Source organism: Variovorax sp. 10N420, assembly GCF_056394705.1.
On record NZ_JBFTIJ010000002.1, the window covers coordinates 618,366 to 727,725 of the forward strand.

Genomic DNA, 109,360 nt, shown 5'->3' on the forward strand with positions numbered 1-109,360 from the left:
CGGTCTCATCTCCGGCGTCGGCAGGCTGCCCTTCAACACAGATGGCGGCGGCCTGTGCAACAACCATCCTGCCAACCGCGGCGGCATCACCAAGGTGATCGAAGCCGTGCGCCAGTTGCGTGGCGAGGCGCATCCAAAGGTCCAAGTTCCCAATTGCGAGATCGCTCTCGCCCAAGGCACTGGCGGCAATTTGGGGGCGCGTCATGGAAGCGCCACGCTCATTCTCGGACGGAGTTAACCAGATGTTTCTTTCAGACGACCGCGAATGGCCCGCTCCCGCTACGAATCCAGAAAACGAGGCGTTCTTCGCCGCGGCCGCACAAGGGCGTTTGCTATTCGGCCAGTGCCGAGACTGCGGAAAGCGCCACTACTACCCCCGCCGTAGTTGCCCACATTGCTTCTCGGCCCAAGTCGACTGGGTCGACGCGAGCGGCCGCGGGCGCATCTACTCCTACACAGTGAGCGGAGCAGCCTCCGACCGGCAGGTTCTCGCTTTCATCCAGCTGGAAGAGGGCGTACGCATGTTGTCCAACATTGTGGACGCGGCGCCTGCAGCACTGGCCGTTGGCGAGGCCGTGCGAGTCGCATTTGGTCGCGCAGGGAGTGTCAGAGTGCCTGTCTTCGTGCTGGATGATGCGGGAGCGAAAGCGTGAACGTCGAAGCCGTGATGGCCTGGAGCCGAACAGTCATTCACGACTACTCCTTGCGCGAGTCGGCGCTCTATGCTTTGGCAATTGGTGCAGTATCCGACCCGCTCGATAGGTACCAGTTGCGACTGGTGGACGAGGCCGACCAGGTGGTTGTGCCGTCCATTGCGGCCGTAATTGCGTCGCCCGGCTTCTGGGCTCGTGACGAAAGGTCGATGGAGATTGATGCCGCGCGCCTGGTCCACGGGGAGCAGCGAATCGCGCTGGAGCGTGCGTTGCCTCCGCACGGCCGTGTCGTCGGCGTGTCTCGCGTCTGCCGCATCGTCGACAAGGGCGAAGGAAAAGGCGCGCTGATCACCGTGCGCAAGACCTTGCAGTCCGAGCAGGGAGAGCGCTATGGGCAGGCGTGGCAGCTTTTCTTTTGCCGAGGCGACGGGGGCTTCTCGGCAAGCGGGGCGGCCGACCTGATTCTTGACGATGAGCCCTTGCCCCCGCTCGCTGCAGCTCCAGCACGGGAGGCCGATCAGCGCGTGCGGTACTCGGTACGGAAAGAAGCAGCATTGCTCTATCGTCTCTGTGGAGACGCCAACCGGCTTCATATTGATTTGGAAGTTGCGCGCCGCGCTGGCTTCCCCCGGCCGATTCTTCACGGCCTGGCTACCTATGGCTTGGCGGCCGTTGCAGTCATTCGGGCCTTCGCTTCAGGCGACGCGCAAAAGTTGCACGGCTTGGATGCCCGTTTTTCCGCGCCGCTCTACCCAGGCGAGGAAGTCGAGTTCCGGATGTGGGACGAAGGCACACATGTAGCGCTTGAGGGCCATGTCGCCGCGCGCGACGCTGTCGTGATCAGCCACGCCCGAGCGCGTTTTCAATAAATGAAAGTGAAGCAATGAGCAAATTCATGGATGGCAAGGTTGCCGTGGTCACGGGCGCGGGCGGCGGCATCGGGCGAGACATCGCACTGCAGTTGGCACAGGCCGGCGCTCGAGTCGTGGTCAACGACATCGGCGCATCGCTCAGTGGCGAGGGCGGCGATCCGGGGCCGGCAGGCGGGGTGGTCGCAGAAATCCAAGCAGCCGGGGGGGAGGCCAGCGCCAACACAGATTCCATCGCCATGCAGGACGGAGCTCGCCGGCTGATCCAGCAAGCGGTCGACACTTTCGGTCGGATAGATTGCGTGATCAACAATGCGGGAATCCTGCGCGATCGCTTCTTCCACAAAATGAGCGAACAAGAGTGGGACGCGGTAGTGAAGGTGCATCTCTACGGCTCTTTCTACACAAGCAGTGCTGCGGCCGCATTCTTCAAGGAGCAGGGGAGCGGGTCCTTTGTCCACATGACCTCCACCTCGGGACTCGTCGGCAACCGGGCGCAGGCCAACTACGCGGCCGCCAAATTGGGCATCGTGGGTCTCTCGCGCTCCATTGCCCTCGACATGCAGCGATCCGGGGTCCGCTCCAACTGCATTGCTCCGTTTGCTTGGGGGCGCATGGTGGCATCTGTTCCGATCACGACCGAAGCCCAGCGGCTTGCTGCCGAGCGCAAGCAGCAGTTGATGACGCCAGCCAAGGTCGCACCCTTGGCCGTGTTCCTCGCGAGTGATCTGGGTGCAGATGTCAATGGCCAGGTTTTCGCTGTGCGCGCGAATGAAATCATGCTCATGAGCCAGCCGCGCCCGGCCAAATCTGTACATCAGTCGGATGGTTGGACGCCCGAGAGCATCGCCGAACACGCACTGCCCGCCATGCGCCACGCTTTGACGCCCCTCGAGGAAACAGCGGACGTCTTCAACTGGCCGCCCATCTAACGCAAAGTCCTCGCACCCACTCAGACCGCTCGCAGCGGCCGGCAGTGCCGCTGCGCCGCAGAAGCGTGAGCGATCGCGACGGTTCCTCACTTTGAATCAACGCATAAGGAGCAAATGTGGATCTGAACTACAGCGCGGGGGACCTGGAGTTCCGCGACACCGTGGTCGCTTGGTTGCAGGAGAGCGTGCCCGAAGACCTGCGGGCCAAGGTGCTCCACCACAAGCGGTTGAACCGCGAAGACTTCGTACGCTGGCACAAGATCCTGGCCGCGCAGGGATGGGTTGGGACCAACTGGCCGGTCGAGTACGGGGGAACAGGCTGGTCCGCAGTCCAGCGTCATATCTGGGAAGAAGCGTGTGCCGCCGCGGGCGCACCAATCGTCATGCCCTTCGGCGTCAACATGGTGGCACCCGTCATCATGGCCTTCGCCAACGAGGCGCAGAAGCGCCACTACCTGCCGCGCATCCTGAACTGCGACGACTGGTGGTGTCAGGGCTATTCGGAGCCCGGCGCAGGCTCCGACCTGGCTGCGCTGAAGATGCGCGCAGATCGGGTCGGCGATCACTACATCCTGAACGGTCAGAAAACCTGGACGACGTGGGCGCAACACGCCAACATGATCTTCTGCCTGGTGCGCACCGATGCAAAGGCGCGGAAGCAAGAAGGCATCTCCTTCCTGCTGATCGACATGAAAACACCGGGCATCACTGTGCGGCCCATCATCATGCTCGACGAAGAGCATGAGGTGAACGAAGTGTTCTTCGACAACGTCGCGGTTCCGGTTGCGAACCTGATCGGCGAGGAGAACCGGGGCTGGACCTACGCGAAGTATCTGCTGGGTCACGAGCGCACAAACATCGCGGCCGTCGGGCGCTCCAAGAGAGAAATGCGTCTGCTCAAGCGACTGGCGCAGAAGCAGCACAAGAACGATAAGCCGTTACTGAGCGACCCCGTGTTTGCCGCAAAGGTGGCGTCCCTTGAGATCGAGTTGATGGCACTTGAGATGCTGGTGCAGACAACAATCTCCCGGGAAAGCCACGGCAGATCACCAGGCCCCGAAGCATCGATGCTGAAGATCAAAGGAAGCGAGATTCAGCTGGCAATCACCGAGCTGATGCTGGAAGCCGTTGGCCCCTATGGTGCTCCCTTCGATCCCGCGTTCCTCATTGGCGACCGCGCGCACAGCGTGACGCAGAACGACGACGCAGCGCCTTTGGCGTCGCTGTATCTCAATTACCGAAAGATCGCGATCTACGGCGGATCCAACGAAATCCAGAAAAACGTCATCGCCAAGCTCGTACTGGGCCTGTAAGGGATCGAATCATGAACTTCAATTACACACAGGAACAGCAACAGTTCGCCGACAGTTTGCGCCGCTGGATCGAAAAGGACTACAGCTTCGAGCAACGAAAGGCCATCATTCACTCAGAGACTGGTGTCTCGGAGAAGGCGTGGACCGCCCTGGCCGAACTTGGAGTGACGGCGCTGGCGTTGCCCGAGTCTCTTGGCGGGCTCGACGGCAGCGTGTTGGACATGTTCATTGTGATGGAGCAGCTAGGGCGCGGTCTGCTGGTCGAGCCCTGCTTTTCATCGGCGATGGGCGCCGAGTTTCTCAAGCTCTCCGGTCGCCACACCGCGCTGATGGAGGAGGTCGCTGCAGGTCGCATCAAGCTGGCCTGTGCGCTGGGGGAGCGGCAATCCCGGCACGACCTGTTCGACGTCGCGACGACGGGGAGAGTGATCGACGGTGGCCATCTGCTTGACGGCACCAAGACGGTCGTGATGCATGGCGGGCAGGCGGAACATCTCATCGTATCCGCCCGTAGTTCTGGGGGCCGCCGGGAGACGGGAGGCATATCCCTCTTCTTGCTACCTGCTAATGCGCCAGGTGTCGTTGTGCGCGACTACCGGACGATCGATGGCCTGCGCGCGGCCGACGTCGAACTGAATGATGTTCGGTTGCCCATATCGTCTCTATTGTGTTCCGAAGGTCGCGGCTGGGATCTCCTTGAGGCGGCGACGGACTACGGCATCGTGTTGCTCTGCGGTGAAGCCGTCGGCGCTATGGATGCCCTGAACGCCGCGACATTGGCCTATCTGAAGGAGCGCCAGCAGTTCGGTGTACCGATCGGCAGCTTCCAAAGCTTGCAGCATCGGATGGTCGACATGGCGATCCACCTTGCTCAGGCGCGCGCCATCTCCACGCTTGCGGCGGCCAAGCTCTCCGCGGGGGTAGGTCCGCAGGAGCGTCGGCGGATCACGTCGGCGGCCAAGGCTCGCGCAGGCCAAGCCATGAGGTTCATCGCGCAACAAGCCGTGCAATTGCATGGTGGGATGGGGCTCACTGACGAGTTCCCTGTCTCCCACTATGTGAAGCGGCTCACTGTGATTGAGCTGATGCTCGGCGACACCGATCACCACCTGGCCCGGTTCGCCGCGCAGCCTGAATTCCTCGACGAAAACGCTCTGCCCTCGCCATCACCGGGTTGAACTTCTCTGCCCACTGGTTTCCTTGTCAGATGCATCAATGGAGTCATCATCATGAAGTGTCGCGTTCAGTTCTTCTCAACGTGCCGGAATTTCCTGCTTGCCGCCGCCGTGGCGTCGGCAGGCACGCTGGCCGCCGCCCAGACCGCCTTCCCCAGCAGGCCGATCAAATTGATCGTGCCTACCAATCCGGGAGGAAGCATTGACACTGTCGCGCGGATTCTCGGTGAAGAGCTTTCCAAGGAGTTGAAGCAGCCGGTCATCGTCGAAAACAAGACCGGTGCGAGCGGAATGATTGCGGCTTCAGCGGTCTCGCATTCGGCACATGATGGATACACCTTGCTCGTCACGCACACTGGCGTTCTGCAGGCTGATCTGTTGCGCAAAAATTCTTCTTACCGACTCAGCGATCTTGCTCCAGTGGCGGAGGTGTCGAACACGCCGGTGGCTTTCGGCGTGAACAGCAGCGTCCCTGCTACCGATCTGAAGTCATTTATTGCGCTGGCGAAGGCGCAGCCCGGAAAGTTGAGCTATGGCTCATACGGAAAGGGCACCTCGGCGCATATTTGGGCAGAGCAGTTTAGCCAGCAAGCGGACATCCAGTTGGTCCACGTCCCCTATGCTGGGGAGGTCCCCGCCCTGCAGGACGTCCTGTCTGGCAACCTGACCTCGGGATGGGGTGCCGTGGGTACCTACAAGCAGTACGCGGATGCCAACAAGATCCGCATTCTTGCGATAGCAAACCCGGTGCGTTCAGTGCTGATGCCAAACGTTCCCACGTTCATCGAGGCAGGTTTCCCCGAGATGAATGCGAGCGGATGGTGCGGAGTCTTTGCCCCTGCCGGCACGCCCAAGGCGATCGTTGCGCAACTGTCCCAGCTCATCGTCAAGATCGTGCAACGTCCCGAGATCTCGGCGCGCATATTGCCCACTGGGCAAGAGCCAACCGGCACCGATGATGATGCCTTCGGCAAACGAGTAAATCGCGATCGGCAGGCCTGGGCGAAGGCGATCTCCGCATTCAACATCACGCTCGACTGAATGTTATTGATGGACTGAACTAGAACGATGAAATCGCAGCAAATCCGTAACTGGCCTCAACACCTTCCGCACCAGCTGACGACGCCGGCCACCACTCTTTACTTCAACCTGTTCGTGTCGGCAGTCCGTTTTCCTGAAAAGGCTGTCCTGATAGATGCGCGTGGTTCCCTCACCTACTGTGAGCTACTCGATCAGGTGGATCGGATGGCCGGGTTCCTGGAGCGGGGTCTGAAAGTCCAAGGAGCGGACCGCGTCATGTTGTATATGCAGAACTGCCGGGAGTTTGTCATCGCGTACTACGCAATCCTGCGGGTTGGTGCCGTGGTGGTACCTGTTAACCCGATGAACAAGCGTGGGGAGCTAGGGCACTACCGAGCAGACAGCCAAGCGCTTGTCGCGTTCTGTGGCAGCGAAGACCTGGACGAACTCTTGGCCATGGATGGGGCCACGGAGCTTGCGGCAGTCGTCGTCGCAAACGGGCGACCTCTGGCGGGTAGCCCTATGGAACGGGTGTCCGCACGTTCGGTTCCATCGGTCCACGACTTCGAATCGGCCATGGCGGCCGGGCATACGACCGCAAGCCCTGCTGCGCAGGACTTCGAGCAGGTGGCGGTGATTCTCTACAGCTCGGGAACCACTGGCAGTCCCAAGGGTTGCATGCATACGCACCGCTCGATGATGGCAAGCACCAATTCGGTGGCCCACTGGATGGGGATGCAATCGGAAACTGTCGTGCTGGCGGCGCTCCCTTTCTTCCACATCACCGGGATGCAGAACATGATGAACACCCCGATCTATGTTGGGGGGACGCTGGTCCTGCTCCAGCGATGGGATCGGGATGCCGCGGCTGAACTGATTGCCCGCTGCAAGGTGACGCACTGGAACATGATGCCGACCATGTTGATTGACTTCTTGGCCAGCCCTCACCTGGACAGTTATGACCTGCGATCGCTGCGGCGCTTGGGGGGCGGAGGCGCAGGGATGCCTGAAGCGGTGGGCGAGCGCATCAAGGCGTTGATCGGACTCGACTTTCTTGAAGGCTATGGATTGTCCGAGGGCATGCCTTTCACGGGCAACCCTGCCGTGCATTTCAAGCGGCGGTGTTTGGGCGTCCCGCTGTTCAATACCGATGTGCGGATCGTGGATCCCGAGAATCTGCGGGAGTTGCCACAAGGCGAGGTAGGCGAAATCGTTGTCTCCAGCGACAAGACGTTCAAAGGTTACTGGAACAACGAAACCGCTACCCGCGATGCATTTATCGACTTGGACGAAAGAAAGTTCTTTCGTACCGGAGATCTGGGCTACATGGACCAGGACGGCTACTTCTTCATGGTGGATCGGCTCAAGCGCATGGTCAATGCGGCCGGCTACAAGGTGTGGCCTACAGAAATCGAGGCACTCTTGCATGAGCATCCGGACGTGAGAGAAGCATGCGTGATCGCCGCCAGCGACCCTTATCGCGGAGAGACGGTGAAAGCTGTGATCGTGCTGCATGAGGCTGCGAGAGGACGCGTATCTGCTGCAGATGTCATTGAATGGTCCAAAGCAAAAATGGCTGCCTACAAATATCCTCGGTTGGTGGAGTTTGTTGAGGAGCTTCCGAGACTAGCCACAGGCAAGATCGCATGGCGGCAGTTGCAGGAAGCTGAACGAGCCAAAGACCGCGCGATCTCAGAAGCGCCGTAAGCAGCTCCCTGTCTCGCACTGGCCAGCCGCGTCCACCGACCAGGACGTGGGGATCGACTTCGGTAGTCGGCTGGTCCTCGCATAGTCGATGGGGCTTGGCCGGGCACGGCACGGGGGCGCGTCGGGAAGCATCGGAGATATCCACCGAATAGCCGCTGACCTCGACCCCTGGAATCTCCCGCCAAAGAAGCTCAAGCCAATTGCATCCAGTGTCGAAGGCACGATCTGGCATGCATGAAAGCCGGCCGGCATCGGCCATGATTCATGGATGGCGCCGCGGTCTGTGCGTAGTCGCGAACAATACGAACGACAACGCGGGCCACCTTGGCCGAGACAAACAGGCTCTCGACCTTTCTATGGCAGAACTTCGTACGCGGTCCGCCTCTACAGAGGCGCATGGCTTCGGCAACGGTGTGTTGTCGCTGCTCCTCTTGCGAAGCCACGCCATGGAGCACGCGATGCGAGCTGACGGGCGATGCTAGGTCGCTCTCGCGGATGCCGACGATGGAACCGTTGAAGCGAAGTCGGAATTTGCAGATGCGGTTTCGAACACTGCAGTGTCGCCACCGAGGCGCCGGGTCAAATCGGAGGCAGCCTTGAGCACCGCCAGCGACATGCCAGGTATGAACTCTGAGGAGAAACGTGCCGACGGGCCAGAAATAGCCAGGGCGCCGCGCAGACTGCCCATGGGACCGAAGACCGGCGCGGCAATCGCGCCAATGTCCGGCTCTCGCTCGCCAATGGTCACGATGAGCGGCTGCTCGGGGAAATTTGCCGGAGGAGTCAGTGCGCGGTCGAAGCTGTGCAGCACTCTGCCGGCGGCACCTTTATCCAAGGGCAGAAGGTCACCGGTGCGGATGTGATCGCGTACCGATTTCGGCGAGTCAACTCGAAACAGGCACACCCTCAGATTGTCCTCACGAGTGAAGAAGGAAGCGCCTTCGCCTGTTTCCTGAACCAATCGTCTCAGGATAGCGGGCACGTGGTCGTCGAGCCGCAGGGCCGCTTGATAGAGTCCCCCCCAATGCAGAAGCATCGAGCCCAATTGATAGGTGCCGTCATCGAGGCGAACGATGCAATGCTCGCGGATCAGCGAGGTCATTGTTCGCAGGATGGTGCTTTTGTACATCCCAGTGCGCTGCGCTAGCTCACTCAGGTTGAGCGAAGTGTCGCCTGCGCGGAAAGCACGGAGGATCGCGAAAGCTCTTTCGACGGCGGCAACGCCTCCGACCTTTTGCTCGTCTTCTCTCTCAGCTTTCATCAGTTGCTCCGTCCAATTGAGGTTTCTTCGACATCACGGATCTATGTAAGCCAATCCGATGAACAAGTGGCCTAGGCCACCTCTGCTGGCTCCACAAACGAGTGGGGCGGTGCAGCGCTATCTGGCGGCGGGCCGTCGTTCGCTTCTGAGGGTCGCTGAACATGCGTGCAAAAAGGCAAGGCGAACGAATTGCCAGGCTCCCACATTACAAATGCCGCTCAAATTCCGCTTGACATCATAGCGTGGCGCAGAACAGAATTAGATTCCCTAGGGCGATATCGTATTCTGCTGTACGCAACGGAAGAGACGCCCGCTCGCGAGACCCATTTGTAGGAGTTTCTTTATGTTCACGACGAAAAAGGTACTTGCGGCGTGCTGCGGGGTCGCACTGGCTGTGCTTGCGATCTCTGTACAAGCGCAGACCTACCCCAGCAAAGCCATCACGATCGTTGCGCCGTACCCGCCGGGCGGTGCAACCGATCTCTATGCCCGCTCGGTGGCGAACGGACTCGCCGAGTTTGGGCAGCCCACCATCGTCGACAACAGGGCTGGCGCCTCTGGACTCATTGGCGCCGAATACGTCTCACGGCAGCCGGCGGACGGCCAAACGCTGCTCATCGGCGCGTCGTCGATGTTCTCCATCCTGCCGCAGCTCTTGCCGCGCATGAAGGAAGTCGCCAGCCATGTCGAGCCGGTCTCTATGCTGGGATTCAATCCCTCCTATGTTGTCGTGCCGGCCTCGCTGCCGGTGAACACCATTCAGGAACTCATTGCCTACCTCAAGGCAAAACCGGGCGAGTACGCCTACGGTTCGGCTGGCAAGGGGACGTCCCAGCATGTGTTCATGGAACTCTTCAAGCAGCGCGCCGGCGTCGATCTGCTGCCGGTTCAGTACAAGGGCAGCAGTCCTATGGTGGTGGACCTCATCGCTGGCCGGGTCGTGATGGCGATCGAACAAGGCCCGGCGGTGCTGTCGCAAATCAAGGCTGGCAGGCTTAAGGCGCTGGCAGTGACGACGGCCAAGCGTGCGCAGGCAATGCCCAATATCCCGACCCTCTCGGAGACCGTGCTCCCCGGCTTCGAGGCCGTGACGTGGTTCGCTCTCTATGCGCCCTCCGGAGTTCCAAAGAGCGTCATCGCCAAGATGGTTCCGCAAATCGCCAAGACCATGAACTCCGCAGAGGTGAAGGAACGGATGTACGCGGTCGGTGTAGAGCCCACGTCCAGCTCGCCCGAGGATGTCGCGAAGCGGCAAGCGGCAGAAACCAAGACCTGGGCTGCTGTGATCTCCCAGTCGCACATCACCCTGGACGAGTAACCTCCCTCCTACTCGGTATGCATTCCCATCCGAACCTTCCGCTCCATCAGGAGCCTCGTGCCGACTATCTCCAGAAAGTCACGGGCGCGGCGATCTTCGCCAGCGACGTCGAGGTGCCCGGCATGCTGCAAGGGAAGATCTTGCGCAGCACGGTGCCCCACGCTCGCATCCGCAGCATCGACACGAGCGCTGCGCTGGCCATGCCGGGTGTGGTTGCCGTCCTTACCGGGGCCGACATGAGAAACCTCCCCGGGAGTGCCAACCGGTGGGGACTCTACCTGCGCGATCGCGAGGTGATTGCTATAGAAAAAGTGCGGTATGTCGGCGATCCGGTCGCAGCGGTTGCGGCCATCGATGAGGTCACAGCGGAAGAGGCTGTGGATGCCATCGTCGTCGAGTACGAGCCGCTGCCTTTCGTGACAACCGCCCGCGAGGCGATGGCCGAAGGCGCCGAACTTGTCCATGAAGAGATGGACAAGCTGAAGGATTTCTATTTTCGAGGCGAGGCCAGCCCCGTAGAGGGGACAAACATCTTCCAGCACTGGAAGTACACCAGCGGGGATGTGGACCAGGCCTATGCCGCGGCGGCCCGCATCTTCGAAGACACCTTCACCTTTCCGATGGTGTTCCATTTCGCGATGGAGCCTCATGTCAGCATCGCGAATTGGAAGCCGCATGCACTGGAGATCTGGAGTGGCGGTCAAACGCCGACCGCGATCGCCCGGGTGTGCTCGGAGACACTCGGCATTCCTCTGGCATGCGTGCGTGTGCATTCGCCCTACATCGGCGGAGGCTTTGGAGGAAAGGCATCGGTCAAGATCGATCCGCTGGTGGCGGCATTGTCCTGGAAGGCTCGGGCACCCGTGCGCGTTTGCCTGTCCATTTCCGAATCGATGCTGACCTGCCGACGCCTCGATGCCGAAATCACGCTCAAGACCGCAGTCGACGAAACCGGTCGGATCACGGCGAAATCCATCAAGGCCGTGCTGAACGGCGGAGCCTTTGCCGATACTGGGCCAGCGATCGCCATCAAGGCAGCCATTCGTGCCATCGGCCCGTATCACATTCCAAACCTTCGGCTGGAGTCGTACGGCGTCTACACCAACACGGTACCGGGCGCGGCCTTCCGATCCATTGGTGGGCCGCAAGCCGTCTGGGCGACAGAGTCACAGATGGACATCATGGCCGATGCGTTGGGCGTGGATCCCATTGAGTTCCGCATGTTCAACATGGCAGACAAGGGACAGACCATCAAGCCGGATCTGCGACCCCTGGACGTGGACATGCGCAATTCCCTGCGCCAGGCCGTGGGCGCTCTGGAGGCGCTTCCCGAGATGACCGGCGCACAACGTCGCGGCCGGGGTGTTGCGGTAGGCGTGAGCGATCCCGGCATCATGCCCATTGGCGGGGCCACCGTTCGCCTGCGGGCGGACGGCTCAATCAATGTATCGGCCAACTCGGTCGAAATCGGTCAAGGCAATCGAGGCGTGCTGCGGATCGTCGCGCAGAAGATGCTGCGCCAGCCACTGCGCATGATTTCAGTGTCGGAACCGGACACCTTGCTCGCGCCATACGATTGGGGGACCGGCGCCAGCCGATCGACGGTGATCATCGGGCTGGCCGTACAGATGGCCTGCGAAGACATCCTGCGCCAGATTGGCGAGACGGCTGCCACTGTGCTCGGTGGTTTGCCTTCGGACTACCAACTGGAAGAAGGCCGCATCGAAGGGCCCGCCGGGTCGATCTCCATCCTTGAACTGTTGAGCCGCTTCAACGGCATGAGCGCTGGCGAGTTTTTCGGGGTCGGCCGGGTGAACTCGGAGACGAAGAACGGCGCGTTCAAGCTCGCCCCCCTGTTCTGGGAAACCGGTGCCGGCGCATGTGAAATCGAGGTCGACGAGAGCACTGGAGCCGTCCGCATTGTCCGGGTCGGGGGCGCTGCGGACTTGGGCTATGTCATGAATCCCAAGGCCGCAGAGGGCCAGGACGAAGGTGCCATGGTGATGGGCTTGGGTCATACCCTCTTCGAGGAATACATCTACGAGGACGGCCAGGTGGTGAATGGCACCTTGTTCGACTACAGGGTGCCGACCATGGAAGACGTGCCGGTCCATGTTGGAACCGTATTGATCGAAAGCCTTGACGGCCCCGGCCCCTTTGGCGCCCGCGGTGGTGGAGAAGGCGCAATCCTGCCGGTCGCTCCGGCCGTCGCGAATGCACTCTTCCAAGGCTGGGGAGTACGAATCAAGGACCTGCCGTTGACGCCCGAGCGGGTCTGGCGAGCGCTGAAAGCAGTCAAGGCTGCGCAAAACAACTGAAGAGGACAGCATGGATTTCAGGATTGACGCCACCCTCCCGGCATCGGCCGCCCAGCTCTGGGCCATCTTCTTCGACGTCCAGCGCGTCGCCGGCCTGATTCCGGGCTGCGAGAACGTGACTGAGGTCGAGCCGCTCAAGCAGTTCTCGGCGCTGATGAAGCAGAAGATCGGCCCGTTCAAACTGGAGATCCCGACCAACATCGTGCTGGGCTCTTACACGCTGGAGCGCCACGTGGAGCTCAGTGCCATGGGGCGCGACAAGTTCACGGGAACGACCATCGATGTTCGCATGAAGGTCAACCTCGATGAGAAGCGCGGCGATGACAAGGTTGAGTGCACGCTGGGAATCGATGCGGAAATGCAGGTTGCCGGCCGACTCGCATCGCTGGGCTACCCGGTCGTGAAGAAGCGCTCGGAAGAGCTCTTCGGCGAATTCGAAAGGCGGCTGCGCAATGAGCTGGCGGGTTTCTCGGAGCCCAATTCCTCCGATGGTGCCGCGGCGCCCGTTGCTCAGATCTCGATCGCCAATCCGGCTGCCGCCGCACCGGCGCAACCCCGCTGCTCGGTTGCATCGGTTGCATCGGTTGCATCGGTTCCGACCCCGGCCCCCTCCGCTGCCGTTCAAGCGCCTCTCGCTTCATATCCGCAACACGCCTATTCGTCTCAGCAGCATGTGCCGGTGCCCCGGTCTTCGCACGGTGTCGATCTGGTACTTCAGTGGCCGCGCGTCGGCGTCAGCGTCGCGGTTGCCTGTGTGGTCGCGTATGCGGCGACGACCGCCTTCCATCAATCGCCGGGATGGTGGTTCGTGGCGCCGATGCTGGGCGTCGCCGCCGGGCTTGGGCGGAGAGCTGACTGATGCGTCCAGCGCGCTTTACGCTGCATCGGCCTTCAAGCCTGCGCGAAGCTCTGGCGATGAAGGCTCAATTCGGAGATGCCGCGACGTTTCATGCCGGAGGCACGGAGCTGCTCGTCGCCCTGAAGGCGCGCGTGCTGCAGTACGACCATGTCATCGATATCAAGCAGGTCGAAGAACTGCGCAGCATTCGCCTTCTCGATGACGGCACGCTCAGCATCGGATCGCTGTCGACGCACCATGTGATTGCCAACGATCCGCTGGTTCAGCAGTTGCTTCCCGGCTATGCCCACCTCAGCGAGCATGTGGCCAACATCAGGGTGCGTGTCGCCGGGACCCTTGGCGGCGTACTTTGCTTCGCGGAACCCCATGCCGATGCGCCCACGATGTTGTGCGCGCTGGATGCCAGGATCGTCCTGGCCAGTGCAACTGCTCAGCGCACCGTTGCTTCGCGCGAGTTCCACGTCGGCGAATTCGCGACGGCGCGGAAAGACGACGAGCTGCTTGTCTCTATTGATGTGCCTCGTCAGTTGCCAGGCGACAGGTCCGCCTATCGACCCTTCGGCCATACGGAGCGTCCCGCGGTGGGCGTGGCTGCCGTATGGTCGCCCACGGGTCCCCAGCGGCTGCGTCTTTGGGTCGGCGCTATCGTGGCTGTGCCTGCGCCATTGTCACAAGCGCAGGAAGAGGCCGCACGCTTGCCCCCCGATGCTTCCTTCGAGGCGGTATGGGGAGCTTTGGAGCCTGTCATCAGCGCCGAGGCCGAGCAGATAGACGCGCATGACGACCTCCACGGCAGCGCTGAGTACAAGAAGCACTTGGTCACCGTCCTCGCCCGGCGGGCTCTTGAGGGATGCTTGAAATGAGCCAAACAACGCAAACTTTCCCGCTTCTTCGGGTGGACATATCGCTCAACGATACGGAGCGGTCCATCGAGATCGAGCCGCGGGAGCTCCTAATCGACGTGTTGAGAGAACGCTTCCGGATGACTGGCACGAAACGCTCTTGCGATGTACAGGTCTGCGGTGCCTGCACGGTGCTGGTCGACGGCATGCCTGTCTCAAGCTGCACGACGCTGTGCGCCGATGTCCACAAGCGACACGTCACCACGATCGAGGGACTGGCATACGAAGGACGATTGGATCCTGTCCAGCGCGCGTTCATCGCCCATGGCGCACTGCAATGCGGTTTCTGCACCCCTGGAATGATCCTGGCGGTGAAGTCCATGCTGTCGCTGCACGAAAACCCCTCGGAAGAAACCATTCGCCATTTCCTGCGCGGCAACATTTGTCGATGTACGGGATACGTAAAGATCCTCGAGGCCATCAAGGACCTCGTGCAGAACCCACTGAGCTTTGAACCGGAGAGAAAATGACTCAAGATAAACAAAAGGCCGACAAGCCACATGTACTGATTGCCGGCGCTGGCATGGGTGGGCTGACACTCGCCATCGCGCTTCTGCAAAAGGGATGCGACGTCGACATCTACGAACAATCTCCGGAACTTCGAGAAGTTGGGGCAGGGCTTTGGATCTCGGCCAACGGCAGCCGCGTCATGGCGGACTTGGGATTGAAGGAAGCTCTTGAGGCCATCAACCTCTCTCCCGAGGACCGCGTCATCCGCTTCTGGAAGACGGGAGAAGAACACTCTGTATACAACCGGGACGTCACGGATTCCAAGGTCGACCACACCCTGATCCAGGTGCTGCGCGGCGAACTCCAGCGCATCCTCTACGAGGCCGTGATCAAAATCAAGCCGGATGCGGTCCATTTCGGCGCTCGCACCTTGGGTGCCGAGACGATCGGAGATCGCGCACGACTGCTGTTCGACAACGAGACCTTCGCTGAAGGCGATGTCGTGGTCGGTTGCGACGGCGCACATTCTCGCGTGCGCCAATCGCAGTTCGGCCCGGCCCCCGCACGGTATACCGGTGCGGTGGCCTGGCGCGGCTTGGCGCCGATGTCGAGTCTGAAAGCTCAACACAAGCGTGCCTTGGCGTCGACCTGGGTGGGCCCGACGGCTCACGTGACTTGCTATCCGGTGCAGCGCAACGGCGAGCAATTCGTGAGCTTTTCGGCCCAGGTAGACAGCGAAGTGTGGCAGACCGAATCATGGTCCGAGCGCGGCGAACTGGCCGATGCGCTGGAGGATTTTGAAGGTTGGAATCAGGACATCCTTGACCTCTTCATTCACTCTGAAAACCTCTTCCGATGGGGCCTGTTCGTCCGTGATCCGCTGGAGCGCTGGTCCAATGGGCGCGTGACGCTGGTCGGCGACGCATGCCACTCGATGACGCCCTATCTGGGCATGGGCGTGAACGTCACGATGGAAGACGCGTATGTTCTGGCTCGTTGCCTGGCGGACCAGCCAGGCGACATCCGGGGGGCGCTTTCCCGCTATGACGCGGCGCGCATCGAGCGCACCAATCTGACGAAGGCCAAATCGATGGAAATGCTGAAAATCTTCCACAACCCGGCACTGGAGCAAATCGAAACTGCCCGGCCCTATATCGAAGAAAACTGGGCCCCCGACGTTGTGCGCCAGCGCTACGACTGGCTGCTCGCCTACGACGCGACGAAGGTGGAGGTCTGAAATGCTCGCTGCTGCAGAAACTCACGGCCGGCCATGGGACGGCGTCATTCCCGAAGACGAGCAGGCCATCTACCGAAAGACCGGCTGGGGTACGCCCACCGGTCTTGGCAAGCGCCCGGCTCTGCTGGTGATCGACGTGCAATATCGCTCGATGGGTGATCAACCCATGCCGATTGAAGAGGCGATCACGACGCTGCCAACGAGTTGCGGTGAATACGGCTGGCGTGCAGTGCCCCACATTGCAAGGCTCTTGGCGGCATTCAGGAACATGGGGGCGCCTGTTCTTTACCCGTACGTTGCGCCCAAGGGGCCCCAGAACCGAGGTCAATTCGAACTGAAGGTGCCTGGCGTCATGCGCATCCCCAAGCACGGCTACGACTTCGTTGCCGAGGTTTCGCCCGCTCAGGCGGACATCCTGATTCCCAAGTTCCAGGCCAGCGCCTTCCATGGCACGCCCCTGACCAGTCATCTGATCGGCCTGGGAGTCGATACCGTCATTGTGACGGGGTGCACGACCAGCGGCTGTGTGCGTGCGACGGTCATCGATGCGTGCGCTTTGAACTTCAAGGTGGTCGTGCCCGAGGATGCGGTGTACGACAGGTCGCAGACGTCGCATGCCGTGAATCTGTTCGACATGGCAAGCAAGTATGCTGACGTCATGCCTACTGAAGATCTCGTGCGCGCATTGCAAGAAGAGCTCAACAGAAAATAGAGAAATGCGGCGCCGCCTGCGCAGCGCCGGTGCCTGCCTCAGCCGCTTCGATGGCGCGACGCAGTTGACCGAACAGGTCCAGTTGATACGACAAGGAAACCCCCGCGCTGTATGTGCCGTGGGTGGGCGGCTCGTAGTCGCTCTGCAGGAGACTCAAGCCCGACACGTGTCCAAACCCGGGCCGCCTCTAACCGTCACCGTCGTTCTCTCACTTCAGTGCAACTCGGACTCCAGCGCTTGATCGCGCTCCAGGTTGGTAACGGCCTGCCGCGGGTCGGTGTTGTGTTCCAGCGCCCGCGCGACCAACAGGTTCAACTGCCGGTGGTTGTAGAGCCTCCACCAGTGCGGCGGCAGAGTCGTTTCCGCCCATAGCCATCGACGGATTGGAATGTGCCCGGGGAGCTTGTGCGAAGGAGAGGGGGGCGGGGGCGAAGTAGTCCGGCTCGACCGGGATAGCGAGGACCGACTGGAAGGGCGCCGAGCCATCGCCGAAAAGCGCGCTCCGGGTTTCCCGGAGTTGGTCCATCCCTGCCTCCATCGCTCCCACATCAATGCCTTCTGGCTGACTGTGTAGTAGGTTCGTGTCGGGTCGTCATCTGCAACACTCCTTATTCCAACGGCAGTCATCAGTGTGTTGCATCGACCGGGTGAATCCGCAGCTGGAAGACGCCTAACGTCATTGAGTACCTGCGCCAGAACTCGCAGGTGAAGTTCGTCCCGTGCGAAATGCATCCGGATTGCCAGGATCTGCCGGGCGCCGCCACCCCGGCCCGAGCGATGCCCCCCGCATCATCATCGTCGCTCCTGCGAATCAACCCCCGGCTGGTAGTCCGTGTGAGGCCACGACGCGCCCTACCTGCAGCCTCAATAAGCTGGTCAAAACTGTGATTGCATGCCTTCGTTCGGTTAATATACATTACATGCTTAATGTTATATCTGTCCCGGATTGACGCTCACCCCCGGTCTTAGGCTTTGGGGGCGCATTGCGGGGCCTACTCAGGGATCCAACATGGCGGTTCGCATTGGGCGCTTGCCCATAGATGATCAAAGCAATGGATGGAGCGCATTGCTGCCGACGCGACGGGCAAAGGCCGCTGTACAGGGCGAGCTGGACTTCGACTGGGTGGTGGTCGGCGCAGGGTATGCGGGCGTCGCTGCAGCCCGGCAACTCGCGCGGCTCCAGCCCAGCGCATCCATCGCTCTTGTCGAAGCCGGCGTGGTCGGGGAGAACGCTTCCGGCAGGAACTCCGGCTTTGCGATCGATCTTCCGCACACGCCAGGGATATCGGAACATTGGACGGAGCAAGGCCGCCGCGCGATCCGCGTGGGACGCTTCGCGCTCGACGAACTGGATCGCCTTGTCAAGGCGCACAGCATCGATTGCGGCTGGGAGAAGCGTGGGCGATACCACGTTGCGGTCACGGAAGAGGTTGCGAAGCATTCTCTCGCAACGTACGAGGCCAATCTCAAGGCTTGGCAAGAGCCGTACCGATGGGTTGATCGAGGCGAACTGCGAGAAGCACTGGGCACCGCCTACTACTGTGCTGCCATTCACACCCCGGGCACCTACCTCGTCAATCCGGCGAGTCTTATCCGCGGGCTGGCCGACAACCTTCCTCCCCAGGTCAGGCTCTTCGAAAACTCACCAGTGATCGAAGCGGACATCCGCAGCCGGACGCCTTCCGTGCGGACCCCGCACGGCCGAATTCGCGCGAGCGCCCTCATCCTCGCGGTCAACGCCTTCTCGCAGTCCTTCGGCGTCTATAGGGCGCGTCAGATTCCGATATTGCTGTTCGCGAGCCTGACGCCCGTGTTGAGCGATGAACAACTCGGCCAGCTCGGCAGCGAGTCGACCTGGGGCGTGACGCCGGCGCATGCCATGGCCGGATCGACGCTGAGGCTGACGCGAGAGCGTCGGCTGATGATTCGCCAGGGATTCGAGTACTCGCCATCATTGCGCACCACTGATGCCCGACGCGCGAAGGCACGGCAGACCAATCTGGCGCTCCTGCGTCGGCGATTTCCTCAGCTCGGCCCGATCGAGCTGGAACACTTCTGGGCTGGCTGGCTTGCCGTGTCGCAGAACCACGCGCCTGCATTCGGTCGCATGGGGCCGCGTTCGTTTGCCGCCTCGTGCTGCAACGGGTCCGGCATCGTGCGGCACACCGCGGCGGGCATGTTCATCGCGGACCTCGCCCTTGGCCTGGAGCATTCTCTGATGGCAGATTTTCTTTCGCAAGGAACCGCCAGCTACATCCCTCCACGCCCGCTGCGCGACATCGGCGTCAGCTTGGCCCTTTCCTCTGGCGTGTGGACCGGGCGAGGCGAACGATGACGTCGTCGTCGACGACGCGGCAGGGCCCGGAATGTCTCATTTTTCTCACACGGAGCACCTGAATGACTTCTCTTCGCCTCATCCCGGGACACACGATCGCCTCCGAGGCGCGCGGGGGCGCATCCGACGGCGTGGCTGAAATCTCTTGGGTGGTTAAGGATAGCGAAGGCGCTGCGCTGCCCTGCGGCTTCGGTCGGTGGCACGAGGCAGCCTGTGAGCCGAAGACGCTCGCCTATGACGAAATCATCCTGGTGCTGGAGGGCGTCTTCGGTGTCGAGACCGGCGACGGAGAGCGCGTTGAAGGTGGCCCCGGCGACGTGATCGAAATCTGCGAGGGGACCACGGTCAGATACTTCGGGCGCCAAGCCCGGCTCTTCTTCGTGACGAACTAGACTCGGGCTTGGGGAGGGCTACGACTTGCCCGTCTTCCGCGGCTTCTCCTGGCCCGCGGCAACGATCATCCCTGAAAGGCATTCGAGTTGAGAGGCGATGGATTCTTCCGTCACCGGAAACAACCTGAACACCGCGATCCCGCGAAGCGTGGAGAACACCATTTCGGCGAACCCGTTGGGATCGCTATGGCTCCTAGAGATCTCAGGGAAGAGCGCTAGGAAATGGGCGAACGATACCGGGTCTTCCGTCTGTCGTTTCGCATCGATGCGCTTGAAGAGCGAGGGAATCGACTTGCAACCGAAGAACAATCCCCAGGCAGCCACATACGAGTCTGCACCGTAGATGTGCAACCAAGCGCGTTCGACGAACTCCGTAGCCCGCTCACTGAGGGGGGTCGTTGCGTCCGGCCACACAGGCCCCCTGTCTGACAGCGGGGCCATCACCTCTTCCACGACTTGCTCCAGCAGGGCCTGCCGGGTCCCGAAATGATGCTGCAGCGCGCCGAGCGTGACCTTCGCGCCGGATGCAATGTTCTGCAGGTTGGCTTTCTGGAAACCCTGTCGCCGAATCAGCGATATGGCTGAATTCAGGATGCGACGCTGAGTCGTCTCGCTGCGCTCCGCCTGGGTTCTGACGACGCGCCGGGGTTTGTATGAGGAGGTAGCCATCTTCCGCGCATTGTATTCAAAGCTCCGGAGGTCGCGTAAACCCTATACATGTTACGTTAAACGCTTATTGTTTTATGCGGGCTCCAAACGTACCATGCAGACTCTGCAAGCCGACCATCAAGCGCTGAGGCTGCCGCACTGACAGCTCGACTGCCAGTGGGAGATTCGCGTGGTCCCCTTATCTCAGGAATGCGAACTGCTGTCATGAAAACTGTCCATATCGAAGACATTGCCCAATTGCAAGCGCCATCGCAGGCGGCAGAGGCTTCTCTTCAAGCGGCTCACAAGAAAAGGGCGCTGGTCGCTGCCATCATCGGCAACGCGCTGGAGTGGTACGACTTCATCGTCTATGGGTTTCTGGCGGTCTTCATCGCCAAGCAGTTCTTTCCGGCCGGCGATGACGCAGCAGCGCTCTTGTTGACCTTCGCGACCTTCGCTCTCTCCTTCGTCGTGAGGCCGATTGGTGGCGTATTGATCGGTCTGTATGCCGATCGCTTCGGGCGACGCCCCGCGCTGAGCTTCATCATGGCGTCGATGACCGTGTCGATGCTCATCATGGTCTTCGTGCCCTCTTACGCCTCCATCGGGGTGACCGCCACAGTGTTGATGGTCATCGCGCGCATCCTTCAGGCGCTATCGGCGGGTGGCGAGTTCGCGAGTGCCGCGACCTACCTTCTGGAGTCCGTTCCAGCAAAAAAACGAGGCCTCTACAGCGGTCTTTACAACAGCGGACCACTGCTAGCGACCGTCATGGCAGCTCTTGTCGGGCTGTTGATGACCCAGGTGATGTCACCAGAATCCAGAGACAGCTGGGGATGGCGGGTTCCCTTCGCCTTCGGCCTGCTAATTGCTCCGGTTGGTTACTACATCAGAAGATACCTCCCGGAGTCCGAAGCGTTCGAGAAACACGCTGGCGCCCGGGGAACTATCGAGATGCTTCAAATCGTCTTTCGAGACCATCGCCGTGCACTCATGGTCGCGCTCTCTCTGGCGGCGATCGGCACGTCGGTGCAATACGTCCTCCTCGTCTATGCGCCCACCTATGCCGTGCGTGAACTCAAGCTGCCGGCCCATGTTCCGTTTCTGGCTCTGTTGGTCTGTGGCAGCATCGGAACTGTCCTGACACCGCTGCTGGGAATGGTCGCTGACAGGATGGGTGCGACAAGGCAGCTGCACATCAGCCTTGGCGCACTGATTCTGCTGATCGTGCCGCTCTATGTCTGGATGACCTCCGGGCCAACGACGACCAAGTTCATCGTCTGCTCGGCAATATTCACTACGGTGACGTCGGCCTCCAACGCGGTCTATCCGAAGTTGATGGCGTATCTCTTTCCGCCTGAACTTCGCTCCACAGGCATGGCGATCTCCTACAACCTGAGTGCAACCATTTTTGGAGGCTTCTCGTTGTATGCGATCACAGTGCTGCTGAATGCTGTCCAAAGCCCCCTGGTGCCTGCCTTTTACGTGGTCGCCGTGACGGCCGTCTTCTGGGTCGTCCTGGTTGCGCTTCATCGACCCGGCTCGGACTTCAAGGTCTGACAGCGATGGTCGGCAGGAAATCGAGTCCCACAACCCAGCCTCTCAGGAAAAGCATCATGCCCAATGCATCCAATGCAATGAAACCCCCCGCATCAGACCGAGCGCGCGAACTGTATTCCCGCCTACTCGTGTGCGATATGACCTCGCCCTTCTGCGCTCCCGCGGACCAACGGCTCAAGAATGCGTTCGTTTCACGGCTCATCAACGACGGCTTCACCTATGTTTCTTTCACACTGGTGGCAGACAACTGCGACACGATCGGTGCGATCCAGGCCATCGCGGCGTATCGGAAATTCTTCCTTGACCAGAGCGATCTCTGCACCCTCGTCAACACAGTGGACGACATCCAACGAGCAAGGAAGGAGGGCAAGCTTGCCGTGGGCTTCCATTTTCAAGGGTCGGTTCCGGTCGGTCGGGACCTCTCGATGGTGGAGGTCTTTTACAAGCTGGGGATCCGCCACATGCTGTTGGCGTACAACCAGAAGAACTTCGTGGCGGATGGATGCCACGAACTGGGTGAGGGTGGGCTCAGCAGATTCGGGCGAACGCTGGTCACCGAGATGAACCGGGTCGGGATGCTCGTGGACGTTGCCCATGCCGGCTATCGCTCCTGCATGGAGGCCATCGAGTACTCCGATCGCCCGGTGATCTGCAGCCACGGCAATATCTGGAACATCCATCAACATCCGCGTTGCTACCGAGACGATCAGATCAAGGCGGTAGCGGCCAGCGGCGGGGTGTTTGGACTGACGGGTCTCTCGATCTTCACTGGAGACGATGAGGCATCGCCTTCGAAGTTAGCCGACCAGATCGACTACATCGCTCAGTTGGTCGGGCCCCAACATGTCGGCCTGGGGCTCGACTACATCGTCGATTTGCCTGCGATCACAGCCGACGCAGCAGCCCACGCTGACAAGCTGCCGCCAGACGGCGGCTACACGCGCAGCGACATGAAGCAGGTGGAACTCGATGCAATGCCCGAAGTGGTGGATGCGCTCTTGGGCAAGGGCTATTCCGACTCGGATATCGCCTTGGTCATGGGTGAAAACTGGCTGCGCGTGATGAAGGAAGTCTGGAAGACGCCGATGTAGCGCTCATGAGTGAAAGGGAAAACGGACGGCCTGATCGCGCGGGGCCCTTCCCACTGCCTGCCCGCCGCGGGCTCTCGCATGACCTGACCCCATCAGGGCAAAGATGGCCCGCTTCGCATTGATTCGCTATTTCATGCCGCTTGTTCAGGAGACAGAATGAGTTCTTGGTCGTCAAAGAAAACTTGTTGGTATGTGCTGCTTCTAGGATTAGGAATTCTTCTGACGTGGCTGAAGCCGCCCTTGCGACACAGGTCCTTGATCGGCAAACCAGATTCGGCCTGCTTGATGAAACCGATGATTTGCTCTTCGATGAATCTGCTCTTTCTCATGTCCGTCATTCTCCAAGTTGACGGACTTCACTGCCATTGCGCTGGTACGGCTGGGCGGGGGCAGGTCACGGAAAGCGGACAAGCGGGCGATTGCTCGCCAGTGACGCTCACTGAAAAGTAGGTAGCGAATAGAAGGCGCTTACTGAAATCTACGTTGATTGACTGAAAACTCAGCTGGCTTCCCTTCACCGCTCCATCCTTGCCGTCAACGCTTCCACGAAGTTCATCGATAGGCGCGATAGCGGTTCGGTCTGGACATGGGAAATCTGGACCGAGGCGTTGACCTTCGTCTTGACGGGAACCACGACGATATTCGGCCACGTCTGCCCAAACACGGTCATGGCGTCGACCAGCGCGATACCCGCCCCCGCCTGTGCCAGCGCCCGAGCCACGTGCGCTTGCTCGACTTGGATGCTCATGTCGGGCTGATTCTTTTCGTCGCCAAATATTTCACGCACCAGCAGTCCGAACGGAACATCGGCTTCATAGCCGATCAGAGACTCCTTGGCCAGCTCCTCGGGTCGCACGAAAGAGCGCGCGGCAAGTCGATTGCCTTTCGGAATCAGGGCAACGATAGGGTTCTTGACCAACAGGCGCGCTTCCAGGTTGGGATGCGCCAACGCCATGTTGGACACGCCGAGTTCCGCCTGTCCAGAAAGCAACGCGCGCAGCATGGTGCTAGGAATCTGCGTACGCACCACGATGCGCACTCCCGGATGCGCTTGCTTGAATGCTGCGATCGCCAGAGGCAGGACGGTCTGACCAAGGCTGGGACTGCATGAAAGTCGCAAGCTGCCGATTCGGTTGGCTGCGAGATCCTCCGCGACCTCGTTGACGCGCTCGACGCCCTCATAGACGGCGTTCACCTCGCCCATCAGCCGCCGTGCCTCCGGCGTCGGATACAGGCGCCCTTTGATGCGCCGGAACAGTTCAAGTCCCAGGCGTTGCTCCGTGTGCGACATCAGCCGGCTGATGGCTGGCTGCGACACGTACAAGAGCCTTGAAGCGGCGCTGATCGAGCCGGTCAGCATGACGGCACGGAAGACTTCGATCTGCCGAAGGTTCAACTTCATTGCATAACCTGCTGTTAAGAACAACGGACGAAAAAGCATACGACATTTATGGATGCCAAACCTAGACTTGCATTCATCCCGGCGCGGTCGTGATGGCAGCCCCTTCGAAGACTGGAGATGGAATGAACGAGATTTATCTGACGTATATCAACGGCAAGGACATCGCAAAGGTGGCGATGACCAATGCGGAGATCCTTGTCGCCGTGGAGCGAGCGCTCATTGCGCAAGGCAGGGGCGAGACGGTGATCGAGCCGCGCGTGCACCTGATTCCCGATCCGGCCTTCAACGGGCACTTCAATGTGCTGCGCGGATACGTCGCGCCGCTTGGCCTGGCCGGCGTCAAGATCGTTGGCGACTACGTTGACAACTACAAGCTCGGGCTACCGTCGGAGATGGCCATGCTCAATCTCTTCGATCCAAGGACGGGAGTCCCTGTCGCGATGATCGATGCCACCTTCATCACGGACGCCCGCACCGGGGCTATGACTGCTCTCGGGGCCCGGCACCTGGCTCGCCGCGAGAGCAAGGTGCTCGGGCATGTCGGAGCGCGTGGTACCTCCTACTGGAACGTCCGGCTGCTTGACAGCTTGTTCGACTTTGATGAGATCCGCGTGCATTCGCGCCGCCCGGAAAGTCGCAACGCCTTTGCCGCTCGCCTGGAGCGAGATCTTGGCAAGAAAATCGTGGTCACGGAGGACTGGGAAGCTTGCGTGCGGGGTGCCGACATCGTGGTGGAGGCGTCGCGGCTGGAGCGTCCGAGTCCGATGCTGAAGACCGAATGGATCAAGCCGGGCGCGTTCGTGGTGCCCTACGGCACGATGAGTGCCGTCGAACTCTCGCTCACCGACATCATGGACAAAATGGTGGTCGACGACTGGAGCCAATGCAAGGGCGGCATCTTCGGCTCGCTGCGCGCACACGTCGAGGCGGGCAAGCTCTCGGAGCAGACCCTCTATGGCGAGCTTGGCGAGATCGTCGCGGGCCGCAAGCCTGGTCGGCAGAGCGACGACGAGATCAATCTGTTCTGGCATCGTGGCCTTTCCCTGAGCGACATTGCCCTGGGTCATGCCATCCTGCAGAAGGCCGAGCGCATGGGCCTCGGGCAGAGGCTGCTGTACGCATGATCGCCAACGCGCGCATGTATGACGTGAGCAAGCCGGTCGCGCTGGCATGGCGGGCACTTTTCGCGCGCCTGGCGGAACGCGCCGGCATTGCGTTGAGCTACGTCGAGCACGCGCCGCCGACACCCATCAGCGCCTTGTGGGCCCGTCCTGATTGCGGCTGCGTGTTCATGTGCGGTCTGCCGTATGTCACCAGCGCGAGGCGTCCTCAACTCCTGGCTGGGCCGGTTCCATCACTTCCTCGGTACGGCGACCGCCCGGTGTACTTCACCGAGTTCATCGTGCGGACCGACGCGAATGTGCATTCGCTTGCGCAGACCTTCGGCGGTCGGCTCGCTTGCATGCTGCGGGAATCGAACTCGGGCCACAACGCGCCCCGCCACTATCTGCTGAATCACGCAGCGGCAGGCGCACGAGCGCTCTACCGGTCGACCACTTCGCCAACGCCGACGCCGCTGGAGGTGATCGATGCGGTGGCGAGCGCCCAGGCGGAAGTCGGCGTCGTCGACAGCTATGTACTGGATCTGTTGCGCCTGCACTCGCCAGAGCGTCTGAGGCACCTCAAGACGGTGGCGGTGACGCCGGCATCGCCGATTCCGCCGCTGGTCGCATCAGATGACATCAGCGGCGACACGGTCGCTCGCATGCGTGCCGCCTTGCTCGACTTGCATCGCGATGCAGAAGCCGCCGTGCAGATGGCGACACTGGCTCTGGCTCGCTTCGCGCCCGTGGAGGAGTCGGACTACGCTGTGCTGGCCGGCTACGCTGACCGTGCTGACGCGGCAGACTTCGCATTAACGGGCGACATCCCCACTGTTATAGCTTGAGACCCTTTCCAGACCCATCGGAGATTTCCATGAAGCGCTTCCTGATCGCCATCCTCATGGCTTGCATGCCGCTGCTGGCATCCGCGCAGGTCTATCCCGCCAAGCCGGTTCACTTGGTGGTGCCCTTTGCACCCGGTGGCCCGGCCGATGCCATTGGCCGGATCGTGGGGGAGGGATTGTCCAAGCCATGGGGACAACCCGTCCTGGTGGAAAACAAGGCGGGTGCGGCCGGTTCAATCGGGGTGGGCCAGGTCGCCAAATCTGCGCCTGACGGATACACGCTGGGGGTCGTTCCCGTGGGCAATATCGCGGTCAATCCCAGCTTGATGCCGAACTTGCCGTACAAGACGACAGACCTTGTGCCGGTGACCATGCTCGCGAGAGCGGAGAACGTGCTGGTCACAGGCTCCAGCGTGCCAGCGCTGACTCTGAGTGAGCTACTCAAGCTGGCAGCCCAGAAGCCGGGACAGCTCACGTTTGCATCCGCGGGTGCTGGCAGCCAGGCCCACCTGGCGGGCGAAATGCTCCAGCTCGACGCCAACATCAAGCTGATCCACGTGCCTTACAAAGGTCTCAGCGTGGCGCTGACTGACGTGGTTGGCGGCCAGGTGACGATGATGTTCGCACCGCTGTCGACGGCACTTCCCTTCATCAAGTCTGGCAAGCTCCATGCGCTCGGCGTCGCCAGCGCGAAGCGCTCCACTGCAATGCCCGACTTGCCGACCATCGCGGAGTTGGGCTTCCCGAAATTCGAAGCCGTGTCCTGGTATGCCCTCATGGCTCCAGCGGGCACGCCGCCCGAAGTGTTGCAGCAGATCAGCGGCCAGACGAACGAGGTGCTGGCAGACCCCTTGTTGAAAGAGAAGCTGGCTGCTGTCGGATTGGAGGTCGGCGGTGGCACTCCGCGCGAGCTCGACGCCACTATCCAGAAGGAAGCCGCCCGATGGGCCGACGTGATTCGCACGCGCAAAATTTCAGTGGACTGATGCCATCGCGCGACGGATCCGGGCACGGTGAGATCGCTCGCGCTTGTGTCTCGCTCCTGGTCCGCGGCCAAAGCTCGCAGCACGGCGAACTCGCGCCCAACGCTGTGGGCGCCTGGCGGTCCGTGGGTCACGGAGGGCCTGCTTGAGCCACATTCCCTCGCCGGTTGCCACAACGCAATCGCCGACGTTCGCCGAGCTCCGCATCACAGGGCCCGATTTGGCGCCGTACCAACTCGGCCAACTCATGTATGTCTACGATGGCGAGACACATGTCGGAACGATCGGGGCGGTGGTCGTATTGCGCGGTGGGCACGAGGTTCACCTCGACCGCTTCGTGCCCGCAGTCATCCAAATGCGGCATCACTGGGTGCCGAGGAGCCTTGTGCTCGTTGAAGCAGTCGCATTCCTGGCTGAACATTTCCCGGCAGTAAGAACGATCAGGGTCTCGTTGAGTTCGCCCATTGAAGGACGCGACGACTTCCTCAAGGTCGCGAGGGCCCGTACCCGGCTCCTGCATGGGATCGGCGCTCAACAGATCAACGTCGTCCCCAACTTCGTGCCCTCGGATCGGGGCAATTTCATGGTGAGCGGGGTCTGGAAGCGCAACCCGCAAACCCTCAAGACCTTCAATGCCGCTCTACGCCATGAACGCGAAGCACACCGGTCTCGGAGGGCGGCTGCAACCACCGTCAGAGGCCGACTAGCGAAAGTGGGTGAGCGGGTCCGACAAATGCTTTTCGGCTCGACCGAAAAAGGCATCTAAGGAGATGGCATTCAATCTGTGGGCCGCCGTCGAGACGAGATGACTGCGCGCCGATCTTCGCGCGGATTTGGACTTGGTGACCGTGGAGACATAGCGCGCCAACGCATTCACTTGCGCATCGGTCAGCGCGTTGAACGCTGGCATCGGGCCCATGCCGTTGCGGATGCGGGAGAGCTGCTGGACTCGTCGGATGGAGTGAGCGCGTCGTGCGCGTCGGCGCGGATGAAGCTCGGGATGCGAGGCGCGCCAGCACGTGGGCGTCAGGGTCGCGGACCACCATCGCGCCGCCGTCACGGCGGCAGGCGATCTCCATCCCGAGGATCGTGGCCGTCGTGTCGGGCGCAACGAGAGGGGCAAGGGCGGCGGTCAGAAGGTCGCGGGCGATCAGGTCGGTGAGCATCTGTGTCACTCCCGTGGCGCTTCCGCGAGCTCTTCCGATTCGTCGACTTCTTCTTCGGCGAGATCGGCGGGTGCCACGAGAAGTTGCAGGGTCTATCTTCAGGAGGACAGTTGCCACCTCGGTACCGGATTCGCGGAAGGTGCCTGCCGGGATGTCGTCCACCTCGGCCAAGCTGGCGGTCGCTCAGGGAAGATTTCAGTTTCGTACGACGATAGATGCCAATTGCTCTCAGCTCAGGATCGATGCGCTCAAATGTCGAGCACCAGTTGCGGCGTGAGGCTGCCCGAGCAGCAAACCATCATCGTCTGGTTGGTCGCCTTTTCCTCCTGGGTGAGGTAGTCGTCGCGGTGATCGGGCGTGCCTTCCAGCACCGGCGTGCGGCAGGTGCCGCAGACGCCCTGGGAGCAGGCGTATTGGACAGGCACGCCGGCATCGAGGAGCGTGTCCAACAGCGTCCTTCCGACTTCCACGCTGAGCGTCTTGCCGCTGCGGGCCAACTGCACCTCGTAGCCGCCGGCAGTGGCCGCCTCCTGGGTGGCACTGAAGCGCTCCAAATGGACGCGCTGCGGCGCGAGGCCGCTGCAGGCATTGATGAAGGCATCCAGCATGCCGCTTGGCCCGCAGCAGTACAGATGCGATCCGGCCGCCGCCTCGCGCGCGATGGCGGCGATGTCCGGTCGCTCCAAGTCTTCGCCGGTGCAGTGCAGCTTCACCGCGTTGCCGCTGCGGTCCAGCGCGTTCAGTTCCTGGACGTAGGCCGCTCGATGCCGCGAACGCACTGCGTAATGCAGCCGCCAGGCGTGGCCAAGCGAGTTCAGCCGGGCGGCCATCGTCATGAAGGGCGTGATGCCGATCCCGCCCGCGATGAAGATCGAAAGTGGCGCGCCTTCATGCAGTGGGAAGTTGTTGACGGGCGTGCTGCTCGAGAGATGGTCGCCAGGGCGCGGCATGCTGTGCAACCAGGCTGATCCGCCGCGGCTGTCGGCGGCACGGTCCACCGCGACCACATAGCGGTGCCGTTCTGCCGGATCGTTCACCAGCGAATAGCTGCGCTGCAAGCCACCTGGCAATTGCAGGTCGATGTGCGCGCCGGCCGTGAAGGGCGGCAGCGGCGCACCGTCGGCGGAGACGAACTCATATGAAACGATCCCTTCCGCCTCGCGGCGAAGCTGGCGCAGCAGCAGTTGCGGTCCGTTCACGGGGTGTAGCCGAAGCCCGCATCCAGGCGTGCCGTCATGTGCTCGGCGTGGTCCTGCCACTGCACGCCGGCGGGCAGTGTGAGCGACGCCGCGCGCACCATGAAGGTCGCCGGGTCATTGACGCCCTGCGGTTGGGTGCCGTTGCCCTGCAGGTTGCGCACGGTGTCCAGCAAAAGGCGCCGCGTCATCGCGACGCCCGTGTCGCTGATGCCGAGGTTTTCCTTGCTGCGGTCGTAGATGGCGGCAACGCCCGACTGGCATGCCGCGTCCTGAACCCACAGTCCGGGCAGGCCGGAAAACCAGGTCTTGGTCTGAGCGTCGTAGTTGAAAAGGTAGCCGTTCTGGCGGTTGTACTTGGTCCAGTATTTGGCGAAGGGCTCCGTGGCCGGCCGCGGCGCGAAGGAGTCGTTGCTGGCATGGCCGGTCTCGCGCCCCGCATGACCTTTCTCGAACAGTGCGCGCGACTTGTCGTAGAGCTTCTCCGAGGGGTGATAGGAGAACATGATGCACAGCGAGTTGTAGTCGTCGATCGGCACCCAGGCGTGACCTGACAGTTCAGGGTATTGCGATTGCGGCGGCACCAGCGTCCAGAAGGGCAGGAGGAACTGGTTCACTCGCCAATAGCTGGTCTCTTCGTCCAGCTTGCGGCGGGAGGCGATGCTCATGCCGAATGGCTGACGTTGGCACTGGAAGGTCGGGCGCAGGTCACGCTTCGCGATCCAGTCGCTGATGGCACCCTGCGCGTCGATGCGCCCATGCAGGATCGGCGCGTGGGCGGAGTCGATCTCCCCTTCAACTGCCTGGAGCCAGTTGCATTCCTGGACGCGGAAGCTCACATGCACGCGTTCGGCGGGCACCAGGTTCCATTCCATCTCCGGCAGCGGCGGCGGGTTGTCCTGCTGCGGGCCCATGTAGGCCCAGGCGATGCCGTTTCGTTCCTGGCAGGCGTAGGCCTTGAGCCGGACCTTGTCCTTCAGGCGGCTCTCTGGCAACTCGGCCGGCAGGTCCTGCACGTGGCCGTCGGTGCCGAACTTCCAGCCGTGATAGACGCAACGCAAGCCGCAATCCTCGTTGCGGCCGAAGACCAGCGGCGCACCACGGTGCGGACAGGCATGGTCCACGAGGCCGAGCTTGCCTTCGCTGTCGCGGAACGCGATCAGGTCCTCACCGAGCAGGCGCACCCGTTGGGGCATGCCGCCGGCCGGCAGATCGCTTGTCGGAAGGAAGGGAATCCAGAACAGCCGCATCAGGCTGCCCATGGCGGTGCCCGGGCCGACGCGCACGAGCGTTTCGTTGTCTTCAGGGGTGAGCATGGGAGCTCCGTAAAAGTTGAATAATTGGCATATTGGTTAGACCATTATAATAGTTAACCAAGTGATGGAAAGGGGGAAAACGTCGTCGCGATTCGGGGTAATGCCTAACAATGTCCATTGGTCTGTCCATTATGATTTTGGCCAATTGATCACTTTAGGAGTCCTGTAATGCCCGCTCCGCGCCCCAGCCGTCGCGCCGCCCTGTTTCAGATCGCGGCGGGTGCTGCCGCCCTTGGCGCCTTTCCCGGCCGCCTGCTCGCGCAAGGGACCTGGCCAGAGCGCCCCATTACGCTGATCACGCCCTTCGGCGGTGCCGTTGACATCCTGGCCCGCCTGATCGCGGCCGATCTTGGCCGGCGCCTGGGACAGACGGTGGTCGTGGATCAAAAGATTGGCGGCTCGGGAACCATCGGTATGGCGGCGGTGGCCCGTGCACATGCCGACGGCTACACGATTGGAATGGGCACGACCACATCGCTAACCTCCGCACCGCATCTCATCAAGAACCCCGGCTACGACGTCGAGAAGTCGTTCACCTACCTGGGCCTGATCCAGACTTCGCGCCAGGTGCTGACGGTGTCGCCCAAGCTGGGCGTGGACACGCTGCAGGACTTCATTGCACTGGCCAAGGCCAAACCCGGCACGCTCAACTTCGGCTCGAGCGGTGTGGGCAACAGCATCCATCTGGCGGTGGAGCAGTTCAACGCGGCCGCGGGCATCAAGGCAGTGCATGTGCCCTTCAAGACGGGCAACGAGACCGACACCGCCATGATGGCCGGTGAAGTGCAATATACGATCGCGTCGCTCGCCACCTCGCTTCCGCTGATCCAGGCCGGGCGCATCAAGGCGCTGGCGGTGACGGGCGAGGGCCGCGATCCTGCCTTGCCGAACGTCCCTAACCTTCAGGAGTCCGGTCTGCAGGCGCGGATCCCGGATCAGCTCTTCGGCATGGTGGGCCCGGCCAACATGCCTGCGCCGGTGACGTCGAAACTTCTGAAGGCTGTGGCGGACATGCAGGCTGATCCTGCGTTCCAGGAGGCCGTGCGGCGCGGCGGAGGCGTGCCGTCGCAGGTGCACGGCGATGCCTTCCGCAAGCTCGCGCTGAGCGACAGTCAGACATGGGGCGATCTCATCAAGCGACTTGGCATCACGCTCAGCAGCTGAGGGTTCCGCATGCAACAGAAGAAGACGGCGCTGATCGCCGGCGCCAGCGGCATCGTGGGGCGCGGCATTGCCGAGCGACTGGTGGGCGAGGGCTGGCGCGTCTTGTGCGCGAGCCGTTCGGGCGGCGGCGCCTTGTCCGGAACCGAAGGCGTGGCCGTGGACCTGGTGGATGCGGCCGCCTGCGCGCGGGCTGTCGCGCCGCATACGGGGATCACGCACGTATTCCACGCAGCCTTCCAGCCGTCGCCCAGCCGCGCGGCGGAAGTCGCACCCAATCTTGCGATGCTGCGCAATGTGGTGGAGGCGGTGCAGCGGGCCTCGCCGGCGCTGCGCAAGGTGGTGCTGGTCACGGGCGCGAAGTTCTACGGCATCCAGTGGGGTGCGAGCCCCACGCCCTGTCGCGAGAGCGATCCGAGACAACTGCCGCCAAACTTCTACTACGACCAGGAGGACTGGCTGCGCGAGGCCGGCCGCGGCGCACGCTGGCGCTGGGTCAACCTGATTCCTCCCTTCGTCTCCGGTTACGCCATCGGCAACCCGATGAACCTGGTGCTCGGCATCGGCCTCTATGCCGCTGTCTGCAAGGAACTGGGCATGCCGCTGCGCTTCCCCGGAAGCGCGCGTGCCTACGAGGCGTTGCACCAGATCGCGGACGCGCGCCAGATCGGCGCCGCCGCAGCGTGGGCCGCGGATGCGCCCGCGGCGGAGGACGAGGCTTTCAATGTCACCAACGGAGATCCGGCGCGCTGGCGACAGACCTGGCCGGTGATTGCCGAAGCGCTCGCCATGCCTTGCGCCGAGCCGAAGACGCTTCCGCTTGCGGACCTGATGCCGGCGCAGCAAGCCGTGTGGGATCGCATCGCGCAGCGTCACCGTCTGCGGACGATCGACATCGGCCAGATCGTCGACTGGCGATGGATGGACTACATGCTGCGCCAGGCGCACGACATCGTGCTGGCGACGGCGAAGATCCGGCGCGCCGGCTTCCACGACTGCATCGAGACCGATGCGACGCTGGTGCAGCGCCTGCGCGAGCTGCAGGCCGCTGAGGTGCTGCCGGCATGAGCAGCAATCGCCGCTGCCGGGAAGTCCGCGCGCTCACGTTCGGCTTTCTCTCGCTCGGTGCGCAAGCGGCGCCGCTGGATGTTCTCGCCGCGGCTGCCGAAGCCAGCTTCGGCGCGGCGGGACTGCGCATCAGTGGGCGCAATCCCGGCGACCCGTGGCCGGGACCCGGTGCAGACGGAGATGGCTTCGAGCAGCTACGCGCGCAGGCCGAGGCGTTGTCGGTCCGCGTCTCCAGCATCTCCGGCTACTACATCTCGGAGAAAACGAACCTGTCGCACCTGCTCTCGAACGTGGAAGCCGCACGCCGCCTCGGCGCGCCGCTGATCTCGCAGGGATGCTTCGAGCCCGACCTGGCGCGTGTCGGCGAGTTGCTGCGCGACTACGCGCGCACTGCCGCCGATGCGGGCGTGCGCATCGCGCTCGAGTTCATGCCCATGAGCACGCTCAAGTCGATCGCCGATACGCAGCGCGTGATCGCCGACAGCGGCGGCCGCAATGTGGGCCTGTTGATCGACTCGCTCCATCTGGCGCGTTCGGGCGCGGGCGTGGCCGATGTGCGTGCGCTCGACCCTGAATGCATCTATCTCACGCAACTGTGCGATGCGCCTGCGGTGCGTTCGCCAGCGACAACCCTGTTCGATGAGGCGATGGCAGGCCGCATGTACCTGGGGGACGGCGGCCTGGATCTGCGGGGGCTGGTGGCGGCCCTGCCGCCGGATGCCGAGATCGAGCTGGAAACGCCGGTTGTTGCCGACGCTGCGTTACCGCCCGCTGAGCGCGCACGACGCGCAGCGAAGAAGGCCGAGGCCTTCTTCTCATCTCATTTCGGCTGACGGGCGTCAGCCCCGCGCGGACTTCAGGCCGCCGAAGGCGGGGCGTTGCTTCCCGAGAATGGCCTCGATCTGCGCAGCCGGTTCTGGCGCCGCGAAGGCGGCGGCTTGGCTCGCCGCTTCGAGTGCGAAGGCGCTCTGCCGGTCGCCGTCGAGCGAGGCATTCAGCATCGCCTTGGACAGTGCCACCGCGGTCGGCGCAGCCTGGGCCATGCGCTCGGCCATCTCTCGCGCACGCGTTTCGAGCGCTTCGCTCGCGTGCACTTCCATCACGATCCCGAATTCGCGGGCTTCCTCGACGCCGACGTCGCGGGTGGAGAACACCAGTTCCTTCGCGCGCTGCAACCCGACCACGCGTGGCAGCAGGTAGAGCGCGCCGAGGTCCGGCACCAAACCCAGCCGCAAATGGGCCATGGCGAACTTGGCGCGCGGGCTGGCGATGATCATGTCCGCGCACAGCGCCAGCGCGAAGCCCGCGCCGATGGCCGGACCGTCGATGGCGGCGATCACGGGGCAGCCCACATTCAACAGGTCGTCGGTGAGCCGAAGACCGGCGTTGATTCGCCGCTGCCAGTAGGCGGGGCCCGCATCCGCATGTTCCTGCAGTGCGTGGAGGTTTCCACCGGCGCAGAAGGCGCCCGCGCCACCGGTAAGGACGAGCGCACGCACCGCCGGGTCATTGCGTACCTGCTCCAGCACCGCCATCAGATCGGCGCGCAGCGCAACGTCCAGCGGATTGTGGATCTCGGGTCGGGCGAGGCGAACCCAGCCGACCGCGTTCTCCAATGAGAAGTCGAGCGTTTCCATGTCCACTCAGGCCGGCCTGAACATCGGGACCATCGCGCCGCCCTCGGCGGGCTTGAACGTGACCTCGACGCGTTGGCCGATCTTCAGATCATCGAGATCGCAGTCGACGATGTTGGTCAGCATCGTGATGCCCTCGTCGAGGGTGACATAGGCGATCGCGTAAGGGATGGGGCCGCCGCGGCGCGTGACGCTCACGCTGTAGATCGTGCCTCGACCCGAGAGGCTGCACCACTCGGTCTCGCCCATGCAGAAGGGGCAGAGGACGCGCGGGTACCAATGGACCTTGCCGCAACTGGTGCAGTGCCGCGTGCACAGCAGGCCTTCCTTGGCTTGTGTCCAGAAATGCCTGGTGGCGGCGTCGACATGCGGAGCCGCCAGCGCCCGGTCGGTGAAGGGAGTGGTCATCGCTTATTGCCTTTCCATGATCAGGGTTGCGCTGCCGTGGCGCGAGCCGAGCAGGCCACCGGTGCCCTGGGCCAGGGCCAGGGTGCAGTCGGGCACCTGGACCTTCGGGTGCGCTTCTCCGCGCAGCTGGCGCACGGCCTCGATCACCTTCGTGATGCCGCCTCGGTTGGCCGGATGGTTGTTGCACAGGCCGCCGCCATCGGTGTTGAAGGGAAGCTTGCCGACGCCCGAGATCAGATTCCCATCGGCCACGAAACGGCCGCCTTCGCCCTTCTTGCAGAAGCCCAGGTCCTCCAGCTGCATCAGCACCGTGATGGTGAAACTGTCGTAGATCGATGCGTACTGGATGTCGCTCGGACTCACGCCCGCCTCCTTGAACGCGATGGGACCGGAGATCGCCGCGCCGGACCAGGTCAGGTCGACCTGGCCGCCGAGCTGGCCCTTGATGGTCTCGCCTGCGCCGAGCACATTGATCACCGGGCGTTTCAGACGCGCAGCGATCTCGGGCCGCACCACGACCAGCGCGCCACCGCCGTCGCTCACCACGCAGCAGTCCAGCTTGTGCAGCGGGTCGGAGATCAGGGGCGAGGCCAGCACCTCCTCCACGGTCACCGGCTCACGCAGCATCGCATTCGGGTTGTGCTGTGCGTGGGCGGCGGCGGCTACCTTGATCCAGGCGAGCTGTTCGCTGGTGGTGCCGTACTCGTGCATGTGGCGGGCTGCGGCCAGCGCGTACATGTTCACGGTGACGGGGTTGTACGGCATCTCCCAGGGCACGTCCGGCGTGTCGGCCGTGACCAGTCGCGGCGCGACGCCGATCGATCCTTCGCTGCGCGGGCGGCCCGCAAGAGTCACCAGCGCGACATCGCACTTTCCGGTGGCAATGGCCTGCGCTGCGTGCGACACGTGGATCAGGTAGGCCGATCCGCCGGTGTCGGTGCTGTCGACGTGGCGCAGCCGGGTCAGGCCCAGGTAGTCGGCCATGCTGTTGGCACCCAGGCCGGGCGCGTCGCCGGCGCAGAAGTAGCCGTCCACGTCCTGCAGGGTGAGGCCGGCATCGGCCAGCGCGCCGCGGGCACATTCTGCGTGCAACTGTGCCACTGTCTTGTCGGGGGCCTTGCGCGTCGGGTGTTCGTAGGCGCCTGCGATGCAGGCCTTGCGTTTGATGGTCATGTGTTTGCTCCAGTCACTGTTCACAAGTAGGATATCATTGGTTCAACCATCGGACAATCAACAAGGAGCATCAAAGTGGATCCCATCGTCAGCCTGCAAGGGCGCACCATCGTCGTCACCGGCGCCGGCCAGGGCATCGGTAAGGGCATCGTGGAACTGGCCATTGACCTGGGGGCCAACGTGGTAGCCGTCGATCTCAATGGTCAGACGCTGGACGCCGCGGTCTCGCCGCTGCCCCAGGCGCGCGTGCTCGCGGTGCAGGGCAGCGTGGCCGATCCGGCCGTGGCCGACCGCGCCGTGGCCGATGCGGTCGCGAAGTTCGGGGCGGTGCATGGCCTTGTCAACAACGCCGGCATCATCCGCCCGGCCATGATCGACAAGATGACCGACCAGCAATGGCAGGAGGTGATCGACGTGCACCTCACCGGCTCCTTCTACTGGATGCGTGCCGCAGGCCGGCACATGGTCGAGCGGGCCAAGATCGGCGACAAGACCGGCGGCTCGATCGTCAACATCTCGTCCGACGCCGGCCGCAAGGGCTCGATCGGCCAGATCAATTACGCGGCGGCCAAGGCCGGCATGCTGGGCATGACGATGACGGCGGCGCGCGAATGGGGCCGCTACAACATCCGCACCAACTCAATCTGCTTCGGCGTGGTGGAGACACCGATGACGGAAGTGGTGCGCGGCGAGAAGTTCCGCGACCAGATGCTCGCCCAGATTCCGCTGGGCCGCTGGTCCACGCCGGGCGAGGTGGTGAAGAGCGTCTGCTATCTGCTGTCGGATGGCTCGAGCTATATCACGGGCCAGCATCTGGGCGTCAACGGCGGCTTCCACATCAGTCTCTGACATGGCGGGCGACAACGTCCTTCTGGAGCGCGCGGACGGCGTGGCCGTCCTCACGCTGAACCGGCCGTCGGCAAAGAACGCCATCGACATCCCCACCACTGACGCGCTCGTTGCTGCCCTGCGCGCGTTGCGTGTCGACGATGACATCCGCGCGGTCGTGCTGACCGGTGCAGGCGGCGATTTCTGCGCGGGCGGCGACGTCAAGGGCATGGCCGATGGGGGCTCGCGCACCCTCGAGCAGCGCCGCGCGGGCATGGCCCGCTATGCCGAACTGGCGCGCGCGTTGGCGGCGCTGGACAAGCCGCTGATTGCCGCGATCGACGGCGTCGCATTCGGAGCGGGGCTCAGCATGGCGCTCTATGCCGACATCGTGCTGGTGAGCACGCGGGCGCGGTTAGCGATGGTTTTCCATCGCATCGGCCTGGTGCCGGATGTGGGCGCCTGGTACCAGTTGCCACGCGTGGTGGGATTGCAGCGAGCCAAGGACCTGATCTACTCGGCGCGCGAGTTCGGCGCCGAAGAGGCGCTGCGCATGAACCTGGCGCTCGAGGCTCTCGCACCGGAGGCTCTGATGCCGCGTGCAATGCAACTTGCTCGCAGCCTGGCCGACGCGTCCCCTACTGCCTTCAGCCTCTCCAAGCGCGCGCTGGCCGCGACGCTGCAGAGCGATCTGGACACCATTCTGGACATGGAGGCTTCCTCGCAGGCGATCGCCTCGTCCAGCGCGTACTTTCGCGAAGCCATCCGCCGCTTTGCCGCCAAGGAGCCGGCGCAGTTCCGCTGGCTGAACAAGGATTGAACCCATGATCGACTACGAGAAGACCAAGGCCTGGCGCTCCGGCCCTGTACGCCAGAGCTATACCGAGCGCGACACCATCCTCTATGCCTTGGGCGTCGGCTTCGCGGCGGACCCGCTGGCCGTGGAGGAACTCCGTTTCGTCTACGAGAAGGAACTCCAGGCCGTGCCGACCATGGCCGCGGTACTGGCCTCGGCCGGCTTCTGGATGCGTGATCGCAAGGATCTGGGCATTGACTACCTGAAGCTGGTGCACGGCGAGCAGGGCGTGACGATTCATTCGCCGTTGCCCGCCTCCGGCACGCTGATCGGCGAGAGCCGCGTCACCCGCATCGTCGACAAAGGCCAGGGCAAGGGCGCAACGATGCATGTGGAGAAGACCCTCAGCGACGAGGCCAGCGGCCGGCTGGTTGCCACGGTCGAGATGGTGCTCTTCCTGCGTGGCGATGGCGGGTTCTCGAAGAGCGGCCGCGGTGACGAACCCCCGTCCGCTCCGGCCGCAACGCCGGATTCGGCACCTGATCTGACCATTGAACTGCCGACCCGCGCGGATGCGGCGATGCTGTATCGGCTCTCCGGCGACATCAACCCGCTGCACATCGACCCCGCGGTGGCCGCAAAGGCTGGCTTTCCGCGGCCGATCCTGCACGGCCTCGCGACCTATGGGAATGCGTGTCGTGGCATCCTGACCCGGTTCTGCGGGCACGATGCGTCGCGCATGAAGTCGATCCGCGCGCGGTTGACTTCGCCGGTCTATCCCGGCGAAACGCTGGTGCTGGATTGCTGGCGCATGGGCTCGGAGGAGGTCGCCTTCCGTGCGAGCGTGAAGGAGCGCGGCGTGCAGGTGCTTGCCAACGGGCGTGCTGTCCTGGGTGCCTGATGCGGGCCGTCATTGCGGCGCGATGAACATGTCATCGCATGCAGCGCCCGTCGTGGCGAGCGTGCCGAACCTGCGCGACCTGGGCGGCATCGGCACGGCGTCGGGTCATCTGGTCGCGCCGGGGCGGCTCTGGCGTTCGAGCCATTTCGGCGCGATACCCGACGACGATCTGATCGCGCTGCGTGCCATTGGATTCCGCTCGGTGGTTGACCTGCGCGGCACGGACGAGCGGAAGCACACGCCGTCGCGCCTGGTGCAGTCAGGGATCCAGGAGGTGCATCTGCCGATCGAGCCGCGCGCGATGGGCGCGCTGCGCCAACTGCGCGAGGCCGGCCAGGCCGACACTTCCGCGCTGACTGCCATCATGTTCGAGGTCTATCGCCGCTTCGCGCACGAGCACGTGCCTGTCTTCGCCTCGCTCCTGCGGCTGGTTGCCGACGAGGCAACGCCCCTCCCATTGGTGATTCACTGCACCGCGGGTAAGGACCGCACCGGCTGGGCGGCGGCGCTGTTGCTGCTCGCGCTCGGAGTGCCGCGCGAAGCCGTGTTCGATGACTTTATGGCGAGCAACGGACGTTGGCGCATGCACGGCGCCTCGAGCGACTGGGCGCTGCTGGCCGCGGTGCGCGCCGAATACATGCAATGCGCATTCGACGAGATCGACAGTCGCTGGGGCTCGATGAACGCCTATCTGGAAGGCCCCCTCGGTCTTGATCGCCAGGCACGCGAAAGGTTGTGCGCGCGCCTGCTCGTCAACTGCTAAGGACGCAGATACCGCGATCGAACCGCTGCAACCAGAGTCGCAGCGGCTTTTGCTCGGCTAGAGCTTTACGCGCCCCGCGTCCACCAGCTTCTGCGTGAGTGCAAGCTGGTCCTTCATGAAGCGCTGGGTCTGGTCGGCGCTCCATGGCGTCGGCTCGAAGCCCAGCTCCAGCAGCTTGGCGCGCACATCCGGCATCACGAGAATACGGCCCATCTCCGCGGTCAGCTTGGCGACGATGGCCTTGGGCGTCTTCGCTGGCACGAAGGCGGCGGCCCAGCCGGGCATGTCGACTTCCGGATAGCCCAGTTCGGCGAAGGTCGGCACGTCGGGGTACGCGGGAAAGCGCGTAGCGCTGGCGACGGCCAGCGGCTTGATCTTGCCGGGATAGCGATTCACGCCGCCGACCGATACCACCGCCGCATCGATCTGGCCTCCCAGCAAATCCTGCAGTGCAGGCGTCTCGCCCTTGTACGGCACGTGCACGGTGTCGATGCCGGCGGCCATGTTGAACAGTTCGCCGACGAAGTGGCCGCCCGAGCCCTGGCCATAGGAGCCATAAGAGAGTTTGCCGGGGCGCGTCTTGGCGAGCGCCACGTACTGCTTGAGGGTAGAGGCGGGCAAGCTTTCGCGGATGCCGATCGCGATTGGGGTGAGCGCCAGCATGCCCACTGGTTGCAGGTCCTCCATCCGATAGCCCGGCTTCTGCATCAGCACCGTATTGCTGAGGAGTGCGCTGTAGCCGATCAGCACGGTATATCCATCGGCCGGCGCCTGCGACACCGTGGCCGCGGCGATGGCGCCGCTTGCGCCGGACTTGGTTTCGACGATGCAGGGCTGGCCCCAGGCCTCGGTCAGCTTCTGGCCGATGAGTCGCATCATGGTGTCGTGGCCCCCGCCGGCCGGCGTGGGAATCACGAACTTGATCACCTGCGAGGGGAAGGGCTGCGACTGCGCCTGCGCGAGCGGCAGGACGCCCGCACCTAGCGAGCCGAGTGCGGCTGCGAGCGTCTGGCGTCGGGTGAAGTTCATGGCGGTGTCTCCTTGTGTGATGGATGCAGCTGCTATACGATCGTCGTGCGATCATTGGTTCAACCATAGATTAAACGACAAAGTGAACGATTCATCCACCCCTCCAATCACGGCGAATGGGTTCAATGCGGCGCAGGCGAGCGCGCTCGATGCGTTCATCCGGCGCGAAATCACTGGCTTCGACGGCGCGCTGCGGGTGCGGCAGGTCGAAGGCGGACAGTCCAATCCCACCTTCATCGTCGAGGCGGGCGCACGGCGGCTCGTGCTGCGGTGCAAGCCGCCCGGCATGCTGCTTCCTTCGGCCCATGCGGTGGAGCGCGAGTTCCGTGTGCTGCGCGCGCTCGAAAAATCGAACGTGCCGGTGCCGCGTGCACGCGTGCTGTGCGAAGACCCGGCTGTACTGGGCAGCACCTTCTACCTGATGGACTTTGTGGAAGGGCGCATCCTCACCGACCAGACCCTGCCAGGCATGGCTCCCGCCCAACGCCGCGCGCACTACGCCGAGATGGCCGGCGTGATGGCCGCGCTCCATGCGGTGGACTGGCGTGCGCGCGGTCTGGCCGACTTTGGCCGCGAAGGCCGCTATGTCGAGCGTCAGATCGAGCGCTGGACTCGCCAGTACCGCGCGAGCGAGACCGACCACATCGAGGCGATGGAGCGGCTGATCGAATGGTTGCCGGCGCATGTGCCGCCGCAGGAAAGCACGTCGCTCGTGCACGGTGACTTCCGGCTCGACAACCTTGTGTTTCACTCGAGCGAGCCGCGCATCGTCGCCGTGCTCGACTGGGAACTCTCCACGCTGGGAGATCCGCAGGTGGACTTCGCCTACCACTGCCTCGCCTGGCGGCTGCAGCTCGGAACCCATCGCACGCTGGCCGGGCTCGGCGCTTTGCCGGAAGGCATTCCGACCGAAGCGCAGCATGTGGCTGACTACTGCCGCGCAAGCGGCCGCGCCGATACGCACATCGCGCACTGGCACTACCACCTCGCGTTCAACATGTTCCGTCTTGCTGCCATCCAGCAGGGCGTGGCCCGTCGCGCGCTGGACGGCAACGCCGCCAACAGCCGCGCGGCTGCCGTTGCCGCGCGCGTTCAAGCAACTGCCGAAGCCGGCTGGGCGGCGACAAAGGAGACCCGATGACGAGCAACCTGCCTCCATCGATGCGCGCGTGGCGCGTCGAGGAAATCAGCGAGGGTGGCCAGATGCATCTGCGCGACGTCAAGGTGCCCCAGCCCGGCCCCGACCAATACCTGGTGCGGGTCGAGGCCGCCGGCCTTGCGTTCGGCGATACGTTGATCGTGCGCGGCAAGTACCAGATCAAGCCGCCGCTGCCCTTCACGCCCGGTTCCGAGGTGCTGGGCACCATCGTGGCGGGAGAAGGTGGCGAACTGCCGGTGGGCACGCGCGTGGCGAGTTCTTCCAGGCAGGGCGGCTTCGCGCAGTACGCGCTGGTGCCGCGCAGCGAGGCGATCGCGATCCCTCAGGACATCGACCCGGGGGAAGCACTTGCATTGCGCAGCAACTATCCCACCTCGCTGTTTGCGTTGCGCGTGGCGGGGCGCCTGCAAGAAGGCCAGACGCTGCTCGTGCATGCCGCCGCGGGCGGTGTCGGCAGCGCCGCTCTGCAACTCGGCAAGTTGATCGGTGCGCGTGTGATCGCTACCGCGGGCGGGGCGCGGAAGGCGAAAGCCTGTCTCGACGCGGGCGCGGATGCCGCGCTGGACTATGGCGATCCCGGCTGGGTCGATGCCTTCCGCAAGATCGCCCCCGGCGGCGCTGATGTGATCTACGACCCGGTGGGTGGCGAGGTCGGCGCGCAGAGCCTGCGCTGCCTCGCCTTCGGCGCGCGCTACCTCGTCATCGGCTTTGCGGCCGGCACGCTCACACAGCTGCCGGCCAATCGGCTGCTGCTTCACAACGCCAGTGCGGTGGGTGTGCTGTGGGGTGAGGTGCGCAAGCGCGACCTCGCGCTGGCGGCGCAGCTCACGCAAGAGGTCTATGCGTGGCATGCGGAAGGCCGTATCCGCCCCATGCCCGGGCCATCGTTCGCCTTCGACGACGCATGCGCGGCCCTCGCCGCGCTTGAAGGCCGATCCACGGTGGGCAAGGCCTGGCTTCGTGTGCCGCACTAGCAGCCGCTCTCCGTACTTTCCCCGATGCGGTCGCCATTGATCCGATACTTTAATGGTAGAACCATTAAGGAGACAGGCATTATGCGCAGAATTTTTGCTTCCGCCGTGCGCGGCCTCGTTGGCGCGGGCCTTGTCGCCGGTCTGCTCGCGAGCGCGCCCGCGTTCGCGCAGGAGATCAAGATCGGCGTGCTCTATCCGATCAAGACCATGCTCGGCCAGCAGGGCCGTAACGGCGCGGAGATTGCCGCCGAGATGATCAATGCCAATGGCGGCGCGCTGGACGGCCGCCCACTCAAGCTGGTGGTGTACGACGACAACTACCAGCCCGCCGATGCCGTGGCCGCGGCGCGCAAGCTCCTAAGCGAAGACAAGGTGCCGGTGATCGTCGGCGCGATCAACACGGCGGTGTCGCTCGGCGTGACGCAGGTCGCGCAGCAGAGTGGCGCGATATTCCTCGCCGCCGTCACGAAGGCACCGCAGGTCACCGACTACGACCGTGCATTTCGCTTCAATCCGCTGGTGGCCACCGACGGCGAGGTCTTCAACCGGTACCTCAAGGACAAGGTGAAGCCGCAGCGCATGGCGGTGGTGGTGGAGAACGGCGACTACGGCCGCTCGATCATCGCGAGCATGAAGGGCAGCTTCGGCAGCGCGGTCGTGGCCACCGAGCTGTACGACATCCTGAAGCAGACCGACTTCAGCACGATCGCCGCGCGCGTGAAGGCGGCCAACCCCGACGTGGTGTGCATGGCCTTCTCGGCGCCGGAGCAGGGTGGCAGCCTGCTGCGCACGCTGGCCGAGGCGGGCGTCAAAGCGAAACGCTGCATCCTGCCCGGCTCGGTGACGCCCGCGCTACTGCAGGTGGCCGGGCCCGCGGCAGAGGGTGCGTTCACGCTGGACATCTGGGCGCCGACGATGAACACCGAAACCAACCAAAAATTCGTCGCCGCCTACCAGGCCAAGTACAAGGCGATGCCCGGCAAGGTGGACTTCCTCGGCTTCGAGAGCATGTGGATCCTCGGGCAGGCGATCCGCTCGGCCGGCACCGTGACCGACACCGCCAAGCTGGCCGTCACCCTGCGCGAGGGCACCTGGGACTCGCCGCGCGGCAAGGTGCGCTTCCCGGGCAATCAGGCGACCTCCGACAAATGGGTCGTGCTGGAGGTCAAGGACGGAAAGATCGCAACCGGCGATTGATGAAAGCGACGCCGAAGCCATGACTGACGCGCTGCTTCAGCAACTGCTCAACGGACTTTCCATCGGCTTCGGCTATGCGCTGATCGCGCTGGGGCTCACGCTCGCCTTCGGCGTGCTGCACATCATCAACTTCGGCCACGGCGAAGTGGTGATGCTGGGCGCGCTCACGGTGGTGCTGGCGAACAAGCTGCTGGGCCTGCCCTATCTCGCTGCGCTGCCGCTCGCCATGCTGGTGGGCGCCGTCGTCGGCTGGATATTCGATGCGCTCGCGGTGTCGCCGCTGCTGCGGCGTGCGGACGGGCGTACCGACATCCTGCTCACCACTTTCGCGGTCGGCGTGCTGTTCAACCAGGCCGTGCTGTCGGTGTGGGGGCCGGCACCGGCGCGCGTCGACGGACTGCAGGGCCGTATCGAACTGGCGGGCGTGGGACTCAGTGCGCAGCGCCTGTTCGTCATCGTGGCGAGCATCGCTGCGCTGGTGCTGTTGGGCCTGCTCGCGCGCCGCACACGCTTCGGCGTGGAGATGCGCGCGCTCGCGCAGAGCGAGCATGCCGCGCGCGTGGTGGGCATCGATGTCAAGTCGGTCGGCACCCGCGCCTTCCTGCTGGCCGCGGTGGTCGGCGGTCTCGGCGGTGCGCTGCTGGCGCCGATCACCTCCTACTCGCCGATGCTGGGGCAGGCGGTGCTGATCAAGGCCTTCGTGATCGTGGTGCTCGGCGGGCTGGGAAGTGCGGGCGGCGCCGTGCTGTGCGCACTTGCCGTGGGCGTGCTCGAGGCCATGCTGGGGCTCGTGATGGAAGAGGGCTTGGCCGCGGCCACGGTGTATTCGCTGATGCTGGTGGTGCTGCTGGTGCGGCCGCAGGGTCTCGCAGGGGTGGCGCGATGATCCGCACCGTGCGCGACATGCTGATCGGTATCGCCGCGGCGGCGCTGCTGGCGAGCGTGATCCGCTCTCCCTATCTGCTGGACGTCGCCGCCTATGCCGCCGTCCTCGCGATCTTCGTGCTCGGCGTGTCGGTCACCTTTGGCCAGTTGGGCTACGTGAGCTTCGGGCATGCGGCCTTCCTCGGGCTGGGTGCGTACACCGTCGGCATCCTGGTCACGAAACTCGGGTGGAACTACTGGCTTGCGGTGCCGCTGGGCATCCTGCCCGGCCTGCTGCTCGGAGGCTTGGTGGGTATCGTGTCCGCGCGCCTGAGCGGTGCCTACTTCGCCATCGCGACGCTCGTGGTGGCCGAGATCCTCGTGCTGCTGGTGGTCAACTGGGTGGACCTCACGCGCGGTCCCATGGGGCTGATGGTGACGGCACCGCCGCTGCCCTTCGTGCAGGGCGTGGGCTGGAATGCGCAGCAGGGCTACTTGTTCGCGGTGGCGGCGGCGCTCGCCATCGCCTTCGTGGTTTTGCGCAACCTCCGCGACAGCGCAACCGGACGCGGCTGGACTGCGATCCGCGAAGCGCCGGCGCTCGCCGAGTCGCTGGGCATCGCGACCGTGCGCTCGCGCGTGCTGAACGTCGCGCTGTCGGGTGGGCTCGCTGCATTGGCCGGGGCGCTTCTCATTCCGAAGGTGTTCGTGCTTTCGCCCTCGCTGCTCGGCGTGAGCTACTCGGCCACCGGCATCCTGGGCGTGATCCTTGGCGGCAAGGCGACCCTGGTGGGGCCCGTGCTGGGCGGGGCGCTGTTCGCGATCATCCCCGAGGGGCTGCGCTTTCTCGGTGATCTCAACTTCGCGGCCTTCGCACTCATCCTGCTCCTCGCGGTGCGCCTGCTGCCAGGTGGGCTGGTGGGCTGGTTGGTCACTCGGCCCGCTTTCCCGCGATGGCGCGTCGCGCGCGCCGCGCGCGAATTCGATGCATCGCAGCCCGCGCCTCTTGCAGCCCGGCCGCATCGTGAAGGCATGGTGCTCGAAGTCGCGGGCGTGAGTCGTCATTTCAAGGGACTCAAGGCGGTGCAGGATGTGTCGTTCGACGTGCGGGCCGGCGAGATCGTGGGCCTCATCGGGCCCAATGGCGCCGGCAAGACCACGCTCTTGAGCATGCTGTCGGGCTTCCTGCCGGTGAGCGCCGGTGCGATCCGCGTGCGCGGGCGGGACATCGTGGGGCAACCGGCCCATCGTGTCGCGCGGCTGGGCGTGGTGCGCAGCTTCCAGCAGACCGCGCTTTGCGCCGGGCAGACGGTTGCTGCCAACATGGCAATCGCCAGCCACCTGCACCGGCCGGGCGGGTTCTGGGGCTCGCTGTTGCGCGCGCCGCGCTGGCGTGCGCGCGAGCGGCAGCGCACCGCGCATGCGCTGGGCTGCCTGGCCGAAGTCGGCCTGCTGGCGCGCCGAGATGACGTGGCGGGCAGCCTGCCCTACGGCGAACAGAAGCTCCTGGGTGTGGCGATGGCTCTGGCCACGCAGCCTGAACTCCTGCTGCTCGACGAGCCAGCCGCCGGCCTCAACCAGGTCGAGGCGACGCGTCTGGCCCAGGTGCTGCGTGGCCTGCGCGACAAGGGCATGACGCTGATCGTGGTCGACCACAACCTGAAGATGCTGATGTCGTTCGTCGACCGGGTGGTGGTGCTGCACCATGGCGTGAAGATCGCCGACGGCGCGCCGGGCGCGGTGACGCGCATGCCGGATGTGGTGTCGGCCTACCTGGGCAGCACACCCGCGTCGTGCGAGGAGCTGGCTGCATGACGGCACCGCTGCTGCAAGTCGAAGGCCTCGATGTGCGCTATGGCGAGACGCGGGCGCTCGTCGGCGTGAACCTGACGCTCGGTGCACGCGAGGTCGTGGCACTGGTCGGTGCCAATGGCGCGGGCAAGTCGTCGCTGCTCAATGCGCTGCTGGGCTTGGTTCCACACGCTGCCGGCGCGGTCGCGATCACCGGCAAGCGCATCGAGACGCTGCCCACGCGCGAGCGCATCACCGCCGGTCTGGCGCTGTCGCCCGAGGGCCGGCGGGTGTTTCCGGACCTGTCGGTCGAGGAAAACCTGGACCTGGGCGATCTGGGCCGCGATCCGGCTGCGCGGCGAGAACGGCGCGAGAGCTTGTATCGCTGGTTCCCGCGTCTGCGCGAGCGTCGGCTGCAAATGGCGGGCACGCTGTCCGGTGGCGAGCAGCAGATGCTGGCGATCGGCCGCGCGCTGATGGCACAGCCGCGCGTGCTGATGCTGGATGAACCCACGCTGGGGCTCGCGCCGCTGATCGTGCAGGAGATCGCCGCCTTCATCCGCCACATCCGCTCGACCGGCGTCTCGGTGCTGCTGGCCGAGCAGAACGCCGAGATGGCGCTGGCCGCCGCCGATCGCGCCTACGTGCTCCAGAACGGCGAGGTGGTGATGAGCGGCAGCGCCCGCGAACTGGCTGCGCATCCGGATGTGCGCGCCGCATACCTGGGCCTGTAGATGCGCCAAACGAGGAATCGAAGATGAAGATCGTTGCAGAGAACCTGGACTTCCCCGAGGGCCCCGTGGTGCTCGCGGATGGCTCGCTCCTGGTGGTGGAGATCCAGGCGGGGCGCCTGACACGCGTGTTCGCCGACGGCCGCCGAGAAGTGGTGGCGAAGACTGGCGGCGGCCCGAACGGCGCAGCCATCGGCCCGGACGGCGCCTGCTACGTGTGCGACGGCGGCGGCTTCGAATGGCATCGCCATGCGGATGGGACGCAGACGCCTAGCTTGCAGCCATCCGAGTATGCCGGCGGCCGCATCCAGCGCGTGGACCTGCGCACCGGCCGGGTCGAGGTCCTTTACACCCACAGCGACAAGGCGCCGCTCAAGGGCCCCAACGACCTCGTCTTCGGCGCCGACGGCGGCTTCTGGTTCAGCGATCTGGGCAAGCGCCGCCAGCGCGACATGGACCATGGCGCGATCTGCTGGGCGCGGCCCGACGGCAGCGAATGCCGGGAGGTCATCTTTCCCATGAACACGCCCAATGGCGTGGGCCTGTCGCCGGACGGCAAGCGGCTGTACGTGGCGGAGACTGCGCCTGGGCGGCTGTGGGCCTTCGACGTGATCGGCCCTGGGCGCATCGCGCGCGCGCCGGACTCGCTGGCACCGCACGGCGGCACGCTGGTCGCGGGCCTGCCGGGCTACCAGCTCTTCGACTCGCTGGCGATGGAGGAGGACGGTCGCATCTGCGTGGCCACGCTCTTCAACGGCGGCATCACCGTCATCGCGCCCGATGGCAGCGCGGTCGAGCATGTGCCGCTGCCGGACCGCTTCACCACCAACCTCTGCTTCGGCGGGGGCGACATGAAGACCGCGTACGTCACGCTGTCCTCCACCGGCCGGCTTGCCGCCCTCGACTGGCCGCGTCCCGGACTGCGGCCCCACTTCTTCACACGCGATGGACTTTGAACACAGCCCCCGTACCGTCGAGCTGCGCGAGCGGCTTTCCGCCTTCATGGATGCGCACGTCTACCCGGCCGAGCGCATCGTGCACGAGCAGTCGCAGGCGCAGCCCTCGGGGCATGCCCAGGTGCCGCCCGTCATCGAGGAACTGAAAGCCAAAGCGAAGTCGCAGGGCCTGTGGAACCTGTTCCTGCCGGACAGCGAGCATGGCGCCGGCCTGAACAACCAGGACTACGCACCGCTGGCCGAACTGATGGGGCGCTCCCCGATCGGGCCCGAAGTGTTCAACTGTTCGGCGCCGGACAGCGGCAACATGGAGATCCTGGCGCGCTACGGCACCGAGGCACAGAAGGCGCGCTGGCTCGTGCCACTGCTGCAGGGCCGCATCCGTTCCTGCTTCTCGATGACTGAGCCCGCGGTCGCGTCCTCCGACGCCACCAATATCGAGGCCGAGATCCGGCGCGACGGCGATCACTACGTGGTCAACGGCCGCAAGTGGTGGACCTCCGGCATCACCGACCCGCGCTGCGAGCTCATCATCTTCATGGGCAAGACGAATGCGGCGAGCGAGGACAAGCATCGCCAGCAATCCATGCTGCTGATTCCGCGCGAGACGCCGGGCGTGCGCATCGTGCGCAACCTGCAGGTCTTCGGTTGGGACGATGCGCCGCACGGCCACTCCGAAGTGGTGTACGACAACGTGCGCGTGCCGCTGGAGAACATCCTTCTGGGCGAAGACCGCGGCTTCGAGATCGCGCAGGGCCGGCTCGGCCCCGGGCGCATCCACCACTGCATGCGCCTGGTGGGCCGCGCCGAGCGTTGCCTGGAGTTGATGTGCGCGCGCTCGAAGGAGCGCGTCGCTTTCGGTCGGCCAATCGCGAACCAGACCGTGACCATGGAACGCATCGCACAGGCGCGCGTGCTGATCGACCAGACCCGCCTGCTGACCCTGCATGCCGCCTGGAAGATGGACACGGTGAGCATCAAGGGCGCACGCAAGGAGATCGCGATGATCAAGGTCGCGGCGCCTTCCATGGCCTGCCAGGTGATCGACTGGGCCATCCAGGCCCATGGCGCGGCAGGCCTGTCGCAGGACTTCATCCTCGCGCGCTCCTATGCGCAGGCGCGCGGCCTGCGCATTGCCGACGGCCCCGACGAAGTGCATCGCAACCAGATCGCCCGCCTCGAGCTGGCGAACCATTGAAAGGATTCCCCGTCATGTACATGCCGCCCGACACCCGACTCAAGCTGGACCCACGCGACGAATACACCCACCCGCCCGAGCCGGTGGGCAATTACAACGAGAGCATGTATTTCAATGCCTTCGATTCCGGGAGCCGCATCGGCGCATGGGTTCGCGTCGGCAACCGGCCCAACGAGGGCCATGCGGAGATGACCTGCTGCGTGTACCTGCCTGACGGCCGCGTGGGCTTCATGTTCGGCCGCCCCGCCATCACCGGCAATGAGCGGATGGCCGCGGCCGGTATGGCGTTCGAGGTGATCGAGCCTTTCAAGCGGCATGGCGTGCGCTACGAGGGTGACTTGCTTTTGATGGACGATCCGCTGGCCATGATGGACCCGAGCGCGGCCTTCAAGCGCTACCCGAAGCGGCCGGCCTCGATCGCGCTGGACTTCGAGGGCGTGTCGCCGATGCATGGTGGCGAGATCGTCGACCTGCAGGGCCGGCCCATCGAACTCGATCCCGAGCACGCGGTGTATCGCGGGCATACCGAGCAGAACATGGCGGTCAACGGACACATCACCGTGGATGGCGTGAAGCATGATCTCGTGGGCGGGACCGGCTATCGCGACAAGTCCTGGGGGCCTCGGCACTGGCACAGCTTCTTTTGGTACAAGTGGCTGCCCGTCACCTTCTCGCGTGACTTCGGGATCCTGCTGTCGATCAAGGGACGCCCGGAGGGGGGCCCCAACCGCGTCAGTGGCAATGTGCTTCGCGATGGCGTGCACGAGCCGGTGATCGACGGCCGCATCGAGACCGAGTACGACGCGGAGTGGATTCCGCAGGGGCTCACTGCGTGGGTGACGACCGAGCGCCAGACCTATGTGATGAAGGGGCGCATCCTGACCACCGTGCCGCTGCGGCACCGGCGCGTGGGGGCCAACGACTTCAAGACCTACACGCGGATCACGGAAAGCATGACGGAGTTCACCTGCGAAGGGCGGACCGTGCTGGGGATGACGGAGTACTGCGACCTGATGAACGACGGCGTGCCGATCTCGGAGCGGCCGGCGGGCACCGCGCAATGAGCGTGTTCAACGGCCTCCGGGTCCTCGACGTCGCCAGCTACATCGCCGGGCCGGGGGCGGCGACGATCCTCGCGGACTTCGGCGCTGACGTGATCAAGATCGAGGTGCCCGAAGGCGATGGCTTTCGCAAGACGGTCCTCAATCCCAACCTTGCTTATTCCGATCACAACTATCTCTGGATGCAGGGCGCACGTAGCCGGAGAGGCATCGCGCTGGATCTCAAGAAATCGGAGGGCCAGGCGGTTCTGCACCGCCTCGTGTGCGAGGCTGATGTGCTGATCACCAACTACCCGCTGCCGGTGCGCGCCCGTCTGGGTCTTGCCTGGGAGACGATGCGCCAACTCAATCCGCGCCTGGTGTATGCATCGCTCACGGGCTACGGGGAAACCGGCCCCGAGTCCGGCAAGCCCGGCTTCGACGCCACCACCTACTGGGCGCGCAGCGGGCTGGCCGACCTGACCCGTCCCGACCCTGAAGGCCCGCCCGCCAACCCCGCCAACGGCCTGGGCGATCAGCCCACCGCGGTCACGCTGTTCGCGGCCATCGTTACCGGCCTGTACGCCCGCGAGCGCACGGGCAGGGGCGGCATGGTGAGCACTTCGCTGCTGGCGAATGGGGCCTGGGCCAACGCGATGGCGATCCAGGGCATGCTGGTCGGTGGACGGTTGGTGTACCGACAGCCGCGCAGCCAGCCGCGCAACGCGCTCACCAACTTCTATCGCTGCCGCGACGGGCGTTGGTTCATCCTCAGCCTCGTCACGGAGGAACGCGACTGGGAGGCCTTCTTGCGCGCGATCGAGCGCCCCGCGCTCGCGCAGGATCCGCGCTTCGCCGCAATGCCAGCGCGACGCGAGAACGCACCGGCGCTCGCTGCGCTGCTGGACGAGGTCTTGGGGGAGCGGGACAGCGCCGACTGGACGGACCGCTTCGGCGCCGAAGGCCTCACGGTCGGCGCGGTCGCGCGCAGCGCAGATGTGCTGGACGACGAGCAGATGCGCCTGTGCGGCGCGCTGGTGCCGGGCCAAGGCATCCCGGGCACCGGCCTGACGGTCAGCAGCCCCTTCCAGGTGGCAGGCGCGGACAAGACCTTTCCGCGCCATGCGCCCCGTATCGGCGAACACACCGATGAGGTGCTGCGCGAAGCCGGCTACGCGGAGGAAGAGATCGCTCGCCTGCGCGCGGGTGGAGCTGTGAAATGAGCGTCGTGCTGCGCGAGGACCAGGACGGCCTCGCGATCGTCACGATCAACCGGCCTCAGGCGCGCAACGCGATCAATGCGGAGGCCGCGCTGGCGCTTGCCGGAATCGTTGCCGCGGTCGAACGCGATCCGGCCGTGCACGTCGCGATCCTGACCGGCGCCGGTGAAATAGCCTTCTGTGCTGGCGCCGATCTCAAGGAACTCGCGAGCGGTTCCGCGCCCGGCGGGCGCTCCACGTCCGAAGGCGGCTTCGCTGGCTTCGTGCATGCCCCGCGCGAGAAGCTGTGGATTGCGGCAGTGAACGGCGCGGCGGTTGCCGGCGGCTTCGAGCTCGTGTTGGCCTGCGACTTCGCTATCGCGTCGTCCAACGCACTGTTCGCCCTGCCCGAGGTGAAGCGCGGCCTCGCCGCCACCGCAGGCGGTGTGTGGCGGCTGCCGCGCAGCATCCCTCGCGGCGCGGCACTGGAGATGATCGCCACCGGCGAATCGATCGATGCCGCTGAGGCGCTGCGTCTCGGCCTGGTCAACCGTGTGGTCGCGCCCGAACGCCTGCTGCCCGAAGCGATGCATGTCGCGGCGCTGGCGGCGGCCAATGCGCCGCTGGCCCTGCGCGCCAGCCTGGCGCTCGCGCGTCGCGCCCTCGACCTGCACGATGAAGTGCTGCGTGCCGAGGCCGATGCGGCAGGGCGCCGCGTCATGGCGAGCGCCGATGCGCGCGAAGGCCCGCGTGCATTCGCCGAGCACCGACCACCGCGCTGGACCGGCGCATGAAGGAGCAAAGAGGATGGATGAAGACCTGAAGATCCTGGCCAGCGGCCTGCAATTTCCCGAGGGGCCGGTGGCACTCGAGGATGGCTCTGTCCTGTTCGTGGAAATCGCGGCCGGTCGCCTGAGCCGCCTTCGACCCGACGGCCGCGTGGAGACCGTGGCCACGCCCGGCGGCGGCCCCAATGGCGCGGCGATCGGGCCGGACGGCGCCTGCTATGTCTGCAACAACGGCGGCATGCAGTGGCACACCGATCCGAGCGGTGGTCGCTATCCGCACGGCCGTGCCGTCGACTACGACGGCGGGCGCATCGAGCGCATCGACCTCGCGAGCGGCCGGGTCGAGCGCCTGTACGAACGCACAGGTAGCGGACCGCTGCAAAGCCCCAACGACATCGTGTTCGACTCGCACGGCGGTTTCTGGTTTACCGATCTCGGGTCCATGGGCCACGATGCGCTCCATCGCGGCCGAATCTGCTATGCCCGGGCCGATGGCTCATCGATCCGCGAGGTGGTGTTCCCCATGCTCACGCCCAACGGCATCGGCCTGTCGCCGGACGGCCGGTGGCTGTACGTGGCCGAGACCGTCACCGCGCGTGTGTGGCGCTTCGCGATCAGCGGGCCGGGCGAACTGGCGCTGCATGGCTGGCCGGCGCTGACGCCGGGGGACATGCTGTTCGCCTCGCCCGTCTACTGCATGTTCGATTCGCTCGCGGTGGAGGCGGGCGGCAACGTCTGCGTCGCGACCATCGGCGCGCCGGGTATCGCGGGCATCACGGTGATCGACCCGACGGGCGCGCTGGTCGAGCGGGTGCCGATGCCCGACCGCTCGACGACCAACATCTGCTTCGGCGGCAACGACGGGCGCGACGCGTACATCACGCTGTCGCGCTCGGGGCGGCTCGCTGCCACGCGTTGGCCTCGCGAGGGTCTTCTCACTCCATCGTGATGCCGGTGGCCTTGATGGCGTCGGTCCAGCGCGTGGTCTCTTCCTGCACGAAGCGCCGGGCCGCGTCGGGGTTGCCGCCCTCAGGCTGGAAGCCGTAGGCGAAGATGCGCGCCGATACGTCGGGCGTCTGCACGATCCGCGTGATCTCGGACGACAGGCGCTCGACGATGGGTTTGGGCGTGCCCGAAGGCATGGCCATCACCGACCAGCCCGACAGGCTCACCGCGGGATAGCCCAGCTCGCTGAAGGTAGGCACGTCCGGAAAGTCCTTCAGCCGGTTGGGCAGCGCGACGGCCAGCAGCTTCATGCGTCCCGCCTGGGCCTGAGCGGCCAGGGTGCCGGCCGCGCCGATCACGACGGCGATCTGGCCGCCCAGCGCAGCCTGCACCGCGGGCGCCTCGCCCTTGAAGGGGACATGGACCATGCTGATGCCGGCTTGCTGCGCGAACATGCTGCCGAGGATGTTGGCCGAACTGCCCGGGCCGCTGGTGCCGTAGTCCACGCCTTCCTTGCGGTTGCGCGCCCACGCGATGAACTCGCGCAGGTTGCTGGCGGGCACATGCTTGGCCACGGCGAAGCTGTTGGGCAGCATCGCCACCAGCGACACCGGCGTCAGTTCCTGAAGCGTGTAGCCTGGTAACTTCACCATCAGGCTGGTGAGCACCAGGCTGCTGAGCGACAGCACCATCGTGTAGCCGTCCGCCGGCGCCTTCGCGACCACGCCATAGGCAATGGCCCCGTTGGCGCCGGCACGGTTGTCCACCACCACCGGCTGCCCGAGGGAAGCCGCGAGGCGCTCTGCGATCAGGCGCGCGGTGCCGTCCAGCGCGCCACCCGGCGGCGTGGGGATGACGATGCGCAGCGGCTTGTCGGGCCAGCGGGCCGCGTCCTGCGCGGCGGCGGTGCCGGTGAATGCGAGCGAGGCGGCGGCAAGGGCGCAAAGGGCCTGACGTCGGGTGCCGTGTTGCATGCTGTGTCTCCGTGGGTTCTTCAGGCGCGCTCGCCGGTCCAGGCGGGGTTGTCGATGGCCAGCGCCTCGCGCAGGCTTTCGCGGAGGTGCCGTACCAGTGCCTCATCGTCGAGATCTACGGAGGCGGCTTCGATACGCCGCGCCAACTCCATGCGCAGCGCCGCCAGGTCCTCCGATCCCGTGTCGAGCAGCGCCTGCAGTCGCGCGTGCTCGGCAGCGTCGGCCGCATCGCCCAGCGCGAGTTCGCGCGTCAAGAGGCGCAGCACGTTGACGATGACGCGTGTGCGAAAGCGCGGGAAGCCGGCCAGTGCCGGCAGCACGTCGCGCTCCAGATCGTCGGCGGCGGCCTGCAGCAGTGTCGCGGCGGGTGGAACGAAGGCGGGCATGGGTCGTTCTCCTCAATCCTTGGCAGTGGCGAGCGTCATGAAGTCCCACAGCGGCTCTTCCAGCCGGCGTCCGATGGCGGCGAGCTCGCTGCTCGCCGGGCCTCCATCCATGCCGCGCGCGAGGCCGCGCCGCACGCACGAGATGGCCCACTTGAGGTTGGACATCGCTTCCCAGAACCGCACGCGCTGCGGATCGACCGACCTGCCCGAAGCGCGCTCGTAGGCCGTGTACAGGTCCTCGCGCGACCCGAAGCCGCCCACCTCGCCCTTTCCGCCGAAGCGCCAACTGCGCATGCAGAGCACGCCCAGGTCGTGCATCGGATCACCGATCCGCGCGATCTCCCAGTCCAGCACGCAGCGCACGCCTTCGCCCGGGTCGACGATCAGGTTGCCGGTGCGGAAGTCGGCGTGCACCACGCAGGCCATGTCGTCCGGCGGGAGACGTTCGCCGACCCAGCGCAGCGCATACGAAAGCGCGGGATGCGCGAAGGCATGCTCCTTGAGCAGACCTCCGTAGATCGCGAGCTCGTCGGCGGGGCTGAGTCGCGAGAGGAAGGGGAGTCTGCCCGTGGGCATGCGGTGGATGCCCGCGAGGATCTCGCCGCACTGTACCGCGAGGCGCGGGCGCACCGCATCGAAAGCGGCATCGGCTACGACGCGCTTGCCGAGCGCTTCGCCGTCGATGCGCTCGGTGATGTAGCCGCCGCCCAGTCCATCCGCGGGTGCGAGCACATGCACCACGCGTGGTGCCGCGACGTCCGTTTCGCGCGCGACGATCATCAACGCAGCGTCTTCTTCGCCCGTGAGCTTCGGCGGTCGGCGCGCGGAGGCTTCCGCATCGGGCGCGCGCGGCGGGGTCTGCTGCAGGATCAGCGGATGGCGGCCCTCGTCATCGACCCAGTCGAAGGACCAGGTCGTCTTGGTCGCGCCGCCGGTGAGCCGAGCCAGTGCCTGCACCTCGCCATGGCGGCCGTTGCGCGCGAGCAGTGCCGCCAACGCGTCGCGCGTCTGCTCGGCATTCATGCGCCCGCCAGCGCCGCTGCGGCCGAGAGCCGCGCGCGGCACTGCGCGACCATGCGTTCGATCAGCTCGCCGCAGGAGGGAATGTCGTCGATCAACCCGGCCACCATGCCCGCCCAGATCACGCCGTTCGTGATGTCGCCGCTCTCCAGCGCTGCCCGCCCGCGCTGCCCGTTGACCAGCGGTCGAATTACATCGAAGGCTGCGCCACCGGGCCGATGCTCGAGCTCGAGCACTTCCTCGGACACCGGATTGAGCAGCACGCGCGAGCTGTTGCGCAGGGTGCGCATGATCAGTCGCGTCTGGTTCTCGCGCGCATCGATCAGGGCCTGTTTCACGTTGTCGTGCACCGGCGCTTCGTGTGTGGCGACGAAGCGCGTGCCCATGTTCACGCCTTCGGCGCCGAGCGACAGGGCCGCCGCCATGCCGCGCCCGTCCGCGATGCCGCCGGAGGCGATCACCGGAACGCTGAGCGCCGATACCGCGGCCGGAATCAGCACGAGGCCGGGTACGTCCTCCTCGCCCGGATGGCCCGCGCATTCGAAGCCATCGATGCTCACGATGTGCACCCCGCGCTTCTCCGCGGCCAGCGCATGGCGCACGGAAGTGCACTTGTGCACGATCACGATGCCTGCATCCCTCAGCCGCTCGAACACGGCCGCCGGCACATTGCCGGCCGTCTCCACGATGCGAATGCCGTGCGTCACGATGACGTCGAAGATTTGCTCGTAGGGCGGCGGGTTCACTGTCGGCAGCATGGTGACGTTCACGCCGAAAGGCTTGTCAGTCATCGCGCGGCAACGCTCGATCTCGCGGCCCAGATCCTCGGGCGTGGACTGGGTGAGCGCGCCCAGCGTGCCAAGTCCGCCCGCGTTGGAGACGGCCGCGGCCAGCTCGGCGCGGCCGACCCACTGCATGCCGCCCTGGATGATCGGGTAGCGGATGCCCAGCAGTTCAGTGATGCGGTTCTTCATGGTCGCTTCAGTCCAGCCGGATGTCGTTTTCGCGCGCGATCTTGGTCCAGCGCTTCAGGTCTTCCTGCAGAAACTGCGCGAACTCCGTGTTGGTGTTCGCCACGGGCTCGTAGCCGAGCTGATAGATCTTTGCCTGCACATCGGGCATTGCCGTGATTCGGCGGATCTCCTGCACGTACTTCTCCACGATCGGCGCCGGCGTGCCGGCGGGCAGGAACATGGCGCCCCAGCCGGGCAGGTTGATGTCCGGATAGCCGAGTTCGGCGAAGGTGGGGAGGTCCGGAAAGGTCTTCAAGCGATTCGGCGAGGCCACCGCGATCAGCTTGACCTTGCCGGAGGCGATCTGGTTGGCGTAGAACCCGACCGAACCATAGGCCAGCGCGATCTCTCCGCTGGCCACGTCGACGAAGGAGGCGGCCTCGCCCTTGTACGCGGCATGCTTGATGCGGATGCCCGCCGCCTTGTTGAGGCCCTCGCCGATCAGGTGCGCGCCGGAGCCCACGCCGTAGCTGCCGAAGGTGTACTTCTCCGGATCCTGCTTCGCGAGCCGGACGACGCTCGGAAGGTCGTTGGCCGGCAGCGCCGCATTGGCCGCGAGCGCGATGGGGAAGCTCGCCACCAGCGACACGGGCGCCAGGTCGCTCATCTTGTACTGCGGGTTGGACTGCAGCACCAGGTTCTGGATGAAGCCACTGATGGTGAAGAGCGCGGTATAGCCGTCAGCCGGCGACTTGGCGACGTACGAGGTCGCGAGGATGGTGTTGGCCCCAGGCCTGGGTTCGACAATGACCTGCTGGCCCCAGGCCTCGGTGAGCTTGGCCGCATACAAGCGCGCCAGCGCATCCATGTTGCCGCCGGGCGCCGTGGGAATCACGATGCGAATCGGCTTGGTCGGGAAGGGCACGTTCTGCGCCGCTGCGGGAATGACCGCGCCAAGCGCCAGGGCGGCGGCAAGGATCGCGCGACGCGCGCGCGTGAAATGCTTAGGCATGCTTGTCTCCTTGTGGGTCCAAAAAATTTCACCAGCTCGGCCGGGCGATACCGTCGCCGAAAGGCTCGTCGCGCTTGTGCACCGCGGCCTTGAAGCCGAGCGCGGCGACGTCGGCATCGAACTCCTTTTTCGCGCGCGAGAGGTGGGCACGCGCATCCATCTCGGCAGCCAGACGTGGCAAGGTGCCGGCGCCCGCCAGTTCCAGCGCGAGGTTGACGATGCGCTTGTTGGTCGCCAGCAAATCAGGGTCGACGCTCGCGAGGCGGTGCGCCAGGGTCGACACTTCTTCCTCCAGCCGCGCGGCGGGAACACTCGCTACCACCAGGCCGATGCGTGCCGCGTCGGCGCCGCTCACCACGTCGCCGCTCAGCAGCAGTCGTTTGGCCCACTGCGGGCCGACGTTGTAGAACCACATGTGGTTGGGCGGCGAGCCCATGGCGCGAGTGGCGGGGAAGCCGATGCGTGCCTCGTCGGCCGCGATCACCATGTCGCAGTAGAGCGCCAGGTCGGTGCCGCCGGCTACGCAATGGCCGTGCACCTTGGCGATCACCGGCTTGTGCACCACGAAGGCGGTGCGCAGCAGCTCCTGGAATCGCTCCAGCTTCCACGCATCGTCGTCGAAGGAACCGCTGCCGCTGCGATAGTCGAGTGCGGCCTCGCCTTCGGCGGCGTAGCGGGCATAGGCCGACTTCATGTCGTAGCCTGCGCAGAAGTCGGGTCCCGCGCCTTCGAGCACGATCACGCTCACGGCGCGCAGGTCGTCCGCTTCGAGCAGCGCGGCGCGCAGCTCGGAAAGCAGTTCCCACGAGAGCGCATTGCGCCGGTCTGGCCGGTTGAGGGTGATGCGTGCGACGCGCTCGCGCACGTCGAACACAAGGTGCTCGCTCGATTGCAGCCACTTGCCCATCGCCCCGCCCTCAGATCCTGCGCCCGGCGTTCTGCCAGAACGGATCGCGCAGACGGCGCTTGAAGATCTTGCCGCTGTCCTCGCGTGGCAGCGAATCGTGGAAGTCGATCCGCTTGGGCACCTTGAACTTGGCGAGACGCTCGAGCAGGTAGGCCCGGATGTCTTCCGCCGTGACCTGCGCATCGGGCATCCGCTCGACCGCGGCGGCGAGCGATTCGCCGAAGTCTTCGTCGGGGATGCCGAACACGGCGCAGTCCTTCACGCCGGGGCACTGAGTCAGCGCCATCTCGATCTCGGCCGGGTAGATGTTGGTGCCGCCGAAGATCACCATGTCCGAGCGTCGGTCGCACAGGTACAGGCGCCCCGCCTTCATGTAGCCCACGTCGCCCAGGCTGATGAGGCCGTCGCGCTCCACGCTCTTGCGCTTCTCCTCGTGGTTGAGGTAGGTGAAATCGGCATAGGCGGGCACACGTGCAAAGATCTCGCCGGTTTCGCCCTCGGGCAAGCGGCGCCCGGCCTCGTCGTAGAAGGCCATGCGCGTGCCGGGCGTTGGCACGCCCACGCAACCGGGATGCTCCAGCCAGTCCTGCGGCGTGGCGAGGGTGGCGGTGCCGACCTCGGTGCCGCCGTAGGTCTCGTAGACCACCGGGCCCCACCAGTCCATCAGCTCCTTCTTCACTTCGCGCGGGCAGGGCGCGCCGGTGTGCGTGACCCAGCGCAACGAACGGACGTCGTGGCGGCCGCGCACCTCGGGCGGCAGCTTGAGCATGCGCACGAACATCGTGGGCACCATCACCGCGTTGTCGATGCGGTGCTTCTCGATCAGGGCCAGCGTCTCTTCCGGATCGAACTTGGACTGCAACACCAGCACGTCGGCCGTCATCAGCGCCTGGCGGCCATAGGCGTTGGGGGAGGCGTGGTAGAGCGGGCCGCTCACCAGCGCACGCACCCCGGGCTTGAGCCCGTAGACGCTGGCGAACAGCTCGACATAGGCCTTGCTCTCCTCGGGCGTGGCGGGCTGGCGCTTCACGCCCTTGGGATGGCCGGTCGTGCCTGACGTGTAGATCATCGTCGCGCGCGCGCGGCGGGGCGGTGCCTGCAGCGGCTCGAAACGCTCGGCCCATTCGCGCCACACCATGTCGCCGGGCGCGGGCCGAGCGAGTTCGGCCGAGACGCCGTAGCGCTGCTGGATCTCCGGCGGCGTCGGCACCACGAAGACGCGGATGTCCGCCGGCACGAGCGCGCGGATTGGCGCGAGCAGGTCGGCATGCGCGACCAGCACCTTGGGCTTCGCGTCTTCCAGCACATAGATCACTTCTTCCGTGCGGCCATGCCAGTTGAGAGGCACGCCATAGGCTCCGACCGCGGCGGCGGCCTGCTGCACTTCGAAGAAGGCGAAGTCGTTGCGCAGCAGCAGGGCGACGGTGTCGCCTTCGCGCACGCCGAGTTGCTCGAAGCCGGTGGCTGCCTGCTGCGCTACGCGCAGCACCTCGTCGCGCGTCACGCCGCGGCCGTCGAGGTAGATCATGGGTGTGATGCTCATGGATATGGTCTCAATGGAGGGCTGCCGCGAGGCGGGCGGCATGGGCGTCGGCGTCGCCGAACAATTGGTCGAGCACATGGATGCGACGCAGGTAGTGGCCGACCGCATATTCCTCGGTCATGCCGATCCCGCCGTGGAGCTGGATCGCACCGTGCGCCACGTGGCGCGCGTTGCGGCCGACGGAGAGCTTCGCGCGGTGCAGGTCGAGGGCGCTGCCCTCCGCGCCCGCATCGTCGGCCGCGACAGCGGCAGCCATGGCCATGCTGCGCGCCATCTCGAGGCTGACGAGCATCTCGGCCGCGCGGTGGCGCAGCGCCTGGTTCTCGCCGATCAGGCGGCCGAACTGCTTGCGCGTGCGCAGGTAGTCCATCGCCAGGTCGAAGGCCGCCTGCGCGGCCCCGCTCATGTCGGCGCAGACGGCAGCGATGCCGGCTGCCACCGCGCCCTCGATTGCACGCCGGGCGCGTGTCGTGTCGTCGGGATCGGCCAATGGTTGGGCTGCGGCCTGCTTCAGCACCAGCTCGCCCGCCATGGTGTCGTCGACCAGGCGGAACTCGCGCAGTGCGACGCCCGCGTCCTTCGCGTCCACCAGGAACAGCGCACAGCCGTTCGCGTCGGCCGGCGCACCGGCGATGCGCGCGCTCACGACGAAGTACCGCGCCAGGCCGGCGGTCAGCACGTTCGATTTGATGCCGTCGAGCTTCCAGCCGCCGTCCCTGCGCTCGGCGCGTGTCTCCACCCACAGCGGCGCATGCCGGCTGCCGGACTCGTCGTGCGCCCACGCCAGCACGAGTTTGCCGCTGGCCAGGCCGGGCAGCAGTCGAGCCTGCATCACCTCGTCGGCGCCGAGTCGCAACGCGGTGCCTGCGAGCACGGCGCTGGCCAGGAAAGGTTCCACCGAGAGCGAGTGGCCGAAGGCCTGCATCACGGGCAGCAGGTCGCGCGCGCCGCCGCCGAAACCGCCGTGCGCCTCGGGCACCGGCAGGGCGGTCAGGCCCAGCTCGGCGAGGCCGGCCCAGGCCTTCGCGTCATGTGCCACGTCCGAGGCCGCGAGCGCGCGGCGCTTCTCGAAGTCATAGCGATCGGCCAGCAGGCGGGAAAGGCTTTCCGCGAGGGCCGACTGTTCCTCGTTCAGTTCGAAATTCATGGGGGTGTCCTATCCGACGATGGCTTTGGCCAGGATGTCCTTCTGTACTTCGGTCGTGCCGCCGTAGATGGATGCCGCGCGCGAATAGAAATAGCGTGGCGTGATCGGTCCATGCGCGACCTCGTCCGCGGAGCGGCGCTCCAGTCCGCCCGGGCCGGCGATGCGCGCGAGCAAGGCATTGATCTCCTGCTGCAGCTCGGTGCCCTTGAGCTTCAGCACCGAGGCGAAGGCGGGCAGGCGTTGCTGCTCGCTGTTCGTGAGCAGGAAGCGCCAGTTGGTGATCTCCAGGGCGCGTGTCTCGGCTTCCAGCGCGGCGATATCGGCGCGAAGCTTCGGATCGTCGAGCAACGGCCTGCCGGCCTGCGTGTGACATCCGGCGACCTCGCGTGCGTAGTCGAGCCGCTCTCGGCACAGGCCGACGTTGGCGATGCCGGTGCGCTCGTTCGACAACAGGAACTTCGCGCAGTCCCAGCCCTTGTTCTCCTGGCCGACCAGGTTGCCGACGGGCACGCGCACCTCGTCGAAAAAGACCTCGTTAAGGTGGTGCTCGCCGTCAATGGAACGGATCGGCCGGATCGTGATGCCGGGCGTGCGCAGGTCGATCAGCAGGAAGGAGATGCCTTCCTGCTTGCGAGCTTCCGGATCGGTGCGCACCAGTGCGAACACCCAGTCGGCGAGATGCGCCGTGGTGGTCCAGATCTTCTGGCCGTTGACGATGTAGTGGTCGCCCTCGCGGCGCGCTGCGGTGCGCAGCGACGCGAGATCGGAGCCGGAGCCCGGTTCCGAGAAGCCCTGGCAGAACCACAGGTCGAGGTTCGCCAGCCGCGGCAGGAAATGGTCGCACTGCGCAGGCGTGCCGAACTTCATCAGCACCGGGCCGAGCATGCCGACGTTGAACACCTGCGGCAGTGGGGCGGGCGCGCGGTAGGTCTCGTCCAGAAGGATCAAGCGTTCCATCGAGCCGAGATCGGCGCCGCCGTAGCGCTTGGGCCAGTGCGGCGCGGCCCAGCCGCGCTCGTTGAGGATGCGCTGCCAGATCACGGTGTCCTGCTTGCGCGGCGGGTGACCGGCGCGAAGGCGGTCACGGATCTCCGCAGGTAGTTTTTCGCGAATGAAGGTGCGCACCTCGTCGCGGAAGGCACGCTGTTCGGGGGTGAGGTCCAGGTCCATGGCGAATCATCTTATGGTTCAACCAATGAATATGCAATACTTCAGAACCCTCAAAAGGATCTTTCATGACAAACGAATCGCTCTTTCAACCCGTGCGCACCCGCCGTGGCTTCGAGGCCGTGTGCGATCGCATTCGCGAACAGTTGATGAGCGGCGAGCTGAAGCCGGGCGACCAGTTGCCAGGCGAACGCGAACTGGCCGAGCGCTTCGGCATCGGTCGCGCGGCGGCACGCGATGCGCTGCGCAGCCTGGAGGTGTCGGGCATCGTGGAAGCGCGCAAGGGCATCCAGGGCGGCTTCTTCATCAAGAGCGGCGGCAGCGGCGGGCTCGCGCAGACGGTGCAGGACATGGTGTCGCTCGCGCAGGCCTCGCTGGAGAACGTGATGGAGGCGCGCACCGAGGTCATCTGCGTCGCGATCCGCCTCGCTTGTCCGCGCGCGACCAACGAGGAGTTCGATGCGATCCAGCGCGACATCGATCTGCACGCCGACCTGTTCCGCCTGGGGCGGGCCTCGCGCAACACGCAGTCGGTGATCGAGTTCTACCGGCTCATCGCGCAGGCCACGCACAACCCGTTGGTGCTGATGATGGTGGATGCCCTGTCGGAGGTGTACCGCGCGATGCTCGCGAGCGTGGACCCGCGGCCCAACAAGGACATCATGGTGGTGCGTCAGCGCGTGCTCGACCTGATGCGCAAGCGCAATGCGCAAGCGGCGTCGGACGCCATGGCGGAGCACCTGCGAACGGTGACGGAATACCTGATCAGCGAGCGCGACAAGAAGCACAATCGCCTCTCGAAGCGATCCACCTGATGGCCGTCAGCCAGTAACCAGCACCACCTTGCCGGTGGTGCCGCGCGAGGTGATGCTGCGCATCGCTTCGACGGCGCGTCGCAGCGGGTAGCTGTCCGAGACGAGCGGACGCACACGGCCCTGCTCATAGTGGGCCAGCACCTGTTGCAGGTTGGCGCGCGCCTCGGGCCAGCTACCGTCGCGCCATACGTCGTAGCGCACGCCCAGGATGTCGAAGCCCTTTACCAGCGGGTAGTTCACCTTGATCTCGGGGATGCGGCCGGAGGTAAAGCCGATCACGAGGTAGCGGCCGTCGAAGGCCATGCAGCGCACCGCTTCGTCGAAAGCATCGCCGCCCACAGGGTCGTAGGCCACGTCCACGCCGTGTCCGCCGGTGAGCGCCTTGACCTCCTCGCGCCAGCCGGGTTGCGTGTAGTCGATGGCGTGTTCAGCGCCGTGCTCGAGGCACAGGGCGCGCTTCTCGGGCGTGCTCGCCGCGGCGATCACGCGCGCGCCCATGGCTTTGCCGAGCTGCACGGTGGCGAGGCCGACGCCCCCCGCTGCACCCAGCACCAGCAACCACTCGCCGGGCGTGAGCCGGCCGCGCTGCTTCAGCGCATAAAGCGTGGTGCCATAGACCACCGGCGTGGCAGCCGCCTCTTCGAAGCTCATGGCGGGGGGCAGGGCGAACACGCGCCCCGCATCCAGCACGATCTGCTCGGCGAAGCCGCCGCCGCGCGCGTCAGACACGCCCATCACCCGGTCGCCGGGGCTGACGGATCGCACCTCCGCGCCGACCGCCTCGACCACGCCGCCCGTTTCGCTGCCCGGTATCCAGGGCAGCGGCGGTTTGATCTGATGCAAGCCTTCGACCTTCAGCGAATCGGGGAAATTGACGCCCGCGGCATGCACGCGGACGCGCACTTCGTGCGGCAGCAGCGGGCGGGCGGGGATTTCGGCGTAGTCGAGCTGGTCGACGGAGCCGAAGTTGCGACAGACGATGGCTTTCATGATCGGCATTGTGATGCAAATGGTAGAACCATACAATGACGCAACCAAATCGACTCGCCCCTCATGTCGACCCACATGCTTTGCCTTGCTGGTGACGCCGCCGTGCGCGCCGCGTTGCCGCTCCTGCCGGATGCGCAGGTACATGTCTACCGCGTGCTGCGCTACATCCCGACCGATTCGGTGACGGAAGATCGGGCGCGGCGGCCGATCGTGCCGGATGCCGAGCGTATCCACACCATCGTCGAATGCAACTTCCGCGATTCGGCCGCGCAGGCGCGGGCCCAGGCCGGTGCGGATTGGCGCGCCTTCGCGGCTGCAGTCGATGAAACGGGCGAGCGTTTGTATGCCTTCGATGCCTTATCCAACATCCCGATAGCGCCGGTGCGCGGCGCGGTCGAGGGCGGCTTTCGCCGGTGGATGCTGCTGCGCCGTGCGGCGGCCAGTCCTGATGCGTTCCGCGACGCCTGGTTCGGACGGCATGCCGACCTCGTGAAGAAGCTGCCGCGGGTGGACGGCTATGTCCAGAGCCTGGTGACAGGGCGATTCGGCCCCGATGGAGAGGCCGCGAGTCACGAAAGTCTCTGCGTCGACGGCATCGCCGAGCTTTGCTTCGCCAACGAGGCCGCGATGCTGGAGGCCTACTCTGCCGATGCACGATTGCCTCTGCGAGACGATGGGCGTGCGCTGCTGGCCGGCATCGTCACGCTGCTTGTACACGGGAGCCGGGCGTCATGAGCGAGCGTCTCGACGAAGTGGATGTGATCGTGGTCGGCAGCGGCGCTGGCGGCCTGGCTGCGGCCGTTGCTGCGAGAAAGCTCGGGCTGGAGGGGCTGGCGGGCGAGGCCGCGGTGCTCAGTCCATCGTGATGTTGTTGTCCTTCACCACCTTGGCCCACAAGGTGTGGTCGGAAACGATGATGTCGCCCAGCGCCTTCGTGCCGCTCTTCGGGACCACGTAGACCGCGCGGAACTTCTCCTGGATGTCCGCTTGCGCGAGCAGCTTGGCGACCGCGTCGGCCATCTTCGCGATCACCTGCGGCGGTGTGCCGGTGCGCGCCACCAGGCCGAACCAGGTCTGTGTGTCGTAACCCGGCACCACTTCGGAGATGCTCGGCACGTCGGGCAGCAGCGGGCTGCGCTGGGCGGTGGACACGCCCAGAATGCGCATTTTTGCGTCTTTCACGAAGCCGGCGGTGACCGACGACGGCGTCGAGAGCATGTACTTGGTCTGGCCCGCGAGCAGTGCCTGGGCGGCCGGCCCCGCGCCGGGGTAAGGCACCATCACCATCTTGCGAATGCCGGCCGCCTCGTGGAAGGCCTCCATCGCGAGCTGGCCGACGCCGCCCAAGGCCGAGGCGCCCCACTCGAGAGAACCGGGCTTGGCCCGGGCCTGCTGCACGAATTGCGCGAGTGTGTCCGGCATCGATGGATTCGTCATCAGCACCATCGGCGAAGTGCCTAGCAGAGAGACCGGTACGAAGTCCTTGACCGCGTCGTAGCTCGGTTTGCGCTGCACCAGCGGCACCGTCACCAGGCCGCTGCCATGCAAGAGGAAGGTGTAGCCGTCGGCCGGCTGCTGTGCGACATACTGCGAGGCGATCGCGCCGCCCGCACCAGGCTTGTATTCCATCACCACCGGCTGGCCGAGCATCTTCTGCAGCGGCTCCTGGACGTAGCGGCCGAGCACGTCGTTGGTGCCGCCCGCCGCGGCGGGCACGATGAACTTGATGGGGCGATCCGGCCAGCGATCTTGCGCCAGCGTGGGGCCGCTTGCAGCGAGGGCAGCGAGCAGGGCGCCCGCGATGAGGGTACGGCGATACATGACATTGTCTCCTTGTCCCGCATGATCGATCGAATTGGCCCAAATGTCTATAGGTCTTACCAAAAGACCACTGCCTGTGTATGATGAAGCCGATGAATACCACCCCCGCCACCCGAACCGTGGCCGAGCGCCAGTTCGACGTCGAAGACGCGCGCGGCCGTACCTATCGCGTCACCCGCTACGTGTGGGAGGAGGAGCGCGATGGCGCCTGGGTCGAGCTGTGGGACATGCTGCTCACCGCGACCGGCGGCCTGCTTGATGAACTGCCCGGCGGCGGCTATCGCGTGGACGGCACCGGCACCTGCGTGCGCGCAGTGCCGGGCAGTGTGCGTACGCGCGCATCGCGGCAGATGGAGACGGTCGTGCCGGTCGGTGCCACCGGGGCGCATTGATGGCCGCCGTGCGCCAGGGCCCATTGGCGGGGCTGCGGGTCGTTGAAATGGCGGGCCTCGCGCCCGGCCCCTTCGCCGCGATGATGCTCGCCGACATGGGGGCCGAGGTGCTGCGCATCGACCGACCCGAACCCGCTGCGCGGCCGATGCCGCAGCGCTACTGGTTCACTGACCGCAACCGGCGCTCGATCGCGCTGGACCTCAAGACCGGGGATGGCGTGGCGCTTGCGCGGCGGCTGATCGGCGAGGCCGATGCGCTGATCGAGGGCTTCCGTCCCGGCGTGATGGAACGCCTGGGCCTCGGACCCGACGAATGCCTTTCGCTCAATCCGCGCCTGGTCTACGGCCGCATGACCGGTTGGGGCCAAGAGGGCCCGCTCGCGCAGGCGCCGGGCCACGACATCAACTACATCGCTTTGGCCGGCGTGCTCGACGCGATCGGGCCGGCGGAGGGACCTCCCGTGGTGCCGCTGAACCTGGCGGGTGATTTCGGCGGCGGCATGTATCTCGCCTTCGGTATCGCCTGCGGGCTGATCGAGGCCGCGCGCTCGGGCCGGGGGCAAGTCGTCGATGCCGCGATGGTCGACGGAGCCGCGTCGCTGATGACCTATTTCTACGGCTACATGGCAGGCGGCAAGTGGCCGGGCCGCGGGCGCTCGACGCTCGGCGGCGCGGCGCCGCACTATGGCGTGTACGAGACGAAGGACGGCAAATACGTTTCCGTCGGCTCGGCCGAGCCGAAGTTCTATGCAGAGTTGCTGCGCATCACAGGCATGGACCGCGATCGCCTGCCGGATCGCGGCGACCCCGCGAACTGGCCCGCCTTGCGCGAGCGACTGGCCGCGATATTCCGCAGGCGCACGCGCGACGAGTGGAGCGCGCTGATGGAGTCGTCCGAGGTCTGCTTTGCGCCCGTGCTGGATCTGCGCGAGGCCGCAGCCCATCCGCACAACGTGGCGCGCCAGACCTTCATCGAGATTGACGGCCATGTGCAGCCGGCGCCTGCACCGCGCTTCTCGCGTACGCCGAGCGCAATGCCTCAGGCCGGCGTCGCGCCGGGGGTCGATGCGAAGGCCGCATTGCAAGGGTGGGGCCTGCCGGCGAGCGAAATCGACGCGCTGATCGCGCGCGGCGCGGTGGTCTGAGGGGCCTCAGTCGATGTCGAGCCAGTCGGGTTTCGCCTGCCGCTGGCCTTTCAACGCCGAGGGCTGCGCCGCGTCGACGGGATCGATGCGCAGCCGCGTGAGGCGCAGGAAGCTGATCTTCCATTCGCCGTCTACCGCGCGGTACTCCTCTTCGTAGTGGCCGTAGCCGCGAAAGCCACGGCTGCCCGGCGCCTCCTTCACCGTGCTGCCGTCGGTCCAGTCGACGTAGTCCTCCATCGCCCAGATCACGCGCGCGTGACCAGGTCCGAGCAAGCGGATCTCCGGCATGTGGCAGTGGTGCACGGAGATGGTGTTCGCCAGGCGCGTCGAGACGCCCTGCACGAACGTGGCCACATCGGCGCCGGCGGGCGCCGAGCCCAATCCCTCGAAGCGGCAGTCGGGCGTGAACAGCGAGGCCAGCCTTGGCCATTGCTTGGTGTCAATGTAGCGGCAGTAGCGCGCCTTGGTTTCGACGATGGCCTGTAGTGCCAGCAGGCGCTGCACCGACGGGTCGGACTCTGACATGCGTGCTCCTCGGGTGAATGCGTTGACGGCGCGAGAATCTGGCAAGTATAATGGTCTTACCAATGATACTTTAAGGCCGCCTTCCATGTTCGAACGCCTCGAAAACGACTTCCCGGTGCATACGCCGCGCCCTGCCGATGCGCCCGTGGCGCTGGAGGGCATCCGCGTGATCGACTTCAGTCACTTCCTCGCCGGCCCCTTCGCCACCATGATTCTTGGCGACATGGGCGCGGACGTGATCAAGGTGGAGACACCCGGCCGCGGCGATGAATTCCGTCACTACCCGCCGGTGCCCGCCGAGGCCCCGGCGCAGGGCGCGCCCTATGCATGGGGCAATCGCAACAAGCGCAGCGTCGCGCTGAACCTCAAGAGCCCGGACGGCGTGGCGGTGGTGAAGGAACTGATCGCACAGGCCGACGTGCTGTGCGAGAACTTCTCCACCGGCGTGATGGAGCGCTTCGGCCTCGACTATGCAAGCGTGAAGAAGATCAATCCGCAGATCATCTATTGCTCCGTCTCGGCCTATGGGCGCGAGGGCGCCTTCAGCGATCGTCTGGGATTCGATCCGATCGCGCAGGCGGAAAGCGGCTTCATCTCGATGAACGGCTATCCCGACCGGCAGGGCGTGCGCACGCTGTCGCCGGTGGTGGACATCAGCACCGCGATGATGGCCTGCAATGCCATTCTTGGCGCGCTGCTGGCCCGCGCGCGTACCGGGCAAGGGCAGCAGATCGAGATCGCGCTCTTCGACAACGCGGTGCTGATGACCGGCTACGCCGCCATGCAGCACCTCTACACCGGCGCGCATCCGCAACGCCATGGCAACACCAGCCCCGACACCTGCCCGTCGGGCGTGTTCATGAGCCAGGACAAGCCCTTCTATATCAACTGCGGCAACGACAAGATCTTTCATCGCCTGGCGGAGCAGGTGCTCGAGATGCCCGAACTGGCGAACGACCCGGTCTACTCGGACCGCAATGGGCGCATGGGCAAGCGCGAGGAGATCTTCAAGCTGCTTGAAGAGCTGTTCGTGCAGCACCCGTGGTCATACTGGCAGCCGCGCATGCGAGCCGCGCAGATCCCGTGCGGCGAGGTGCGCAGCGTCGGCGATGCGCTGCGGTCGCCCGAGGCGAAGGAGCGCGGGCTGGTGACGCGCGTCGAGCACCCCACGCTGGGCTGGATTCCCAATGTGCGACTGCCGATTCTCTACTCCGCCACGCCCCTGGCCGACCCGCAGGCCGCGCCCGCGGTGGGTCAGCACACGAAGGAGGTGCTGGCCGAGGTGCTGGGCTACGACGACGCGCGCATCGCTGCACTTCGGGCCAGCGGCGCGCTAGACCCGGCCGCAGCGCGCCGGCCCGTGCAGGCTGCCGCGGAGGCGGCGGCGGAATGAAGCAGCTCTCGCCCGCGGCACCCCGCGCGTTGCTGCATACGCGCCGGGTGGAATGCACGGGGTGGGAGCGCGAGGACGGCCTGTTCGACATCGAGGGCCGCCTGTCGGACGTGCGCACGCACGACCAGGACGGCTCGCGCGGCAATGCACCGCGCAAGGCGGGCGATCCGGTGCACCTGATGTCGCTGCGCATCACGCTGGACGACCGCTTCACCATCGTGGCAGCGGAGGCCTGCTCCCACCAGGTGCCCTATGCGGACTGCGATGGCATCAATGCGGCCTACGCTCAATTGACTGGGCTGCAGATCAAAGGCGGCTTCACCAAGGCTGTGAAGGCGATGTTCTCTGGTGAACACGGCTGCACGCACTTGACCGAACTGCTCGGCCCTATGGCCACTACCGCCTTGCAGGCGATCAACCCTGCCCTCGAACGCCGGCGCGCGCGGCGCGGCGAGCCGATCGACGACCCGAAGTCCGGAGATCGCCTGCTGGGCAGCTGTCACGGCCTGCGCCGCGGGGGCGAGCCCGCAATCATTCGCTGGGGCGGACGCGGCGCCTGAGCGCCGCCGCGCCTTGGCTCATTCCGGCTGGATGCCCTTCGCCTGCAGCAAGGCTCCGAAGCGCGCGCCTTCCTTGTCGACCAACGCGCGGAATTGCTGCGGCGTGCTGAACTTCGGCTCGTTGCCCGAACGCTGCAGAGCCTCGCGGACGGCGGGATCGGTCAGCGCTTGCCCCATCGCGTCGTTGAGCTTCATGACCACGGCACGAGGCGTTCCGGGCGGGGCCACGAGGCCGAAGAACACCTCGGTCGTCATGCCGGGAAAGCCTTGCTCGGCCATCGTCGGCACTTCGGGCAGTTCCTTCTCGCGCTGCGGGCCGGTCACCGCAAGTGCCTTGAGCTTGCCCGAGCGTACAAGGGGAATGTTGGACGACAGCGCGTCGAACAGGAACTGAATGTTGCCGCCCATGATGGCGCTTGCCGATTCGGCCCCGCCCTTGTAAGGCACATGCAGGGCGTCGAAGCCGGCCTCGCTCTTGAGCAGTTCGGCAAGCAGATGCAGGCTGCCGTTGATGCCGTTGGAGCCGAAGCTCAACTGGCCGGGATGCGCCTTGCCGTAGGCCACGAGTTCTTTCACATTGTTCACGCCGAGCGTCGGCGATGCGACCAGGATGAAACCCGAGGTGGTGGCCTGGCCCACCGGGATCAGCGTCTTCACGTCGTAGCCGGGATTCTTATAGAGAAAGGGCGAGATCGCCATCACGCTGTTGCCCACCCACACCAGCGTGTAGCCGTCGGCGGGCGCGCGCACTGTCTGCGCAACGGAGAGCGTGCCCGAGGCGCCCGGCTTGTTGTCGATCACAACGGGCTGGCCGAGCAGCTTGCCCATCTTGTCGCCCACCAGGCGGGCGGTGATATCCGTTGTGCCGCCGGCGCCAGCACCCACGAGGATCTTGATGGGGCGCGACGGGAACGGCTCCTGCGCCCAAAGGGGCTGGACGGCGATGGCTGCGCCGGCGGCAAGCAGCGTGCGGCGCCGGATGCGGCAATCGGTCATGGGTGTCTCCTTCATCGAGTGGGGAAAAGATCCGTGGACGCCGTCAGCCGTTTCGACTGATTGACTCGGCATGGATACCCCATTATATTGGTCCTACCATTTAAATATGCAACCTATAACCAACCACACGATGAACCTCACGCCGGCCCAGATGCTCGATTCGCTGCTCGCGCAGCGCCACAGCTGCCGCGCCTTTCTTTCGACGCCGGTGGAGCGCGCCACCATCGAGTCCGTTCTGCGCACGGCGCAGCGAGCCGCCTCGTGGTGCAACTCGCAGGCCTGGCAAGTCAGCGTGACCTCGGGCGAGGCGACCGAGCGCCTGCGGACCAAACTGCTCGAAGCCGAGCGCGCGGGCGAGGGCGGCGGCACCGACTTTCCTTTTCCACAGGAGTACCGAGGCGTCTACCTGGAGCGCCGGCGCGAATGCGGGTTCCAGCTCTACAGCGCGGTCGGCGTGGAGCGCGGAGACAGGGAAGGCTATGCGCGCCAGACGCTGGAGAACTTCCGGCTCTTTGGCGCGCCGCATGTCGCCATCCTGACCAGCGACCCGGGCCTCGGCGTCTATGGTGCGGTCGATGTGGGCGGCTATGTGCAGGTGGTGCTGCTCGCGATGCAAGCCCATGGCTTGGCTGCGATTCCGCAGGCCGCCCTGGCGCATCAGAGCGCTTTGGTGAAAGAGGAGCTCGGCATTGCGAAGGAGCGCCTGATGGTGTGTGGCATCTCCTTCGGCTACGAAGACACCGAGCATCCTGCCAACAGCTATCGCACCTCGCGCGCGCCACTCGGGCAGGCGGTCCAGTTCGTGGGAGCGTGACGACATGAAGACCCTTGCAGACCGCAGCATCGCGATCGTCGGCTACGCGGAAACCAAGCTGGTGCGCAGGAGCGGACGTACCGCGCTATCGCTGGCCGGCGAAGCCATCGACCGCCTGATCGCGCAGACAGGCATCGAGCGCTCGCGCATCGACGGCTTCGCCACGACGCTGGCCATGAGCGAAGGCGGCAACCCGTTCTACAGCAACCTGCTGGCCGAGGGGCTGGGCCTGTCGGTCACCTGGTGCCAGGCCACCGAAATCGGCGGCGCCTCATCGGGTGGGAATATCGCGCGCGCGGCAGCTGCCATCCAGGCAGGCCTGTGCGACATCGTGCTGTGCCTCGCGTCGGACGCGGTGTCCACCGTCGACCGCTCGGTGCAATCGGGCCATCGCACCGAGTACTGCGACCCGGCCGGTTACGCGGGCCCGCTGTCGGCCTTCGCACTGCTGTCCAATGTGTACGACCAGCGCTACGGCCTGCCGCACGACGCGCTGGCGCGGCTGGCGGTGACGCAGCGCGAGGGCGCGCTGCTCAACGAGAACGCCTGCGACGTGCTGCGCCGGCCATTGACGGAGCGCGAGTACCTCGACTCGAAGATCGTCTCAGACCCGCTGCGCATCCTCGACTGCGTGATGCGCTGCGACGGCGCAAGCGCGGTGCTGGTGATGTCGACGCGGCGCGCACGCGAGATGGGCTTCCAGAAGCTCGTGCACCCGATCGCCTATGCCGAGCGCATCAACTTCGATCCGACCGAGTCCAGCGGCGACATGCTGCGCACCGGCTTCACAGATGTCGCTCCGCGCGCCTTCGGCGCCGTGGGCTGGAAGCCCGGCGACGTGAAGATGCTGCATTGGTACGACGACTTCCTGATCGCGCTGATCCTGCAGCTGGAACAAACCGGCTTCTGCGGGCCGGGCGAGGGTGGTGCCTTCGTCATGGCGCACGACATGACCTGGCGCGGCGAGCTGCCGCTGAACACTGGCGGTGGCCAGATCTCGGCCGGCCAGCCCGGCCTCGCCGGCGGTGGCGTCAACCTCGTCGAGTGCCTGCGTCAGATGTTCGGCGAGGCCGGCGCGCGCCAGGTGGGCGATGCCAGCAACGCGATGCTCTCGGGCATCGGCGTGATCCAGTACGCCCGCACCTGGGGCACCAGCACGGTGATGCTTCTGGAGAGAAGCCAATGAGCATGACGATCGATCTTCCCCCCGACGTTGGCGCCTCCTTCTTCGAAGGCTTGCGCGATGGCCGCCTGATGCTGCAGTTCGACCGCGGCAACGGCCGCGCCCAGTTCTACCCGCGCCCACAGAGCCTCTGGAGCGAGGGCGGCGTGGAGTGGCGCGAGGCCAGCGGCCGCGGCACGATCTTCGCGCTGACGCTGAGCCGCGTCGGGCCGCCGCATTTGGCCGACGCGGTGCCCTACCCAATGGCGCTCGTGCGCCTGGCAGAGGGCCCGCGCATGCTCGCCCGCATCCATGCGCGCTATGACGACTTGGCCATCGGCCAGGCGGTAGAGGTGGACTGGAGCCATCCCGACTCGCGGCGCGCCTTTCCGGTGTTCAAACCGGCAGGCTGAAGGACGCGCCGCCTCTGCATTTCTTCAATACACGATTCCAGGAGACAACCCATGATGTTTCGACGCCAATGGCTGGCCTTGTCGGCGCTCGCGCTTTCCGCGCTGGCGCTGGGTAGCGCGCAGGCCGACACCTTTCCGAGCCGGCCGATCAAGATCGTCGTGCCTTTCGCCGCGGGCGGCACCGGCGACGTGCTCATCCGCACGCTGCAGGAGCCGATGCAGCGTCGCCTGGGGCAGCCGATCATCGTGGAGAACCGCCTCGGCGCGAGCGGTTCGATGGGCACCGTGTTCGTCAAGAACGCGCCACCCGATGGCTACACGCTGCTGCAGGTGGGCAATTCGACCCTGACCACGCCGATGCTGCAGAAGACGGCCAATTACGATTCTCAGAAGGACCTCGCGCCGGTGGGACTGATCGCGACCACGCCGATGGTGTTCCTGGTCAATCCGGTCGTGCCGGCGACCAACATGCAGCAGTTCATCGACTACGCACGGGCCAATCCCGGCAAGCTCGAGTTTTCGTCGGCCGGGCGTGGCTCGCTCGCGCACCTGGCGACCGAGTCCTTCAACCAGGCGGCCGGCCTGAAGATGGTCTTCGTGCCCTACCAGGGCGCGGCACAGGCCGTCAATGCGGTGCTCGCCGGGGATGTGAAGGTGGCGCTGACCACGCCCTCGGACGCGATCAATGCCTTCGTGAGCGCGGGCCGGGTGCACATGCTCGCGGTGTCGAGCGAGAAACGCAGCCCGCTGCTGCCCGAGGTGCCGGCAATCTCGGAGGCGTTGCCCAACTTTGCGGTCAACGCCTTCTTCGGACTGTCGGCGCCGGCGGGCACGCCGAGCGCCGTGGTCGCGAAGCTCAACGACGCGCTGAACAAGTCGATCGCCGAGCCCGCGGTGCAGGCCAGGCTCAAGGCCCTGGGCATGTTCCCGAACGCAGGCAATGCCGCGAGCTTCGGCGACATGATGAAGCGCGATCATGTGCTGTGGACCGGCGTCATCGCCAAGGCGGGCATCGAGGCGGAGTGATGATGAACAACACCCTTGACGACTACTCGCCCGAGCGAATCGCCGACCGCATGCAGATCCAGGACTGCATGTACCGCTGGTGCCGCGCGGTGGACCGGCTGGACTTCAGCGGCATTCGGGACGTCTTTCATCCCGATGCGACCGACATGCATGGCGCCTACGATGGCCCGGTTGACGGGCTGGTCGAATGGATCCGCAGCCGCCACGCGGCCATCCCCTTCTCGATGCATGCAGTGAGCAATCTCCTGATCGAGTTCGCCGGCCCCGATCTCGCGCTGGTGGAGACCTACGTTCGAACCACCCAGCGTTACCCGGCCGAGGCGCGCGCGGCGCTTGACCAACTCGCCGGCGGCAAGGCAGGCGCGGACGGCGGCGGCATGGACCTCATGACCTGCTCGCGCTATGTCGATCGCTTCGAGCGGCGCGATGACCGGCGCTGGAAGATCGCGCGACGCACGCTCGTGGCGGACTGGAAGCAGTTCGTGCCCGTGCCCGCCGGCCTGCCGACGCCGCCCGCCTCGCAGCAGACCGGCCGGCGCAACCAGGACGACTTCATCTTCCAGGAACGCAAGGCGTTGGGGATCCGACCATGAACCGAAAGCAATTCCTTCGCTGCACGTTCGCAGCGTTGGCTGCAGGCGCCGCGTGGCCCGCGCTGGCTGCCTATCCCGACAAGCCGGTCATGCTCGTCGTACCCTATCCGCCGGGGGGCATGGGCAGCACCTTCGGCAACATCGTCAGCGAGGCGCTCAGCCCGAGGCTCGGCGAAAACATCGTGGTCGACTACAAGGGCGGCGCCAATGGCGCGCTTGGCGCGGCCTACGTGGCCAAGGCGCAGCCGGACGGCTACACGCTGCTGATGGCCGTCAACAGCACCATGGCCATCAACCCGCACCTGTACTCCAGGCTGCCTTTCGATCCGCTCAAGGACTTCGCGCCGGTGTCGATGATCTTCACCAATGCGAACGTGCTGGTGGTCAATGCGTCCAGCCCGGTGCGCTCGGTGAAGGACCTGATCGCCTACGCCAAAGCCAATCCGGGCAAGGCGAACTACGGCTCGGCCGGCAACGGTTCCACGCCGCACCTCTCGGGCGAGATGTTTCGCCAGCTCACCGGTGCGCCGGTGGTGCACGTGCCGTACAAGGGCAGCGGTCCGGCCATCGTGGACCTTCCCGGTGGCCAGATCGACTTCCTGTTCGTCGACACCTCGGTGCTGCCGCAGGTGCGCAGCGGCAGGCTGCGTGCACTGGCCGTCACCGGCCGCACGCGGCTGGGCGCCGCGCCCGAGCTGCCGACGATGGAGGAGGAAGGCGTGAAGGGCTTCGTGGTGGATACCTGGTACAGCATCTGCGCGCCCGCCGGTACCCCGCCCGAAGCGGTGAAGCGCCTGAACGCGGAGATCGCGAAGATGCTGGCCGATCCCGCGGTGCGCCAGCGCATGCGCGACATCGGCGTGGACCCGGCCGAAGACACGAGCGCGGCCTATCTGCAGAAGACCATTCAGGCCGACAGCGCGCGCTGGAAGAGGTTCATCCAGTCCACCGACATCCACCTCGACTGAGGCGGCGGGCGCGCGGGTCAGATCACGCCGTCGCGCTCGAAGGCGCGGATCTCCGATCCCGCGTAGCCGAGCAGTTCGCCCAGCACGTACTCGTTGTCCTCGCCATAGACGGGCGCGCCGCGCTGCGGCAACCCGCCCACATGGCTCGGCGTCTTCGACAGCCGCGCGGGCAGTTCGGTGATGGGCCATGTGCCGATGCGCGGCGCCGTCACCTCGGTCATCCACCGCTGCTGCGCAAGCTGCGGGTCGAATTCACACCGATCTTCCGCGGTCTGGCACACGCCTGCCGCGATGCCATGCGACTGCAGCAGCGCCATGCAGGCGTAGCGCTCCTGCGTGCGGGTCCAGCTCTCCACCGCTTCGTCCAGCGCGTCCTGTTGCGCGATGCGTGAGGCGAGGGTGGCGAAGCGCGGATCGCGCAGGGCCTCGGGCTCGCCAGCGGCGCCCGCCAGGGCGTGCCAGTCCCGGTCGTCGAAGCAGGCGATCGCGATCCAGCGGTCCTCGCCCGCGCAGCGATAGGCTCCATGGGGCGCCGCGGGCACGTAGGGCGATCGGTTGCCGGTGCGCGTGAAGGGCTTGCGCTGCAGCGCCCACTCCAGGCATTGCACGCCTGTGAGCATCAACCCGGACTCGCATTGCGACGCATCGATCCATTGGCCCTGGCCGGTTCGCTCGCGGTGCAGCAGGCCTGCAAGGATGGCCTGCGCGAAGCCGTAGGCGCCCATCCAGTCGAGGTACGAATACCCCCAACCGGCCGGGGGCGCGGGCTCGGGCAGGCCGGACATCTCGCTGATACCCGTGAATGCCGCGGCGATCGGGCCGACGGTGCGCATGCGGCCATAGCGCCCGTGTGCGCCCATCCCCGACTGCTGCACGTAGACGATGTCCGATCGGATACTCTTCATCGCTTCGTAGCCCAGGCTCCAGCGGTCCATGACGCCGGGCGAGAAGCCCTCGGCCACCACGTCGCTGATTGCTACCAGCTTCCGCGCGATCTCGAGGCCGCGCGGGTCGCGAATATTGAGCGACAGGCCGCGCTTGCCGGCGTTCTTGTGGTTGTAGTGCCCGCCCATGGTTGGGTCGTCGAGCCCTTGCAAAGGGCCGGTGGCATGCTGGCGCGCTTCGCGACCACCGATCGGAGCCATTGCGCCCAGACGGCTGTCGAGGTTGTCCTTCCATTCGACCTTGATGCATTCCGCGCCGAGCGCCGTCACCATGCGCGTGCCGCCGGCGGAGGCAAGAAACCAGGAGAAGTCGAGGATGCGGATGCCCTGCAGAGCAAAGGGCCTGCCGCGCCGGGAACGCGCGCTCATGGCGTCAGGCACCTTGTCCTTGCGGGCGGCCGGCGCTTCGCTGTGCGGTGTCGAGCCTTGCTGCGGCCGCCGCTCTCCGGGCCGCGGCGCGGCGCGATCGGCCACCCATGAGGTGGTCGATCCGATCCATTTGCTGCGCGGATAGGGCAGCCCGTCGATCCACGCATAAGTGCCACGGGCAGCCCAGTGCGGGTCCTCGAGATTCTCGTGCGGCTTGCGCAGTGGCGCCCACATGAGGCCGTGCGCCTGCGCCTCTTGCCAGGGCAGGTCGCGGAACCGGAAGCTGCGCACGAAGCGCTGCACCACCTCGAAGACATGGGCCTTGTGCTCATCGAAGGCCGTGGCACCTGGCACGTCGCGCTTCTTGGGGTCACGCAACGGATCCGGGCCGGTGAGGTCGTAGGCCATGCGGCGGGACGATAGAAACTCGACAAGCTTCTTCTCTTCCGCAGCAGTCACCATCCAGCCGAGGTTCCAGCGCCCGTCCTTGGTCTGCGCGAGCGACGTGGTGATATTGGGCAACTCGGCGGAGTGGCGGCAGGTCTGCCGCCGCTGGTGGGCGGCGCGCATCACCCAGGACATCAGGTCCATCTCGGTCGAGACGGACACCGCCGTGTGGATCGCACAGCTCACGTCCTGGCCCTCTCCGGTGCGTTCGCGGTGCATCAGTGCACCAAGAATGCCGATCAGCGTCTGCTCGCACGCGATGTGGCTGGCGTGGAAGGCCTGCGGTGCGATCGGAGGCAAGTCGTAGTCGCCCTTGGGATCGGGGTCATAGCCCGTGTTCATCATGACCCCGCCGAGGGCCAGGTGGATCAGGTCGCTGCCGCGGAAGTCCTTCCATGGACCGTCGTCGCCGAACGGGGTGATGCGCGCGGTGACCAGACCGGGGAAGTGACGGGCGAGATCTGGCAGCGCGAGCCCGGTGGCGAATTCCACCTGCGCCAGGCCGCCGCACAGAAAGACGTCGGCTTCTACCAGAAGCGCAAGCAGAGAAGCGCGTGCCGGCGCGACCGGCAGGTCCAGCAGCACCGAGTCCTTGTCGCGGTTGTAGGCCTGGAAAAAGAGGGAGCGCCCGTCCTGCGAGAGTGGCGGCATGCGCCGCGACGCCGCGCCGGCGAGGGGCTCGACCTTGGTGACATGTGCGCCGAGCCCGGCGAGCAGAAGGCCGCAGTACTCGGCCTCCGGCTCGCACAGTTCCAGGATCCGCAGACCCTGCAACAGGCCAGGATTGTCAGAATCATTGAATGGTTGGACCATTTAGAATATTATAGGGACACTCGCGCTTTTCACCAGAGAGAACCCAGGAGACATATCTTATGAAGACCGCCCGCCTGTTCGCCGCCGCCGCGATGCTCGTGGCCGCCGCGACTTCGTTCGCACAGGGCCCGGACGCCTATCCTTCCAAGCCTGTGACGATCATCGTGCCGTTCTCTGCGGGCGGCGCCACCGACCTGTCCGCCCGCATGATTGCGACGCTGCTGTCGAAGCAGCTCGGCCAGCCCTTCGTTGTGGAGAACCGCGCAGGCGCGGGCGGCATGATCGGCATGGGTGTCGTGGCGCGCTCCCAGCCCGATGGCTACACGCTGGGGTGGGGCGGCAACAGCCCCATGAGCGTCACGCCCCACGTCACGAAGAACCCGCCCTACGACCCGCGCAAGGCCTTCGCGCCGGTGAGCCTGGCGGCGATCTCGTCGTGGACGCTGACCTCCCGGGCCGACCTGCCCGCCAAGGACTTCGGTGAACTGGTCAAGCTCGCGAAGGCCTCGCCGGGCAAGATCAGCATCGCTTCCTCGGGCAATGGCAGCGCGCCGCACTTGCTGGCTGAGATGCTCAAGCAGTCCGCCGGGATCGACCTGCTGCATGTGCCCTACAAAGGCGAGATCGAAGGCGTCAACGCGCAGCTCGGCGGGCAAGTCGACCTCATGTTCACCTCCACCTCGGCCGCCACGCCGCAAGTGAAGGCAGGCAAGCTCAAGGGCTACGCAGTCACCACGCCCAAGCGCGAGCCGGCGCTGCCGCAGTTCCCGACGATGACGGAGGTCGGGCAACCGGACCTTACGATCGAGATCTTCTTCGGCCTGGTCGCACCAGCTGGCACGCCCAAGCCCGTGGTGGACAAGCTCGCCGCGGCGATGAAGGTCGCAGTGGCCGACGCCAACTATCGCGAGTCCATGGAGAAGGCCGGCGTCACTGCCACCAGCAGCACACCCGAGGAGTTCGGAGCCCTGCTGACTCGCCACAACGAGCGCTGGGTCGCTGTCATCAAGCGCAACAACATCACGCCCGAATGAGTCCGAAGACCCCTGGCATGGAGCCGAACGCCGTTACCGCCGACACCTACGCCCTGCGCGAGCTGACCTTTCCGAAGATGCTCGCCAGATTCACGCAACGATCGCGCGACAAGGTCTTCCTGACCGAGACGGCCACCGGCCGCACCTTCACTTACGGCGAGATCGACGCCTGGACCGACCGCGCCGCGCATGCGTTGCAGGACTTCGGCGTGAGGCGTGGCGGGCACACGGGCCTGCTCATGGGCAACTCGGCCGAGCATCTGGCGGTGTTTCTCGCCATTGCCAAGATCGGCGCAGTATCGGTGCCGGTCAACACGGCCGCGCGCGGCGAACTGCTGCGCTACTACCTCGGCCAGTCCGACTGCGAAATAGTGCTCGTCGATGCGACGCTCGCTTCGCGCCTGCATGAAGTGCTTCCGGAACTGCCGCAGCTCAAGCGCGTGATCGTGGTGCGCACGGGAGAGGAGGGCGAAACTCCGATCGAATCGGCTGGCGCATTCGAGGTCGCCGATTTCCATGCACTGGTCGAGCGCGCCCCCGGGACGCCCTTCGTTCCCGCCATCGAGCCGCGCTTCTGCGACCTGGTGCTGATCGCCTACACCTCTGGCACCACTGGTCCGTCCAAGGGGAGCATGCTGTCTCAGGCCGCGGCGCTCACCTATGGCACCAGTGCGGCCGAGGCGCAGGGCTACCGTGCATCAGACATCTTCTACGTGTGTCTGCCGCTCTTTCACAACAACGCGCTGTTGGCAGCCACGGGCGCCGCGTTGGTCTGCGGGGCTTCGGTGGTGATGTCTCGGCGCTTCTCGGTGTCGAGGTTCTGGGATGAGATCCGAGAAGCGAAGGCGACAATCACCAACTTTCTCGGCGCGATGTCCAGTTTTCTCTGGAGCCAACCCCCGTCGCCCGCCGATGCCGACAACTGCCTGCGACTGGTCAGCATGGCACCGACGCCGAAGTACGCGGCCGAGTTCGAGGAGCGCTTCGGCCTGCGGGCGATGAACAACTACGGACTGTCGGACTACGGCATGGTCACGTCCTTCACCGAGTGGGACCCGCGCGACAAGCTCGGCTCCATCGGACGGCCGAGGCGCGGCGTCCAGGTCAGCATCGTGGACGACGACGACTTCGAGCTGCCAACGGGCGAGCCGGGCGAGATGGTGCTGCGCTTCGAGGAACCCTGGCGCGGCACCATGGGCTATTACAAGATGCCCGAGGCCACACTGGCGTCACGCCGCAACCTGTGGTTCCACACCGGCGACCGGGGCATGCGCGACGCCGACGGCTACCTCTACTTCGTCGACCGCAAGAAGGATTGCATCCGTCGTCGCGGCGAGAACATCTCGGCCTTCGAGGTCGAGCAGATCATCGCCACGCATCCCGGCGTGGCCGACGCCGCGGTCTTCCCGGTGGCGACGGCGAGCAACGACGAGGAGGTGGCGGCAGTGATCGTCACGAAGCCCGGCGCGCAGCTCGACGAGCTGCAGTTGGTCGCGCATTGCCAGCGCAACATGGCCTACTTCATGGTGCCTCGCTACATCCAGTTCCGAGAAGCGCTGCCGACTACCATGAGCCAGAAGGTGGAAAAGTTCAGGCTTCGCCAGGAGCTCGAGGCCGGGCTTTCGCAGGCCTGGGATCGCGAGGCGGCCGGCGTAGTGCTGGCGCGTTAGCGTCGGGCGTGTCGGCATTCACCATGTAGCCGCGGTGCAGTTTGGTGAGCGCCGAACTCATCTCGGACACCGCCTTCTCCGCGTCTCGCGCGCGCAGGTGCTTGAGCAGCCGCTTGCGCGAAGGATGCGTGTAGTCCTGCTGCTCGGTCGGGCCGATCGCCTTCACAAACTGGCGGGTGATCTCCATGATCCCTTCGGTCGTCGCAATCAGGACGGGGTTATGCGTGGTCCGTGCCAGCATCACGTGGAAGGCCTGGTGGTGCCGGGTCCGCTCTTCGAAATCGCCGGCCTGCTTCGCGCGCGCGGCGGCCGCGACGTTGGCCTCCAGTGCGTCGATCTCCTCGTCGGTGATGCGCTCGCAGGCTACGCGGATCACCGCGGCGCTCACCGCGATGCGCGCCTCGGTCAGGTGCTGCGGCGTGATCGCGCCGAGGAAGTAGAGATCGCGCATGCCCGCAACGACGGCGTTCGAGCTGCCCGGCAGCACGAAGGCACCGCCGGTTGCGCCCAGTCGCAACTCGATCAGGCCGCTGAGTTCAAGCGCGCGCAGCGCCTCGCGCATGGTATTTCGGCTGACGCCGAAGCGCTTGGCCAGCTCGCGCTCCGGTGGGAGCTTGTCGCCGGGACGCAGCTTCCCTTCCGAGATCAGGCGCCGCAACTGGTTGGCCACCTCCTGGAAGATGCGCTGCGGATTGATGGGAACAACGTCGAAGTCGTCGCGGTCGAGGGAGTTGGGCATGAGGCGGATCGTAGCGGCAACGAGCATGTCTGCCGCACATTGACCTAATGGTTGGACCAATAATATGATCGATCAATGAGAAACGCCATCACTTCCACGCTGCAAGGCCAGGTGGCCATCGTCACCGGCGCCGCGCGCGGCCTCGGGCGCGCATACGCGTTGCGGCTCGCGCAACTGGGCGCCGATGTGGTGGTCGCCGACATCGACCTTGAGTCCGCGCGGGAGTTCGGCGAGGGGCTCACGGCATCGGGTGTACCCGAAGAGATCCGCGCCCTGGGCCGCCGCAGCATCGGCGTGCAGGGCGACCTGCGTCGGCGCGAGGGCGCGCGCGCCCTCGTGGAAAGAACGATGGCGGAGTTCGGCCGCATCGACATCCTGGTCAACAACGCCGGTGGGGCCTTCACGCCGGTCGAGCGCAGCCTGGCCTCGCAGATGCCGGACGAGGACAGCGATGCGATGCTGGACGTGAACTACCGCAGCGCTCTCTTCTGCAGCCAGGAGGTATTGCCCGCGATGCGCGCGCAGGGTGCCGGCGTGATCGTGAATATCGCCACCCTGGCCGCGCTCGACCCGTCGCGCGCCGCCGGGCGCCTCGCGCCCTATGCCATCGCGAAGGGAGCGCTGCTTACTCTCACGCGATATCTCGCCCACGAGCTCGGTCCAGAGGGCATTCGCGTCAACTGCATCGCGCCCGGTTCGATGATGACCGAGCGCATTCGCAAGCAGGCGGCCGAGCGTGGCATGCAGAACGAGAAGGAACTCAAGCGCATCCCGCTGCGCCGCTTCGGCGAAGTCGAGGACTGCGCGAACGTGCTGGAGTTCCTGGTCACGCCGTTGTCGGGCTATGTGACGGGGCAGTGCATCTCGGTGTGTGGTGGGCAGGTATTGACGCCATCGTGAGGTCGCTCATGGGCTGTCTCAGCCCATGAACACGCCACCGTTCACGTCCACGCACGTGCCGGTGACGTAGGACGCCTGTTCGCTCGCAAGGAAGAGAACGGCAGCCGCCACTTCGTCCGTGTGCCCCAGCCGCCCCATCGGAATCGCGCGGGTCGCCGCAGTGATGACTTCCGGACTGGAAAGCGAGGACAGTGCAGTCTCGATCCGGCCCGGCGCGACGCAGTTGACGGTGATGCCATCTGGCGCATAGCTGCCCGCCAGGTGCCGCGTGAGTCCGATCAGGGCCGCCTTGGAGGCGGCATAGTCGACGCCGGCCGGTGCCACGAAAGTGCGTCCGGCGCGCGAGGCGATGTTGATGATGCGGCCGAAGCCCCGCTGGCGCATGCCCGGGATCAACTCGCGCGAAAGAATGAATGGCGCGGTGAGATTGACTCGCAGCACGCGCTCCCAGTCTGCGGTCGTTACCTCGGTGGGTGGAACGGGCTGGCCGTTGCGCTTGCTGGAGACGCCGGCGCAGTTGACCAGGATGTCGCCGCCGCCGAACAGTTCCTTCATGCGTGCCGCGACACCCAGCACCTGCGTTTCGTTCCCGATGTCGGCCACTTGCGCATGCACCGGTGCGTGCGGTGTGGACAGCCGGTCCGCCGCGGCTTGAACGCTTTCGCTCACATCCGCCGACAGCACGCGGTGCCCCAGCCCGACGAAGCCGCGAGCGATGGCCAGGCCGATGCCGGCTGCGCCGCCGGTGACGAGTACGGATCTCTGGGTCGGCATGGCTTGACGGCTCCTTCGTGAAACATGGATTGAGGAACGAAGTATAGGCACTGTGATAGCATTGGTCCAACCATTCAACAGTTAGATGTTTTGAGCATGAACAACCGAACATTGCGCGGTCGCGTCGCCATCGTCGGCATCGGCGAGACGACCTACTACCGTCATGGCCAGTCGCCCGATTCCGAGTTCAAGCTGGCGCTCAAGGCGATCCTCGGTGCCTGCCGCGATGCCGGGATCGACCCGCGCGAGATCGATGGCTTCGCCTCGTACAGCAACGATCGCAACGATCCCTCGCGCCTGGCTGCCGCGCTCGGGCTGCGGCAACTGCGCTCCACCACCATGCAGTGGGGGGGCGGGGGCGGCGGCAATTGCGCGGCAGTGGCCAATGGCGCGGCCGCAGTCGCGGGCGGCCTGTCGGACTGCGTCGTCGCGTTCCGTGCGCTGGCACAGGGGCAGTTCGGCCGCTTCGGGCAGGCGCCCACCGGGCCGACGATTTCCGGCGACATGGCCTGGCAGGCGCCCTACGGCGTGCTGTCGCCCGCTCAGAAGTTCGCTATGAAGGCGCGCCGATTCATGCACGATCACGGGGTGAAGCAGGAGGCGCTGCGCGCGATCGCCATGGCGTCCTATGCGCATGCCCAGCGCAACCCGCGAGCGGTGATGCACGGCAAGCCGTTGACCGAGGCGCAGTACGACGATTCGCGCTGGATCGTCGAGCCCTTCCATCTGTTCGATTGCTGCATGGAGAACGATGGGGCGGCCGCGGTGATCATGGTGCCGGCGGAGCGGGCGAAGGACTTTCCCAACAGGCCGGTGTACGTCCTCGGCGCGGCCACCGGGTCGGACGAGCGCGTGGGCGCGGTGCCCCACAACACGCCTAACTACGCGAGCTCCAGCTTCGCCACCGTCGCGCCGAATCTCTACCGCATGGCCGGTGTCACACCGAAGGACGTGGGCGTGGTGCAGAGCTACGAGAACTTCACCGGCGGCGTGCTGATGGCGCTGGCCGAGCACGGCTTCTTCCATCCGGACGAGGCCAACGAATTCCTACGGCTCGAGAACCTGCTGGCACCCAGCGGCAAGCTGCCGCTCAACACCAGCGGTGGCAATCTGGCCGAGTGCTACATGCATGGCTTCGAGCTGGTGCTCGAAGCGGTGCGGCAGGTGCGCGGCACCTCCACCGCGCAGGCGCCGCGCAACGACGTGGCGCTGGTCATCGGCGGGCCGATGGTCACGCCCGTCAGCAATCTCATGCTCGGATCGGAGGCTGCACTGTGAGCGCTCATACCTATCTGCCACCCGGCTTGCCTATTCCGGTCCCCGAGCCGGACGGCCTCTCCAGGCCCTACTGGAGCGGCTTGAGCGAGAACCGCCTGCGAGTGCAGCGCTGCGGCGGTTGCGGCACGTGGCAGTTCGGACCGGAATGGATCTGCCACCACTGCCATCGCTTCGACCCGGACTGGGTCGAGGTCGCGCCGCGCGGCCGCATCTACAGCTGGGAGCGCGTGTGGCACCCAGTGCATCCCTGCCTGAAGGGCGCAGGACCGTACCTCGTGGTGCTGGTGGAGCTGCAGCAGGCCGGCGGCGTGCGCATGCTCGGGAACCTGCTCGGCGATCCGATGCGGCAGGTGGTGATTGGCGCCGAGGTTGAGGGGGTCTTCGAGCACCACCCGCAGGCCGAGCCGTCGTACACGCTGATGCAGTGGCGCTGCGTGGCCTAGGTTCGGCCGGCCTGCCGCTCGGGCTGATCGTCGCGCTCGGGGTCGGGCACGCGGCGTTCGCCGGCAACCGCTTCACGATCACGCTGCACGCAGTCGCGCTGCATGCATCGCCGCTGGCGATCGGCACCCTGCTGGGGCTCGTGATGATCGTTCCGATGCTGGCCGCGGTGAAGATCGGACGCTGGTCGGACCGCATCGGCTACGCGCCCTTCGCGGCCGGCGGCCTGGCGCTGCTGCTGGTGGCCGGCCTGCTGGTCGCCGCATGGCCCTCGATGCCCTCGCTCTATGCCGCGAGCGTGCTGACCGGTACGGGCTACATGTCGGCGCATGTCGCAATCAACCTGGCGATCGGCCGCGCCAGCGCACCGCAGCGCCGCACGGATGCCTTCTCCGTGATGGCCGTCGTGTTCTCGCTGTCGGGGCTCACGGGGCCGATGCTGGCGGGTGTGGTCATCGATCATTCCGGGCATCGCTGGTCCTTTCTGGCCTTGTGCGCCTTCGCGCTCGCGAGCTTGGCGCTGTTGCGCCGCGCGGCCTCCCGATATCGTCTGCCGCCGTCGGGGGAGGGCGCTCAGGCGCGGCCGCGCGTCGGCGACTTGCTGACCCAAGGACCGCTGCGCGCGGTGTTCTTTGTCAGTGGGCTGCTTTCGATGGGCTGGGACCTGTTCACTTTTCTGGCACCGCTGCAGGGCGTGCGGGCCGGCTTGAGCGCGACCAGCACCGGCGCGCTGATGGGCCTCTTCGGCGTCGGGACCTTTGCGATCCGACTGCTGCTGCCGCGCATCTCGCGCGGCGCGGGCGAATGGGGCACGATGGGTGGCGCCTTGTTCGTCACGGCGCTGGGGTACCTGGCCTTCCCGCTCCTGAGCGACTTCGGGCCGCTGATGGTCGCGTCCTTCCTGCTCGGGATGAGCCTGGGTTGCGGGCAACCCGTCTCGATGGCACTCGTTCACAGGCATTCGCCCGAGGACCGCATTGGCGAGGCGGTCGGCGTGCGTTCCACCATCACCAGCGCGAGCCAGACCTTCCTGCCAATGCTGTTCGGCGCGCTGGGCTCGGCCGTCGGGATGATCGCGGTGTTCTGGGCGGTCTCGGTGCTGCTGGCGGCGGGCGGTGCCTTCGCTATCCGGCGACGCTGACCCGCCGCCGGAGCAGCGGGGCGAAGCCTGCGCCCACAACGGACAGGGCGGCCGCAGGCAGCAGCAGCGGGGCGGCATACGCTTGGAGCCAATCGCTCGGTGTGGTGGTCTTCGGCGGCTCGGTCGATGCCAGCCGCCGCCATGCCCCACAGTGCGCGCCAGGCCAGCAGCGCGTCGAAGAAGTCCGCGCGTGCCGCGGCTGCCGAAGTGAGGCCGCAGCCGACGAGCGCAAACGTCATCAAGCGCTGCTTGCCGAAGCGGTCCGCGAGCGGACAACAGCTGCATCAGTCCATAGGCGACTGCAAAGGCGACGATGAGGCGGACTGCATCGCCCGCGCCGCGGTGAAATTCGAGAGCGAAGCGCGGCAGCGGCGAATCGCACACCCGAAGCGCCGCGGCGCTGAAGAAGGCTGCCGCCGCGAGCAGGCGGACTCGCGCGCCGGGTGCAGCGCTCATTGCCAACGCTCGAGCACGTCGGCTGCAGGCGTTGGCTGTTTCGGCGCCGGTCCCTGAATCTGCGAAGGCGTGCGGGAGAAGCGCGGGGCAGGCGCCGGCTGGCGGACGCCTTCCACCTCTACGAACGTGTTGCGCGCTCGGTTGTGCGGATGCACCTGTGCCCGCGACAGGGGCAGCACGGGGGCGAAGCACACGTCGGTGCCTTCCAGTGCGGCCGTCCATTCCTGCTGCGTCTTCTGCTTGAAGACGCGGGCGAACTCATCGTGCAGCCGGGGCCATTGCGCGCGATCGTTCTGCGCGCGGTGCAGCTCGGCCGGAAGTCCGACACGCTCGCAGAACTCCGAGAAGAACTGCGGCTCGATCGCACCGAGCGTGACATGCTCCCCGTCCGCGGTCTCATACACGCGGTAGTAGGGCGCACCGCCGTCGAGCAGATTGCTGCCGCGCGTTTCGCCGAACACGCCGCGCATCTGCTGGCTCACGAAATTGGTCATCAGTGAGGCGGCGCCGTCGCTCATGGCTGCGTCCACCACCTGGCCGCGACCGGAAAGGCCCGCCTCGCGCAGCGCCGCCAGGACGCCGACGATGAGGTAAAGGCTGCCGCCGCCGTAGTCGCCGATCAGGTTCAGCGGCGGCACGGGCGCGCCGTCCTTCGGCCCGATCGCATGGAGCGCGCCGCTGATCGCGATGTAGTTGAGGTCATGGCCGGCAGATTGCGCGAGCGGTCCCTCCTGGCCCCAGCCCGTCATGCGGCCGTAGACGATGCGCGGGTTGCGCGTGAGCACCGTGTCGGGGCCGAATCCGAGGCGCTCCATCACGCCGGGGCGGTAGCCTTCGATCAACACGTCGGCCTTCTCCAGCAGCTTGAACACCTGCTCGCGCGCGGCGGCGTCCTTCAGGTCGGCCAGCACCACGCTGCGGCCCCGGCCGGTGATGTTGTGCGGCTCGCCCAGCTTCTTGCCGGGCCGGTCGATGGTGACGACATCCGCGCCCATGTCGGACAGCAGCATGCAAGCGAACGGACCGGGGCCGATGCCGGCGAACTCGACAACGCGCAGGCCGCGCAAGGGGCCGGAAGGGGATTCGGTCTTCATCCAGTTTCTCCAGGGTTTCGAGATGTTCAGGCCAAAAGCAGCAGGGCGGCCTCGCGGGCGGATTGCCCGACGCGCACGCCCTTGTCGCGGGCGATGCGGTTGGCGGCGCTGATCACGCCGTCGAAGTAGGTACTCTGGCCATCGCCCATGCGTGCGGTGAGCGCACTCACGCTGGCACCGGCAATGCCGTCGGGCTCTACGGCCTCGAGCGCGCTCAGGCCGCTACCGTTCTTGCCGCCGCCGCCGTCGGAGCAGATGAAGGCCCAGGGGCGGAAGTCGCGGAAGTAGCCGACCACGCTGCGCCCGGTGTGGCCGGCGGTGCACAGGACATTGCGCTCGCGGTCCTCGGGCCGGGCGTAGGCGATGGAATCGGTGCACACGATGCTGCGGCCGCTATCGGCCGTGTGCACCACGAGTCGGCGCGCGGGATCGAAGGTCGCGGGCTTATTCTCGCCCGTCAGCATGCAGCGCGCGGCATCGCGTACCGTCATGCCTGGCGTGATGCCCAGCGCCTGCGCTGCGTCGTTCACACGGCTGACGATGCCGTGGTCGTACAGATCGGCGCCGTTGCCCATCTCGGCGGTCATCACGTCGGCTGCGGCGGCCGGCACGCCCAGTGCCTCGTAGTACCACAGGCCCGCGATGCCCGCGCCATCCTTGCCGATCGCACAGTCCAGCCCGATGACGGCCTGCGGCCTCGCCAGCATCACCATGCGGGCGCAAAGCACGCCGCTGTATGAGGCGTTGACGACCACGTCGCCGACAGTATCGGGCGCGTGGGCCACACGGCTCTCGACATAGGTCGCGGAATCGAAGACCAGCACGCGGCCGGCGGGAAGATGGTGGATCGTGGGAGGGTTGGCCATGGATGAAGTGTAATGGTCAGTCCATTGCAAGTCTACGAAATTGAGCTGTCAGACCCTTGGTGCCCTTGGGCTATCCTCGGTCAACACAACTTTGACGACCCAAGTGATGCAACCCATTCCGCAGCTGTCCTTCCAGGAGGTGAAGACGCGTCGCGTCTTCGAGGAGATCTGCGAGCAGATCCGAAAGCGCCTAGCCTCCGGCATGCTCAAGCCCGGTGACAAGCTGCCGGCCGAACGCGACCTGGCGGTGGAGTTCCAGGTCAGCCGGCCCGCGGTGCGCGAGGCGCTGCGCACCCTGGAGATCTCCGGCGTCGTATCCCTGCAGAAGGGCGTGAAAGGCGGCGCCTTTATCCGCGACGGCAACCCGGCGTTGCTCACGCAGTCGCTGCAGGATCTGATGTTCCTGGGCCGTGTGTCGCTGGCCGGTCTGGTCGAGGCGCGGCGGCTCATCAACGGCATGGTGATCCAGCTGGCCTGCGAGCGCGCGACGGAGGAGGATTTTGCCGCCATCGAGCAGAACATGATGGAGATCGAGAAGAGCGAAGATTTACCCAAGCGCGCCGACGCGGGCGTGCGCTTCTTCGGTCTGATCGCCCGGGCCACGCGCAACGAAGTGCTGGCGATGCTGGTCGATTCGCTGTCGGACATCATCCGCTACGTGATCGACCAGACCGGCCGCAAGGCGCGCCCCGAGTTGGTGCCGGTGCGTCGGCGCATCCTGAAGGCCTTGCGAGCGCGCGATGCGAAGGCCGCGGCCAAAGGAATGGACGAGTACCTGACGATCGTGCAGGAAGGCATGGATGCCGTGCCCGCGTCGGTGCCCGCGCCCGCCCGCAAGACTTCTCGCTGATTTCCCACTGATCCCCCGCCCCGAGCGAGGGCTCGTCCCGGCCCAGGGGCTTGACAGGTGCTCTTCGCTGTTTAGAATGGTCAAACCATTCACATATAGTGGTTCAACCTTCCACGCATTCCCACCGAGGACCCCTGTCATGACCGAGATCGTCGTCAACGAAGCCAACCAATGGCGCCTGAACACCCCCGGCTCTGCCGGTTGGGAGAAGTCGCCGCAGCCCGGAGCCGCCAACAAGTACCTGATGATCTCGGCGGACACGCATGCCAACGAGCCCGGCAACCTGTGGGCCGAGCGCATCGACGCCAAGTACCGCGACCGCCTGCCCAAGGTGTGGATCGACGAGAAGGGCGTGCAGTGGCGCAAGATGGAAGCGTCGGAGCAGCCTGACCGCCTCATCCTTGCCAAGCTCGAGGGCGAGGACCTGGCCCGCTCCAAGGCTGGCGCGACCGCTTCCGAGCGCGGCCCCAGCGTGGAGCAGCGGCTGAACGACCTGGAACTCGACGGCATCGATGGCGAGATCATCTTCCCCGGCAAGGGCCTGGGCATGTGGTACACGTTCGATCCCGACTTTGCCCACGCGCAGTGCGAGGTCTACAACACCTGGGCCTGGGAGAACTTCGGCCCCCACGTCGAGCGCCTGTCGCCGGCCGCGGCGCTGGCCACCGGCAACATCGAAGCGACGCTCAAGGAGATCGACCGCTGCCTGAAGCTGGGCTTCCGTCACTTCACGCTGCCATGCAAGCCGCTGTTCGGCCCGCCCAAGACCAACGAGCTCAACTACAACAAGGTGGAGTTCGACCCGATGTGGGCGCGCTTCGTCGAGGCGGGCGTGCCGGCGACGTTCCACGTCTCCACCGGCAAGGACCCGCGCACGACGCGCGGCAATGGCGGCGCGGTGGTGAACTACGTGGTGCACTCGCTGTCGCCAACTCTTGAGCCGCTGGTGAACATCTGCGCCTCGGGCGTGGCCGAGCGCTTCCCAGACCTGCGCTTCGGCAGTGTCGAGGCCGGCATCGGCTGGGTGCCATGGATGCTGGACGCAATGGACGAGGCTTACCTGAAGCACCACTTCTGGGTACGGCCCAAGCTGAAAATGCTGCCCTCGGACTACTTCAAGGCGCGCGGCTTCGCGACTTTCGGGGAGGACCGCGCCGGCCTCGGCCTGATGGAGGAACATGGGCTGCAGGACAACTTCATGTGGGCCAACGACTACCCGCACCACGAGGGCACCTGGCCGCACTCGGCCCAGGCCATCGAGCGCCAGATGGGCCATATGAGCGAGGTGTCGCGCCGCAAGGTGCTGGGTGAGAACGCCGCGCGCGTTTTCGGCTTCAAGGAAGCCGCCGCCAAGTACGGCTACCAGTTCTGACGGGGCGATGACGACCTTCACGCCCTTCCATCCCGGGCACGAAGGGCTGGAGGCGGACGCATCCCGCTACGTGGACGTGGCGAGCCTGCCCTGGAAGCCAACGCCCACGCCCGGCATCGAAATGAAGGTGCTGATGCAGGACGACGCCAGCGGGCTGCTGACAGCGCTGTTCCGCTGGCAGCCGGGCACGCAATTGCCGCTGCACGAGCACGTGGAGGTCGAGCAGACCTACGTGCTCGAGGGCAGCATCGTCGACGACGAAGGCGAGGTGCGCGAGGGCGACTTCGTCTGGCGCCCGAAGGGCAACCGGCACCTGGCCCGATCGCCCGGCGGCGCGCTGGTGCTGTCCTTCTTCCTCAAGCCCAACCGCTTCCTCGAGGGGGAGCATGCCGGCAAGGAACTCAAGTGACGATCTACCGATGCGCGCTGTTCAGCCGGCGTGCGGATGTGACGCGGGCGCAGTTCAAGAGCCACTGGCTCGACGTGCACGGACCGCTGGCGGCCCGTCTGCCTGGCCTGGGCACCTACCGGCAGAACCATATCCGCGAGCGACTGTATGAAGCGCCGGGCTCGCCGCTGCAGGCGATCGACGGCATCGCGCAGCTGTCCTTTCCGAGCATCGCTGCGATGGAAGTGTCCGATGCGTCGCCCCAGTACGCGGCCTGCAAGCTCGACATTCCCAAATTTCAGGGCGGGATCACCATCCTCGTGATCGAGGCCGATGAGTTGATGCCGGGATCGGCGACGCCGGCCAAGCTGATGTGGGTGTCGACCTGCCGCGCCGACGCCACGCCGGGCGGTCTGCGCGAGCGCTGGCTGGCAGCGCACCGTGACGCTGCGTGCGAGCTGCCCGGTGCCCGCCGCTTCGTGGAGAACTTCGTAGTGGATCGTGCGCATCCCGTGGCGGCCGGCGTGCCGTCGGGCGACCCATCAGGCGCCGAGGCGGTGGGCGAGCTGTGGTTCGACGATGCCGCTTCGGCGCGCGCGGCGCTGGAATCGCCCGCCGGCCGCGGGCTGGTCTTCGAGGACCCGCTGCTTGAGTCCGTGGCCGTGTATCTCGTGCAGGAAGTGAAGATCGTGTGAGCGGGACGTCCTCTCGCCAGTGGGATGGCGTGGACGCGGCCGACGTGGTGGTGGTCGGCGGCGGCGCTTCCGGGCTCGCTGCCGCCATCGAGGCGGCTGCCGCAGGCGCCAGCGTGCTGGTGCTGGAGAAGAACCCGGTCCCGGGCGGCAGCAGCCGGCTGTCCGTCGGCTCCATCAATGCTGCGGGCTCGCGCCTGCAGCAGCGCGCCGGCATCGTCGATTCGCCCGACGAGCACTTCGAGGACATGGACCATTTCATGGGCCCGTTCGCGTCGCAGGAGAACCGCGCGTTCCGGCGCCTGCTGGTGGACAACGCGGCCGACACGCTGCACTGGCTGATGTCGCTGGGGCTGAGCTTCTACGGGCCCACTGCCGATCCCCCGCACCGCCATCCTCGCATGCACAACGTGCTGCCGAACTCGCGGGCCTATCCCTACTACCTGTCGAGGGAGGCGAAGCGCCGCGGCGCGCGGGTGTTGTGCGGTGCCCGGGCGACCGAACTGCTGCGCGCGGATGACGGCGGTGTAGGGGGCGTCGAAGCGCTCATCGACGGGCGGCGTGTGGAGATCACCGCGCGGCGCGGCGTGATCCTCTGCTCCGGCGACTACAGCAACGGAGCTGCGCTGAAGGCACGTTTTCGGCCGGAGCTAGCGCACGTCCCGGGCGTCAACCCGACGGCGACCGGCGACGGCCACCGGCTGGCCGAAGCGATCGGCGCGCGCATCGTCAACGGCGAGGTGGTCTTCGGCCCCGGCCTGCGCTTCGGCGCGCCGGCGAGACCGAGCCTGGTACAGCGGCTGCCGCCTTCATGGGCGCTCGGCAAGCTCATGGCGCTGGCGCTCGCGGCACTGCCGGCCGCGCTCTTTCGTCCCTTCGTGATGTCCTTCATGACCGCCTCGCTGGGGCCGGAAGCAAGCCTGGTGCGCAGCGGCGCCGTGCTGGTCAACCGCGACGGCGAGTGCTTCGCCGACGAACAGCTGGCACCCGGTCTCGCGATCGCCGCGCAGCCGGGCGGGCAGGCTTGGCTGGTGTTCGACGATGCGCTCGCGCGCAGGTTCTCGGCGCCGCCGCACCATGTCTCGACCGCTCCGGGTGTCGCCTTCGCCTACCTGCCGGACTACCGGCGGCATCGCAAGGACCTGTATCGCACTGGCACCACCGCAGCGGCGCTGGCTCGTGCGATGGGACTGCCGGCCGATGCGCTCGAAAGCACCTTGAGGAGTCGCCAATGGCAATCGCCGCTGCATGCGCTCGGCCCATTGGAGGCAAGGATCGTCATCACCGATGGCGGACTGGCGGTCAACGGCTCGCACCAGGTGCTGCGTGCGGATGACAGCATGATTCCCAGGCTCTACGCGGCGGGCGCCGCAGGGCAGGGCGGCGCGCTTCTGGCCGGCAACGGCCATCACATCTGCTGGGCAGTGACGTCGGGGAGGCGGGCAGGACGATTCGCGGCGACCGCTGCCGCATGACTCACTGCTTGCGCGAGTTCCAGAGTTCCATGTAGTTCGCTTGCAGGCGTTCCAGGAACTTGTTCATCTCGGCGACCGCTGCATCGGCGTCACGTGCACGCAGGTGCTTGAGCAGCCGGCGGCGCGAGGGCAGGGTGTAGGGGTTGTCGCTCGGGCCGATGGCCTTGACGAACTCGCGCATCACTTCCATCACACCTTCCATCGTGATCTCGATGATGGGGTTGCGGGTGGCTGCGGCCAACAGGTTGTGGAACTCGCGATGCAAGTCCGCGCGCTCCTCGAAGTTGCCGGCCTTGTCGGCCTTGGTGGCCTGTGCCACGTTGAGTTCGAGCGCCTTCAGATCGTCTTCGGTCAGGCGCTCGCAGGCCACCCGCACCACGATCTCGCTCAGCCAGACGCGCGCCTCGGTGAGATGCGCGGGCTTGATGGCGCCGAGGTGATAGAGGTCCCGCAGGCCGTTGACGACCACGCCGGAGTTGCCCGGAAGCACGAAGGCGCCGCCGGCGGCGCCCTTGCGCAGCTCGATCATTCCGCTCAGTTCGAGGGCACGCAGCGCCTCGCGCAGTGTGTTGCGGCTGACCTTGAATTTTGCGGAGAGATCGCGTTCGGCGGGGAGGCGGTCGCCGGGCTTGAGCCGGCCGGTGGCCACCAGGTCGCGGATCTGCGCCGCGATCTCTTCGAACGCGCGCGAGGGTGCGATGGGCTCGAATCCAAGGGAGGATTCGAAGGCTTCTTTCGTGCGGAGGTCGGCGTGGCTCACGGCGCGGATTCTAGCCCCTCGCCCCGTTCAACCGGCCAGCGGAAACGCCGCCGCGAGTAGCTCATTGGCGATCCTGACGACCGCCGGGCCGTCCTTGTCAGACTCGGCCAGGGCCTTTTGCCAAGCGGGATCGGCACGGAAAGCCGCCCATGCGCGGTCGCGTTCCTCGTGCGATTCCCACTGGAGCATGTACTTGACCTGCATGTTGTCTTCGCCGACGGCCACGGTGAAGACCGGCGTCACGCGGCGGATGCTGTATTTCTCGAAGAGTCCGAGGGTGGTCGTCTCGAAGCGCTTGAGGACTGCGGGCAACTTGCCCGGAGCACAGGTATAGGTGCGGAATTCGTAGAACAAGGGGTGAATCCTTTACTAGAGCGGACGCGAGGCGAGCAGCGGCCCGTCCTCGTACTGAAGGACGACGAGTTCGACCGGTATGCCGCACTCGAACGGCTTGCCATCCCGCTCGACGAGACGGGTGGCGATTCGCAGGCCAATGTCGAGGTCGACCACGCACACGGCATAGGGCGCTTCGTCCACGAACACCTTGGGTGCGGCATGGATGCGTGTCCATGAATAGAGCGTGCCGCGCTGTCCCAGCTCTTTCCACTGCATCCGCGGCGACCAGCAATACGGGCATACCGGCTTGGGCGGGAAGGTGAACTTGCCGCAGGCCTCGCAGCAGGTGCTTTGCCAGCGGCCGTCGCGAAGGCCTTCCCAGAAGGTCTGCGTGAAGGCCGACACGCGCGGCGGGTAGGCGCGCGTACGTCCCACGGGAATCATCTCGAGCGTCATCGTTGGGCCTCCATCACGTGGACAAGGGCGGCGTTGTAGTTGCCGAGTTCGCCGGTAGTCAGGCCCAGGCGTGCACCCGCGACCTGGCGTTCGCCGGCGCGGCCACGCAGCTGGTCGGCCATCTCGCAGTAGTTGTAGAGGGATGTGACGTACGCCGGATGGCCGCGCGAGGTCAGGCCGCCAGAGGTCGAGATCGGAATCTGCCCGCCGAGCTTTGTGCGGCCGTCGGCGGCGGCAGGTGCGCCTTCCCCGCGCCCGAAGAAGCCCACCGCCTCGCTCACCAGCACCTCGACGATGGTGCAGGGCGCATAGAACTCGGCCACGTTGATGTCCTTCGCGGCGAGCCCTGCCTGCGCGTACGCCGTGGCGGCCGCCTGCTTTGCGGCGATCAGCTCGGTCATGTCGTTCGGCACCTCGTTGATCTGGTGCGACCCGTCATGGCAGAAGCCGCGCCCGCGCACCAGCGCATAGGGGCGGCCGAGCGACTTCGCGACCTCCTCGGACGCCAGCACGAGGCAGGCCGCGCCGTCGCTGCGGCCCGGCACGTCATAGAGGCCCAGCGGCTCCACGATCGGTCGCTGCTCCAGCACCTCCGGCAGGGTGATCGGCTTGCGGTACTGCGCCAGCGGGTTCATCGAGGCATGCCAGCGGTTCTTGACAGCGACCGCACCCAGCTGCTCGCGCGTGGCGCCGTATTCGTGCATGTAGCGCATGGCATCCATGGCGTACCAGCTGATGGGGATGAAGCCGCCCGAGGCATGGAAGTCCACGTCGCCCGTGGTGCGCATGCTGCTCATCGCGTGCTCGGAGGCCGGCGTGGCCGCCTCCATGTTGATGCCCAGCGCGAGCGCGACCTCGGTGCGGCCGAGCAGGATCTCGTCGCAGGCCCGGTCGAAGCAGACAGCGCCAGTCATGCCGTTGCCCATCACCTCCAGCACGCTGCCGGTGCATTGCAGACGCAGATGGCTGACCAGGAAAGTGGAGAAGTACTTCTGCAGCGTGTAGGGCCTGGGCAGCGTCAGCACCAGACTGCCGATGTCCTTCTTCTCGACGCCGGCGTCCGCGACTGCCTCGACCACCAGCTTGGTCATGATCTCCTGCTCCAGCACCTGCAGCGGCTCTTCCGCCTTGGTCTGGTGGCGGCCGACCGGGATCGCGCTGGTGCCAATGATGGCAACTCGACGAGTCATTGGGTGGGTCCCCTTGGTTGAAATGGTAGGCCAGTATATCTATAATGGTCTAACCATTCAACTTCTGGAACAAACCCGTGACGAACCCGAACCTCGCGTCCGCTGACACGCAGAACGCCTTCGACGTGCGGGCCTTCCGCAGCGCGCTCGGCAGCTTCCCGACTGGCGTCGCCATCATCACCACCACTGGCTCCGATGGAAAACCGATCGGACTCACCTGCAACTCTTTCAGCTCGGTGTCGCTGGAGCCGCCGCTGGTGTCCTGGGGCCTGCGACTGGCCAGCAAGAGCCTGGAGGCCTTCCGTCAGAGCGGTGCCTTCGCGATCAATGTGCTGGCGGAGGACCAGAAGGAGCTGTCGGCGCGCTTCGCCAGTGGTGCCGTCGTCGACAAGTTCGACGGCGTGGCATGGACGTCGGGTCACCGCGGGCTGCCGGTGATCGCCGGCAGCGTGGCCACCTTCGAATGTGACAAGTTCGCCGAGCACCTCGCCGGCGACCACGCGCTCTTCCTCGGCCAGGTGGCGAAGTTCGACCACGGCCGGCAGGAAGCCTCGCTGGTGTTCTACAAGGGCGCCTACATGATGCTGGCGCAGTCGCTGCGTGAGTTGGCGGCGAGCGGACAGCTCGATTCGCTCCACCTCGACCAGGCGCGGCGGCTGATCAATTGCATGCTGCTGCGCCTGGCATGCCAGAACGGCGCGACGGAGGACTTCGACGCCATCGAGAGCAACATCGCCGAGATCGAAAACTATCAGGATGCAGCGCATCGTGCCGAGGCCAGCATCGAGTTCTTCCGCTTGGTTACCAAGGCCGCGCACAACGACGTGCTGGTGGTCGTGGCGGAGACGCTCACGACGCTGCTGCGGCATGTGCTGCAGACCGATTCCACACTTCGGGCCCGTCCTGAGCTCGTGCCGGTGCGCCGGAAGATCCTCGCGCACATGCGCGAGCGCGACCCCGACGCGGCGGAAGCCGAAATGAGCCACTACTTCGACCAGCTTCGCCGCGGTGCCGCAGCGCAGGAGACCCTCGCATGAAAATGAATGAACTACCCACGACGGAATGTGACGTGCTGGTGATCGGCTCGGGCGCCGGTGGCCTCTCGACCGCCATCACTGCCACGAAGAACGGCCTGGATGTCATCGTCGTCGAGAAGGAGCCGGTGTTCGGCGGCACCACTGCCTTTTCCGGCGGCGTGCTGTGGATTCCGCTGTCGCCGCATGCGAAGAAGGCCGGCTACGCCGATACGCGCGAGGCCGTCATTCGCTACATGAAGGCCGAAACGGGGCGCTGGTACGACGCTCCGGCGGTCGAGGCTTTCATCGACAGGGGCCCCGAGATGGTGGAGTTCTTCGAAAGTGAGACGGAGGTGCGATTCATCCCCACGCTCTACCCCGACTACCATCCCGACGCGGCCGGCGGCGTGGACATCGGACGTTCCATCCTTGCTGCGCCTTACGACATCCGCGCGCTGGGGCCGGATATGGCTCGGCTGCGCCAGCCGCTCGCGACCATCACCTTCATCGGGATGATGTTCAACTCCGCCAACGCGGATCTCAAGCATTTCTTCCGCTTCAGCAAGTCCTTTGCTTCGTTCCAGTACGTCGTCAAGCGCCTGCTCAACCATGTGAAGGAACTGGTGCTCTATCGGCGCGGTATCAATGTGACGAGCGGCAATGCATTGGCGGCGCGGCTGGCGAAATCGGCGCTCGACCTGAAGATTCCGATTCGCACGAGCACGCCGGCGCAGGAACTGATCATCGAAAACGGTCGCGTCATCGGTGCACTGGTGAAGGGGCCAGAAGGCTTGCAGCGCATCGTCGCTCGCAAGGGCGTGGTGTTGGCCGGCGGCGGTTTCTCGCATGACCTGCAGCGCATCGCCCAGGCCTACCCGCACGTGCGCGCAGGTGGCGAGCATTTCTCACCGGTGCCCCGGGGCAATACCGGCGACGGTGCACGCATGGCCGAGAAGGTGGGCGGGCGCGTGGAGATTCGCTTCAGCTCGCCGGCCGCCTGGATGCCGACATCGAAGGTGCCGCTGGGCAACGGTGAGTACGGCGCCTTTCCGCATCTGCTGGACCGCTACAAGCCCGGCATCATCGGCGTGCTGACGAACGGCAGGCGCTTCACCAACGAATCGAACTCGTACCACGACGTGGGCGCGGCGATGGTCGCGTCAGGGCAGGGCGCAGACACCGGCATGTGGCTGGTCTGCGACCAGGCCACGATTGGCAAGTACGGCATGGGCTATGCCAAGCCGGCGCCGATGCCGCTCGGGCCGCTGGTGCGCAACGGCTATCTGCTCAAAGGCGCCACGGTGCGCGAGTTGGCCCAGAAGGCCGGCATCGACCCGGCCGGGCTTGAGCGGACGGTGCGCGAGTACAACGAAGGCGCGGTGCACGGTGAAGATCGCCAGTTCGGCCGCGGCACGACCTCTTTCAACCGCTACCTCGCGGACCCGGACAACAAGCCGAATCCCTGTGTGGCGCCGATCGGCCGGGGTCCCTATTACGCGCTGCGCGTGGTGATGGGCGACCTGGGCACCTTCGATGGCATCGCCACCGACGTGGTGGGGCGCGTGCTCGATGCGCAGCGCCAGCCGATCGTGGGCCTCTACGCGGTGGGTAACGACCGCGCCAGCGTGATGGGTGGCAACTACCCGGGCGCCGGTATCACGCTGGGGCCGATCATGACCTTCGGCTACATCACCGGGCGCCACTTGGCCGGGCTGGAGGCGGCGCTTTCTTCAACGACCAACATGACTCCCACGACCGAAAGTCAAGCCGATGTCATACCCGCCTAAGCCGTTGGTCGATCAGCGCATCTACACGATCCGGCTGCGCAAGATGCCGGAATTCCTCGAGGTCTTCAACCGGATGGCTCTGCCGTTCCTGATGGAGACGCTGGGTACGCCGCTGGGCTTCTACGTGAGCCATGTCGGCCCGCTCAACCAGTTCGTGCATCTTTGGGGCTATGACGACCTGGCCGACTACGAACGGCGCTGCCAGGCGCGCGATGCGCACCCAGACTTCCCTGCCTATTTGAAAGCGTCTGAGCACCTGATCACGGCGCAGGAGACGCGGCTGATCAAGGCAGTCCCGATGACAGGCTGGAGATCTCCCACCTGAAGGTCAGGATGAGGGACTGAAAACTTCAATGAGTCCCTACAGCTACTACTACACAAAGCTATACCGTTCAGAGTGGTACTTGGCCAGCGGCACCTTCATCTCCCCCAGCGCCGCTTCGATCGCGTCGAGCATCACATCGGGTCCGCAGATGAAATACTCGTGAGCCGCGTAGTTCGGCGGGAGGTGGCGCTTGAACACCTCCACCGTGATGCGGCCTTTTTCACCCGTCCAACCTTCAGGCGGGTTCGAGAGCACGTGGACCAACGTCAGGTCGACCCGCTTCGCCAGCACGTCCAGTTCTTCCCGGAAGGTCACCGACTCCCAATCCTTGCTGCCATAGATCAGGATCAGCGGCCGCTTGTCCCCGCGATCCGCGAAGGTGCGGATGATGCTCATCATCGGCGTGATGCCGATGCCCCCAGCGATGAGCACGTGCATGTCGGCCGGGTTGCCTGTGGTGAATGCGCCGTAGGGACCGTCCAGATAGACGCGCGTGCCAACCGGCACCTTGGGGATTTCGTTCGTGAAATCCCCGAGCTTGCGGATGGTCATCTCGACGCGTCCATCCGCGGCTTCGGCGCTCGACGAGAAGGAAAACGGATGGCCGGTGATCTTGAAAGGGCTGCCCCATAGCGTCAACCAACCGAACTGGCCCGGTCTGAAGCGAAAGCCCGCATGCCCCTCGGGCCGCATCACGAGGGTTGTCGTATCGCCGCGTTCCTGGCGAACTTCCGACACGCGATAGGGCCGCCGCAGCATGAAGAGCGGCTTCAAGATGCGCACGTAGGCCAGCAGGGCAATCCAGAAGAGCGTCATGCCGATCCAGAGGGCGCGCTTCATGGGGTCGACCAGATAGAAGCCCCAGCCCACCATGTGGAGCAATCCGCCACCGATGGCCAGCAGGGCAAGCAGGATGTGCGTGATGTGCCAAAGCTCGTAGCTGATCTTCAGGCGCACACGCCACAGCGCCATGACCACGAGCGTGACGACCGAGCCGAGCGAAAGCACCGCGAAGACGGCGCCCATGGGCACATCGGCCAGCGTCTCGGGCGGCGCGAGCTTGTCGGAGCCGGTGGCGATCAGGATGAGTGGATGCGCCACCACGAGCGCCACGGCGATGAGCGAGATGCGCCGGTGAAAGTGGTAGATGACATCTTCGCCCCAGGGATCGGTGACATACCTGAAGCGCGCGGTGAGCCCGAACTGAAGTCCCATCATCGCGAGGCCGGTGTAGCCGAGCCCCACCGAGAACTCGGTCCAGAAATTGCGGCTCGGTGGCAGGGTGCCGGTCAGCAGCGCGAGCATGGGCGCGAGGATGAACAGCAGGTAGATGACGGCCCAGACGGCCTTTCGCAGGAGATCGCGGTTCGTCATGTGTCGACGCGTCAGATCAAATGCACGTCGTGAGAAGCAGCGGCGGCCCCAGCGCGAGCACTGCGCTGGCAAAGGCCACGATGGTCGACCACACGATCACGTCCTGCAGGAAGCTACCAGTCTTGCCAGCGTCTGCATTCGGTGTCTGCCTGGCGAACTTCAGCCACATCCAGCCGATGACGAGCAGGTGCGCGATGAACACGATGACGAGGCTCCAGCGGAGCACGGCTGTCGGCCAGCCGAAGGCACATCCGACCGCATGAAGCGCATAGAGTACCGACAGCGCAAGACACCACACACCGAAGCCGCCCGCAAGCCACCAGATGCGTCGGGGCGGCACGATCGCGCTGGTGGCGGCGTTCATGGGCGGGCCCCGAGTACGGTCACCAGTGAGGGCAAGGCAAGCACGAGTCCCACCGCGATGATGCCCGTGACCAGCGTATAGCCAACCCAGAGTTGCGTCAGACGCAGGTCGCTCGAACGGCGCTGCGAAATGTAGCCATTGCGCACACGCTGGAAGTTGCTGAAGAGAAACAGCAGTCCGGCGCCGGCATGAAAGGCGACGTAGCCCAGGAGCACCGATGCCGTCGCCCCGAGCGCATGCTCTCGCGGGCTCGGCGTCACGCCCAGGATCATCTGCACGATGGCTGCAACGGCAGCGATCAGCGCAATCGCGGTGAGGCCCATCCAGGCTGATGCCTTGCCGCTGGCGGCCACCACTTTGAGCGAGCCGCGTGTCGAGACTGCCGCAATGACAAGCGACACGATGGCGCCGAATGCAAGACTCCAGCTGGGTGTCGGCGGCGTCATCTTCTGCCAGTCCCCGCCCGCCAGCCAGAGATAGAAGGTGCCAAAAATGAGCGATGTGAACAGCGTGCCGTTCGCGAAGAGGGCGCAGATCATCGCGAGGTAGGACGGCGTGCTGGCGACCTCGGTGTGCGGCGGCACTTCGACGCCGAGCCCGACTGGCAACGGCCCGTGGTCGCGCGACAGCCCCGCGCGACTGCCCGCATGGACGAACAGTCCGAAGGTGACGAGCGCCAACACGAGCGACAGCCAGTAAGCCTTGAACAGGAAGCCCAGGACCACGCCGCCGGTGACGATCGCCGTGACCAGCGGCAGGTAGGTGGGATTGGGCAGGACGATCACCTGATCCGGCTTGCCGCTGGTGATGTGGACACCCAGCGTCTCTTGCCATCCGTTGCGCGCAAAGCCGAGGTAGCCCTCGCCGCGCGCCAGCGACAAGGCTAGCTCGCCCCTTGGCACGCTGTCGGTCTGTGGACCCGCGTGCGGAATTGAGGCGAACGCATACGACGCCGGCGGCAGCGCCATGGCCCATTCGAAAGTCGCTGCCTTCCAGGGGTCTCGCCGCACGCGGCGTCCGAAGCGCAACTGCACGACAAGATCGATAAGGAGCAGGCCGAAGCCGATCGTCATCACGAACCCCCCGACGGATGACAACAGGTTCAGCCAGTTCCAGCCTTCGTCGCCGCGGTAGGTATAGACGCGCCGCGGCATGCCGAGCAGGCCCGTCAGGTGCATCAGGAAGAAGGTCATGTTGAAGCCGATGAAGATCAGCCAGAACGCGGGCACGGCCAATCGATGCACGGCCGTGCGCCCGGTGACCAGAGGCAGCCAGTAGTAGATCGCGGCCATCATCGGAAACGCGAGCGCTCCTGCCACCACGTAGTGCATGTGCGCGACGACGAAGTAAGTGTCATGCGCCTGCCAGTCGAAGGGCACCATCGCGAGCATCACGCCGGTCAACCCGCCCATCGCGAAGATGAAGAAGAAGCCGAAGATGTAGAGCATCGGCACGCCCCAGCGCGGCTTGCCGTGCGACAGCGTCGCGAGCCACGCGAAGACCTGCACGGCGGTGGGTACGGCGACGATGGCGGAGCCGGCCGAGAAGAAGGCGAGCGCGAGATGCGGAATGCCCACGGTGAACATGTGATGCACCCAGATGCCGAAGCTCAGGAATGCCAGCGCGATGATGGCGACCACGATCGCGCGATATCCGACCAACTGCCGGTTGGCAAAGACCGGGATCATCGTCGACAGCACACCGGCCATCGGCAGGAAGATGATGTAGACGTCCGGATGGCCGAACAGCCAGAACAGGTGCTGCCAAAGCAGTGAGTCGCCGCCGCGCGTGGGGTCGAAGAAGGGCATACCGAAGGCGCGCTCGAGTTCGAGCAGGATCGAACCGAGGATGAGCGGCGGGAAGGCGACGATCATCATCAGCGCCGTCACAAGGATGTACCAGCCGAAAATCGGCATGCGGTCGAGCGACATGCCCGGTGCGCGCATCTTCAGGATCGAGACTGTGATCTCCACCGCGAGCGACAGCGCGGAGATCTCCACGAAGGTGATGCCGAGCAGCCAGATGTCCGCATTGACGCCCGGCGAATAGACGTTTGAACTGAGCGGCGTGTACATGAACCATCCGCCATTGGGCGCGATGCCCAGCACCAGTGACACCGTGATGATCGACGCGCCGAAGAGATAGCACCAATAGCCGTAGGCGGTCAGCCGCGGAAATGCGAAATCGCGCGTGCCGAGGATCTTCGGCGTCAGGTAGACCGCGAAGCTCTCCACCATCGGAATGGCAAACAGGAACAGCATCATCGATCCGTGGACCGTGAAGACCTGGTTGTAGGTCTCGGGGTCGAGGAAGCCCGAATGCGGCGTCGCCAACTGCACGCGCGTCAGCATGCCCAGCACGCCCGCGATGAGGAAGAACGTGAAGGACGTGAGGAACATCCGTTTGCCGATGACCGAGTGGTTCACGGCGGCAAGCCGCTGCCAGCCAGGACCTGTGGCCCATATCCGGTTCAACTGGCGGTGCAGCCGGAGTGCGTGTGCACCTTCGGGTTGCGAACTGACGGGTCCACTCATTTCTTCGCCTCCGGTGCTTCGAGCGCCTGTGTCAGGGCCGCGGAGAAGTCCTCCGGTCGATGGACGATGACGACGAACCGCATGCCGGCGTGGCCCAGCCCGCAGAACTCGTCGCAGGTTCCTTCGTAGCGGCCGGGGTGGTCGGCCTGGATGCGCAGCCTGTTGGTCCGGCCCGGCACCGCGTCGATCTTGCCCGCGAAGCGCGGAACCCAGAAGGCGTGGATCACGTCTTTGCTCGTCACCGCCATGTCGACGGGTTGGCCGGCAGGCAGAAGCAGGACGTTGCGTGTCTCGGCGCCGCCGTGCTCCGGATAGCGAAACGTCCAGGCCCATTGCGCCGCCACCGCCTCGATGCGCTGCTGCGGCGCGCTGCCGGGCAGGGGCAGCAAGCGTTCGCCGGTCACGAGCCCATAAGCCAGCAACGGCAGCAGGACGCAAGCGGGCAGCACGAGTCCGCCGAGGACGATCCACCGCATCGGAGAGACGCCGGAGCCCCAGCCCGGACGCCTGAACACCTGGATGAAGATCCCGATGACGAGAAGGAAGAGAACGGCCGAGCCGATCAGCATCACCCACCAGAGCGTCGCGATCGAAGCGGCAGCCGGTCCGGAGGGATCGAGCGCCGACAACGGCCCGGTGCAACCAGACAACGCGGACAACGCCGCCAACGATCCGGCTTGGAGCACCGCGCGCAAGACGCTACGATGGCCGCCCATTGACTGCGTCGGCGTCCGATGCAAAGGAGAAGAAGCATGGCGAGCCATAGCGACGGAGTTAGCGACGGAGTTCTCGGCAAGACTGCCGACAGGGCTGCTTCTTCGCAGAGCGAAGTCCTGCTTGAACTGCAGCGGCTCGATGTCGGCTCTGCCGTCGCGGTGATCGGGCACCCGATCCACGTGATGCTGGTGCATTTTCCGGTGGCGTTCATCGTCGCGACACTCGGTGTCGACGTCTTCTACTGGTGGTCCGCCGATGCCTTCTGGCTGCGCGCGGGCATCTGGGCGTCGGGCATGGCGTTCTGGAGCGGCGTGGGCGCGAGCATCGTCGGCACCGGTGAGCTTCTGCTTGTCCGCGGAATTCGGCTGCACGAGGCAAGCTGGTCGCACGCCATCGCTGCGATGACCTTGGTTGCCATCGCAGGCGCAAGCTGGGGACTGCGATTGACCGATCCCGCATCGGTCTTGCCGCACGGTCTCGTGCTGTCGGCAATCGCCTCGGTCATGGTCGGCTTCGCCGGCTGGCATGGCGGCAAGCTGGTGTTCGATCATGGCATCGGCATCCTGGTGTCGCCGAAGGACTGATGCCACAGCCGTGAAAGGCCGCCGGGCTCGAACAGGTGCGCGGCGAACATGTTCGAGTCGATGTGAGGCTTGGCCAGCACGACCCAGAGGATGGCGGCGATCAGCACGACATAGGCGACGGTGAGCGCCACGAATGAGAAGCGGCCGAAATGGCCCCTGGGCATGAACAACTGGTGCATGACCAGCCCGGCCACCACGTGCAGCATCGCCATGAGACTGACCAGCACCATCTTGATGGTGAACCATTCGACGAAGGTCGCCTGCAGGAAGATCAGCGCCGTGCCAGTGCCGATAGCAATGAACGCGGCGGGCGAAGTCATCTCCACATACACCAGGCGCGTGATGCGGTGCAGGCGGTCGAGGTCTCCGCTCGCCGTCAGAGCTTTGCGCTGCCAGAAGAGGAAGGGCAGGACGATCAGTCCGCCCGACCAGACCGCGATCGCCGCAAGATGAGCGAACTTGAGGAACGTCGTCACAGGGCGGGCTCGCTCGGTCGAAGGCTGGACCATGCGAGCCAGAGCCCCACGCCCAGATAGGGCAGCATCGCGGGGACCCACATCAACAGCCCCGCAAGCTGCTGGTCGGCGATCGGAGTGAACCCCCAGGACACTGCGCTTGCGATGTGTACCGGGTAGAGGGGCACCGAGGCGAAGACGATCAGCGCGCCGAGAAGACCCATTTGCGCGATGGTGGCGACCAGTGCCATCAGCGCGGGGCCCGTCGGAGTCGATGCCGAAAACACGCCGCGCCACAGCAGCCACCCGGTGCCGAGCAGCGAAACCTGCATCAGCCAATAGGACGGCACGCTGGCAAGCCCCCATGCATAGGGCCCGGGTGCGTGCCAGAGCCACAGCACGATGGTGTGGGCAGCGACGAGCATCGCCAGCGGCGGAGTACCCGCGCGTGGCAGCGGAAAGGCCCGCGCCAGCAGCGGCGCAACGACAGTGACGAGCAGCATGTGGTGGAACACCCGCGCCGAGAACAATGCCGATGACAACGCGCAGAGTGGAGACACGAAGACAATGAACATCAGCGCGAGCGCACTCCAGCCCGCACGCGCGTCGGACGATTTGCCTCGGGCAACGGCCACTGACAACGCGATGAGCGCTGCCAGCAGCAGTGGATCCGTATTCCAGCGCGTCCAAAGGTCCGAAGGGACCGGCGCAGGGCCGCAGTAGGCGATTGCGAAATCCAGCGTCACAAGACCACCCACAAGATCACCTTTCCCCCGTTCCCGGCCTTGCCCGTCATGCGGCGGCCGGCTTGAAGTGTTCGAAAGGATAGTAGCTGTCGAGCGAAGGCTCAAGCGCTGTACGAAGTGCTTGACAAATTTGCACCCGGTCGGCCGCGTGCGCGGTTCCGCACAACCGATGCCTTCAGCAGAACCTCACACCTCGGACCACATCCGCAGCAGGTTGTGATACTGCCCCGTGAGCGCCACAGTCTCCTCGCACTCGCCCACTCTCGCCCGCAGCTTCTGGATCACTTGATCGAGTTCGAACAGCATGCCTCTTTGTCGATCGTCGCGGATCATGCTCTGGAGCCAGAAGAACGAGCAGATGCGCTCGCCCCGCGTGACAGGATGGACACGATGAAGGCTCGTGGAGGGATAGAGGATCAGGTCCCCGGCAGGAAGCTTGACTTCATGCGTTCCGTAGGTGTCGACCACCTCGAGTTCGCCGCCTTCGTAGTCCTCCGGATCGCAGAGGAACAGCGTGCAGGAAAGATCGGTACGCAGCGGCTGGCCAGTGCCGGGCACCGTTCGCACCGATCCGTCGACGTGCAGTCCATAGTGCTCGCCGCCTTCGTAGCGATTGAACATCGGCGGCACGAAGCGAAGCGGCAGCGCGGCAGAAAAGAAGAGCTGATTGCCGGCCAGCGCAGAGAGGATGGTCTTGCCCAATTCGCGGCCCACGGGCGATTGCTCGGGCAACTGGCGGTTGCGCTTCACGCGGGCGCCTTGCGCGCCGACGGATTCGCGCCCGTCCACCCAATCGGCTGCGTCGAGTGCGGCGCGGATCTCTCGAACCTGCTCTGCGCTCAGAACGTCGGGTACATGCAGCATCATTTCGCACACTCCTCACAATGAAAAAAGCCCCTGCCGCAAAGCAGGGGCCGAGTGTCGCATCCGGCTCGGCGCGAACTCGTCGATCTCGATGCGCGTCAGAACGCGAAGTTGGCCGTGATGCGTGCCGACCGCGGAATGCCCGGCGTGTAGCGATAGCCGCTCTTGTTAATGGCTGCCACGTATTCCTGGTCGAACAGGTTGTAGACGTTCAGCTGGAGCTCGACATTCTTGTTGATGCGGTAGGAAGCCATTGCATCGACCACCCAATAGGCATCGGCATACGCCGGCGTGCCGATGGCGCCATCGGTGCCGCGGCTGAGCTTGCCGTTGTAGCGTGCGCCACCGCCGATCGTCAGCCCGAAAGGCAGCTGGTAGCTGGTCCAGAGGGTGAACGCGTTCTTGGGCGTGTAGGTCAGCACGTTCTCGCCGCTGGCCGTGATGGCGGGGCCGCTCAGCACGCTGGTGTCCATGGTCGTGAAGCCGGCGCTGACGCCCCATGCGTCAGTGATGGCTCCTGCCGCGCCGAGTTCGATGCCCTGCACGCGCTTCTTGCCGGTCTGGTAGTACTGCAGCGAAGTCGGGTCCTGCACGACCTCGTTCTTGATCTCGGTACGGTAGAGCGCCGCAGTCAGCGCGAGCTTGTTGTTCAGCACGTCCCACTTGGTGCCGACCTCGTAGGTCGTGCCTTCCTGCGGCTGGAAGTCGATGCGCGACGCACTGTTGCCCGTGCCGCCCGCGGCCAGCGCAAAGTTGGCCCCGCCCGGCGGCTGTGCCGAGGTGCCCCATGCCGCGTAGATGCTTCCGTTTTCCGCCGGCTTGTAGACGACGCCCAGCTTGCCCGACCACAAGTCGTCGGAGGTCGACAGCGACGTGGGCACCAGAGTGCCGACCGGCAGCTTCGGGAAAGTGGTGGCGGTCGACAGCGTCGAGGCGCGATAGTCGGTGTTGTAGTGGTCGTAACGCACGCCGCCGGTCAACTGCCAACGCTCGCTCAGCTTGACGGTGTCGAACACATACAGGCCCACCGTATCCGTGGAGCCCACGCTGTCCGCGCCGCTGTAGGTCCGGCGAAAGCCGACGACATTCGGGTTGGGGTTGTAGAGGTTGGCCGCGGGCCAGGCGCCGGTGTTGAAGGGTGCGCCAGCGGCGGGAGTGACATTGGGGCCGAAGAATCCCAAGCTGGTCTGCTCTTCTCGGATCAACTCCAGGCCAGCGTTCATCGTGTGGCCGACGGATCCCGTGTTGAACTTCGCGGAGACGTTGGTCTGGTTGGTGAACAGCTCGTTCGTCTGGTCCTTGTTGGTGGGATTGCTCCGCGCGATGCTCCAGGTGTTCGGGTTGGCAACGACCGGCGTCAGGAGGTTCGCGGACGAACCCATGAACGACGTCAGCATGTAGTCCTGGGAGGTCTTGCCGTAGCGCGTGGTGTTGCGCAATATGACGTCAGGCGTGATGTTGTGTTCGACGCGCGCCGTGAACATGTCGGCCGTCACGTTGTTGAAGTCCGAAGTCGTGCCGTAGAAATTCGACGGATCCACAGGCGAGGCGAAGCTCAGGAACCCACGCTTCGGATCGGGACTCGTGTAGCCCGGCAGGCCGATGGTCGGCACACCGCCATCAGGAACGCCGCTCTGGTCCATGTGCAGATAGTTGAAGTAGAAGCGCGTCGGCGTGTTCAGCCCGATCGCGATCGACGGTGCAATGCCCCAGCGCTTGGTGGTGATCTCGTCGCGGCCGGCTACACCAGAGTCGTCCATGACCGCGTTCAGGCGAAACGCCGCGCCAGAGCCGTCAGTGTTGGTGATGACCTTGTTCCAGTCGATGGTGCCCCGCTTGTAGCTGCCGCTGCCAAAGCCGACGGAACCCAGGAAGGCGTCTTCCATGTTCGGCTGCTTGGAGATCATGTTGATGTAGCCGGTGGGGGAGGTGCGTCCCACGTCGGTGCCCGATGGCCCCTTCACGACCTCGACCTGTTCGATGTTGAACACGTCGCGCGTGATCGAACCGAGGTCGCGAAT

Annotated in this window: 110 protein-coding genes and 1 pseudogene (2 of these 111 only partly in view); 70 read left to right on the top strand and 41 right to left on the bottom strand. The window is 65.5% G+C overall.

All coding sequences use genetic code 11. The features are described 5' to 3' along the window. The 8 genes from AC1DEK_RS07355 to AC1DEK_RS07390 form a co-directional block, all read left to right on the top strand. Positions 1 to 238, top strand: the 3' portion of a protein-coding gene (locus tag AC1DEK_RS07355) for a thiolase domain-containing protein (protein WP_478124706.1). It extends 926 nt beyond the left edge of the window; the window shows 238 of its 1,164 coding nt (coding positions 927–1,164); its start codon lies beyond the left edge, outside the window; its stop codon occupies positions 236 to 238. Between the two features lie 4 nt (positions 239 to 242). After that, positions 243 to 653 (top strand): Zn-ribbon domain-containing OB-fold protein, encoded by a 411-nt coding sequence (locus AC1DEK_RS07360; protein ID WP_478124707.1) that lies wholly within the window; start codon positions 243 to 245, stop codon positions 651 to 653. After that, positions 650 to 1,522 (top strand): MaoC family dehydratase, encoded by an 873-nt coding sequence (locus AC1DEK_RS07365; RefSeq protein ID WP_478124555.1) that lies wholly within the window; start codon positions 650 to 652, stop codon positions 1,520 to 1,522. Before AC1DEK_RS07360 ends, AC1DEK_RS07365 begins: the two co-directional genes overlap by 4 nt. Positions 1,523 to 1,536: 14 nt before the next feature. Beyond that, on the top strand, positions 1,537 to 2,454 hold the full coding sequence (locus AC1DEK_RS07370; RefSeq protein ID WP_478124556.1) for an SDR family NAD(P)-dependent oxidoreductase: 918 nt from the start codon (positions 1,537 to 1,539) through the stop codon (positions 2,452 to 2,454). Positions 2,455 to 2,570: 116 nt separating this feature from the next. Continuing rightward, positions 2,571 to 3,767, top strand: coding sequence for an acyl-CoA dehydrogenase family protein (locus tag AC1DEK_RS07375; RefSeq protein ID WP_478124557.1), 1,197 nt, complete (start codon positions 2,571 to 2,573; stop codon positions 3,765 to 3,767). A gap of 11 nt (positions 3,768 to 3,778) precedes the next feature. Then, positions 3,779 to 4,945: an acyl-CoA dehydrogenase family protein gene (locus tag AC1DEK_RS07380; RefSeq protein ID WP_478124558.1), complete on the top strand. Its 1,167-nt coding sequence runs from the start codon at positions 3,779 to 3,781 to the stop codon at positions 4,943 to 4,945. 51 nt (positions 4,946 to 4,996) lie between these two features. Then, entirely contained in the window at positions 4,997 to 5,983 is a 987-nt protein-coding gene (locus tag AC1DEK_RS07385) for a Bug family tripartite tricarboxylate transporter substrate binding protein (RefSeq protein WP_478124559.1), read from the top strand. A 27-nt stretch (positions 5,984 to 6,010) separates the two neighbouring features. Beyond that, positions 6,011 to 7,669 carry a long-chain-fatty-acid--CoA ligase gene (locus AC1DEK_RS07390; protein ID WP_478124560.1) on the top strand — a complete coding sequence of 553 codons (1,659 nt, stop codon included), beginning with the start codon at positions 6,011 to 6,013 and terminating at the stop codon, positions 7,667 to 7,669. A gap of 478 nt (positions 7,670 to 8,147) precedes the next feature. On the opposite strand, the gene AC1DEK_RS07395 is transcribed toward AC1DEK_RS07390, so the two are convergent. Next, entirely contained in the window at positions 8,148 to 8,930 is a 783-nt protein-coding gene (locus tag AC1DEK_RS07395; protein ID WP_478124561.1) for an IclR family transcriptional regulator, read from the bottom strand. Positions 8,931 to 9,273: 343 nt separating this feature from the next. Between AC1DEK_RS07395 and AC1DEK_RS07400 the strand changes: the two genes are divergently transcribed. Genes AC1DEK_RS07400 through AC1DEK_RS07430 form a run of 7 tightly spaced genes read left to right on the top strand, consistent with a single transcriptional unit; the run spans position 9,274 to position 16,726 of the window. Beyond that, positions 9,274 to 10,248: a Bug family tripartite tricarboxylate transporter substrate binding protein gene (locus tag AC1DEK_RS07400; protein WP_478124562.1), complete on the top strand. Its 975-nt coding sequence runs from the start codon at positions 9,274 to 9,276 to the stop codon at positions 10,246 to 10,248. 17 nt (positions 10,249 to 10,265) lie between these two features. Beyond that, positions 10,266 to 12,566, top strand: coding sequence for a xanthine dehydrogenase family protein molybdopterin-binding subunit (locus AC1DEK_RS07405; RefSeq protein ID WP_478124563.1), 2,301 nt, complete (start codon positions 10,266 to 10,268; stop codon positions 12,564 to 12,566). Between the two features lie 10 nt (positions 12,567 to 12,576). Further along, positions 12,577 to 13,425, top strand: a complete 849-nt coding sequence (locus AC1DEK_RS07410; RefSeq protein WP_478124564.1) for a CoxG family protein — start codon at positions 12,577 to 12,579, stop codon at positions 13,423 to 13,425. Further along, positions 13,425 to 14,288 carry an FAD binding domain-containing protein gene (locus AC1DEK_RS07415; protein ID WP_478124565.1) on the top strand — a complete coding sequence of 288 codons (864 nt, stop codon included), beginning with the start codon at positions 13,425 to 13,427 and terminating at the stop codon, positions 14,286 to 14,288. Before AC1DEK_RS07410 ends, AC1DEK_RS07415 begins: the two co-directional genes overlap by 1 nt. Beyond that, complete coding sequence (locus tag AC1DEK_RS07420; protein ID WP_478124566.1) at positions 14,285 to 14,797, top strand: (2Fe-2S)-binding protein; 513 nt, start codon at positions 14,285 to 14,287, stop codon at positions 14,795 to 14,797. Before AC1DEK_RS07415 ends, AC1DEK_RS07420 begins: the two co-directional genes overlap by 4 nt. After that, positions 14,794 to 16,014, top strand: coding sequence for an FAD-dependent oxidoreductase (locus tag AC1DEK_RS07425; protein ID WP_478124567.1), 1,221 nt, complete (start codon positions 14,794 to 14,796; stop codon positions 16,012 to 16,014). The genes AC1DEK_RS07420 and AC1DEK_RS07425 overlap by 4 nt, the downstream gene beginning before the upstream one ends. 1 nt (position 16,015) lies before the next feature. Next, positions 16,016 to 16,726 carry an isochorismatase family protein gene (locus AC1DEK_RS07430; protein ID WP_478124568.1) on the top strand — a complete coding sequence of 237 codons (711 nt, stop codon included), beginning with the start codon at positions 16,016 to 16,018 and terminating at the stop codon, positions 16,724 to 16,726. Here the strand turns inward: AC1DEK_RS07430 and AC1DEK_RS07435 are convergent. Further along, positions 16,713 to 16,883 (bottom strand): hypothetical protein, encoded by a 171-nt coding sequence (locus AC1DEK_RS07435; protein ID WP_478124569.1) that lies wholly within the window; start codon positions 16,881 to 16,883, stop codon positions 16,713 to 16,715. The genes AC1DEK_RS07430 and AC1DEK_RS07435 overlap by 14 nt on opposite strands. A gap of 852 nt (positions 16,884 to 17,735) precedes the next feature. Between AC1DEK_RS07435 and AC1DEK_RS07440 the strand changes: the two genes are divergently transcribed. Beyond that, entirely contained in the window at positions 17,736 to 19,061 is a 1,326-nt protein-coding gene (locus tag AC1DEK_RS07440; RefSeq protein ID WP_478124570.1) for an NAD(P)/FAD-dependent oxidoreductase, read from the top strand. A 62-nt stretch (positions 19,062 to 19,123) separates the two neighbouring features. Beyond that, positions 19,124 to 19,453 (top strand): hypothetical protein, encoded by a 330-nt coding sequence (locus AC1DEK_RS07445; protein WP_478124571.1) that lies wholly within the window; start codon positions 19,124 to 19,126, stop codon positions 19,451 to 19,453. Positions 19,454 to 19,471: 18 nt separating this feature from the next. On the opposite strand, the gene AC1DEK_RS07450 is transcribed toward AC1DEK_RS07445, so the two are convergent. Beyond that, a complete protein-coding gene (locus AC1DEK_RS07450; RefSeq protein ID WP_478124572.1) occupies positions 19,472 to 20,122 on the bottom strand; it encodes a TetR/AcrR family transcriptional regulator in 651 nt (216 codons plus the stop codon). Between the two features lie 204 nt (positions 20,123 to 20,326). Between AC1DEK_RS07450 and AC1DEK_RS07455 the strand changes: the two genes are divergently transcribed. Beyond that, positions 20,327 to 21,661 (top strand): MFS transporter, encoded by a 1,335-nt coding sequence (locus tag AC1DEK_RS07455; RefSeq protein WP_478124573.1) that lies wholly within the window; start codon positions 20,327 to 20,329, stop codon positions 21,659 to 21,661. 137 nt (positions 21,662 to 21,798) lie between these two features. Continuing rightward, positions 21,799 to 22,752 carry a dipeptidase gene (locus AC1DEK_RS07460; protein WP_478124574.1) on the top strand — a complete coding sequence of 318 codons (954 nt, stop codon included), beginning with the start codon at positions 21,799 to 21,801 and terminating at the stop codon, positions 22,750 to 22,752. Positions 22,753 to 22,979: 227 nt separating this feature from the next. On the opposite strand, the pseudogene AC1DEK_RS07465 reads toward AC1DEK_RS07460, so the two are convergent. Further along, positions 22,980 to 23,081: pseudogene (locus AC1DEK_RS07465) on the bottom strand (transposase); the annotation flags it as partial. A gap of 185 nt (positions 23,082 to 23,266) precedes the next feature. Then, complete coding sequence (locus AC1DEK_RS07470) at positions 23,267 to 24,154, bottom strand: LysR family transcriptional regulator (RefSeq protein ID WP_478124575.1); 888 nt, start codon at positions 24,152 to 24,154, stop codon at positions 23,267 to 23,269. Between the two features lie 122 nt (positions 24,155 to 24,276). Here AC1DEK_RS07470 and AC1DEK_RS07475 point away from each other — a divergent pair, with 122 nt between their 5' ends. The 4 genes from AC1DEK_RS07475 (at position 24,277) to AC1DEK_RS07490 (ending at position 27,851) form a co-directional block, all read left to right on the top strand. After that, complete coding sequence (locus AC1DEK_RS07475; RefSeq protein WP_478124576.1) at positions 24,277 to 25,278, top strand: ornithine cyclodeaminase family protein; 1,002 nt, start codon at positions 24,277 to 24,279, stop codon at positions 25,276 to 25,278. Further along, positions 25,275 to 26,102: a phosphate/phosphite/phosphonate ABC transporter substrate-binding protein gene (locus AC1DEK_RS07480; protein ID WP_478124577.1), complete on the top strand. Its 828-nt coding sequence runs from the start codon at positions 25,275 to 25,277 to the stop codon at positions 26,100 to 26,102. The genes AC1DEK_RS07475 and AC1DEK_RS07480 overlap by 4 nt, the downstream gene beginning before the upstream one ends. Positions 26,103 to 26,131: 29 nt before the next feature. Continuing rightward, complete coding sequence (locus tag AC1DEK_RS07485; RefSeq protein WP_478124578.1) at positions 26,132 to 27,088, top strand: tripartite tricarboxylate transporter substrate binding protein; 957 nt, start codon at positions 26,132 to 26,134, stop codon at positions 27,086 to 27,088. Between the two features lie 142 nt (positions 27,089 to 27,230). Beyond that, on the top strand, positions 27,231 to 27,851 hold the full coding sequence (locus AC1DEK_RS07490; protein ID WP_478124579.1) for a hypothetical protein: 621 nt from the start codon (positions 27,231 to 27,233) through the stop codon (positions 27,849 to 27,851). Positions 27,852 to 28,499: 648 nt separating this feature from the next. Here the strand turns inward: AC1DEK_RS07490 and AC1DEK_RS07495 are convergent. Beyond that, positions 28,500 to 29,450 carry a PDR/VanB family oxidoreductase gene (locus AC1DEK_RS07495; protein ID WP_478124580.1) on the bottom strand — a complete coding sequence of 317 codons (951 nt, stop codon included), beginning with the start codon at positions 29,448 to 29,450 and terminating at the stop codon, positions 28,500 to 28,502. Then, the gene (locus AC1DEK_RS07500) at positions 29,447 to 30,763 is read right to left on the bottom strand and encodes a Rieske 2Fe-2S domain-containing protein (protein ID WP_478124581.1); all 1,317 of its coding nucleotides are present in this window, start codon (positions 30,761 to 30,763) and stop codon (positions 29,447 to 29,449) included. Before AC1DEK_RS07500 ends, AC1DEK_RS07495 begins: the two co-directional genes overlap by 4 nt. A 168-nt stretch (positions 30,764 to 30,931) precedes the next feature. On the opposite strand from AC1DEK_RS07500, the gene AC1DEK_RS07505 reads away from it, so the two are divergent. The 3 genes from AC1DEK_RS07505 to AC1DEK_RS07515 are packed head-to-tail and all read left to right on the top strand — an operon-like array spanning position 30,932 to position 33,825. Continuing rightward, entirely contained in the window at positions 30,932 to 31,927 is a 996-nt protein-coding gene (locus tag AC1DEK_RS07505; RefSeq protein ID WP_478124582.1) for a Bug family tripartite tricarboxylate transporter substrate binding protein, read from the top strand. Positions 31,928 to 31,936: 9 nt separating this feature from the next. Then, entirely contained in the window at positions 31,937 to 32,992 is a 1,056-nt protein-coding gene (locus AC1DEK_RS07510; RefSeq protein WP_478124583.1) for an SDR family oxidoreductase, read from the top strand. After that, positions 32,989 to 33,825, top strand: a complete 837-nt coding sequence (locus AC1DEK_RS07515) for a sugar phosphate isomerase/epimerase family protein (protein WP_478124584.1) — start codon at positions 32,989 to 32,991, stop codon at positions 33,823 to 33,825. The genes AC1DEK_RS07510 and AC1DEK_RS07515 overlap by 4 nt, the downstream gene beginning before the upstream one ends. Before the next feature lie 6 nt (positions 33,826 to 33,831). On the opposite strand, the gene AC1DEK_RS07520 is transcribed toward AC1DEK_RS07515, so the two are convergent. The 3 genes from AC1DEK_RS07520 to AC1DEK_RS07530 are packed head-to-tail and all read right to left on the bottom strand — an operon-like array spanning position 33,832 to position 36,207. Then, the gene (locus tag AC1DEK_RS07520) at positions 33,832 to 34,629 is read right to left on the bottom strand and encodes an enoyl-CoA hydratase/isomerase family protein (RefSeq protein ID WP_478124585.1); all 798 of its coding nucleotides are present in this window, start codon (positions 34,627 to 34,629) and stop codon (positions 33,832 to 33,834) included. 6 nt (positions 34,630 to 34,635) lie between these two features. Then, a complete protein-coding gene (locus AC1DEK_RS07525) occupies positions 34,636 to 35,034 on the bottom strand; it encodes a Zn-ribbon domain-containing OB-fold protein (protein ID WP_478124586.1) in 399 nt (132 codons plus the stop codon). Between the two features lie 3 nt (positions 35,035 to 35,037). Further along, entirely contained in the window at positions 35,038 to 36,207 is a 1,170-nt protein-coding gene (locus AC1DEK_RS07530; RefSeq protein ID WP_478124587.1) for a thiolase domain-containing protein, read from the bottom strand. A 75-nt stretch (positions 36,208 to 36,282) separates the two neighbouring features. On the opposite strand from AC1DEK_RS07530, the gene AC1DEK_RS07535 reads away from it, so the two are divergent. From AC1DEK_RS07535 to AC1DEK_RS07550, 4 genes are read left to right on the top strand one after another with little or no spacing between them, the layout of a single operon-like run. Continuing rightward, on the top strand, positions 36,283 to 37,056 hold the full coding sequence (locus AC1DEK_RS07535) for an SDR family NAD(P)-dependent oxidoreductase (RefSeq protein ID WP_478124588.1): 774 nt from the start codon (positions 36,283 to 36,285) through the stop codon (positions 37,054 to 37,056). Between the two features lies 1 nt (position 37,057). Beyond that, complete coding sequence (locus AC1DEK_RS07540; RefSeq protein ID WP_478124589.1) at positions 37,058 to 37,855, top strand: enoyl-CoA hydratase/isomerase family protein; 798 nt, start codon at positions 37,058 to 37,060, stop codon at positions 37,853 to 37,855. 4 nt (positions 37,856 to 37,859) lie between these two features. Further along, on the top strand, positions 37,860 to 38,732 hold the full coding sequence (locus AC1DEK_RS07545; protein WP_478124590.1) for a MaoC/PaaZ C-terminal domain-containing protein: 873 nt from the start codon (positions 37,860 to 37,862) through the stop codon (positions 38,730 to 38,732). Positions 38,733 to 38,784: 52 nt separating this feature from the next. Next, complete coding sequence (locus AC1DEK_RS07550; protein ID WP_478124591.1) at positions 38,785 to 39,495, top strand: tyrosine-protein phosphatase; 711 nt, start codon at positions 38,785 to 38,787, stop codon at positions 39,493 to 39,495. Between the two features lie 57 nt (positions 39,496 to 39,552). Here the strand turns inward: AC1DEK_RS07550 and AC1DEK_RS07555 are convergent, their stop codons facing one another. Beyond that, on the bottom strand, positions 39,553 to 40,524 hold the full coding sequence (locus AC1DEK_RS07555; RefSeq protein WP_478124592.1) for a Bug family tripartite tricarboxylate transporter substrate binding protein: 972 nt from the start codon (positions 40,522 to 40,524) through the stop codon (positions 39,553 to 39,555). Positions 40,525 to 40,606: 82 nt separating this feature from the next. On the opposite strand from AC1DEK_RS07555, the gene AC1DEK_RS07560 reads away from it, so the two are divergent. From AC1DEK_RS07560 to AC1DEK_RS07615, 12 genes are all read left to right on the top strand, one after another. After that, positions 40,607 to 41,665 carry a phosphotransferase gene (locus tag AC1DEK_RS07560; RefSeq protein ID WP_478124593.1) on the top strand — a complete coding sequence of 353 codons (1,059 nt, stop codon included), beginning with the start codon at positions 40,607 to 40,609 and terminating at the stop codon, positions 41,663 to 41,665. Next, positions 41,662 to 42,657, top strand: a complete 996-nt coding sequence (locus AC1DEK_RS07565) for an NADPH:quinone oxidoreductase family protein (protein ID WP_478124594.1) — start codon at positions 41,662 to 41,664, stop codon at positions 42,655 to 42,657. The genes AC1DEK_RS07560 and AC1DEK_RS07565 overlap by 4 nt, the downstream gene beginning before the upstream one ends. A gap of 105 nt (positions 42,658 to 42,762) precedes the next feature. Then, positions 42,763 to 43,854: an ABC transporter substrate-binding protein gene (locus tag AC1DEK_RS07570; RefSeq protein ID WP_478124595.1), complete on the top strand. Its 1,092-nt coding sequence runs from the start codon at positions 42,763 to 42,765 to the stop codon at positions 43,852 to 43,854. A 19-nt stretch (positions 43,855 to 43,873) separates the two neighbouring features. After that, entirely contained in the window at positions 43,874 to 44,740 is an 867-nt protein-coding gene (locus tag AC1DEK_RS07575) for a branched-chain amino acid ABC transporter permease (RefSeq protein WP_478124596.1), read from the top strand. Continuing rightward, on the top strand, positions 44,737 to 46,533 hold the full coding sequence (locus AC1DEK_RS07580) for a branched-chain amino acid ABC transporter ATP-binding protein/permease (RefSeq protein WP_478124597.1): 1,797 nt from the start codon (positions 44,737 to 44,739) through the stop codon (positions 46,531 to 46,533). The genes AC1DEK_RS07575 and AC1DEK_RS07580 overlap by 4 nt, the downstream gene beginning before the upstream one ends. After that, positions 46,530 to 47,243: an ABC transporter ATP-binding protein gene (locus AC1DEK_RS07585; protein WP_478124598.1), complete on the top strand. Its 714-nt coding sequence runs from the start codon at positions 46,530 to 46,532 to the stop codon at positions 47,241 to 47,243. Before AC1DEK_RS07580 ends, AC1DEK_RS07585 begins: the two co-directional genes overlap by 4 nt. 23 nt (positions 47,244 to 47,266) lie before the next feature. Then, the gene (locus AC1DEK_RS07590; RefSeq protein ID WP_478124599.1) at positions 47,267 to 48,196 is read left to right on the top strand and encodes an SMP-30/gluconolactonase/LRE family protein; all 930 of its coding nucleotides are present in this window, start codon (positions 47,267 to 47,269) and stop codon (positions 48,194 to 48,196) included. Continuing rightward, positions 48,186 to 49,394 carry an acyl-CoA dehydrogenase family protein gene (locus AC1DEK_RS07595; RefSeq protein ID WP_478124600.1) on the top strand — a complete coding sequence of 403 codons (1,209 nt, stop codon included), beginning with the start codon at positions 48,186 to 48,188 and terminating at the stop codon, positions 49,392 to 49,394. The genes AC1DEK_RS07590 and AC1DEK_RS07595 overlap by 11 nt, the downstream gene beginning before the upstream one ends. 14 nt (positions 49,395 to 49,408) lie before the next feature. Continuing rightward, positions 49,409 to 50,458, top strand: a complete 1,050-nt coding sequence (locus AC1DEK_RS07600; protein ID WP_478124601.1) for a DUF7064 domain-containing protein — start codon at positions 49,409 to 49,411, stop codon at positions 50,456 to 50,458. After that, the gene (locus tag AC1DEK_RS07605; RefSeq protein WP_478124602.1) at positions 50,455 to 51,657 is read left to right on the top strand and encodes a CaiB/BaiF CoA transferase family protein; all 1,203 of its coding nucleotides are present in this window, start codon (positions 50,455 to 50,457) and stop codon (positions 51,655 to 51,657) included. Before AC1DEK_RS07600 ends, AC1DEK_RS07605 begins: the two co-directional genes overlap by 4 nt. Next, complete coding sequence (locus AC1DEK_RS07610; protein WP_478124603.1) at positions 51,654 to 52,427, top strand: enoyl-CoA hydratase-related protein; 774 nt, start codon at positions 51,654 to 51,656, stop codon at positions 52,425 to 52,427. Before AC1DEK_RS07605 ends, AC1DEK_RS07610 begins: the two co-directional genes overlap by 4 nt. Before the next feature lie 13 nt (positions 52,428 to 52,440). Then, positions 52,441 to 53,370: an SMP-30/gluconolactonase/LRE family protein gene (locus tag AC1DEK_RS07615; protein ID WP_478124604.1), complete on the top strand. Its 930-nt coding sequence runs from the start codon at positions 52,441 to 52,443 to the stop codon at positions 53,368 to 53,370. Here the strand turns inward: AC1DEK_RS07615 and AC1DEK_RS07620 are convergent. Genes AC1DEK_RS07620 through AC1DEK_RS07660 form a run of 9 tightly spaced genes read right to left on the bottom strand, consistent with a single transcriptional unit; the run spans position 53,357 to position 62,478 of the window. After that, positions 53,357 to 54,340, bottom strand: coding sequence for a Bug family tripartite tricarboxylate transporter substrate binding protein (locus tag AC1DEK_RS07620; protein WP_478124605.1), 984 nt, complete (start codon positions 54,338 to 54,340; stop codon positions 53,357 to 53,359). The genes AC1DEK_RS07615 and AC1DEK_RS07620 overlap by 14 nt on opposite strands. A gap of 20 nt (positions 54,341 to 54,360) precedes the next feature. Further along, on the bottom strand, positions 54,361 to 54,726 hold the full coding sequence (locus AC1DEK_RS07625; protein WP_478124606.1) for a DUF6285 domain-containing protein: 366 nt from the start codon (positions 54,724 to 54,726) through the stop codon (positions 54,361 to 54,363). A 12-nt stretch (positions 54,727 to 54,738) separates the two neighbouring features. Further along, entirely contained in the window at positions 54,739 to 55,749 is a 1,011-nt protein-coding gene (locus tag AC1DEK_RS07630) for a phosphotransferase family protein (protein ID WP_478124607.1), read from the bottom strand. After that, entirely contained in the window at positions 55,746 to 56,720 is a 975-nt protein-coding gene (locus AC1DEK_RS07635; protein WP_478124608.1) for an NAD(P)H-dependent flavin oxidoreductase, read from the bottom strand. The genes AC1DEK_RS07630 and AC1DEK_RS07635 overlap by 4 nt, the downstream gene beginning before the upstream one ends. 7 nt (positions 56,721 to 56,727) lie before the next feature. After that, positions 56,728 to 57,711 carry a tripartite tricarboxylate transporter substrate binding protein gene (locus AC1DEK_RS07640; protein ID WP_478124609.1) on the bottom strand — a complete coding sequence of 328 codons (984 nt, stop codon included), beginning with the start codon at positions 57,709 to 57,711 and terminating at the stop codon, positions 56,728 to 56,730. Between the two features lie 28 nt (positions 57,712 to 57,739). Continuing rightward, on the bottom strand, positions 57,740 to 58,618 hold the full coding sequence (locus AC1DEK_RS07645; RefSeq protein WP_478124610.1) for a crotonase/enoyl-CoA hydratase family protein: 879 nt from the start codon (positions 58,616 to 58,618) through the stop codon (positions 57,740 to 57,742). Positions 58,619 to 58,628: 10 nt separating this feature from the next. Continuing rightward, a complete protein-coding gene (locus AC1DEK_RS07650; RefSeq protein ID WP_478124611.1) occupies positions 58,629 to 60,161 on the bottom strand; it encodes an acyl-CoA synthetase in 1,533 nt (510 codons plus the stop codon). Between the two features lie 10 nt (positions 60,162 to 60,171). Continuing rightward, positions 60,172 to 61,308 (bottom strand): acyl-CoA dehydrogenase family protein, encoded by a 1,137-nt coding sequence (locus AC1DEK_RS07655; protein ID WP_478124612.1) that lies wholly within the window; start codon positions 61,306 to 61,308, stop codon positions 60,172 to 60,174. Between the two features lie 9 nt (positions 61,309 to 61,317). Continuing rightward, positions 61,318 to 62,478, bottom strand: a complete 1,161-nt coding sequence (locus tag AC1DEK_RS07660; RefSeq protein ID WP_478124613.1) for an acyl-CoA dehydrogenase family protein — start codon at positions 62,476 to 62,478, stop codon at positions 61,318 to 61,320. A gap of 65 nt (positions 62,479 to 62,543) precedes the next feature. Here AC1DEK_RS07660 and AC1DEK_RS07665 point away from each other — a divergent pair, with 65 nt between their 5' ends. Then, on the top strand, positions 62,544 to 63,290 hold the full coding sequence (locus AC1DEK_RS07665; RefSeq protein WP_478124614.1) for a FadR/GntR family transcriptional regulator: 747 nt from the start codon (positions 62,544 to 62,546) through the stop codon (positions 63,288 to 63,290). Positions 63,291 to 63,296: 6 nt separating this feature from the next. Here the strand turns inward: AC1DEK_RS07665 and AC1DEK_RS07670 are convergent, their stop codons facing one another. Continuing rightward, complete coding sequence (locus tag AC1DEK_RS07670) at positions 63,297 to 64,280, bottom strand: NADPH:quinone oxidoreductase family protein (RefSeq protein ID WP_478124615.1); 984 nt, start codon at positions 64,278 to 64,280, stop codon at positions 63,297 to 63,299. Between the two features lie 63 nt (positions 64,281 to 64,343). On the opposite strand from AC1DEK_RS07670, the gene AC1DEK_RS07675 reads away from it, so the two are divergent. Continuing rightward, a complete protein-coding gene (locus AC1DEK_RS07675) occupies positions 64,344 to 65,015 on the top strand; it encodes an EthD domain-containing protein (protein ID WP_478124616.1) in 672 nt (223 codons plus the stop codon). Beyond that, positions 65,012 to 65,146, top strand: a complete 135-nt coding sequence (locus AC1DEK_RS07680; RefSeq protein WP_478124617.1) for a hypothetical protein — start codon at positions 65,012 to 65,014, stop codon at positions 65,144 to 65,146. Before AC1DEK_RS07675 ends, AC1DEK_RS07680 begins: the two co-directional genes overlap by 4 nt. Here AC1DEK_RS07680 and AC1DEK_RS07685 read toward each other — a convergent pair. Further along, positions 65,133 to 66,101: a Bug family tripartite tricarboxylate transporter substrate binding protein gene (locus tag AC1DEK_RS07685; RefSeq protein ID WP_478124618.1), complete on the bottom strand. Its 969-nt coding sequence runs from the start codon at positions 66,099 to 66,101 to the stop codon at positions 65,133 to 65,135. The two genes, AC1DEK_RS07680 and AC1DEK_RS07685, sit on opposite strands and share 14 nt — an antisense overlap. A 92-nt stretch (positions 66,102 to 66,193) precedes the next feature. Between AC1DEK_RS07685 and AC1DEK_RS07690 the strand changes: the two genes are divergently transcribed. After that, the gene (locus tag AC1DEK_RS07690) at positions 66,194 to 66,493 is read left to right on the top strand and encodes a hypothetical protein (RefSeq protein WP_478124619.1); all 300 of its coding nucleotides are present in this window, start codon (positions 66,194 to 66,196) and stop codon (positions 66,491 to 66,493) included. Beyond that, complete coding sequence (locus tag AC1DEK_RS07695; protein ID WP_478124620.1) at positions 66,493 to 67,638, top strand: CaiB/BaiF CoA transferase family protein; 1,146 nt, start codon at positions 66,493 to 66,495, stop codon at positions 67,636 to 67,638. The genes AC1DEK_RS07690 and AC1DEK_RS07695 overlap by 1 nt, the downstream gene beginning before the upstream one ends. A 6-nt stretch (positions 67,639 to 67,644) precedes the next feature. On the opposite strand, the gene AC1DEK_RS07700 is transcribed toward AC1DEK_RS07695, so the two are convergent. After that, positions 67,645 to 68,163, bottom strand: a complete 519-nt coding sequence (locus AC1DEK_RS07700) for a nuclear transport factor 2 family protein (protein WP_478124621.1) — start codon at positions 68,161 to 68,163, stop codon at positions 67,645 to 67,647. An 85-nt stretch (positions 68,164 to 68,248) separates the two neighbouring features. Between AC1DEK_RS07700 and AC1DEK_RS07705 the strand changes: the two genes are divergently transcribed. Beyond that, positions 68,249 to 69,556 (top strand): CaiB/BaiF CoA transferase family protein, encoded by a 1,308-nt coding sequence (locus AC1DEK_RS07705; protein ID WP_478124622.1) that lies wholly within the window; start codon positions 68,249 to 68,251, stop codon positions 69,554 to 69,556. Continuing rightward, complete coding sequence (locus tag AC1DEK_RS07710; protein WP_478124623.1) at positions 69,553 to 70,116, top strand: DUF2889 domain-containing protein; 564 nt, start codon at positions 69,553 to 69,555, stop codon at positions 70,114 to 70,116. The genes AC1DEK_RS07705 and AC1DEK_RS07710 overlap by 4 nt, the downstream gene beginning before the upstream one ends. Before the next feature lie 18 nt (positions 70,117 to 70,134). On the opposite strand, the gene AC1DEK_RS07715 is transcribed toward AC1DEK_RS07710, so the two are convergent. Then, on the bottom strand, positions 70,135 to 71,112 hold the full coding sequence (locus AC1DEK_RS07715) for a Bug family tripartite tricarboxylate transporter substrate binding protein (protein ID WP_478124624.1): 978 nt from the start codon (positions 71,110 to 71,112) through the stop codon (positions 70,135 to 70,137). A gap of 130 nt (positions 71,113 to 71,242) precedes the next feature. On the opposite strand from AC1DEK_RS07715, the gene AC1DEK_RS07720 reads away from it, so the two are divergent. The 6 genes from AC1DEK_RS07720 to AC1DEK_RS07745 are packed head-to-tail and all read left to right on the top strand — an operon-like array spanning position 71,243 to position 76,088. Next, positions 71,243 to 71,926, top strand: a complete 684-nt coding sequence (locus AC1DEK_RS07720; protein ID WP_478124625.1) for a nitroreductase — start codon at positions 71,243 to 71,245, stop codon at positions 71,924 to 71,926. Between the two features lie 4 nt (positions 71,927 to 71,930). Further along, positions 71,931 to 73,112: a thiolase family protein gene (locus AC1DEK_RS07725; protein ID WP_478124626.1), complete on the top strand. Its 1,182-nt coding sequence runs from the start codon at positions 71,931 to 71,933 to the stop codon at positions 73,110 to 73,112. Beyond that, on the top strand, positions 73,109 to 73,501 hold the full coding sequence (locus AC1DEK_RS07730) for a Zn-ribbon domain-containing OB-fold protein (protein WP_478124627.1): 393 nt from the start codon (positions 73,109 to 73,111) through the stop codon (positions 73,499 to 73,501). The genes AC1DEK_RS07725 and AC1DEK_RS07730 overlap by 4 nt, the downstream gene beginning before the upstream one ends. Before the next feature lie 51 nt (positions 73,502 to 73,552). Continuing rightward, positions 73,553 to 74,527 (top strand): Bug family tripartite tricarboxylate transporter substrate binding protein, encoded by a 975-nt coding sequence (locus AC1DEK_RS07735; protein ID WP_478124628.1) that lies wholly within the window; start codon positions 73,553 to 73,555, stop codon positions 74,525 to 74,527. A gap of 2 nt (positions 74,528 to 74,529) precedes the next feature. Then, complete coding sequence (locus AC1DEK_RS07740; protein ID WP_478124629.1) at positions 74,530 to 75,120, top strand: nuclear transport factor 2 family protein; 591 nt, start codon at positions 74,530 to 74,532, stop codon at positions 75,118 to 75,120. Beyond that, entirely contained in the window at positions 75,117 to 76,088 is a 972-nt protein-coding gene (locus tag AC1DEK_RS07745) for a Bug family tripartite tricarboxylate transporter substrate binding protein (protein WP_478124630.1), read from the top strand. The genes AC1DEK_RS07740 and AC1DEK_RS07745 overlap by 4 nt, the downstream gene beginning before the upstream one ends. Positions 76,089 to 76,105: 17 nt before the next feature. Here AC1DEK_RS07745 and AC1DEK_RS07750 read toward each other — a convergent pair whose 3' ends face one another. Next, positions 76,106 to 78,661 carry a CaiB/BaiF CoA-transferase family protein gene (locus AC1DEK_RS07750; protein WP_478124631.1) on the bottom strand — a complete coding sequence of 852 codons (2,556 nt, stop codon included), beginning with the start codon at positions 78,659 to 78,661 and terminating at the stop codon, positions 76,106 to 76,108. A gap of 59 nt (positions 78,662 to 78,720) precedes the next feature. Between AC1DEK_RS07750 and AC1DEK_RS07755 the strand changes: the two genes are divergently transcribed. Both AC1DEK_RS07755 and AC1DEK_RS07760 read left to right on the top strand, forming a co-directional pair. Then, entirely contained in the window at positions 78,721 to 79,695 is a 975-nt protein-coding gene (locus AC1DEK_RS07755; protein ID WP_478124632.1) for a Bug family tripartite tricarboxylate transporter substrate binding protein, read from the top strand. Then, the gene (locus tag AC1DEK_RS07760; RefSeq protein WP_478124633.1) at positions 79,692 to 81,365 is read left to right on the top strand and encodes an AMP-binding protein; all 1,674 of its coding nucleotides are present in this window, start codon (positions 79,692 to 79,694) and stop codon (positions 81,363 to 81,365) included. Before AC1DEK_RS07755 ends, AC1DEK_RS07760 begins: the two co-directional genes overlap by 4 nt. On the opposite strand, the gene AC1DEK_RS07765 is transcribed toward AC1DEK_RS07760, so the two are convergent. Next, the gene (locus AC1DEK_RS07765; protein ID WP_478124634.1) at positions 81,286 to 82,104 is read right to left on the bottom strand and encodes a FadR/GntR family transcriptional regulator; all 819 of its coding nucleotides are present in this window, start codon (positions 82,102 to 82,104) and stop codon (positions 81,286 to 81,288) included. The genes AC1DEK_RS07760 and AC1DEK_RS07765 overlap by 80 nt on opposite strands. A gap of 75 nt (positions 82,105 to 82,179) precedes the next feature. Between AC1DEK_RS07765 and AC1DEK_RS07770 the strand changes: the two genes are divergently transcribed. Further along, positions 82,180 to 83,004, top strand: coding sequence for an SDR family NAD(P)-dependent oxidoreductase (locus AC1DEK_RS07770; RefSeq protein WP_478124635.1), 825 nt, complete (start codon positions 82,180 to 82,182; stop codon positions 83,002 to 83,004). 18 nt (positions 83,005 to 83,022) lie between these two features. On the opposite strand, the gene AC1DEK_RS07775 is transcribed toward AC1DEK_RS07770, so the two are convergent. Beyond that, entirely contained in the window at positions 83,023 to 83,778 is a 756-nt protein-coding gene (locus AC1DEK_RS07775; protein ID WP_478124636.1) for an SDR family NAD(P)-dependent oxidoreductase, read from the bottom strand. A 96-nt stretch (positions 83,779 to 83,874) separates the two neighbouring features. Here AC1DEK_RS07775 and AC1DEK_RS07780 point away from each other — a divergent pair, with 96 nt between their 5' ends. Genes AC1DEK_RS07780 through AC1DEK_RS07790 form a run of 3 tightly spaced genes read left to right on the top strand, consistent with a single transcriptional unit; the run spans position 83,875 to position 86,638 of the window. Continuing rightward, on the top strand, positions 83,875 to 85,056 hold the full coding sequence (locus AC1DEK_RS07780) for a thiolase C-terminal domain-containing protein (protein ID WP_478124637.1): 1,182 nt from the start codon (positions 83,875 to 83,877) through the stop codon (positions 85,054 to 85,056). Beyond that, positions 85,053 to 85,499: a Zn-ribbon domain-containing OB-fold protein gene (locus AC1DEK_RS07785; RefSeq protein WP_478124638.1), complete on the top strand. Its 447-nt coding sequence runs from the start codon at positions 85,053 to 85,055 to the stop codon at positions 85,497 to 85,499. Before AC1DEK_RS07780 ends, AC1DEK_RS07785 begins: the two co-directional genes overlap by 4 nt. Then, on the top strand, positions 85,481 to 86,638 hold the full coding sequence (locus AC1DEK_RS07790; RefSeq protein WP_478124639.1) for an MFS transporter: 1,158 nt from the start codon (positions 85,481 to 85,483) through the stop codon (positions 86,636 to 86,638). Before AC1DEK_RS07785 ends, AC1DEK_RS07790 begins: the two co-directional genes overlap by 19 nt. A gap of 452 nt (positions 86,639 to 87,090) precedes the next feature. Here the strand turns inward: AC1DEK_RS07790 and AC1DEK_RS07795 are convergent, their stop codons facing one another. Beyond that, the gene (locus AC1DEK_RS07795; RefSeq protein WP_478124640.1) at positions 87,091 to 88,188 is read right to left on the bottom strand and encodes a CaiB/BaiF CoA transferase family protein; all 1,098 of its coding nucleotides are present in this window, start codon (positions 88,186 to 88,188) and stop codon (positions 87,091 to 87,093) included. Between the two features lie 26 nt (positions 88,189 to 88,214). Beyond that, on the bottom strand, positions 88,215 to 89,054 hold the full coding sequence (locus tag AC1DEK_RS07800; protein WP_478124641.1) for a hypothetical protein: 840 nt from the start codon (positions 89,052 to 89,054) through the stop codon (positions 88,215 to 88,217). A 139-nt stretch (positions 89,055 to 89,193) separates the two neighbouring features. Here AC1DEK_RS07800 and AC1DEK_RS07805 point away from each other — a divergent pair, with 139 nt between their 5' ends. The 5 genes from AC1DEK_RS07805 (at position 89,194) to AC1DEK_RS07825 (ending at position 93,831) form a co-directional block, all read left to right on the top strand. Further along, the gene (locus AC1DEK_RS07805; RefSeq protein WP_478124642.1) at positions 89,194 to 89,904 is read left to right on the top strand and encodes a FadR/GntR family transcriptional regulator; all 711 of its coding nucleotides are present in this window, start codon (positions 89,194 to 89,196) and stop codon (positions 89,902 to 89,904) included. Positions 89,905 to 90,043: 139 nt separating this feature from the next. Further along, positions 90,044 to 91,276, top strand: coding sequence for an amidohydrolase family protein (locus AC1DEK_RS07810; protein WP_478124643.1), 1,233 nt, complete (start codon positions 90,044 to 90,046; stop codon positions 91,274 to 91,276). Between the two features lie 7 nt (positions 91,277 to 91,283). Beyond that, a complete protein-coding gene (locus AC1DEK_RS07815) occupies positions 91,284 to 91,685 on the top strand; it encodes a cupin domain-containing protein (RefSeq protein WP_478124644.1) in 402 nt (133 codons plus the stop codon). Continuing rightward, on the top strand, positions 91,682 to 92,359 hold the full coding sequence (locus tag AC1DEK_RS07820) for an EthD domain-containing protein (protein WP_478124645.1): 678 nt from the start codon (positions 91,682 to 91,684) through the stop codon (positions 92,357 to 92,359). The genes AC1DEK_RS07815 and AC1DEK_RS07820 overlap by 4 nt, the downstream gene beginning before the upstream one ends. Beyond that, positions 92,356 to 93,831: an FAD-dependent oxidoreductase gene (locus AC1DEK_RS07825; RefSeq protein WP_478124646.1), complete on the top strand. Its 1,476-nt coding sequence runs from the start codon at positions 92,356 to 92,358 to the stop codon at positions 93,829 to 93,831. The genes AC1DEK_RS07820 and AC1DEK_RS07825 overlap by 4 nt, the downstream gene beginning before the upstream one ends. 1 nt (position 93,832) lies before the next feature. Here the strand turns inward: AC1DEK_RS07825 and AC1DEK_RS07830 are convergent, their stop codons facing one another. Genes AC1DEK_RS07830 through AC1DEK_RS07845 form a run of 4 tightly spaced genes read right to left on the bottom strand, consistent with a single transcriptional unit; the run spans position 93,833 to position 96,573 of the window. Beyond that, complete coding sequence (locus AC1DEK_RS07830; RefSeq protein WP_478124647.1) at positions 93,833 to 94,591, bottom strand: FadR/GntR family transcriptional regulator; 759 nt, start codon at positions 94,589 to 94,591, stop codon at positions 93,833 to 93,835. A gap of 27 nt (positions 94,592 to 94,618) precedes the next feature. Beyond that, positions 94,619 to 94,945, bottom strand: coding sequence for an NIPSNAP family protein (locus AC1DEK_RS07835; protein WP_478124648.1), 327 nt, complete (start codon positions 94,943 to 94,945; stop codon positions 94,619 to 94,621). 15 nt (positions 94,946 to 94,960) lie between these two features. Then, entirely contained in the window at positions 94,961 to 95,383 is a 423-nt protein-coding gene (locus tag AC1DEK_RS07840; RefSeq protein ID WP_478124649.1) for a Zn-ribbon domain-containing OB-fold protein, read from the bottom strand. Next, entirely contained in the window at positions 95,380 to 96,573 is a 1,194-nt protein-coding gene (locus AC1DEK_RS07845; RefSeq protein ID WP_478124650.1) for a thiolase family protein, read from the bottom strand. The genes AC1DEK_RS07840 and AC1DEK_RS07845 overlap by 4 nt, the downstream gene beginning before the upstream one ends. A 77-nt stretch (positions 96,574 to 96,650) precedes the next feature. Between AC1DEK_RS07845 and AC1DEK_RS07850 the strand changes: the two genes are divergently transcribed. The 3 genes from AC1DEK_RS07850 to AC1DEK_RS07860 are packed head-to-tail and all read left to right on the top strand — an operon-like array spanning position 96,651 to position 99,701. Next, complete coding sequence (locus tag AC1DEK_RS07850; RefSeq protein ID WP_478124651.1) at positions 96,651 to 97,610, top strand: flavin reductase; 960 nt, start codon at positions 96,651 to 96,653, stop codon at positions 97,608 to 97,610. Next, on the top strand, positions 97,607 to 99,376 hold the full coding sequence (locus AC1DEK_RS07855) for an FAD-dependent oxidoreductase (protein WP_478124652.1): 1,770 nt from the start codon (positions 97,607 to 97,609) through the stop codon (positions 99,374 to 99,376). Before AC1DEK_RS07850 ends, AC1DEK_RS07855 begins: the two co-directional genes overlap by 4 nt. Then, entirely contained in the window at positions 99,360 to 99,701 is a 342-nt protein-coding gene (locus AC1DEK_RS07860; RefSeq protein ID WP_478124653.1) for an NIPSNAP family protein, read from the top strand. The genes AC1DEK_RS07855 and AC1DEK_RS07860 overlap by 17 nt, the downstream gene beginning before the upstream one ends. A gap of 48 nt (positions 99,702 to 99,749) precedes the next feature. Here the strand turns inward: AC1DEK_RS07860 and AC1DEK_RS07865 are convergent, their stop codons facing one another. From AC1DEK_RS07865 to coxB, 4 genes are read right to left on the bottom strand one after another with little or no spacing between them, the layout of a single operon-like run. Further along, on the bottom strand, positions 99,750 to 101,075 hold the full coding sequence (locus tag AC1DEK_RS07865) for a ferredoxin reductase family protein (protein WP_478124654.1): 1,326 nt from the start codon (positions 101,073 to 101,075) through the stop codon (positions 99,750 to 99,752). A 16-nt stretch (positions 101,076 to 101,091) separates the two neighbouring features. Beyond that, positions 101,092 to 101,439 (bottom strand): hypothetical protein, encoded by a 348-nt coding sequence (locus tag AC1DEK_RS07870; RefSeq protein ID WP_478124655.1) that lies wholly within the window; start codon positions 101,437 to 101,439, stop codon positions 101,092 to 101,094. Next, positions 101,436 to 103,973, bottom strand: coding sequence for a cytochrome c oxidase subunit I (ctaD, locus tag AC1DEK_RS07875; protein ID WP_478124656.1), 2,538 nt, complete (start codon positions 103,971 to 103,973; stop codon positions 101,436 to 101,438). Before ctaD ends, AC1DEK_RS07870 begins: the two co-directional genes overlap by 4 nt. Next, positions 103,970 to 104,689, bottom strand: coding sequence for a cytochrome c oxidase subunit II (gene coxB / locus AC1DEK_RS07880; RefSeq protein WP_478124657.1), 720 nt, complete (start codon positions 104,687 to 104,689; stop codon positions 103,970 to 103,972). Before coxB ends, ctaD begins: the two co-directional genes overlap by 4 nt. Positions 104,690 to 104,725: 36 nt before the next feature. On the opposite strand from coxB, the gene AC1DEK_RS07885 reads away from it, so the two are divergent. Then, positions 104,726 to 105,274, top strand: a complete 549-nt coding sequence (locus AC1DEK_RS07885) for a DUF2231 domain-containing protein (protein ID WP_478124658.1) — start codon at positions 104,726 to 104,728, stop codon at positions 105,272 to 105,274. On the opposite strand, the gene AC1DEK_RS07890 is transcribed toward AC1DEK_RS07885, so the two are convergent. From AC1DEK_RS07890 to AC1DEK_RS07905, 4 genes are all read right to left on the bottom strand, one after another. Beyond that, positions 105,238 to 105,750, bottom strand: a complete 513-nt coding sequence (locus tag AC1DEK_RS07890) for a CopD family protein (protein WP_478124659.1) — start codon at positions 105,748 to 105,750, stop codon at positions 105,238 to 105,240. The genes AC1DEK_RS07885 and AC1DEK_RS07890 overlap by 37 nt on opposite strands. Continuing rightward, complete coding sequence (locus tag AC1DEK_RS07895; RefSeq protein ID WP_478124660.1) at positions 105,747 to 106,475, bottom strand: cytochrome c oxidase assembly protein; 729 nt, start codon at positions 106,473 to 106,475, stop codon at positions 105,747 to 105,749. Before AC1DEK_RS07895 ends, AC1DEK_RS07890 begins: the two co-directional genes overlap by 4 nt. A 186-nt stretch (positions 106,476 to 106,661) precedes the next feature. Beyond that, positions 106,662 to 107,342 carry a Fe2+-dependent dioxygenase gene (locus AC1DEK_RS07900; protein ID WP_478124661.1) on the bottom strand — a complete coding sequence of 227 codons (681 nt, stop codon included), beginning with the start codon at positions 107,340 to 107,342 and terminating at the stop codon, positions 106,662 to 106,664. Positions 107,343 to 107,437: 95 nt separating this feature from the next. Continuing rightward, positions 107,438 to 109,360: the 3' portion of a catecholate siderophore receptor Fiu gene (locus AC1DEK_RS07905; RefSeq protein ID WP_478124662.1), read on the bottom strand. 405 nt of this gene lie beyond the right edge of the window; 1,923 of the gene's 2,328 nt are visible here — the last part of the coding sequence; its start codon lies off the right edge, out of view — the gene reads right to left on this strand; its stop codon occupies positions 107,438 to 107,440.

Excerpts from the sequence above, each read along its gene's own strand:
- AC1DEK_RS07360 (WP_478124707.1), top strand. The coding sequence starts at position 243 with ATGTTTCTTTCAGACGACCGCGAATGGCCCGCTCCCGCTACGAATCCA.
- AC1DEK_RS07370 (WP_478124556.1), top strand. The coding sequence starts at position 1,537 with ATGAGCAAATTCATGGATGGCAAGGTTGCCGTGGTCACGGGCGCGGGC.
- AC1DEK_RS07380 (WP_478124558.1), top strand. The coding sequence starts at position 3,779 with ATGAACTTCAATTACACACAGGAACAGCAACAGTTCGCCGACAGTTTG.
- AC1DEK_RS07385 (WP_478124559.1), top strand. The coding sequence starts at position 4,997 with ATGAAGTGTCGCGTTCAGTTCTTCTCAACGTGCCGGAATTTCCTGCTT.
- AC1DEK_RS07390 (WP_478124560.1), top strand. The coding sequence starts at position 6,011 with ATGAAATCGCAGCAAATCCGTAACTGGCCTCAACACCTTCCGCACCAG.
- AC1DEK_RS07395 (WP_478124561.1), bottom strand. The coding sequence starts at position 8,930 with ATGAAAGCTGAGAGAGAAGACGAGCAAAAGGTCGGAGGCGTTGCCGCC.
- AC1DEK_RS07400 (WP_478124562.1), top strand. The coding sequence starts at position 9,274 with ATGTTCACGACGAAAAAGGTACTTGCGGCGTGCTGCGGGGTCGCACTG.
- AC1DEK_RS07405 (WP_478124563.1), top strand. The coding sequence starts at position 10,266 with ATGCATTCCCATCCGAACCTTCCGCTCCATCAGGAGCCTCGTGCCGAC.
- AC1DEK_RS07410 (WP_478124564.1), top strand. The coding sequence starts at position 12,577 with ATGGATTTCAGGATTGACGCCACCCTCCCGGCATCGGCCGCCCAGCTC.
- AC1DEK_RS07415 (WP_478124565.1), top strand. The coding sequence starts at position 13,425 with ATGCGTCCAGCGCGCTTTACGCTGCATCGGCCTTCAAGCCTGCGCGAA.
- AC1DEK_RS07420 (WP_478124566.1), top strand. The coding sequence starts at position 14,285 with ATGAGCCAAACAACGCAAACTTTCCCGCTTCTTCGGGTGGACATATCG.
- AC1DEK_RS07425 (WP_478124567.1), top strand. The coding sequence starts at position 14,794 with ATGACTCAAGATAAACAAAAGGCCGACAAGCCACATGTACTGATTGCC.
- AC1DEK_RS07430 (WP_478124568.1), top strand. The coding sequence starts at position 16,016 with ATGCTCGCTGCTGCAGAAACTCACGGCCGGCCATGGGACGGCGTCATT.
- AC1DEK_RS07440 (WP_478124570.1), top strand. The coding sequence starts at position 17,736 with ATGGCGGTTCGCATTGGGCGCTTGCCCATAGATGATCAAAGCAATGGA.
- AC1DEK_RS07445 (WP_478124571.1), top strand. The coding sequence starts at position 19,124 with ATGACTTCTCTTCGCCTCATCCCGGGACACACGATCGCCTCCGAGGCG.
- AC1DEK_RS07450 (WP_478124572.1), bottom strand. The coding sequence starts at position 20,122 with ATGGCTACCTCCTCATACAAACCCCGGCGCGTCGTCAGAACCCAGGCG.
- AC1DEK_RS07455 (WP_478124573.1), top strand. The coding sequence starts at position 20,327 with ATGAAAACTGTCCATATCGAAGACATTGCCCAATTGCAAGCGCCATCG.
- AC1DEK_RS07460 (WP_478124574.1), top strand. The coding sequence starts at position 21,799 with ATGACCTCGCCCTTCTGCGCTCCCGCGGACCAACGGCTCAAGAATGCG.
- AC1DEK_RS07470 (WP_478124575.1), bottom strand. The coding sequence starts at position 24,154 with ATGAAGTTGAACCTTCGGCAGATCGAAGTCTTCCGTGCCGTCATGCTG.
- AC1DEK_RS07475 (WP_478124576.1), top strand. The coding sequence starts at position 24,277 with ATGAACGAGATTTATCTGACGTATATCAACGGCAAGGACATCGCAAAG.
- AC1DEK_RS07480 (WP_478124577.1), top strand. The coding sequence starts at position 25,275 with ATGATCGCCAACGCGCGCATGTATGACGTGAGCAAGCCGGTCGCGCTG.
- AC1DEK_RS07485 (WP_478124578.1), top strand. The coding sequence starts at position 26,132 with ATGAAGCGCTTCCTGATCGCCATCCTCATGGCTTGCATGCCGCTGCTG.
- AC1DEK_RS07500 (WP_478124581.1), bottom strand. The coding sequence starts at position 30,763 with ATGCTCACCCCTGAAGACAACGAAACGCTCGTGCGCGTCGGCCCGGGC.
- AC1DEK_RS07505 (WP_478124582.1), top strand. The coding sequence starts at position 30,932 with ATGCCCGCTCCGCGCCCCAGCCGTCGCGCCGCCCTGTTTCAGATCGCG.
- AC1DEK_RS07510 (WP_478124583.1), top strand. The coding sequence starts at position 31,937 with ATGCAACAGAAGAAGACGGCGCTGATCGCCGGCGCCAGCGGCATCGTG.
- AC1DEK_RS07515 (WP_478124584.1), top strand. The coding sequence starts at position 32,989 with ATGAGCAGCAATCGCCGCTGCCGGGAAGTCCGCGCGCTCACGTTCGGC.
- AC1DEK_RS07520 (WP_478124585.1), bottom strand. The coding sequence starts at position 34,629 with ATGGAAACGCTCGACTTCTCATTGGAGAACGCGGTCGGCTGGGTTCGC.
- AC1DEK_RS07525 (WP_478124586.1), bottom strand. The coding sequence starts at position 35,034 with ATGACCACTCCCTTCACCGACCGGGCGCTGGCGGCTCCGCATGTCGAC.
- AC1DEK_RS07530 (WP_478124587.1), bottom strand. The coding sequence starts at position 36,207 with ATGACCATCAAACGCAAGGCCTGCATCGCAGGCGCCTACGAACACCCG.
- AC1DEK_RS07540 (WP_478124589.1), top strand. The coding sequence starts at position 37,058 with ATGGCGGGCGACAACGTCCTTCTGGAGCGCGCGGACGGCGTGGCCGTC.
- AC1DEK_RS07545 (WP_478124590.1), top strand. The coding sequence starts at position 37,860 with ATGATCGACTACGAGAAGACCAAGGCCTGGCGCTCCGGCCCTGTACGC.
- AC1DEK_RS07555 (WP_478124592.1), bottom strand. The coding sequence starts at position 40,524 with ATGAACTTCACCCGACGCCAGACGCTCGCAGCCGCACTCGGCTCGCTA.
- AC1DEK_RS07565 (WP_478124594.1), top strand. The coding sequence starts at position 41,662 with ATGACGAGCAACCTGCCTCCATCGATGCGCGCGTGGCGCGTCGAGGAA.
- AC1DEK_RS07575 (WP_478124596.1), top strand. The coding sequence starts at position 43,874 with ATGACTGACGCGCTGCTTCAGCAACTGCTCAACGGACTTTCCATCGGC.
- AC1DEK_RS07580 (WP_478124597.1), top strand. The coding sequence starts at position 44,737 with ATGATCCGCACCGTGCGCGACATGCTGATCGGTATCGCCGCGGCGGCG.
- AC1DEK_RS07585 (WP_478124598.1), top strand. The coding sequence starts at position 46,530 with ATGACGGCACCGCTGCTGCAAGTCGAAGGCCTCGATGTGCGCTATGGC.
- AC1DEK_RS07590 (WP_478124599.1), top strand. The coding sequence starts at position 47,267 with ATGAAGATCGTTGCAGAGAACCTGGACTTCCCCGAGGGCCCCGTGGTG.
- AC1DEK_RS07595 (WP_478124600.1), top strand. The coding sequence starts at position 48,186 with ATGGACTTTGAACACAGCCCCCGTACCGTCGAGCTGCGCGAGCGGCTT.
- AC1DEK_RS07600 (WP_478124601.1), top strand. The coding sequence starts at position 49,409 with ATGTACATGCCGCCCGACACCCGACTCAAGCTGGACCCACGCGACGAA.
- AC1DEK_RS07605 (WP_478124602.1), top strand. The coding sequence starts at position 50,455 with ATGAGCGTGTTCAACGGCCTCCGGGTCCTCGACGTCGCCAGCTACATC.
- AC1DEK_RS07610 (WP_478124603.1), top strand. The coding sequence starts at position 51,654 with ATGAGCGTCGTGCTGCGCGAGGACCAGGACGGCCTCGCGATCGTCACG.
- AC1DEK_RS07615 (WP_478124604.1), top strand. The coding sequence starts at position 52,441 with ATGGATGAAGACCTGAAGATCCTGGCCAGCGGCCTGCAATTTCCCGAG.
- AC1DEK_RS07620 (WP_478124605.1), bottom strand. The coding sequence starts at position 54,340 with ATGCAACACGGCACCCGACGTCAGGCCCTTTGCGCCCTTGCCGCCGCC.
- AC1DEK_RS07625 (WP_478124606.1), bottom strand. The coding sequence starts at position 54,726 with ATGCCCGCCTTCGTTCCACCCGCCGCGACACTGCTGCAGGCCGCCGCC.
- AC1DEK_RS07630 (WP_478124607.1), bottom strand. The coding sequence starts at position 55,749 with ATGAATGCCGAGCAGACGCGCGACGCGTTGGCGGCACTGCTCGCGCGC.
- AC1DEK_RS07635 (WP_478124608.1), bottom strand. The coding sequence starts at position 56,720 with ATGAAGAACCGCATCACTGAACTGCTGGGCATCCGCTACCCGATCATC.
- AC1DEK_RS07640 (WP_478124609.1), bottom strand. The coding sequence starts at position 57,711 with ATGCCTAAGCATTTCACGCGCGCGCGTCGCGCGATCCTTGCCGCCGCC.
- AC1DEK_RS07645 (WP_478124610.1), bottom strand. The coding sequence starts at position 58,618 with ATGGGCAAGTGGCTGCAATCGAGCGAGCACCTTGTGTTCGACGTGCGC.
- AC1DEK_RS07650 (WP_478124611.1), bottom strand. The coding sequence starts at position 60,161 with ATGAGCATCACACCCATGATCTACCTCGACGGCCGCGGCGTGACGCGC.
- AC1DEK_RS07655 (WP_478124612.1), bottom strand. The coding sequence starts at position 61,308 with ATGAATTTCGAACTGAACGAGGAACAGTCGGCCCTCGCGGAAAGCCTT.
- AC1DEK_RS07660 (WP_478124613.1), bottom strand. The coding sequence starts at position 62,478 with ATGGACCTGGACCTCACCCCCGAACAGCGTGCCTTCCGCGACGAGGTG.
- AC1DEK_RS07665 (WP_478124614.1), top strand. The coding sequence starts at position 62,544 with ATGACAAACGAATCGCTCTTTCAACCCGTGCGCACCCGCCGTGGCTTC.
- AC1DEK_RS07670 (WP_478124615.1), bottom strand. The coding sequence starts at position 64,280 with ATGAAAGCCATCGTCTGTCGCAACTTCGGCTCCGTCGACCAGCTCGAC.
- AC1DEK_RS07675 (WP_478124616.1), top strand. The coding sequence starts at position 64,344 with ATGTCGACCCACATGCTTTGCCTTGCTGGTGACGCCGCCGTGCGCGCC.
- AC1DEK_RS07680 (WP_478124617.1), top strand. The coding sequence starts at position 65,012 with ATGAGCGAGCGTCTCGACGAAGTGGATGTGATCGTGGTCGGCAGCGGC.
- AC1DEK_RS07685 (WP_478124618.1), bottom strand. The coding sequence starts at position 66,101 with ATGTATCGCCGTACCCTCATCGCGGGCGCCCTGCTCGCTGCCCTCGCT.
- AC1DEK_RS07690 (WP_478124619.1), top strand. The coding sequence starts at position 66,194 with ATGAATACCACCCCCGCCACCCGAACCGTGGCCGAGCGCCAGTTCGAC.
- AC1DEK_RS07695 (WP_478124620.1), top strand. The coding sequence starts at position 66,493 with ATGGCCGCCGTGCGCCAGGGCCCATTGGCGGGGCTGCGGGTCGTTGAA.
- AC1DEK_RS07700 (WP_478124621.1), bottom strand. The coding sequence starts at position 68,163 with ATGTCAGAGTCCGACCCGTCGGTGCAGCGCCTGCTGGCACTACAGGCC.
- AC1DEK_RS07705 (WP_478124622.1), top strand. The coding sequence starts at position 68,249 with ATGTTCGAACGCCTCGAAAACGACTTCCCGGTGCATACGCCGCGCCCT.
- AC1DEK_RS07710 (WP_478124623.1), top strand. The coding sequence starts at position 69,553 with ATGAAGCAGCTCTCGCCCGCGGCACCCCGCGCGTTGCTGCATACGCGC.
- AC1DEK_RS07715 (WP_478124624.1), bottom strand. The coding sequence starts at position 71,112 with ATGACCGATTGCCGCATCCGGCGCCGCACGCTGCTTGCCGCCGGCGCA.
- AC1DEK_RS07720 (WP_478124625.1), top strand. The coding sequence starts at position 71,243 with ATGAACCTCACGCCGGCCCAGATGCTCGATTCGCTGCTCGCGCAGCGC.
- AC1DEK_RS07725 (WP_478124626.1), top strand. The coding sequence starts at position 71,931 with ATGAAGACCCTTGCAGACCGCAGCATCGCGATCGTCGGCTACGCGGAA.
- AC1DEK_RS07730 (WP_478124627.1), top strand. The coding sequence starts at position 73,109 with ATGAGCATGACGATCGATCTTCCCCCCGACGTTGGCGCCTCCTTCTTC.
- AC1DEK_RS07735 (WP_478124628.1), top strand. The coding sequence starts at position 73,553 with ATGATGTTTCGACGCCAATGGCTGGCCTTGTCGGCGCTCGCGCTTTCC.
- AC1DEK_RS07740 (WP_478124629.1), top strand. The coding sequence starts at position 74,530 with ATGAACAACACCCTTGACGACTACTCGCCCGAGCGAATCGCCGACCGC.
- AC1DEK_RS07745 (WP_478124630.1), top strand. The coding sequence starts at position 75,117 with ATGAACCGAAAGCAATTCCTTCGCTGCACGTTCGCAGCGTTGGCTGCA.
- AC1DEK_RS07750 (WP_478124631.1), bottom strand. The coding sequence starts at position 78,661 with ATGGTCCAACCATTCAATGATTCTGACAATCCTGGCCTGTTGCAGGGT.
- AC1DEK_RS07755 (WP_478124632.1), top strand. The coding sequence starts at position 78,721 with ATGAAGACCGCCCGCCTGTTCGCCGCCGCCGCGATGCTCGTGGCCGCC.
- AC1DEK_RS07760 (WP_478124633.1), top strand. The coding sequence starts at position 79,692 with ATGAGTCCGAAGACCCCTGGCATGGAGCCGAACGCCGTTACCGCCGAC.
- AC1DEK_RS07765 (WP_478124634.1), bottom strand. The coding sequence starts at position 82,104 with ATGCCCAACTCCCTCGACCGCGACGACTTCGACGTTGTTCCCATCAAT.
- AC1DEK_RS07770 (WP_478124635.1), top strand. The coding sequence starts at position 82,180 with ATGAGAAACGCCATCACTTCCACGCTGCAAGGCCAGGTGGCCATCGTC.
- AC1DEK_RS07775 (WP_478124636.1), bottom strand. The coding sequence starts at position 83,778 with ATGCCGACCCAGAGATCCGTACTCGTCACCGGCGGCGCAGCCGGCATC.
- AC1DEK_RS07780 (WP_478124637.1), top strand. The coding sequence starts at position 83,875 with ATGAACAACCGAACATTGCGCGGTCGCGTCGCCATCGTCGGCATCGGC.
- AC1DEK_RS07795 (WP_478124640.1), bottom strand. The coding sequence starts at position 88,188 with ATGAAGACCGAATCCCCTTCCGGCCCCTTGCGCGGCCTGCGCGTTGTC.
- AC1DEK_RS07800 (WP_478124641.1), bottom strand. The coding sequence starts at position 89,054 with ATGGCCAACCCTCCCACGATCCACCATCTTCCCGCCGGCCGCGTGCTG.
- AC1DEK_RS07810 (WP_478124643.1), top strand. The coding sequence starts at position 90,044 with ATGACCGAGATCGTCGTCAACGAAGCCAACCAATGGCGCCTGAACACC.
- AC1DEK_RS07815 (WP_478124644.1), top strand. The coding sequence starts at position 91,284 with ATGACGACCTTCACGCCCTTCCATCCCGGGCACGAAGGGCTGGAGGCG.
- AC1DEK_RS07840 (WP_478124649.1), bottom strand. The coding sequence starts at position 95,383 with ATGACGCTCGAGATGATTCCCGTGGGACGTACGCGCGCCTACCCGCCG.
- AC1DEK_RS07845 (WP_478124650.1), bottom strand. The coding sequence starts at position 96,573 with ATGACTCGTCGAGTTGCCATCATTGGCACCAGCGCGATCCCGGTCGGC.
- AC1DEK_RS07855 (WP_478124652.1), top strand. The coding sequence starts at position 97,607 with ATGAAAATGAATGAACTACCCACGACGGAATGTGACGTGCTGGTGATC.
- AC1DEK_RS07860 (WP_478124653.1), top strand. The coding sequence starts at position 99,360 with ATGTCATACCCGCCTAAGCCGTTGGTCGATCAGCGCATCTACACGATC.
- AC1DEK_RS07865 (WP_478124654.1), bottom strand. The coding sequence starts at position 101,075 with ATGACGAACCGCGATCTCCTGCGAAAGGCCGTCTGGGCCGTCATCTAC.
- AC1DEK_RS07870 (WP_478124655.1), bottom strand. The coding sequence starts at position 101,439 with ATGAACGCCGCCACCAGCGCGATCGTGCCGCCCCGACGCATCTGGTGG.
- ctaD (WP_478124656.1), bottom strand. The coding sequence starts at position 103,973 with ATGAGTGGACCCGTCAGTTCGCAACCCGAAGGTGCACACGCACTCCGG.
- coxB (WP_478124657.1), bottom strand. The coding sequence starts at position 104,689 with ATGGGCGGCCATCGTAGCGTCTTGCGCGCGGTGCTCCAAGCCGGATCG.
- AC1DEK_RS07885 (WP_478124658.1), top strand. The coding sequence starts at position 104,726 with ATGGCGAGCCATAGCGACGGAGTTAGCGACGGAGTTCTCGGCAAGACT.
- AC1DEK_RS07900 (WP_478124661.1), bottom strand. The coding sequence starts at position 107,342 with ATGATGCTGCATGTACCCGACGTTCTGAGCGCAGAGCAGGTTCGAGAG.